Raw genomic sequence first — 108,039 nt, 5'->3', positions numbered from 1 at the left:
GCGGCAGCCACGTATAGATACCCGGCGCCGCACGGCGAATGTAACCGGCCCGGACCAGCAGCTTGTGGCTGGCAACCTCGGCGTCGACGGGATCTTCACGCAGGGTGCGCAGGAACAACTGGGAAAGGCGAAGGACCACGGGGTTTTATCCGTTTCTCTGGCAGATGTGGCAAAAACAACTGTCTACTAATCTACCGGCTGGCAGCACACCCGTTGGAACGCTGACGACCCGTGGACACCCCGGCACAGAAGAGCCACGCCGCCGCGTCCGGAAGCCCCTGGCCGATATCGGCTGGTCATCCTGCGATGGCGTGGCTCAGCGGCCGGCCGGCCGCAGACTCTGTCCTGGGACTAGATCGCCGTTCCCTCCAACGGAACGGGATCGCCTGCAACTGGGAGGCAATGGTCACTGCCGAGTTTCCGGGCGGTGCGGCTGCTCAGCGCATCCGGCAAGGTCAACGTCATGATTCCCCCTGTCACCACCCGGCACCCCAACGGCACGGTTAGGGAAGAATCTATGTGATGGCCAACACGTTTTCAAGAATGTGGGCCCCGCTGCCTGCTTGACCTGGCGGGAACGCAGGAATACCGTGAATTCATCATCTGGTGAATTATCGGCGGAGGGCATCATGACCCAGGCGATAGAGGCTGCGGGGCTCCACATCTCCCGCGGACGGACCAAAATCCTGCGCGGCCTTGACTTCACGGTGGAGACCGGCCGCGTGACAGGCCTGCTGGGACCTTCCGGCAGCGGAAAGACCACGCTCATGCGCGGGATCGTAGGGGTCCAGCGCATCACCAAAGGCGCATTGACGGTCTTTGGCCGTCCGGCAGGCAGCGCACCGCTCAGGCACGCCGTCGGCTACGTCACCCAGGGCGCCAGCGTCTACGGCGACCTTAGCGTCGAGGCCAACGTCCGCTACTTCGGCGCCATGCATGGCAGGTCGGCGACGGACGCGGCCTCGGCGATTGCCGCCGTCGGGCTTAAGGACCATGCCCGTCAAAAGGCAGGTGACCTCTCCGGCGGACAGTTCAGCCGCGTTTCCCTCGCCTGTGCGCTGGTAGCGCAGCCCAGGTTGCTGGTGCTGGATGAGCCGACGGTGGGTCTCGACCCTGTCCTTCGCGCCGAACTGTGGGAGCGCTTCACTGCCATGGCGGCGGCAGGAACCACGTTGCTGGTCTCCAGCCACGTCATGGAAGAAGCCGCCCATTGCTCCTCCTTGCTGCTCCTGCGCGACGGACTGCTCCTTGCCCAGCTGACGCCCAAGGAACTGGCCGAGCGCGGCAAAAGCAGCGACCTCGAACGGGCATTCCTCACCATCATCAGGGACGCGTGGCGCGAGGACTCCCCGGCACACCGGGTGGCATCATGAACCCGCGCATGACCCTGGCAACTGCCCGCCGCGTCCTGGGACAGCTCCGGCATGACCGCCGCAGCATTGGGCTGATCCTCGTAGTCCCGGCACTGCTGCTGGCCGCCGTCTACTTTCTCTTCGAGAACGAGTCCCTCCCGCCGGGCATCCCCAGGACGTTCGACCGTGTGGGCCTGATGATGCTGGCCATTTTCCCGTTCGTGGTGATGTTCCTGGTCACCTCCATCACCATGCTGAGGGAGCGCACCTCCGGCACACTGGAACGCCTCCTGACCACGCCCATCCACAAAGCCGACCTCCTCTTCGGCTACGCCATCGCATTCTCCATCATGGCCGCGCTGCAGTCGCTCGTGGCCACTGCGGTGGCGTACTGGATCTTCAAACTGGATATCCAAGGGAGCCCCGGCTACGTCGTGATGATCGCCGTCATCAATGCCGTGCTGGGCGTGGCCTTGGGCCTGCTCTGTTCGGCCTTCGCCCGTACGGAATTCCAGGCCGTCCAGTTCATGCCCGTCGTGGTGGTTCCGCAGATCCTCCTGTGCGGGCTGTTTGTGGCCAGGGACCGGATGAACGATGTCCTTGAGGCAATCTCCGGGGTCCTACCGCTGACGTTCTCCGTGGATGCCCTGCGGGAAATAGCCGGAAACACCGAGCCAACGGACACCATGTGGCAGGACACGATGGTGATGGGCGGGATCGTGGTGGTTGTCCTGGTCCTTGCCTCCTTGACGCTCCGCAGGCGGACTTCATGAGCCTGCAGCCACTGCGGAGAGGACGCAGGAACCGGAGCGGACACTCCCGTGACGCCATCCTGGCCGCAGCACGGAAACTCTTCGCCGAGCAGGGGTTCGAGGGCACCAGCCTGAGGCAGGTCGCACGGGAAGCCGGAGTGGACCCCGCCATGGTGCACCACTTTTTCCAAGGCAAGGACGACGTCTTCGCCGCCAGTGTGGAGCTTCCTGTAGACCCTGCGGAGGTACTGGCCGGGATCGAAAACCTCGACCCTGAAGAACGGGGCGAAGCCCTGGTCCGTGCCGTCCTGCGACTCTGGGAAGGTCCTTCGCAGCACGCACTGGTGGCCTTCGCCCGGGGAACCATTGGCTCGAAAGCCAAAACGGCCCTGCTCCGGGAAATGGTGGCCCGGGCCATCCTGACCCGGATCACGGCCGGCCTGGAAGGTTCCGCCCAAGAGGTCCGGATGCGCGGCAACCTGGTGGCCTCGCAAATGGTGGGACTGATGCTGGCGCGCTACGTGATCCGGCTCGAACCGCTGGCCTCGGCCTCCCGGGACGACGTGGCGAGGTATCTCGCCCCCACCATCCAGCGGTACCTCACGGGAGATATGGGCATCCCCGACCAGTAGGGCACAGCCGGCGCCCGAACACGTCAGAACAAAACAGTCGCGAAGGTGCCCACCTGCTTGAAGCCCACGCGTTCGTAGGTCGCCCTGGCTTTGGCGTTGTAGTCGTTGACGTACAGGCTGGTGACCGGCGCGTAGGTGCGGGACAGGTTTACGACGGCGGCCATGTAGCCGGCGCTCTGGTGGTGTCCCCGCATGTCAGGATTCATCCAAACACCCTGCACCTGGGTGACCTGGGGGGTGACTGCGCCAAGCTCGGCTTTGAACACCACGGTCCCGTCGGCATCGATATGGACCAGGGAATGTCCCTGCCGGATCAACCCCGCCACGCGGCGGCTGTAGAAGTCCTGCCCGCCCAAAAAGGGCGAGTAGCCCACTTCTTCCTCGAACATGGCCGCGCAGGCAGGCAGGATCCGCTCGAAGTCGGCCATGGTGCCAAAGGTCAGCCTCGGATCAGCAGCGATCTCCGGAGTGCCTTCAAGGGCAAGGAGTGGCTGGCTCGCGCGGACCTCGTGCGCAAAGTGGCCCAACTGTTCAAAGCGCGCGTAGAGTGCCAGGACAGTCTCCGCCGGGCCGAAGATGGAAGCGTAGCGCTTGCCTGACTGGTGGGCCGCCTCGGCGAGGAAGCCGGCCAGGGAAGCGTCCAGTTGGACAGGCACCAGGTTGGCACCGGCCCAGCAGGCACCCAGCAGGGTCTGGTCATCGAACAATCCGTAGATACTTGCGCCACCGCTGGTGGGCGCAGCCGTCCCCACGCTGTCCAGATGCGCCAGGATGAAGACGTTTGCTACCGGATCCTCGTTCGCAAGCGCGCGAAGGGCCAGGGTGTCGGCACTGCCGAGCACCCTGACGCCCAGGCCAGTCCCGTTACGAGACGCTAACCACGGGGCTACCCTTGACAGCATCTTCGCCATCGGCCTCCCCCATCTCTTCGGCGATCCGCATCGCCTCTTCGATCAGTGTCTCAACAATTTGGCTTTCGGGCACGGTCTTGATGACCTCGCCCTTCACGAAGATTTGCCCCTTGCCGTTGCCGGAGGCGACGCCGAGGTCGGCCTCGCGGGCTTCGCCGGGTCCGTTGACCACGCAGCCCATGACGGCCACGCGAAGGGGAATTTCCATGCCTTCGAGCCCGGCGGTGACCTGCTCGGCCAGCGTGTAGACGTCTACCTGGGCACGGCCGCACGAGGGGCAGGAAACAATTTCCAGCTTGCGCGGGCGCAGGTTCAGGGACTGCAGGATCTGGTTGCCCACCTTGATCTCCTCCACCGGCGGCGCCGACAGGGAAACACGGATGGTGTCGCCGATGCCCCGTGAGAGCAGGGCACCGAATGCCGTTGCCGACTTGATGGTCCCCTGGAACGCCGGACCAGCCTCGGTGACGCCGAGGTGCAGCGGCCAGTCGCCCTTCTCGGCAAGCATCTCGTAAGCAGCGACCATCACCACGGGGTCGTTGTGCTTTACGGAGATCTTGAAGTCGTGGAAGCCATGTTCTTCGAACAGCGAGGCTTCCCAGACGGCGGACTCCACCAGGGCCTCGGGCGTGGCTTTGCCGTACTTCTTCAGGATGCCCGGCTCCAGCGAGCCGGCATTGACGCCGATGCGGATGGACGTGCCGTGGTCCTTGGCGGCAGCGGCGATTTCCTTGACCTGGTCATCGAACTTGCGGATGTTCCCGGGGTTGACACGGACGGCAGCGCATCCGGCCTCGATGGCGGCAAAGACGTATTTAGGCTGGAAGTGGATGTCTGCGATCACCGGGATCTGGGACTTCCGGGCGATGATCGGCAGGGCCTCGGCGTCGTCCGCCGACGGACACGCAACACGCACAATGTCACAACCGGACGCCGTCAGCTCAGCGATCTGCTGCAGTGTGGCGTTGATGTCCGTGGTGGGCGTGGTGGTCATCGACTGCACGCTGATGGGGTAATCGGAACCAACTCCCACGGACCCAACCTTGATCTGCCGCGTTTTACGACGCGGGGCAAGAACAGGTGGCGGGGCTGCTGGCATTCCCAGGCTGACCGAGGTCACTGTGGACTCCTTGGGTTGGGGTGGTACGTGGTGGTGGGGGTTGCCCGGTTCAGGACGTGTGCGAAGCCAGGAGCCCAATGATGGGCGACCATTCGGTAGTCCGGATGCCGGCGATCGTTCCGGCGTCGGCGAACGGGTCCTGCTTCAGGAGGTCGTTGAGTTCGGCTTCGTCGGCGGACTTGAAGATCAGCAGCGCACCGGCGCCGTCTCCGTAGGGACCGCTGGCCAGCAGCTTGCCCTCCTCTGCGAGGTCGGCCAACCAGGCACGGTGGGCAGGGCGGGCTTCATCGCGGAGGGCGCCGGAATCGGCGGCGTATACGTACTCAACAGCGAAAACAGTCATGGTGATAGCCTATCCCGCCGGCCGGCGTGGTTTGATACGGCAGTGACGCACCGCATGGCGTCCCCGCTAGCCAAAGATGTTCACGGGCTTGACGATGTCGGCGTAGATCAGCAGCGCGCCCATGGCCATCAGCAGCGCCGCCACAACGTAGGTGGCCGGGAGCAGCTTGGCGATGTCGAACGCTCCGGGGTCCGGTTTGCCGCGCCACAGGGCAACGCGCCGCCGAACGGCTTCATAGAGCGCCCCTGCCACATGGCCGCCATCCAGTGGCAGCAGGGGGATGAGGTTGAAAATGGCAAGCGCAAAGTTGAGGCCTGCCAACAGTCCCACCAGCGCCCCGGCGCGCGCCTGCAGCGGAACCTGTTCCATGGCGGCTACTTCGCCGGCCACGCGGCCCACGCCCACCACGCTGATGGGACCGTTGGGATCGCGCGGCTCCTCGCTGAAAGCCGCTTGTGCAACCCCCGCCACGCGGGCAGGCAGGTTAAGGATGACGCCCGAAATCTGCTTGATGTTCTCCCCCGCCATGGGCAGGACAGACGACGCCGGTTGGGGCACCAAAGCGCTTTGGGCACCGATTCCCAGGAAGCCCACTTCCTGGTACTTCAGCACTCCGTTGGCGTCCTGCTCAGGGCGGCCATCCGGGCCTGCGACAGGCCGGGACGTCAGGACCGGGGTGACGGTGGTGGACACCGGTTGCCCGTCCCGTTCCACCGTGATGGGCACTTCCCTGCCGGCCGAGGAGCGGATCCACCCGGTCAGCTCCTCCCAACTGGTCACCGCCTTGCCGTCAAAGGAGGTGATGGTGTCGTTGGGCTGCAGTCCGGCCGCCGCGGCCGGCGTTGGTTTGCATTCGGCGGAATCGGGGTCAACCGTTTCGCCCTCTGCAACCTGGCACTTGGAGACATCGGCGATGGTGGTGGTTGCCGTGGCCACGCCAAACCCCATGAGAAGCACCGCCGTCAGCACCAGGCCGATCAGGAGGTTCATGGCGGGCCCTCCGAGCATGATGATGATCTTCTTCCAGACCGGCAGTTTGTAGAACACCCGGTTTTCATCACCCGGCCCTACCTCTTCGTGGGCCACCGAGCGGGCCTCCGAAGCCAGTGTCTGGAACATGCCCGTGCTGGACGGGCGTACGCCGCCGTCGTCCTTGTTGGGCGGGTACATGCCGATCATGGAGACGTAACCGCCCAGCGGCAGCGCCTTGAACCCGTACTCCGTTTCGCCCTTTTTCCGGGACCACAGCGTGGGGCCGAAGCCAATCATGTACTTGGTGACCCGGACCTTGAACAGCTTGGCGGGGACCAGATGGCCCACCTCATGCAAGGCGATGGACACGGCAACGCCGATGGCGACGAAGACGACTCCAAGGATGAAAAGTAGGACGGGACTCATGCCGGTGGGACTGCTTCCGTGGGGTTGGGGGATCTACTGGGCGCTGCTGGCTAAACGATCGTGGGTGCGGGCACGTGCCCACCTCTCAGCATCCAGTACGGATTCCACCGTCAGCTCCAAGGAGCCTGAATGTTCGCTGAGGACCGATTCCACCGTGTCCACAATGTCCGTGAAGCGGATGCGGCCGGCGTGGAAAGCCTGGACAGCTTCCTCGTTGGCGGCGTTGAAGACGGCCGGGTAGGTGCTGCCTTGCTTGGCCGCGTCCTTGGCCAAATCCACCGCCGGGAAGGCTGCCGTATCCAAGGGTTCGAACGTCCAGCTGGTGGCCTGTGACCAGTCGCACGGCGTAGCTGCCCGCGGCACGCGGTCCGGCCAGCCCAGGCCCAGCGCTATGGGAAGGCGCATGTCCGGTGGTGATGCCTGGGCGATGATGGACCCATCCACGAACTGGACCATGGAATGGACCACCGACTGGGGATGGACCACGACGTCGATCCTGTCCAGCGGGACGTCGAAAAGCAGGTGCGCTTCGATGACCTCCAGCCCCTTGTTCACCAGGCTGGCGGAGTTGGTGGTAACCATCAAGCCCATGTCCCAGGTGGGGTGGGCCAGCGCTTCCTGCGGCGTGACGGCGTGGAGCTGCTCCCGCGAGCGCCCCCGGAAAGGGCCGCCGGAGGCCGTCAGGATCAGTTTTTCCACTTCCTGGGCCGCCCCTGAGCGAAGGCACTGGGCGATGGCCGAATGTTCGGAGTCCACGGGTACGATTTGGCCCGGACGGGCCGCCGCCTTTACCAGGGCGCCGCCGACGATCAACGACTCCTTGTTGGCCAGCGCCAAGGTGGCGCCGGAGGCGAGCGCGGCCAACGTGGGAGCCAGGCCTATGGACCCCGTGATGCCGTTGAGGACAACATCACACGGAACAGCGGCGATACGGGTCGAGGCGTCCGGGCCGGAGAAGATTTCGGGTGAATACGGTGCAGCCCCTGCTTGCTCCACGGCCGCATCCAGCAGCCGGCGCAGCTTGTCCGTATCACCCTGGGCGATGCCAATCGCCTGGGCCCGGGTATGGACGGCCTGCTGGGCCAGGAGTTCCAGGTTTCCGCCTCCGGCGCTGAGGGCCACTGTTTCGAAGCGGTCCGGGGCTGCATTGACGACGTCGATCGCCTGCGTGCCGATGGAACCAGTGGACCCTAGGATGGTGATCTTGCGCGGCTGCATTGCTTAAGTATCCCAGCCTCCCCTGCCGCGCGTAACGTGGACTGCGTGGAGTGGCTCGCATGGTTCGACGCGCGGGACTACGAATTTGCCCGCCAGGTGCTGCAGCGCGGCACAGCAGCGCTCTTCTTTGTGGCCTTTCTCTCCTCCTTGAACCAATTCCCTGCGCTGCTGGGCGAACGCGGCCTCCTTCCCGTTCCCGGGTTCCTGGACTTCGCCCGCCGGTTGGGTCGGCCCAGTGTGTTCCTGTGGCGCTACTCCGATTCCCTGCTCCGGGCAGTCTGCTGGGCGGGCATCACGGTGTCCTTGCTGCTGGTTTTTGGCCTGCCCCAAACCGGGCCGCCCTGGGTACCCATGCTCGCTTTCCTGGCGCTGTGGATCCTCTACATGTCGATCGTGAATGTCGGCCAGACCTTCTACGGCTTCGGGTGGGAGTCCCTCCTGCTCGAAGCGGGGTTCACCGTGGCATTCCTTGGCTCCGACCAAACCGCTCCCCCTGCCACCATCCTGATCCTTATTGTGTGGCTGGTCTTCAGGCTGGAGTTCGGAGCAGGAATGATCAAGATCCGCGGCGGCCGGGAGTGGAGGGACATGACGGCCATGTTCTACCACCACGAGACACAACCCATGCCCGGCCCCCTGAGCCGCCAGGCCCATCTCCTTCCCCGCCCCCTCCACAAGGTGGAAGTCATCGGCAACCACTTCGCTCAACTGGTGGTTCCCTTCTTCCTGTTCGCTCCCCAGCCGTTGGCCGCCTCCGCCGCGGCGATCATCATTGTGACCCAGCTGTGGCTGGTGACCACCGGGAATTTTGCCTGGCTCAACTGGGCCGCCATAGTTCTCGCCTTCGCTGCAGTCAGCGACCCCGTGGCGCACGCAGTGTTTCCTGTGATCCCGCTGGATTGGCACCCGGGTGCGGAGTCCCCGGTGTGGTGGACCGGCGTCGTACTGGCCGTTACCGTGCTGCTGCTGGTTCTCAGCTACCGTCCCTTGCTGAACCTCTTCTCGCGGCAGCAGCTCATGAACGCCAGCTTCAACAAGTGGCGGCTGGTGAATGCCTATGGGGCGTTCGGGACGGTGACCAAGCAGCGGATCGAGATCGTGGTGGAGGGCACCATGGCCAAGGACCCCGATGCGCCGGATGAGAGCTGGCTGGAGTACGGCTTCAAGGGCAAACCCGGCGATCCCCGGCGTGTGCCCAGCCAGTGGGCACCGTACCACCTCCGCCTCGACTGGCTGATGTGGTTCCTGCCCTTGAGGACCGTCCACGAGGACTGGTTCTACGAGTTCCTCAACAAACTCCTGCAGGCGGACCCGCCAACGCTGCGGCTGCTCCGCCATGACCCGTTCGACGGCGACAAGCCCCGTTGGGTGCGTGCGCGCAGCTATCTTTACCGGTTCGCCAGCCGCGCAGAGTTCCGGGAGACCGGTAACCGCTGGGTTCGCGTTCCCTTGTACGACGCCGTGCCGCCGTTGTCCCTGACGTCGCGTCGGCGGCGCTTGCTGTAGCCGGCAGAGGGCCTACAGGGCCGCGGCAGCCAACTCCGGATTTTCCCCGGCAGCGGCCCGCTTGGTGCTGCTCCGTTTTCCGGGAGCCGTGGCGGATGCCGTCACATGCGCCTTGCGTTCCACGGATTCTGCGGCAATGTACAGGCCCTCGCGGTTCAGGTGCCGCGAATAGCTGGAATCCAAGTAGAGGGTGGGGAACGAGTCCTCGCTGTTCATCTCGGCCGCTTTGGCGAGAAGTGCGCTGTACAAGTAGTCCTTCACGGCGCCGGCACCTGCACCACCGCCGTAGACGTACGCCACCTCTGTGGTGGCACCGACAACGGCAAGAACACGGCCAAATTGCTCGGCGACTTCCTTGGCGAAGAACATCGTTTCCTCGTCCACGAACCCCATGACCCGCTCGTAAAAGTTGCGCTTCAGGGGCGACGGTCCTGCGTGCAGGTATTCGGAGAGCTGCTTCCGGGAAGTGAATCCGGACTGGAAACCACGGTCCCGCATGGCCTTCAGGGCATCGGTCAGGACGGTGCCATAGCCCTTCTTGAAGGTCGTTGAGGCATCGGCGTTGAACTGGCCCGCAGTGAACACCGGGAAATTGACCGTGCCCTCGCCGACGTCGATGCCGATCGTGTGCTGGGCAGCCAGGACGTCGCTGGAGGTGATCCCTTCCAGGGCCAGCCCCCTCCTCCTGACATCGGACAGCATGGCATCCATCAGGGGTGCGCCTTGCGCGGTGATGGCATACTGCGCGGATGCACCCTCGGGGATGACCTGGACATCCATGAACCGAAGCTTCACGGTCACCGGGGTTTCGAAGTTGTGGATGGTGGCCGTGTGGACGCCGTTCATGAATTCACCGGCGTAGCTGGTCCGGTGCGAGAGGTACTCATTGATGGGCAAGGCGAGTGCCACCCGGGCGCGGACGCTCAAGGCTTCATCCGCCGGCGGAAGGGATTCGTTGTCGCGGACGTGGTCCTGCAGGGCTTTGGCGGCAAAAGCACCCATGACCAGGATCTTGCTTAATTCCTGCTCGGCTTTGCTCCTGTGGCCTATGACGTCGAACTCTTCGAAAGCCCCGGGCGCGCTCAGGGCCCTGACTCCGAACAACCTGCGGTACTGGTCCCCGATCAGCGGAGAGGAAAAGCTCACGTCCAACTCATTGCAGAAGTCGCCTGCCATGCGCGCCGGAGCTTCGCGGTCCGGCGTCGGAAGCGCATTGGAGCGGGTGACCAGCGCCACCCCACTGGGAAGGTCGATCACGTCGGCTTCCGCCGGGCCGGTTGCGAGCGTGCCGCGGATCAGTCCCTTGACGTAGCCGTTTCCGACGTCGATGCCTCCGGTGAGGTTTGTTGAAATGGTCATGCATCATCCTTTCGATCTGTGTGCGGAGGTGGCGCAGCGGGTCATCGACGCAGGCGGGTGAAAAGGTCGTTGACATCGACCTCCCCGCCGGGCGCTTCCTGCGGTCCGGGCGACGGCGGTTCCGCGGGTTTGGCGTTGGGCGCAGAAGGGCCCTCCACCTCGGCACGGACCGGAAGCTGCACCACGGGCCTGTTCACGATGTCCACATACCCGTGCCGCTCGATGCTCTCCCGGATCAGCGTCCGCATGGACAGCGATTGGTTGTCCTGCAACTCCATCCACGCCACCACAGCTTCATCTGCCCGGGGCACGTTCAAGCGGTATCTGTGGGGCGGCAGCTTCGCGGACCCCTGGTTCTGCGGATCAGGCATCTGGTTCTCCTTCCCTGGCGTTCCCGCGCAACCGTACGCGGGATGAGAGCATCCACCGGACTGTTCACAGCCCGCTGTTGGTCATTTCTGGCCAGGCGCGGACCGCTCACCACCCATGAGTGGCCGGTGCACACCGATCATGACGGAGACAGCAGCATTTTCAGCCGCGGCGCCAGCCTGCTCCGAGCTGCCCGCTGCGCGGGGCTGCGGTCGATTCCCGGACTACAAGGTGCGTAGCCAACTCCACGCGCCGGGAATCCAGTTCCTCGCCGCGGACCTGGCGCAGGATGAAGCTGAGCGCCGAACGCCCCATCTCCTGGAGGGGCTGGGAAACCGAGGTCAGGGGCGGGACGGATTCCGCAGCCTGGTGCGTGCCGTCAAAGCCGACCAGGCTCATCTCCTCCGGTATTCGGATGTTCTGCCTGCGCGCTTCGGCGAGGACTCCCAGCGCAATACTGTCGCTGGCGGCAAAGATCGCCGTGGGCGGGTCTTCCAGCCCCAGCAACGCCTTCATGGCACTGACGCCGTTTTCCGGACGGAAGGCTCCAGCCGATATGTATTCGTGGTCCACGGTGATGCCTTCCGCCATGAGCGCAGCCATGTATCCGTGGAGCCGGGCCTGGCTGCACTCGGCGGTGGAAGGACCGCCGATGTAGGCAATGCGCCGGTGACCCAGTTCCAGCAGGTGTGTGGCGGCAGCCTTCCCGCCTGCCCAGTTACTGGCCCCGACGCTGAACACGTCCAGGGCAGGAGGGTTGAGGGGGTCGATGACCACTATGGGAATACTGCGCCGCTGGAAGGCTTTGAGTTGGGCCGAATCGAACGCAGACGTCACCACGATCATGCCGCTGCGGCCTTCGTCGATCATGCGCTGCGCCCGCTCTTCGGGGCTTGGTGGCGAGCCGGCCTGCCGGCTGGTCACAGAAAGAATCACTTCGATATCGGCCAGGGACGCCTGCTCCAGCACGCCGTTGAGGACTTCGACGGCGTAAGCGGAGTTGAGCGAGTCGAAGACTGCCTCTACCGTTTTGGCCGCCGGCAGGCTTCTTCTCTGCAGCGGTGACCTGTAGCCGGTCTTCTCCAGTGCGGCAAGGACCCGGGTGCGGGTTGCCTCCGCCACGTCCTCACGCCCGTTGACCACTTTGGAGACGGTCGGCGTGGAGACGCCTGCCTCCTTGGCTACCGCAGCCAGCGTCAACTTTGACGGGCGGGTTTCTGTTGTCATGGCCCCCACTTTCGAAATATTTCTGCTTACTCATCATGCGGCGATGCCATTTGCTTTGGCAAGTGGCGGTGCCACTTGTGTCAGTTGAAGGCTTGACGCATTCCTGAATGGGCTTTAGTTTATACCGTGACCTAAATCACCGGAGCGAAATTTTTCGAAATTCTTTTGCTCTCGCACTCTGTTCATGCGATTACCCATGGAGAAGCAATGAAGCAATTCCAGTCCTCCCGGCGTTCCTTCCTGGCCCTTGCTGCCCTGACTCCCTTCGCAGCCGTGGCCACCACGGCGTGCGGCACGTCCGGGCCGGGAGGTGGCGGCGCGGGCGGTGGTGCCAGCATGTGGTTCCTGACCGGTGAGCCGAACCAGACCACCATGCAGAAAGCGGTCGATGCCTTCGGCTCCGCGAACCCCGACCATAAGATCACGGTCACGTACTTCCAGAACGATGCCTACAAGACCAAGATCAAGACCGCGATCGGCGCCGGACAGGCTCCCACCATCGTGTACGGCTGGGGCGGTGGCGGATTGAAAACCTATGCCGAAGCCAACCAGGTCGAAGACCTCACGGCCTGGTTCAACGAGAACCCCGACCTGAAGAACAAGTTCTTCCCGTCGTCCTTCGGAGCAGCTACGGTCAACGGCAAGATTTATGCGCTGCCCAACCAGTACGTCGCTCCGATCGTGTTGTTCTACAACAAGGAACTCTTCGATAAGGCCGGGGTCCAGCCGCCCAAGACCTGGGACGACATCATGTCGCTGGTGAAAACCTTCAACGACATGGGTGTGGCGCCGTTCTCCCTCGGTGGACAATCACGGTGGACCTCCATGATGTGGCTTGAGTATCTCCTGGACCGCATCGGCGGGGCCGAGGTCTTCAATGCCATCTTCGAGGGCAAGCCGGACGCCTGGATGCATCCCGCCGTCATTGAGACCGGAACAAAGATCCAGGAACTTGTCTCCGCAGATGGGTTCATCAAGGGTTTCTCCTCCATCACCGCCGATTCCAAGGCCGACCAGGCCCTGCTGTTCACCGGCAAGGCCGCCATGATGCTCCATGGTTCCTGGACCTATGGCGCCATGAAGAAGGAGGGACAGAACTTCGTCCAGGACGGCAAGCTCGGGTTCGTGCAGTTCCCGACCGTTGCCGGAGGCAAGGGCGATCCGAAGAGCGGCGTGGGAAACCCCGCCCAGTACATGTCCATCTCCTCCAAGGCCAGTGACAAGGAGAAGGAAACGGCCAAGAAGTTCTTCAAGGACGGCATCCTCACCGATACCGTCATCGATGCCTACATCAATTCCGGATCCGTGCCGATCGTCAACGGCATCGAAGACAAGCTGGACTCCTCCCCGGACAAGGACTTCCTGACCTTTGTCTACGACCTCGCCAAGAACGCACCGACGTTCCAGCAGTCGTGGGACCAGGCCCTGAGCCCCACTGCGGCCGAGGCGCTCCTGAACAACATCGACCAGCTTTTCCTGAAGTCGATCACGCCGCAACAGTTCGCCCAGAACATGAACGCAACCCTGGGCAAATGAGCGCCGCAACGCAAGCGCGGCCCGCCGCTCCTCCGCGCCAGACCACCAAAGCCACACCGGGCCGTTCCTCCTTGGCCTGGCTGACCGTCCCGGCACTGCTGTTCTTCGTGATCTTCGCCGTCGTCCCCCTGGTGGGAGTCCTGCTGTTGAGCTTTGCCAACTGGGACGGCATCGGCGCCATCGGAGCAGCAGGAACGGACAACTGGATCTCGGTTCTTGGCGACCCCGAGTTGTACAACGCCCTGGGGCTGACCTTCCTGATCATGATCATGTCCTGGTTGGTGCAGACTCCGATCAGCCTGTTGCTGGGCGTTTTCACCGCCGGGAGCCAGAAGTACCGGGCAGCACTGGCCGTCCTTTACTTCCTGCCGCTCCTGTTGTCATCGGCTGCCGTTGCGATCGCATACAAGGCCCTCCTTGATCCGAACTTCGGCCTGGCCATGGGCCTCGGCCTGCCCTTCCTGGCACAGGACTGGCTGGGGGTTCCCCAGCTGGCCCTGGGTTTGGTGATCTTCGTGATTGCCTGGCAGTTCGTTCCGTTCCATACGCTCATCTACCAAGGTGGGGTCCGGCAGATTCCCAAGTCCCTGTATGAAGCAGCACAGATCGATGGGGCGGGAACCATCAAGCAGTTCTTCCACATCACGCTCCCGCAGTTGAAATACACCATCATTACTTCCTCCACGCTGATGGTCGTGGGATCGCTGACCTACTTCGACCTCATCTTCGTCCTGACCGGCGGAGGACCGGGCAACTCCACCCGGATCCTCGCCCTGGACATGTACCTGCGTGGCTTCCGGGCCAACCTCATGGGGCCGGCCAGTGTCATCGCGGTCATTCTGGTGGTCATCGGCCTTGTCCTGGCCTTGTTCCTCCAGCGCCTTGGAGGCAAGGACAAGCAGGGCAGCCAATTGGAAGGAATGTAGGGTGAGCACCGTACTGACAAACCAGCAGGAGACCCCAAGGACGGGAGCTGCAAGCCAGCCCCCGGCACAGCGTCAAGGCCTGGGCACGCGCCTGCGCCGCCTTAACATACCGGGTGGCCTGGGTGGATGGATCTGGTTGGCCGTGATCATCATTCCGGTCTACTACATCGTCATCACCAGCCTGAAGACCTCCGAAGGCTACTTTGGCCAGAACCCACTGGCACCGCCGCTGGCGCCCACCCTTGAGAACTACCAGTTGGTGCTCGAGTCGAACTTTGCCGCCTACTTCATGAACAGCGTCATGGTCACGTTGGGGGCGGTGGTCCCTACCGTCCTGATCTCGTTCATGGCAGCCTTCGCGATTGTCCGCGGCGGAGGCAGGTTCCTCAAGCTGGTCAACGGCATGTTCCTGATGGGGCTCGCCATTCCGTTGCAGGCAACGATCATTCCCATCTACCTGATGATCATCCGCCTGAACCTGTACGACAGCCTGCTGGCGATCATGCTTCCATCCATCGCCTTCGCCATCCCGCTGACGGTGCTGATCCTGTCCAACTTCATCCGGGACGTACCCAACGAACTCTTCGAATCCATGCGGCTGGACGGGTGCAGTGAATGGCAAACCATGTGGCGCCTGGCCCTGCCTCTCACCCGGCCGGCAATCGTCACGGTGTCCATCTACAACGGCCTGCACGTGTGGAACGGATTCCTGTTGCCGCTGGTCTTGACCCAGAGTCCCGACCTTCGCGTCCTCCCCTTGGCCCTGTGGTCCTTCCAAGGTGAGTACAGCGTCAACATCCCGGCCGTCCTGGCCTCGGTGGTCCTGAGCACCCTGCCCATCCTGGTGCTGTACGTGGTAGGACGCCGCCAACTGCTCAGCGGCTTGACCGCCGGATTCAGCAAGTAGAAAGGAGTCACAGATGACGGAACAGAAACCACTCCGCGTAGGCATGGTGGGCTATGCGTTCATGGGGGCTGCGCACTCCCACGCCTGGCGGACCGCACCACGGTTCTTCGACTTGCCTCTCGCTCCACAGTTGACCGCGGTTGCCGGCCGCAACGAGGAAGGGGTCCGGGCTGCTGCCGCCAAGTACGGGTGGGACTCCGTGGAAACGGACTGGCGCGCACTGGTCGAACGGGACGACATCGACCTGATCGACATCTGCACCCCTGGCAACACCCACGCCGACATCGCCATCGCCGCCCTCGAAGCCGGCAAGCACGTACTCTGCGAGAAACCCCTCGCCAACTCCGTGGAGGAGGCGGAGAAGATGACTGCCGTGGCGGAGGCCGCAGCGGAGCGTGGCGTACTGTCCATGTGCGGCTTCAGCTACCGGCGCACCCCTGCGCTGGCGTTGGCCAAGCGCATGGTGGAGGATGGGCGGCTGGGCGACATCCGCCACGTGCGGGCCCAATACCTCCAGGACTGGCTTTCCGACGCAGACGCACCATTGACGTGGCGCTTGGACAAGTCGAAGTCCGGGTCAGGTTCCCTGGGCGACATCGGCGCGCACAGCATCGATGCTGCCCAGTGGATAACCGGACGGACCATCACGGGTGTCTCCGCGCTGTTGGAGACCTTCGTCACCGAGCGTCCCCTGGCCGGCGACTTCGTGGGACTGGGCGGCCACGGGGGTTCGGATGGTCCCAAGGGCCCGGTAACTGTGGATGATGCCGCTTTGTTCACCGCGCGCTTCAGCGGAAACCACGACGCCGGCACGGACCAACAGGCGGACGGCACCTCCGGTGGGGACGCCACGGGCCCGATCGGCATCTTCGAAGCAACCAGGTTCGCCCTGGGGCGCAAGAATGCAATGCGCCTGGAACTCAACGGCACCAAGGGCTCCCTGGCGTTCGATTTCGAGGACATGAACTCCCTCCAGTTCTACGACGCTTCCCTGGAGCCGGACGCCGGGTTCCGCAAGATCATGGTCACCGAACCGTCGCACCCCTACACCGCCAACTGGTGGCCTACGGGGCACGGGCTGGGCTATGAGCACGGATTCACCCATCAGGTGGTGGACCTTGTGAATGCCATCCACGCTGGCGAGCAGCCCTCGCCGTCGTTCGCTGATGCGTTGCAGGTCCAGAAGGTGCTGGCCGCCGTCGAAGCAAGCGCCGGCAACGCCAGCCGTTGGCAGACCGTCGAGAAGGAGACACCATGAGCCGACCCATCACCCTCTTTACCGGCCAATGGGCCGACCTCCCCTTCGAGGAGGTGGCCCGCCTGGCCGGCGAATGGGGTTTCGACGGATTGGAAATCGCTTGTTGGGGCGATCACCTGGATCCCCAGCGCGTCGTGGAAGACGACGCCTACCTCCAGGGCAAGCTCGACATCCTCGAGAAGCACCAGCTGTCCGTCCACGCCATTGCCAACCATCTCACCGGCCAAGCGGTGTGCGATGACCCCATCGATGAACGGCACCGTGACATCCTGTCCCCCGGGGTCTGGGGCGACGGCGAGGCTGAAGGAGTCCGGGAGCGGGCGGCCGAGGCCATGAAAACCACCGCCCGGGCCGCTGCCCGCCTGGGGGTCAAAACGGTGACAGGCTTTACGGGCTCCTCCATCTGGAAGTGCGTGGCCATGTTCCCCCCGGCTTCGGAGGACATGATTGAGCGGGGCTACCAGGACTTCGCCGACCGCTGGAACCCGATCATGGATGTCTTTGACGAGGTGGGCGTCCGCTTCGCCTTGGAGGTCCACCCGTCCGAGATCGCCTACGACTACTGGACTGCCAAGCGCACCCTGGAAGCCATCGGCCACCGTGAGGGCTTCGGGTTGAACTTCGACCCCTCACACTTCATCTGGCAGGACCTGGACCCCGTGATGTTCCTTCAGGACTTCGCGGACAGGATTTTCCACGTCCATGTGAAGGAATCGGTCCGTCAACTCAACGGTCGCAACGGCCGCCTTGGCTCCCACTTGCCGTGGGCCGATCCTCGGCGCGGCTGGGACTTTGTCACCGCGGGCCACGGCGACGTGGCGTGGGAACCCATTTTCCGCACGCTCAACGCCATCGGCTACGACGGACCCACGAGCATCGAATGGGAGGATGCGGGCATGGACCGCCTGGTGGGCGCCCCGGAGGCCCTTGCCATGGTCCGCAACCTCGCCTCCATCCAGCCACCGGCCGCTGCGTTCGACGCCGCTTTCGCCACACGATAAAACCCCTTGACGGATACGCCCCGAAACGAAGGAAACCATGACAACCAACAACAAGAGCGCACTGGTGGTGCGCGGCGGCTGGGACGGACACCAGCCGGTGGAAGCCACCGAACTCTTCATCCCGTACCTCAAAGCCCAGGGGTTCGAGGTACGGGTCGAAGAGTCCCCCAAGATCTACGCCGATCCCGACTACATGGCCACGGTTGACCTGATCGTGCAGTGCATGACGATGTCCACCATCGAGAAGGACGAATTCGCAGGGCTGCGGACAGCCGTGGAGAACGGCACCGGGTTGGCCGGCTGGCACGGCGGCATCGCCGATTCGTACCGCAACAACTCCGATTACCTTCACCTGATCGGCGGCCAGTTCGCTTGCCACCCGGGCAAGCACCCGGATGAACTGATCGGTGAGCAGTCGGACAACTACGTCCCCTACACCGTGAACATGCTTCCCGCCGCCGCGGACCACCCCATCACCGCAGGCCTGGACGACTTCGACCTGGTCACCGAACAGTACTGGGTCCTCGCCGACGACTACATCGACGTCCTGGCAACCACCACGCAGAAGGTGCGCGAATGGGACCCCTGGAACCGGGAAGTCACGTCGCCTGCCATCTGGACCCGGCAGTGGGGCAAAGGCAGGATCTTCGTCTGCACGCCCGGCCATCGTGTGGAAGTCCTGGAGGACTCCAATGTCCGCACCATCATTGAAAGGGGCATGCTGTGGGCAACCCGCTGAACACAACCCGGCGCATGAATGTCGGAATCATCGGCTGCGGCAAGATCGTGGAGCAGTACCTCACCAACTTCCGCCGCCTGGAGTCGGTCAACCTGGTGGCTGTTGCCGACCTCGACCACGCGCGTGCGCAGGCGGTCGCGGACTCCTATGAAGGCGTCCGTGCTGTGACCGTGGACGAGTTGCTGGCCGCCGGCGACGTCGATCTGGTCCTCAACCTCACCATCCCGGCGGCACACGCCGAAATCGCGCTCAGAGCCATCGGCGAAGGCAAGGCGGTGTACGGAGAGAAGCCACTGGCAGCCACCACCGAGGAGGCACGGCAGGTGCTTGCAGCCGCGAAGGCTGCGGGTGTGACCGTGGGCTGCGCACCGGACACCGTGCTGGGGACGGGTATCCAGACCGCCCGCAAGGCGATCGACGACGGCTTGATCGGAGCACCGATCTCGGCCACCGCCACCATGGCCACTCCCGGGCATGAACGCTGGCATCCGAACCCGGACTTCTATTACCAGCCCGGAGGCGGACCACTGCTGGATATGGGACCCTACTACGTATCAGCACTCGTGACCCTGCTGGGTCCGGTGGTTTCGGTGGTGGGCGCAGCGAGCCACACCCGGAATGAACGGACCATCGGTTCCGGCCCCCGCGAGGGCCAAAAAGTTCCGGTGGACATCGACTCCCACGTCACCGGCGTGCTGGTGCATGCCTCGGGTGCGCTGTCCACGCTGTTCATGAGCTTCGATGCGGTCCAGACCAAGAGCCCCAACATCGAAATCCATGGTGAGAAGGGTTCACTGGTGGTGCCGGATCCCAACCACTTCGACGGGAACGTGCAGCTGTTTGCCCTGGGAGCAGCCGATTGGGAGACACTGCCCGTCTCAGCCGGCTACGTGGATTCAGGCCGTGGATTCGGAATTGCCGACCTTGCCGCCACACCCCCGGGGCAGGAGCCGAGGGCCGGTGGGGAACTTGCCTTCCACGCCTTGGAGGTCATGGAATCCGTTCTGGAAAGCGCCAAGACCGGACAGGCCGTGGCCATCACGAGCACCGCCCCGCGCCCTGCCGCGGTTCCTCTCACGGAACTTGCGGCGCCCGTGCGCGCCTAGCACCCAAAAAAACCCCGCCGAGATGGCATTTGATGACAATGTTTGCTCAAAGCATTGGCATCAAATGCCATCTCGCGGGTGGTTAACGGGCGCGGCGGAGGACTGACTGGGCGTGCTTGAGAATGGGGCCGTCGATCATCTTTCCCTTGTACTGGAAGACTCCGGTGCCGGCAGTTGATGCGGCCTCCAACAACTCCGTCGCCGCGGTAACGGCCTGTGGGGTGGGTGCGTAGGCTTCCCGGACCACCGCAACCTGGGACGGATGGATGCAGGCCTTGGCACCGAAACCACTGGCCACGGCGTCCCGGGACTCTGCACCGAGCCCCTCAAGATCCGGGATGTTTACGTACACGGCGTCAATGGCTTCCTTGCCTGCGGCCTTCGCGGCAAGCAGCACAGCGGACCTCGAGTGGAGCGCCACGGCACGGTAGCCGCCGTCGTCGTTCCTGCTGGAAAGGCCACCCAAGGACGCGAGCAAGTCCTCCGCTCCCCACATCAACGCCACGACGTTCGGCTCGGCGGCGATGGACACCGCGTTGACGACGCCGACGGCCGTTTCGCAGAGAGCGATCACGCGATAGCCATCCAGGGCCTTCAGCTGCGCAGCACCCTCCGCCTTGGCCAGCATGACGGTCCGGTAGGGAGTTTCCGCCAGGCACTCAAGGTCCAGCCGGAAATCCTCCGTGCCCACCGGGTTCACGCGGACGATGGTGGTGTCCGGATCCAAGTGGGCGCCGGCATCCGCCAGTTGCTCAACGATCGCCCGGCGTGCCAGCTCCTTCCCAGCCGGGGCCACGGCGTCTTCGAGATCCAGGATGACGGCGTCGGCACGGTCAGCGGCCTTGCCGAAGCGCTCGGGACGGTCTGCCGGGCAAAACAGGAGGGCAGGGCCCATGGTGAAGGGAAAGACGTCGGGAGAGGGCATGGACTTCCTTGCTGCTGCGCGTTCTACTGTGCGGTATCGGACGATTGGGCGTTGTGCGCTTCCTTGGTCCACATCAGGCAGGTCCTGGTGGCCAGTGCCACCACCTCGCCGTTCTGGTTGCGTCCCGTGTGCTGCATGGTCACCAGCCCCTGCCCGGGACGCGAGGACGAGAGCCGCTTGCCGGTGATCACCGTTTCCGTGTACAGCGTATCGCCGTGAAAGAGCGGATGCGGGAACGTGACATCCGTGAGCCCCAACTGGGCCACGATGGTGCCCTGGGTCAGCTGGGTCACTGACTGGCCCACCATGGTGGAGAGAGTGAACATCGAGTTCATGAGCCGCTGGCCAAAAGGCTGCCCCGCGCTCCAGGCAGCGTCCAAGTGCAAGGCCTGCGAATTCATGGTGAGGGTGGTGAACAGGACGTTGTCAGTCTCGGTCACCGTCCTGCCCGGCTTGTGGGCGTACACCACGCCTTCTTCCAGTTCGTCGTAATACAGCCCCCGTTGCTCCACAACCCGGCTCATACAGTCAGTTCCTGGTCTTCTTCGAACAACTCAGCACCCGTGGCAGCCAAGACATCCTCCAGGGTCACGTTCGGCGCCAACTCACGGAGCACCAACCGCGGTTCGCCCTGGTCCTTGACGACGTCGATCACCGCGAGGTCCGTAATGATGCGGTCCACGCATCCCTTCCCGGTCAAGGGCAGTGAACACTCCCTGACGATCTTGGGCCGTCCGTTGCGGTCCACGTGCTCCATCATGACGATCACCTTCTTGGCACCGAACACCAGATCCATGGCTCCGCCCATGCCCTTCACCATCTTGCCCGGGACCATCCAGTTGGCCAGGTCTCCATTGGCCGCTACTTCCATGGCGCCCAAGACAGCGACATCCACGTGGCCGCCGCGGATCATTCCGAAAGATGTCGCGGAGTCGAAAAACGCGGCACCGGCGTTGGTGGTGACGGTCTCCTTCCCGGCGTTAATGAGGTCCGGATCCACCTTGTCCTCGGCCGGATATGGGCCGACGCCCAGGATCCCGTTCTCCGAGTGCAGGATCACCTCCACACCGTCCGGAATGTAGTTCGGGATCAGCGTCGGCATGCCAATGCCCAGGTTAACGTACTGTCCGTTGGCCAGTTCCCTGGCTACGCGGGCGGCCAGTTCGTTGCGGGTCCAGCCCTTGGCTTCGTGATGTTCGACGTCGGCACGCCGGTATTCGTGCCGCACGGCTTCCGGACGGGGCGGCACGTCATGATAGGTGTTCGATTCCATGGCTAGGCTCCTCCCGCCTGTTGCTCCCCCGCACCCGGGAGTGACACCGTCCGTTTCTCGATCCGTTTCTCCGCGGACGGCGCCAGCACCACCCGGTGGACGAAGATGCCCGGCGTATGGATGTGCTCCGGGTCAAGCTCACCCGGTTCCACCAGCTCCTCGACTTCGGCGATGGTGGTTCTGGCTGCAGCGGCGCACAACGGGTTGAAATTCATGGCCGCCGCATGGAAAACGAGGTTCCCATGCCGGTCCCCCTTCCAGGCGTGGACCAGGCCAAAGTCGGGAGTGAGCGCCTCCTCAAGCACATAGTCCGCCTCATTGAACGTGCGTACCTCCTTCGGCGCAGAGGCCAGCGCAACGTTCCCGTCGGCGTCATACTTTTGCGGAAGTCCGCCCTCGGAGACCTGGGTCCCCACGCCGGCTTTGGTATAGAAGGCGGGAATTCCGGCGCCACCGGCGCGCAGCTTTTCGGCAAGTGTTCCTTGCGGGGTGAGGACCACTTCAAGTTCCCCGGCGAGGTACTGACGGGCGAATTCCTTGTTCTCGCCCACGTAGGAGCTGATGGTGCGGCGGATGCGGCCATCCTTGAGGAGAATCCCGAGGCCCCAGTCGTCCACGCCGCAGTTGTTGCTCACGGTTTCCAGGTCCGTGGTGCCTTGGCTGTGAAGGGCATTTATCAGGGAGACCGGTATGCCGCATAAGCCGAACCCACCCACGGCGAGCGAGGCACCGTCCGGGATGTCCTTCACCGCTTCCGCGGCGCTGGCAACAACCTTGTCAATCATCGGTGATCCTTCCCCTGCGGTTACAGACCCAGCTCGCGGGCGATGAGCATCAGCTGAACCTCCGTGGTGCCCTCCCCGACCTCAAGGATCTTGGAGTCCCGGTAATGCCGGGCCACGGTGAATTCGTTGATGAAGCCATAGCCGCCAAATACCTGGGTGGCATCCCGCGCGTTGTCCATGGCTGCCTCGCCTGCGACCATCTTAGCGATGGCCGCTTCGGTCTTGAACGGCTTGCCCGCCAGCATCCGGGCGGCAGCGTCGTAGTAGGCAAGGCGTGCGGTGTGGGCCCGGGCCTGCATGCGCGCGATCTTGAACTGGATGGCCTGGTACTTGGCGATGTTCTGCCCGAACGCGCTGCGTTCCTTGGCATACTTCACCGAGAGGTCCACGCAGCCCTGGGCTGCCCCGGTAGCAAGCGCGGCAATGGCGATGCGGCCCTCGTCCAAAATGGAGAGGAAGTTGGCGTAGCCGCGGCCGCGCTCACCCAGCAGGTTGGCTTCCGGGACGCGGACGTTGTCCAGTGTCAGCGGGTGGGTGTCGGAGGCGTTCCAGCCCACCTTGTTGTACGGCTTCTCCGCCTTGAAACCGGCGGTGTCCGTGGGAACCAGGATGGTGGAGATCTCCTTCTTAACGGTCCCGTCCGGGCGTTCTTCCTTTCCGGTGACCGCCGTGACCGTTACCAGCCTGGTGATGTCCGTGCCGGAGTTGGTGATGAACTCCTTGTTGCCGTTGATGACCCATTCGCCATCTTCCACATGGGCGTGGGTCTTGGTACCACCGGCGTCCGAGCCTGCTTCCCTCTCGGTCAGTCCGAAGCCTGCGAGCGCCTGGCCCGACGCCAACTGCGGAAGCCACTGTTGTTTCTGCTCGTCCGTGCCGAAGCGGTAGACAGGCATGGCCCCCAGCGATACACCGGCTTCGAGGGTGATGGCCACGGACTGGTCCACCCGGCCCAGTTGTTCCAGGGCCAGGGCGAGGGCGAAGTAGTCCCCGCCCATGCCTCCGTACTCCTCGGGGAAGGGCAAGCCAAAGAGGCCCATCTCCCCCATCTGCTTCACTACCTCGTACGGAAAGCTGTGCTCTTCGTCGTGCTTGGCTGATACGGGAGCCACCACGTCGTCCGCGAATTCGCGGACGGAGTCGCTAAGGTCCTGGTATTCATCCGAAAGGTCGAACGTGCTCATGGCTGGACTTCCTTGTCTGTGGTGGCGTCTGCAACGTGAATGGTGGCCAGGACCTGGTCGGCTTTGACGAGGTCGCCGGTTTTGATGGTCAGGCGAACGGTTCCCGCAACGGTCGCCGCCAACTGGTGTTCCATCTTCATGGCTTCGACGGCCAGCAGTACCTGGCCCTCTTCCACGGGGTCCCCGTCCGCCACGGAGACGGAGACCACCGTTCCCGGCATCGGCGAGCGCACTTCGGGATCGGCTGCGCCTTCCTGGCGTGCGATCCCGGCCAGTATCCGCTTGAGGCGTTCGGCGCGATCCAGGATTCCGAGGCGGCAGGACCACCCGTCGTTGCCCAGGTGCAGGACGCCGGTTTCCTGGCCCACGGCAAAGGTGGCCGGAACGCCGTCGATCTCCAGGACCAGCCGCCCTCCGTCCACGGAGGTCACCGCAACGGGTGCGGCCTCCTGCCTGACGTCCGGTCCGCGGTCGACGACTACCCTCAAACCGTCCTGCTGGTCAGTCACCGCGACGGTCGCCATGCTGCCGTCGGGAAGGCCAAACGACGTTGTCCATGCAGCCGGCGCCCCTACGCGCCAAGAGTCGGGCGCAGCCCACGCGTCTCCGGCATGCCTGAAACCTTGCCGCTGCAACCACAGGAATACCGCCGCCGCCGTCAGTTCGTTCGCTCTGACGTGCCTGAACGCCATGCCCTGCAGCTTGCGCTCGATCAGCCCCGTGTCCAGATGACCGGCCCGGACGTCGGGGTCGTTGACCAGCAGGCGCAGGTACTCCACGTTGGTATCGAGCCCGAGCAGGGTGTAGTCCGCCAGGGCGGCATCCAGTGTGTCCAGGGCCGTTCGCCGGTCCGGGCCCCAGGCGATGACCTTGGCGAGCATGGGGTCGTAGTCCCCGGTAACCTGCAGGCCTGGCAGAAGCGCTGAATCGATCCGGACGTTGTCGCCGCCGCCGGCTTCGTCGAGGGCGACAACCCGTCCCATGGAGGGCATGAAATTCCGTTCGGGCACCTCCGCGTAAACGCGCGCCTCCACCGCGTGGCCATTAAGCACGACGTCGGACTGCGCCAGCGTGAGCACCTCACCGGCCGCGATGCGCACCTGCCATTCCACGAGGTCGACGCCTGTCACCATTTCGGTGACAGGGTGTTCCACTTGCAGGCGGGTGTTCATCTCCATGAAGAAGAACTCGTCGGGGTGTTCATCGGAGACCAGGAATTCCACAGTTCCGGCGCCACTGTAGTTCACCGATCGTGCGGCGTTGCAGGCCGCCTGCCCAATTTCGGCCCGCCGTGCTTCTCCGTCCGGAAGCGAGGCGAAGAGCGCTGATGGTGCTTCCTCGATGACTTTTTGGTGGCGGCGCTGGAGTGAGCACTCACGCTCGCCGAGATGGATGACGTTTCCATGGTTATCGGCCAGGATCTGGACCTCAATGTGCCGGGGTGAGCGCACCAGCCGTTCCAGGAAGAGCGTGTCATCGCCGAAAGCGGCGGCGGCAACGCGACGGGCCGTTTTCAACGTGGCGGGGAGGTCTTCCGGGTTCTCCACGACGTGCATGCCCTTGCCCCCGCCTCCTGCTGAGGGCTTGATGAGGAGCGGGAATCCGACGCCCGGGGCTGCTTCGATCAGGTCCTCGTCAGTCAGGCCGGGCTTCGCGATTCCGGGGGTACAGGGCACGCCGTAGCCCATCACGTGGTTCTTGGAGCGGATCTTGTCGCCCATGATGTCCAGCGCTTCAATACCCGGACCGATGAACGTGATCCCTGCCTTGTCCAGGGCCCTGGCGAACTCAGCGTTTTCGGACAGGAAACCATATCCGGGATGGACGGCCTCGGCACCTGTCCGGCGGCAGGCGTCGATGATCGCCTCGATTTTGAGGTAGCTGTCGCCGGGCGCTGTTCCGCCGATCGCTACCGCGGTGTCCGCGAGCGCCACGTGCTTGGCGTGCTTGTCCGCGTCTGAATAGACGGCGACGGAACGGATGCCGAGGTCTTTCAGCGTAGCGATGACCCTGCAGGCTATCTCACCGCGGTTGGCCACGAGGACAGCCGCGAAAGGCCGCCTGGTGGATTGCTGCAAAGGGATTGTTGTGGTTGCCGGCACGGTCATGGTCACATCCTGAAGAGGCCGAAGGAGGTCGCGGGCAGTTGCCGGCGGGAAACGACATCGAGGGCCATGCCCAGGACGCGGCGGGTGTCCGCGGGATCGATGATTCCGTCGTCCCACAACCGTGCTGTTGAGTAGTAGGGGCTCCCCTGGTCCTCGTATTGCTGCCGGATCGGTGCTTTGAAGGCTTCCTCGTCTTCGGCGGACCAGTCCTCCCCTGCCGCGGCCAGCTGGTCCCGTTTCACAGTTGCCAGGACACTCGATGCCTGGTTGCCGCCCATGACCGAGATGCGGGCCGCCGGCCACATCCACAGGAACCGCGGCGAGTAGGCGCGGCCGCACATGGAGTAGTTCCCCGCACCAAAACTGCCGCCAATGACCACCGTGAGTTTGGGGACCCGCGCGGTCGCCACGGCAGTGACCATCTTGGCGCCGTTCTTGGCGATGCCGCCCTGTTCATAGTCCTTGCCGACCATGAAGCCGGACAGGTTCTGCAGGAAGACCAGCGGGATGCCGCGCTGGTCGCAGAGCTCGATGAAGTGGGCCCCTTTGAGGGAGGATTCGCTGAAGAGCACGCCGTTGTTGGCCACGATGCCCACCGGGTGTCCATGCAGGTGCGCGAAGCCGGTGACCAGTGTGGTGCCGTATTCCTTCTTGAACTCGTGGAACTGCGATCCGTCAACGATCCGTGCGATGACCTCCCGGACGTCGTACTGGGCATTGACGTCCGTGGGAACCACACCGTACATGCCCGCGGGATCGACGACGGGCGGCAGGACGACGTCGAGCACGTCCCAGGCCGGCGGGGCCGGCTTGGGTAACGTCGCCACAATGTCGCGGACAATCTCCAGCGCATGCTGGTCGTTCTCCGCAAGGTGGTCCGCCACCCCGGAGATCTTCGCGTGGACATCGCCGCCACCCAGCTCCTCTGCCGTGACAATCTCGCCAATGGCGGCTTTCACCAGGGGCGGTCCACCCAGGAAGATGGTGCCCTGGTTGCGGACGATCACGGTCTCATCACTCATGGCAGGGACGTACGCACCGCCCGCCGTGCAGGAGCCCATGACGGAGGCAATCTGGGGGATCATCGCCGCAGACATCCTGGCCTGGTTGTAGAAGATGCGGCCGAAGTGCTCCTTGTCCGGAAACACCTCGTCCTGCTTCGGCAGGAACGCTCCACCGGAGTCCACAAGGTAGATGCACGGAAGATTGTTCTCCAAGGCGATTTCCTGGGCCCGGAGGTGCTTTTTGACGGTCATGGGATAGTAGGTCCCGCCCTTGACCGTGGCATCGTTCGATATGACCAGGACGTGACGGCCGTGGACGAGCCCGATGCCGGCAATTACTCCAGCGCCGGGCGAGTCATCGTTGTACATTCCGTAGGCTGCCAGGGGTGCGATCTCCAGGAAGGGGCTGCCCTCGTCCAGCAGGTAATCGATGCGTTCACGGGGTAGAAGCTTGCCGCGGGCGATGTGCCGCTCCCTCGATTTTTCCGGACCGCCCAGCGCCGCCTTGCCGAGCCGCTCCTTCAATTCCCGGACGAGCGCAAGCTGCTTTTCCATGGTGGCCTCAAAGGAACCGGTGTTGGCTCCTGCCACGCTGGCGATTGTCTCCATCGACCACTGATCCATTCCCGGCCCTGCCGATACCCGCCAAACCATTTCGGTTAGTGCCCCATAACTGAAATTTAGGTTAGTCTGGATTAACTGTGATGTCCAGCACAGTGCGGGTGTGCCAAGGAGGAAGAATGACCGGAGCTTCCCCCACAGGTGTGAACGGAACCCGCGCCGATATCCAGGGCGGTCGCAGTGCCACGACCCAGCGCAGCCAGGCCAAGGAGGAACGGCGTGCCGCGCTGCTGTCCGCGGCGGCCGGTCTTTTTGCCGAATACGGCTACAGCCAGGTCTCCCTGGAGGACCTTGGCGCTGCCGCAGGAGTCAGCGGCCCTGCCGTGTACCGGCATTTTTCCGGCAAGCGGGCAGTGTTGGGCGAGCTCCTGTTGAGCGTCAGCCGCGATTTGCTTAGTGGCGGGCGGACCGTTGCAGCTGAGGCGGGAGATTCGTCAAAGGCACTGCGGGACCTCGTTTCCTTCCACGTGGACTTCGCGCTGAGGAATCCTGAGGTCATCCGCGTCCAGGACCGCGACTTTGGGAGCCTCAGCGACCAGGACCAGGCGGAGGTCAGGTCCCTTCAGCGCGCCTATGTGGAAGTGTGGGTGGAGGTCCTGGGCCACATCCATGCCGGGACGGAGGCTGCCGACCTCCGCGTCCGCGCCCACGCAGCTTTTGGCCTGATCAATTCCACTCCGCATTCCGTCCGGCAGCACGGCCGCAGAATCGCTGCAAGCTCCGCCCGCCCGATCCTGGAACACATGGCCGTGGCAGCGTTGCTGGCCAAGCACCCCGGGGGGACTGACATGCCTGGGACTCACAGGGCCAGGTTCAAGGGCTGAAACCCGGTACCGGCGCCCATAGGCTGGATCACACTGCAGTTTTGCAACGGAAAAGCCATGGGTCAGAGCCACATCAAGGAGCGCATCATGAAGATTGCCGTGACGGGCGGAAGCGGGAAACTGGGCAGGAGCGTGGTCCGGCGGTTGACGCAGGATGGCCATCACGTTTTCAACCTGGACCGGGACGGCCGGCGGGGCGCGGGCTTTGTCACCGTAGACCTTCGCGACTATGGGCAGGCAGCAGATGTGATCCTGGGCCTGGACGACCGGCACAGCGGCCTCGACGCGGTGGTCCACTTGGCCGCAATACCCGCACCGGGCCTTGCACCGGACGCCGCGATCTTCCACAACAACATGCTCTCCACCTACAACGTGTTCCAGGCGGCCCGCCGGGCCGGGATCAAGAAGGTGGTGTACGCCTCCAGCGAGACGGTGCTCGGGCTTCCTTTCGACATCGATCCGCCGTACATTCCGGTCGATGAGGAGTTTGCCGCCCGGCCGGAAAGCACATATTCCCTGGTCAAGCACCTTGAAGAGCAGATGGCTGTCCAGCTCACCCGCTGGGACCCGGACCTCAGTATCACGGCGTTGCGGTTCTCCAACGTCATGGATCCCGAGGACTACGATGCGTTCCCGTCTTTCGACGCCGACCCGGCCCTCCGCAAGTGGAACCTGTGGGGCTACATCGATGCCAGGGACGGCGCCCAGGCCGTTGCCCTGGCCCTCCAGCACGGCCTGCCAGGGTTCGAGGCCTTCATCATCGCGGCCGCGGACACCGTCATGACCCGAAGCAGCGCCGGGCTGGCGGCGGAAGTGTTTCCCGGCGTCGAGGTTTTGAAGGAACTGGGCCGGCACGAAACCATGCTGTCCATCGACAAGGCCCGAAGGCTCCTGGGTTTCGAGCCGGAACATACGTGGCGGACGGTGCACAGCAACAGGACGACCCCCACCGAGGACTAAAGCCGGGCCTGGGCTGCCACCGCGGTGGGCAGCCCAGGCCAACCGCTCAGACCATGGTCATGACCATGCCGGGATCGGAGAGAATGGCGCCCACATCGGCGAGGAAGCGGGACCCTTGCTCGCCATCCACCAGGCGGTGGTCGAAGGACAGGCTCAGGGACATGACCTGCCGGACCGCCAGTTCGTCATCCACCACCCAGGGGGCTTTCCTGACCGAACCGAGGGCCAGGATCGCGGCCTCGCCCGGGTTCAGGATCGGCGTCCCGGCATCGATGCCAAAAACACCGATGTTGGTGATGGAGATGGTGCCACCGGAAAGCTCCGCCGGCGTTGTCTTTCCGGCGCGGGCAGTGTCGGTCAGTTCAGCAATGGCCGAGGCCAGTTCCCGCAGCGGCAACTGGTCGGCGTCCTTGATGTTCGGCACCGTCAGTCCCCGCGGCGTGGCCGCCGCAATGCCGAGGTTGACGTAGTTGAACTGAACGATCTCCTGCCGTTCCCCGTCCCAGCGGGAGTTCAGGGTGGGGTTGTTCCGCAGCGCGATCAGGACAGCCTTCGCGGCAAGGGTCAGCGGCGTGAGCTTTAAGCCCTCGAAGGTCTTGCTTCCCTTGAGCCGGGCCAGCAAGTCCATGCCGGCGGTGACGTCGATCGTGAGGAACTCCGTAACGTGTGGTGCCGTGAAGGCACTTTCCACCATGGCGGCCGCGGTGAATTTCCGAACCCCCTTGATGGGGATGCGGGTTTCCCGTCCTTCTGACAGAGCCGGCCCTGCACCAGCGGTTTCCGGCGCGTCGGCGGTGAAACTCCTGACGTCTTCCCTCGTGATGAGGCCTCCAGGCCCGGTGCCGGGTACCGAGGCAAGGTCGATGCCCAGGTCCCGGGCAAGTTTGCGTACCGGCGGGGTGGAGCGCGGCCGTTCGGCCGGCGTTCCGGCCACCCCGGCCTCCTGCGCTTCGGGGCCGGGAAGCGTTGCCCCGGCCTTTCCCAGGACGCGCGCCCGGCGGGTCGGCCTCCCGCCCTGTTCGATCACTGCGCCATAGCCCACCAGGTTCGGCTCGCGTTGCGCGGGGGCACCCACGGGCCGGGTTACCGGGGCTGCTTCAGCTTCCTGGTCCACGACGGCGGATTGGTCGCCGGTGTCTGCCGCCCCGCTGACCGCTGCTGGTGCTGCTCCGCCGGCAGGGCTGCCGCCGTTGGAGGACCCGGCGTCGTCCACTTCAAAAGAGACGATGGGCTTGCCGACTTCCACCACTGTCCCCGGCTGTTCGTGCAACGCCGCGACCTTGCCCGCAAACGGAGACGGCAGTTCCACCACTGCCTTGGCCGTTTCCACCTCGGCGATCACCTGGTTCAGGGTCACGGTATCCCCCACCGCCACCTTCCAACTCAGGATCTCCGACTCGGTCAGGCCTTCACCAAGGTCCGGAAGCCTGAATTCCTTGATCATGGCGGCGGTCATCCTTCCAGTCCACTCAGCGAGTTGGGGCGGCCAAGGGTGCGGTCCACACCATCCAGGATCCTGTCCAGGTCAGGAAGATGGTGCATTTCCAGCTTGGAGTACGGGTAGGGCACGTCGAAGCCCGTGATCCTGACGGGTGCAGCTTCCAGATAGTTGAAGCAGCGCTCGGTGATGCTGGCGGCGATTTCAGCGCCCAACCCGCCGGACTGGCCGGCTTCATGGGTGATCACCAAACGGCCCGTCTTGCGGACTGACGCCTCCACCGCGGGGTAGTCCACGGGGGCCAGCGAGCGGAGGTCGATGACCTCCACCGACACACCTTCGTCGGCCGCCGCCTGGGCCGCGTCCCGGGCGGTCTTGACCAACGGACCGTATGCAACCAGCGTGACATCGGTCCCCTGGTTCACCACCGCCGCCTTGTCCATTGGCAGGGCAGCGGACAACTCCAGGGACTCGTCCACATCTCCCTTGTCGTGGTAGCGGCGCTTGGGTTCGAAATACAGCACCGGGTCGTCACTGGCGATGGCCTGCTGGATCATGGTGTAGGCATCCTGGGGATTGGAGACCGCCACAACGCGGAGCCCCGAGGTGTGCGTGAAGTACGCCTCCGGGGACTCGGAGTGGTGTTCGGGTGAGCCGATGCCGCCGCCGAACGGGATGCGGATGGTTATGGGCATCTTTACCCGCCCCTGGGTCCTGTAGTGCATCTTGGCAACCTGGCTGACGATTTGGTCGAAAGCGGGATACACGAACCCGTCGAACTGGATCTCGCAGACCGGCCGGTAGCCGCGATAGGCAAGACCCACGGCAGTTCCGACAATTCCCGATTCTGCCAGCGGGGAATCTATGACCCGGTGCTTGCCGAAATCCTTCTGCAGACCGTCGGTGATGCGGAAGACACCGCCCAAAGCGCCGATGTCCTCACCGATCAGGACCACTTTGGGATCGTTCTCCAGTGACTTGCGAAGGCCTGCATTGATGGCCCGGGCAAACGTGAGCTTGGACATCAGCGTGCACCTTCCTCGGCGGTTTCATTGAAGCTGTTCAGGTAACGCGCGTAGTGGTCCTTTTGGCGTTCGATCCAGGAATTGGGCGTGCTGTACACGTGGTTGAAGACGTCCAGGGGTTCCGGGTCCGGCATGTTGATGCAGCCTGACCGCAACTGGGCTGCCACGGCATCGGCGGAAGCCTTGACCTTTGCTTCCAGGTCTTCGGTCAGCAACCCCTTGGCTTCCAGGAGCTTGCGGATCCTGAGAATCGGATCCTTCGCAGCCCAGTCTTCGAGTTCGTTCGCATCCCGGTACCGGGTGGGATCGTCTGCCGTGGTGTGCGGCCCCATCCTGTACGTGACGGCTTCTATGAAGGTCGGGCCGCCGCCGTTGCGTGCCCGGTCAAGCGCCAGGCGGGTCGCGGCCATGACGGCCAGGACGTCATTGCCGTCAACGCGCATGCTGGGGATGCCGAACCCGTTGGGCCGGTCGGCCAGCTGGACCTGGGACTGCACCCGCACGGGTTCCGAGATGGCCCAATGGTTGTTCTGGCAAAAGAAAACCACGGGTGCCTGGAAGCTGGCGGCGAAGACCATGGCCTCGTTCACGTCACCTTCGCTGGTGGCGCCGTCGCCAAAGTACGCCAGGACAGCGGTGTTTGCTCCGTCCAACTGGATGCCCATGCCGTAGCCCGTGGCGTGGAGGCTCTGGGATCCGATGATGATCTGGGGCGTGGCCATGTTGATGCGCTGGGGGTCCCAGCTGTAGGACGCGTTGCCGCGCCATACTTTGACAATTTCCTCGACCCGGGCACCCCGGATGTAGGCAACCCCGCTCTCCCGGTAGCTGGGGAACACGAAGTCGTCGTCCCGCAGGGAGCGGCTGGAGCCGATCTGTGCGGCTTCCTGGCCCAGGAGCGGCGGCCACAAAGCCAGTTCTCCTTGCCGCTGCAGGGCGGTGGCCTCCGTGTCAATGCGACGGATAACCACCATGTCCTCGAACAGGGAGGCAAGGTGCTCATCGCCGATGTCTTTGACCCAGAGATCGAATTCGGGGTGGCTGATCCGTTCCCCTTCCGGTGAAACCAGCTGGAGCAGATCGCCTCCAGTCCTGAGTGGACTGTGTGCACTTTGCCTAGGGCCCCGGGCGGCGCTTTGCGCTCCCTTGCCCGCCTTATCCGTCAACACAGGTGATCGCACCCTTCCGGCTCGTTTGTGTCGGCTTCGCTGCACTTGTGGTGCAGCCGCAGACCGACGCCCCGGCTCCTTCGCCGGGGTTATTTGTGACCCTACTCACAAGATGCAGGCGGTACAACTGTCAGGGCTGGAATTGAGCATTGTGCCATGTCACGGACGGCTAGGCCGTGCTAATCTTGCGCATTATGCAACCCTTGGATGGCACTGATACCCGGCTGCTCTCCGCCATGGCCAAGGACCCCCGGGGTACTGTGGTGGCCCTCGCGCAGAAGCTGGGCCTGTCCCGGAACACCGTTCAGGCCCGCATGGCGCAACTGGAAAAGAAGCACGCCTTCCTGTCCTTTGAACGGCGGATCAACCCTGTTGCCCTCGGCTACCCGTTGACAGCGTTCATTACAGTGCATGTGCAACAGCAGAAGCTTGCCTCGCTGGCCCGGGAACTGGCCGACATCCCCGAGATCCTGGAGGGCTTCGGACTGACGGGATCTGCCGACCTGCTCCTCCGCGTCGTCGCACTGGACGCCGAGGATCTCTTCCGGATCAACGGAAAGATCCTGGCCTGTGACGGCGTGGACCGGACGGATACTGCCCTGGCCATGCGGGAAATGATTCCCTACCGGGTCCAGCCCTTGCTGGGCCGGCACTCAGAGGCCTGAAGGGCGGTGGGTCGTGTTGCCTCCGTGACTCTCCATGCGATTTGATTCAAGGGACGCATCGGGGGCCGGCCAGAGGACCCCGGCTAGGGTGGCGCTGCCGCAGGCCGCCGAAAGGGGCACACAGTGAGCAACCCGCAGGAACCCAACGCGCACCAGGGGCAGCCCGGCCAGAACCCGCCACCCGTTCCACCGGCGCCTGGGTACCCGCCGCACAACGCAGGGGCCCCGCAGTGGCAACAGCCGCCGTCGTCCGCTGCTCCCGGGCAAGGCCCTGCCTACGGCGACCCGAACGCCGCGCCCTACGCCCAGGGCCAATACCAGCCCGGGCAGCCCGGGCAGTACGGCCAGTACCAGCCCGGGCAGTACGGGCAGCCGCATTATGGGCAGCAACCCCCGTCCGGAAAGAGCCGGAAAGTGCTCTGGATCGTGCTGGGGATCGTGGCCGGCGTTATTGTGCTGGCGGTCGTGGGCGTGCTCCTGCTGGTCAACGTGGTAGGCAACTCGACATCCAAGGCCCGCTCCCTGGCCGATGAGTTCACCACGCTCGTGGTCTCCGGCCAGACCGAAGAAGCCTACGATACCTACCTCCACCAGGCCTTGAAGGACGAGTTGGACAAACAGTCCTTCATCGACGGCATTGCCAGCCTTGAACTTGATGACTCCTGCAAACCCAATTACAACTCGGTCAGCGTGAACTCCGAGAACGGCAGCAACAAGGCAGACATTGCCGGAACCCTGCAGTGCACGGGCAAGACGATCGATTTGAGGTACGTCTTCGAAGGCACCGACGACCTCAAGATGAGCAGCATCCGCCTGCGCCCGTAGCGTCGTCGCACCACACGACCGGCTGGTGCCGGAAAAATAATCAGTGAACTGACCCATCCACGGCAACGCATGATCCGAACCACTGGCTGAGAGCCCCGCCCGGGGCTTTGTTCAAAGGCCGGTCAGACCCCGGCCAGCACCGAAAGGTTCGGACCATGCGTACTTCGCCCAATCGCTTGATCGCCACCATCTTCGGAGCCGTGTACCTCCTGGTAGGCGTGCTCGGATTCTTCGTTACGTCGGGAACCGGGTTCTTCGCCACCGAGGGGGCAACCCTGATCATCTTCGCGGTCAACCCGCTGCACAACATCATCCACCTCGCCATCGGCGCAGCGCTCCTGTACGCCGGACTGAACAGCGTCACGCTGGCCAAGGGAGTCAACACCACGGTTGGCGGTGTCTACCTGCTGGTTGGCGTCCTGGGCCTCTTCCTGGTGGGAAGCCCGCTGAACATCATCGCCCTCAACGGAGCGGACAACGTCCTGCACCTCGCCAGCGCCGTGGTTCTCCTGGGTGTTGCCCTGTCCCAGGACAAGGCCGTCGTTGCTTCTGCCCGCGCCTAGGCAGGACGCAGGTCTGGTGACAGTCGACTCGGGGACCACCACGCGGGAGGACAGGCCGATGACGGAACCACACCATCCAACGTTGAAGGCATCGGCGCTGTTGTTCGCCTGTTTCGCTGCCATGGCTGCAGGGATGGTGGAGCTGTCGCTCGCTGCCGGCTACCTGGCCGGCAGCGGCACGTTCCCAGGTGGCGCAGCCACGCCGGCAGCAGGCGTAGCCACCTTGGCTGCCGGACTGGGCCTGATGGCCTGGGCCTTGATGGCGCTCCATCGAAACTCCCTCGTTCTTCCCAGGGTGGTCAAGCCCGCCCTGGCAGCGGCCGCGGCAGGACACCTCCTGGTGCTGGCCGTCGGGCCGGAAGCGGGCAGTTCGACAGGAATCAGCCACCTCACCGCGCTCTGCCTGGTTCTCATGGCACTCGCCGGAGCCGGCTGGCTGGACCGGCAGAAAAAGACCAACGACGGCGGCGCCCACGGCCAGCCGAGGACCGGGCGGCTTTTGGCGGCCGCTTTCGGAGCCGCCGTCGTTGTTGCCTCGGTTGCCACCCCGGGCCTGGCCGCGTCGATGGCGGGCCAGTACGCCGTTCCCCACGGGGAACACGGCCAGGCACCGCAACCAGGCAACCAGATACAAATCCCCAGCCACCACCACTAGGTGGTCCGGCCCGGACCGGCGCGCCGTCGGCATTGCCCACTGTTTGATGGCGCGCCGCGTTCGTGGATCATGGAGCCATGGATCCCGTAGAGGCGCTCGACGAAATTTCCTTTTGGCTCGAACGCAGCCTGGCCCCCGCGTTCAAAGTCCAGGCTTTTCGAAAAGCGGCCGACGCCGTGCGGCAGCTTTCGCCCGGACAGCTGGCTTCGCTGGTGGCTTCGGGACGGATCACGAGCGTCAAGGGAGTCGGCAACCGCAGCGCAGAGGTCATCACCCAGGCTTTGGAAGACCGGGTCCCCGATTACCTTGCCGATCTTCGCCAGCGCGGAGCCGAGCCGTTGGCATCGGGTGGACATGGCCTCCGGGAAAAGCTCCGCGGCGACCTCCACAGCCACAGCAACTGGTCTGACGGCGGATCGCCGATCGAAACCATGGTGGCCGCGGCCAAGACATTGGGCCGCGAGTACCTGGCCCTCACCGACCACTCCCCCAACCTGACGATCGCCAATGGCCTGAGCGTCGAACGGCTCGAATCCCAGCTTGCCGTGGTAGAAGAGATCAACCAGCAGCATGAGGGTTTCCGTCTGCTCAAAGGCATAGAAGTGGACATCCTGGAAGACGGCACGCTGGACCAGACACCGGAAATGCTGGACCAGCTCGACGTCGTGGTGGCCAGCGTCCATTCGAAGCTCCGCTCGGACCGGAAGACCATGACCGGGCGGATGCTGGGCGGCATCCGGGATCCCCACACCAACGTCCTCGGCCACTGCACCGGCCGCCTCGTGCAGGGCTCCCGCGGGACCCGGCCTGAATCCGAGTTCGACGCCGCCAAGGTGTTCAAGGAATGTGCCGAGTGGGGCGTCGCCGTCGAAATCAACTCACGGCCCGAGCGGCAGGATCCGCCCGATCATCTGATCGCCATGGCCCTTGATGCGGGCTGCCTCTTCAGCATCGACAGTGATGCGCACGCCCCGGGACAGCTCGACTTCCTCCAATACGGGGCCGAACGCGCCGAGGCAGCGGGCGTTCCCCGGGAGAGGATTGTCACCACCTGGCCGCTGGCGCAACTGCGGGAATGGCTCAGCTTGAAGAAGTAGCCGGTCCATGCAGAGGGGCTCCTCCTGCCGTGCGGCAGGAGAAGCCCCTCTGGTCTTTGCAGGCTAGTGGTCCACCGCCTTTTCGGCTCCCACGCCTGTCAGCGAGCGCACTTCCATCTCGGCCTGTTTGGCCTGGTCCTCGCGCCGCTTGTCCAGGACGGTGCCCAGCCAGCCAAGGAAGAAGGCCAACGGGATGGACACGATGCCGGGGTTGCTGAGCGGGAAGAAGGCGAAGTTGGCGCCCTGGATCATGGACGTCTTGGCGCCGGACACCACGGGCGAGAACGTGATCAGCAGGATCGCCGAGGCCAGGCCGCCGTACATGCTCCAGACCGCTCCCTGCGTGGTGAACTTCCGCCAGAACAGCGAGTAGACGATCGTGGGCAGGTTGGCCGAGGCTGCTACAGCGAAGGCGAGCGCCACCAGGAACGCCACGTTTTGTCCGTTGGCGAAAATGCCGCCCAGGATGGCCAGGACGCCGATGACTACCACCGTGCGCCGGGCGACCTTCACTTCCGTGGTGGCGTCGGCCTTGTCCTTGGCGATGACGTTCGCGTAGATGTCGTGGGCAAAGGATGCAGCGGCGGTGATGGTCAAGCCGGCTACCACTGCGAGGATGGTGGCGAAGGCTACTGCGGAGATGAAGCCGAGCAGGAGCGGTCCGCCGAGGTGGAAGGCCAGCAGCGGTGCTGCGGAGTTCACACCGCCCGGGGCCGTCCGGATGGTTTCGGCACCAACCAGGGCCGCGGCGCCGTAGCCAAGCACCAGGGTGAACAGGTAGAACAAGCCGATGAGCCAGATGGACCACACCACGGATTTGCGGGCTTCCTTGGCGGTAGGCACGGTGTAGAAGCGCATCAGTACGTGCGGGAGGGCTGCCGTTCCAAGGACCAACGCAAGTCCCAGGGACATGAAGTCCAGCTTGGAAGTCTCGGTCTTTCCGTACTGGAGTCCGGGGTTCAGGACTGCCGGGTTGTTCGCTGCCTCGGCCGCCGACCCCAGGAGACTCGAGAGGTTGAAGCCGTAGATGGCCAGGACCCACGCGGTCATCACCGCAGCGCCCGCGATCAGCAGGATGGCTTTGATGATCTGCACCCAGGTGGTGCCTTTCATGCCGCCGATAAGGACGTACATGATCATGAGGGCGCCGACGACGATGATCACCAGGGCCTGTCCGCCCCAGTCGCTGATGCCCAGCAGGAGTGAAATAAGGCTGCCGGCACCGGCCATCTGGGCGAGAAGGTAGAAGAAGCACACGGCCAGGGTGGACAGTGCGGCCGCGATCCGGACGGGACGCTGGCGAAGGCGGAAGGACAAAACGTCGGCCATGGTGAACTTGCCGGTGTTCCGCAGGAGCTCGGCTACCAGGAGCAGGGCCACCAGCCAGGCCACCAGGAAGCCGATCGAGTAGAGGAAGCCGTCATATCCATTGATGGCGATCGCGCCGGTGATGCCCAGGAATGAGGCTGCTGAAAGGTAGTCGCCGGCGATCGCGGTGCCGTTCTGGGACCCTGTGAAGGAACGGCCTGCCGCGTAGTAGTCCGCCGCCGTCTTGTTGTTCCGGCTGGCCCTGAACACAATAACCATCGTGACCAGGACAAACAGGGCGAAGATGCCCATGTTGAGCAGGGTGGTGTCCTGCAGCGCCGCAACGTTCACGGCAGGGACGAGTGTCTTCATTTCCTGGCTCCCTTGATGGCGTTGCCGTCCTTGTCGAATTCGTGGCCCTCGATCTCGTGCCGGATCTCGGCCGCGATCGGATCAAGCTTCCTGTTGGAGTAGCTCACGTACCAAGCCGTGATGCCGAACGTGCTGACGAACTGCAGCAGGCCCAAAATCAGCCCGATGTTGATGTTGCCCCACACTTTGATGGACATGAACTCCACCGCATAGTCGGCCAACAGGACGTAGGCGAAGTACCACAGCAGGAATGCCGCTGCCATGGGGAAGACGAAACTCCGATGCCTCTTGCGCAGTGTCTTGAACCGCTCCGTTTGCTGGACTTCCTGAAAGTCCACCGACGCCGTGGCGTCCTGGGGTTGGGCCTCATTACCCATGGTTCCTCCTGGTTGTGATCTCTCCACATCGGCTCACGCGCCTTGCCAATGTGACTGCAATCACTATCGAACGTGCCCTGCGGAGTGTTCCAGCATCCGGGGCACCACGGTCGCTCAACGGTCGCGATGCTGCGGCAAACGGCAGGGCCGGCGCCGGTTCGCTTGTTGTCCGCGGCTTTTGGCTACTCTGTGTCTATGCCTGACTCCCCGCTTTTCACCACCGCCGCCATCTCGGTCATCGTGCTGGCCGTGGCCGTCGTCGTCGGGGTCGGCCTCAAGGTGATCCGTTCCTTCCGGGACCTGGGCACCGACGCCGAGCGGGCCACGTACAACACCCTCCATGCCGCCTCGCGCGCAGGCCAGCACCTTCGGAGCGGACTGCAGCCTGCCGGTGCGGCCAAGGCCAGCAAACAGTTGCGGTCGCTCCTGGCATGCGATGCCCTGGCCATAACGGACACCACTTCGGTCCTGGCATGGGATGGAGCGGGGGAAGAACTGCGGCCGGACCTGATGCGCCTGGCCGCAGACGTCCTGGCGACCGGGCGGACAGCAGTCGTCCCCCACGCCGGGGCGCGGGCGGCACCGGGAAGCGGCCATCACGATTTCAGCGCTGTCATTGCACCGATCCGGGCCGGATCCCGGGTGGTGGGCTCGGTCGCCGCCTTGGCCCCTTCCGCGGGCGCCGGGCTCGTCCGGGCCACCAGCGAGGTGGCCGACTGGATCGCTGCCCAGGTGGAACTCGCCGAGCTCGAAGCGTCCCGGACCCTGCTGATGGAGGCGGAAGTCAGGGCACTCCGGGCGCAGATCAGCCCGCACTTCATCTACAACTCATTGAACGCGATCGCCTCCTTCATCAACACCGATCCCGCACGGGCCCGGGAACTTGTGGTGGAGTTCGCTGACTTCACCCGCTATTCGTTCCGCAGGCACGGGGACTTCACCACGCTGGCTGAGGAACTGCGATGCATTGACCGCTACCTGCTCCTGGAACGGGCACGCTTCGGCGAACGCGTCCAGGTCAGCCTCCGGATCGCCCCGGAAGTCCTGAGTACCGTCATTCCGTTCCTCAGCCTGCAGCCACTGGTGGAGAACGCCGTCCGGCACGGCCTTGAAGCCAAGGAAGGCCCCGGCCATATCACCATTTGCGCCAACGATTCCGGGGCGTTCGCTGAAGTCACCATCGAGGACGACGGCGTGGGCATGGACCCGGAGCATCTGCGCTCGGTGCTCGCCGGACATACGGACGGCGACCATGTTGGCCTGCGCAACGTCGACGCACGCCTCCGCCAGGTGTACGGCGACGACCACGGCCTCGTGATAGAAACCGCACCGGACGAAGGAACGCTGATCACCATGCGGGTCCCCACGTCCCAGCCCGGCCATGACGCCTGAAGCGCGGGGCTAATCTATAACCATGATCAACGTGCTCGTCGCCGACGACGAACTTCCAGCCGTGGAGGAACTTGCCTTCCTGCTGGGCAGGGATGAGCGCATCGGCGCCATCCACCGTGCGTCTTCAGGTGCCGAGGCCCTACGGACGCTGGAATCGGAAACAGTGGACGCCGTGTTCCTGGACATCCACATGCCGGCACTGTCCGGGCTGGACATCGCCCGGGCCATTGCGCGCAGCAGCAACCCGCCCGCCGTCGTGTTCGTCACCGCGGACGAAGACTGTGCCCTGGAAGCTTTCGACCTCGCGGCCATTGACTACCTGCTCAAACCGCTGCGGGCGGAGCGGCTTGCCCGCTCGGTGGACCGGATCAGCGACCTCATCAAGGATGGTACGCCCGCCCCTGAGATGATCACCGTGGATCTGGGAGGAACCACCAGGATGATCCGGCGGGACGATGTCCTTTACGTCCAGGCACAGGGAGATTACGCACGGCTCCATACAGCCGAAGCCAGCTACCTCATCCGCGTTCCCCTCAGCGACCTCGAACAGAAATGGGCCGGGGCGGGCTTCCTCCGCATCCACCGCAGCTACCTCGTGGCGCTGGGCCACGTGGGCCATCTCAAGCTGGCAGCATCGGGCCCGAGCGTGACCGTGGCAGGAGCCGAGCTTCCCATCAGCCGGCGCCACCTGCCCTCGGTCCGGGACAAGTTGCAATCCACCCGGATCCGGCCCCAAGGATGACCCGGGTCAGGGTTACTGCCCCGCGGCAGGCGGCCCCGCCGGTTCCCGTCCGTCTCCCGCATGGGAGCGACGTCAGCGAAGATTCGGACGCAGGCCAGGTGTTCATCCGTTCCCTGATCAGGTCGCAGCTGCGGCTCGCCCTGGTGGTCGGGTGCGGCTTCCTGGTCATCCTGGGCGCCTTTGCCCTCATGCTCGTCTACGGTCCGGGCGTTGCGGAGACACGCATCCTGGGCATACCGCTGGACTGGCTTTTGCTGGGTGCCGGGGTCTATCCCGTGATCGGGATCAGTGCGTGGTTCTTCAACCGCGCCGCCGCGCGGAATGAAGCACGCTACCGCGACCTGGTGGAGGACAAGTGAATCCGGCGGTCGGGTTGACAGCGTTCCTCGCCGTGTCCATCACGACGGCGGTCATCGGCTTTTACGGTCTGCGCATCTCCCGGACAACGGGCGATTTCTATGTTGCCTCGCGGACCGTGCCGCCCTGGTGGAACGCCTCGGCCATCGGCGGTGAGTACTTGTCGGCTGCCAGCTTCCTGGGTGTTGCCGGACTGATCCTGCTGTCCGGGACAGACGCCCTGTGGTTCCCTGTCGGGTACACGGCCGGGTACCTGATGCTGCTCCTCTTCGTCGCTGCCCCCTTGAGACGGTCGGGGGCCTACACGATCCCCGACTTCACAGAGGCCCGTCTCGACTCCCGCGCGGTCCGCCGCATCACCAGCCTGGTCGTGGTGGCCGTCGGTTGGTTGTACATCGTCCCGCAACTCCACGGCGCAGCCTTGACCATCCGGATCACCACGGGTCTGCCCTCCTGGGCAGGTTCGACGGCGGTCGTAGCAGTCGTGTGCCTCACGGTGGTGGCAGGTGGCATGCGCTCGATTACCTTTGTCCAGGCCTTCCAGTATTGGCTGAAGCTCACCGCCTTGGCCGTACCGGTGGTGTTCGTGCTCCTGGTCCTCGCAGGAAACGGCGCACTCCCCCAAGCCGGGCTGCCCGTCAATCCCACCGGCCAACCGGCGGCCAGCGCCTACCAGAACATCTCGCTGATGGTGGCCCTGCTCTTCGGAACGCTGGGCCTGCCCCACGTCCTGGTGCGGTTTTACACAAACCCCGATGGCCAGTCCGCACGGCGCACCACGCTGATCGTCCTGGGACTGTTGTCCGTGTTCTACCTCTTTCCCACCGTGTCGGGGGCAGTTGGCAGGATGTTCGCGCCGGACCTGGCGCAGGCGGGCCAGGCGGATGCCCTGGTCCTGCTGCTGCCCGGGAGGATCGTCGGTGGCGTGGCCGGCGACCTGCTCTCCGCCCTCGTCGTAGCCGGGGCATTCGCAGCCTTCCTGTCCACGACGTCCGGACTCGTCGTCTCACTCTCCGGCGTCATCAGCCAGGACCTCTTTGGAGGAAGCGTCAAAGGTTTCCGGCTCGCGGCGGTGCTTGCCGCCGTCGTGCCTCTGGGCTTTGCGTTCATGACCGACTCGCTGGCCCTGGCCGGAAGCGTGGGCCTGGTCTTTGCCTTCACCGCCTCCACCATCTGCCCGGTCCTCCTGCTGGGAATCTGGTGGCGGGGCCTGACCGACGTGGGGGCAATCAGCGGCATGGTCACGGGCGCCTTGCTCTGCGGCGGCGCCATGGTGGTCGGTACCGTGCTGGGTTCGGTGGCCGCGCCTGCCTGGCTGGCCCAGCCCGCCGCCTGGACCGTACCCGCTGCGTTCGCCGTGACCGTAGCTGTTTCCCTCGCGACCAAGGACAGGATCCCGGGTTCCGTCAACAGGGTCATGTCGAGGCTGCACGTACCGGAGCGGCCGGTCGCCACCGAGAGGTAGCGGGTTAACCGCTTGAACGCCGCCGTGCCTGAACATGTTGTCCGGGCCGGTTGTTTGGCCAGTTGTTTAGGCAGTGCGCAGGGTGGACAATGACGCCATGTCCGAGGAACCGGGAACTACCAGTCCCGAACCACCGGCAATCTCCCCCGGCGTGCGGGCGCAATTGCTGGCCACCGAGCACTGGAGCCTGCTCGCCTCGCGAAGTACCACCCAGGGCGAGGTCCTCACCCGGATCAGCATGTTCCTGACGTTCACCTCGGCGAGCCTTCTGAGCGTGGCTTTGGTAGGCAATGCCACCCAGTTTTCCGAGGCATTCCGGGCCTTTGCGCTGACCATCCTCGGCATCGACGTGGCCGTGGGACTCCTGACCCAGATCAGGGTGATCAATGTGGGCATGGAGGACCTCATGTATGTCCTGGCCATGAACAGGCTGCGGGCGGCCTACGTTGAGCTGGACCCTGGAATGGCCCGGTATATGATGGCCGGTTACCACGACGACGAAGCCGGTTCCAACCGAACCTACTACTTCCTGGGAGGACGGACGGCCTTCAGCCAGGTGGCAGGCAGCAGCATGATGTTCATGATGACGGCTAACGCGGCCCTGCTGGCATTGCTGCTCGGTTCGGTACTGACCGTGCTGGGCCTGCCTGCCGCTGCCGCGGTGACCGCCGCGATCCTCGTGGCACTGGGCTTTTTCATGGTGTCGCTGCTGAGAGGCAAGCGCCTGTATGACGGCGTCTGGAAAGCCAACCCGCCAATATCGCCGACTCCGTCCACGCCGACGGAGCGCTCCTAGTCGATCGCGGCCATCAGTTCGACGACCCGGTCCAGGAAGGCGTCCACCTGGGCTTCTTCGTAACCTTCATCGCCCTTGGCCGCACGGAAGACAGCGCGCCTGACGGCGTCGACGCTCAATTGCTGGTCATGCTCAAGGTAGCCGATGAGCTGGCTGCACAGGGCATCGACGTCTTCAATGTTGTAACTGCGGGTGCGCTTCCTGGCCGGGCGGCGGAACCGTTCGCCGTCGGGCCGGTGAAGCCGGCCCCGCAGGATGCCCGAAAGCTTGCCGATCTGGCGCAGCCACGCTTCCTCTCCCTGACTGCTGATGAGGTCGTCCCTCTCACGCCGGGCGAAGGCGTCCTCCAGGCGGTCCAGGGCGGCGTCCACGCTGTGCGCGTCATAGCCGCCTTTGACGGGGTCGAAGGCTACGTCACGGACATCAGTGCTGGCCACAGGGTCCGCCGCACCGGCAGGGTCTTCGAACGATGCCCTGGCACGTCCAAGGAAGGCATCAACCTGCTTGGCGTTGTAGCCGTATTTGCTGCGCTCCACGCGCTCGAACGTTGCCGGAATCTGGCGTCGAATATCCAAAGCCACTACTTATCCTTCATCAGTGTTGTCAGACGCCGCTCAGCAGCGCGAACAGAACATAGGCTACCGGGGCGGCGAACACGATCGAGTCAAGCCGGTCCATGACCCCGCCATGCCCGGGGAGGATGCTGCTCATGTCCTTCACGCCGAGTTCACGTTTGACCATTGACTCGGCGAGGTCGCCCGCAGTAGCTGCGGCCACCATACCGGTGGCGAGGATCAGGCCCACCCACCACGGTTTGTCCAGGAGGAAGATGCACGCCAGCACCCCGATCACCATGGCCCCGCCCACGGAACCGGCAAACCCTTCCCATGATTTTTTCGGGCTGATTTTCGGTGCCATGGGGTGCTTGCCGAACGACGCACCCACGATGTAGCCGAACGTGTCGTTGGAAACCACCAACAAGAGCATGGCAGCGATCTGCCAGGCACCTTGCGGAATGCCGTCCGGCCAGAAGCCCACCGGTGTAGGACCGGCGCTGGCGTGCAGCGGCAGGGCCGCGAAGCTGATGAGGAACGGCACCCACGCCAAGGTGAATACGCCGGCAAAAACGCTCCGTGGTGCACCGGCGGCGCTCTCGATGGACCGCCACAGCAGGACCGCCACACTGCTGGCCACCATGGTGAACAGCAGTCCTTCCAGCCCGCCGAAGTACGCAGAAACCGGCATCGCCAGGCTGCCGACCATTACAGGAATAATCGGCATCCTGGTGCCCTGGGCCTCGAGTGCGCGGTACACCTCCCAGACGCCGAGAACCGTAAAACACGTGGTGAGCAGGACGAACCCCAGCGGAAGGAACAACAGCCCTCCGAGGACCGCCAGCAGCATGGCCAATCCGACGCCGATTGCTGCGGGAAGATTTCGTCCCGCCCTCGGCGTCGGATTCTCACGGAGTCTTTTGGCGCCCTTGCGGGTTTCCTGCGTCGGTGTGGGTCCCGCAGGCACCGGCTCTGCCTGGCTCATCAGACCTCGAGCAGCTCGGCTTCCTTGCGCTTGAGGAGGTCGTCAATGCTGTCCACGTGCTGCTTGGTGATGGCGTCCAGTTCCTTTTCCGCACGGGCGCCTTCGTCCTCGCCGGCTTCGCCGTCCTTGACGAGCTTGTCCAGCGCATCCTTGGCCTTGCGGCGGATGCTCCTGACGGAAACCTTGGCGTCTTCGCCCTTGCCCTTGACGATCTTCACGTACTCCTTGCGGCGCTCCTTGGTGAGCTCAGGAATCGTGACCCGGATGACGTTGCCGTCGTTGGACGGGTTGGCGCCGACCTCGGAATCGCTCAGGGCCTTTTCAATGTCGCGGAGTGCGCTCTTGTCGTAAGGGGTGATCAGGATCGTGCGGGCATCCGGCACTGCGAAGGAGGCCAGCTGCTGCAGGGGCGTGGGGGTGCCGTAGTATTCCACGATCACCTTGTTGTAGAGCCCGGGGTTGGCACGGCCCGTACGGATCGAGGCGAAGTCCTCCTTGGCTACCTCAACCGCCTTGTCCATCTTCTCGCCGGCTTCGAGCAAGGTCTCTTCGATCACGGGTATCTCCTCAGAAAATAGTCGCTGCCCACGTGCGGGGCCGCACTGCACAGTAAAGATCCGCCCCCAGGGGCGGACGTCCTGCAAATATCCTAGCCGCTGCTACGGCGTGACCAGAGTTCCCAGCGTTTCGCCAAGGATGGCCCGGGTGACGTTGCCCTCGCCCTCCATGCCGAAAACCACCATGGACAGCTTGTTGTCCTTGCACATGGTCATGGCCGTCTGGTCCATGACGCGGATGTCCCGGCGCAGGGCGTCGTCATAGCTGAGGACATCGAGCTTCTCGGCTGCAGCGTCCTTCTTGGGGTCCGCGGTGTAGACACCGTCCACGCCGCTCTTGGCCATCAGTACCACGTCTGCGTGGACTTCGAGGGCGCGTTGGGCAGCCACGGTATCGGTGGAGAAGTACGGCAGGCCGGCACCGGCACCGAAAATGACCACGCGGCCCTTTTCCATGTGGCGGATGGCACGGCGCGGAATGTATGCCTCCGCAACCTGGCCCATGGTGATGGCGCTCTGGACGCGGGTTTCCACGCCGGCCTGCTCCAGGAAGTCCTGCAGGGCCAGGCAGTTCATGACCGTTCCGAGCATGCCCATGTAGTCCGCGCGGGAACGGTCCATGCCGCTCTGGGACAGTTCGGCGCCGCGGAAGAAGTTGCCGCCACCGACCACAATGGCGATTTCGACGTCGGGCACGGCGGCCGCGATCTGCTTGGCGATGGCACGGACGGTCTCAGGATCGACGCCGAGCTTGCCTCCGCCGATGACCTCGCCGGAGAGCTTCAGAAGTACACGGCGGCGGGTCTTCTCGGGCTGGATTGCAGTGTTGTCGGTTTCCATGGTGCCTTCCCATTGATGGACTCTGGCTAGAGTATCGTGCTTGGGTCAGGGCAGGTAACGCCCTGACGAGTGCATGAAAAAGGGGCGGCCACCGAAGTGACCACCCCTCTTCATGAATTGCTAGTTTCCGACGCGGAAACGGGTTACTGCGGTTGCCTTGACGCCGGCTTCCTCGAGGACCTGTGCAACGGTCTTCTTGGAATCCTTGGCAAATGCCTGGTCAACCAGGACTTCACCCTTGTAGAAGCCCGTCACGCGGCCTTCAACGATCTTGGCGAGTGCAGCTTCCGGCTTGCCTTCAGCCTTGGCGGTCTCTTCGGCAATGCGGCGCTCCGACTCAACCAGTTCCGCGGGGACGTCTTCGCGGGTCAGGTAGTTCGGTGCCATGGCTGCAACGTGGACCGCGATGTCGTGCGCTGCGGTGGCAGCGGCTTCGCCTTCACCGTCGACAGCGAACAGAACGCCGACCTGGGCCGGAAGGTCCTTGGACGTCTTGTGCAGGTAAGCGTCGACCGTGGTGCCTTCAACGCGGGAGATACGGCGGACAACAACCTTCTCGCCGAGGACAGCGCCCTCTTCGATGACGACGTCGGCAAGCTTCTTGCCGTCGACCTCGGTGGCCAGCAGGGTGTCGAGGTCGGCAGCGCCGGACTCGACTGCAACGTTGAGGACCTTGTCAGCCAGCTGGATGAACTTGTCAGCCTTGGCAACGAAGTCGGTCTCGCAGTTGACCTCGATCATTACGCCCACGCCGCCGTTGACCTTGGCAGCAACCAGGCCTTCTGCGGTGGAGCGGCCTTCGCGCTTGGTAGCACCCTTGAGGCCCTTGATACGGATGATCTCGATGGCCTTCTCGGCGTCACCGTTGGCCTCGTCGAGAGCCTTCTTGACGTCCATCATGCCGGCGCCCGTGCGCTCGCGCAGGGCCTTGATGTCAGCAGCAGTGTAGTTCGCCATGTGAACCCCTCTGTCTAGAAATTTATGTGTTTACGTAACTGAAGGACGGCAGCCCACCTTGTGAGCCGCCATCCCGTCAGTTGCCCCCGACGGTTTTGGCGTCAGGGAAGGTCCAGATTTACTTGGCTGCTTCGGCTTCTGCAGCTGCAGCTTCCGGTGCGGCTTCTGCGGCCGGAGCTTCTTCAGCCTTGCTGCCTTCGAGGAGCTCGCGCTCCCACTCAGCCAGGGGCTCTTCCGGAGCTTCGGTGGTGCCGGTGGAGCGCTGGTTGCGGGCGATCAGGCCCTCAGCAACGGCGTCGGCAACAACGCGGGTGAGCAGGTTGACGGAGCGGATGGCGTCGTCGTTGCCCGGGATCGGGAAGTCGACTTCGTCCGGGTCGCAGTTGGTGTCCAGGATGGCAACAACCGGGATGTTCAGCTTCTTGGCTTCGTCAACAGCAAGGTGTTCCTTCTTGGTGTCAACAACCCACAGAACGGAGGGTGCCTTGGTCAGGTTGCGGATACCACCGAGGTTGGACTCGAGCTTGGTGAGTTCGCGCTTGAGGAGCAGGAGCTCCTTCTTGGTGTAGCCGGAGCCGGCGACGTCCTCGAAGTTGATTTCTTCGAGTTCCTTCATGCGCTGGATACGCTTGGCAACCGTGGAGAAGTTGGTGAGCATACCGCCCAGCCAACGCTGGTTGACGTAGGGCTGGCCAACACGGGTAGCCTGCTCAGCAATTGCTTCCTGGGCCTGCTTCTTGGTGCCGACGAACAGGACGGTGCCGCCGTGGGCGACAGTGGCCTTGACGAACTCGTAGGCGCGGTCGATGTAGGACAGCGACTGCTGGAGGTCAATGATGTAGATGCCGTTGCGCTCGGTGAAGATGAAGCGCTTCATCTTCGGGTTCCAACGACGGGTCTGGTGTCCAAAGTGGACGCCGCTGTCAAGCAGCTGGCGCATGGTTACGACGGGCATGCCGACGCTCCTTCCGGCAGGTCATTCATGAGAGACCCTTGAGGGCCTCTTACCCTGCCAATAGTTGACGGTTATTCAGCCGCGGCCCGGACGGGCTCGGCTCCTGGCATCCATTGCGCTCCCGCCGGAACCGCAGGGGCTCCGGACCGCAGGAGGCACAATCCTCCGCAGCCATAAGCCACGAGGCCTGGCTGGTGGAGGGCTGGATACGCGTAGTCAGTCTGAGCCCCTCACATATCTGAATGAGACATGCTCCTGAACAAGCTTGAGGGCACAGCAAACTGCTCCATCAAGTGTACTACAGCCAGCCCAGGTGTTTGACCGGCCTTCGGGGTGATTTGTCCACATACCGAACCTTGGGCATGGTTCCCGCGCCCGGCCCCACGGAAGGCTGGAGCCATGGTCTTCGCAAAGCTCATTCCCATTCTCGTTGCCGCGCTGCTGGCCGGCCCTGCCGGCAGCACCGCTCCCCCGTCGGGCCAGGGCCGTTGGTCATGGCCGCTCTCCCCCAAGCCGCACGTCCTCCGGACGTTCGACCCTCCGGACAAACCATGGCTCAGCGGGCATCGCGGGGTGGACTTGGGAGCAGCCCACGACGCCGGCCCGGTCACCGCAGCGCCGGCCGTCGCCTCCCCCGCGGACGGCGTGGTGTCATTTGCCGGCACAGTGGTTGACCGCCCCGTCCTGACCATCGACCACGGCGGCGGTTTGCGCAGCAGCTTTGAGCCGGTGGACACCGGACTTAAGCCCGGAGACCACGTCACCAAAGGGCAAGTCATTGGAAACCTTGCGGCGGCCCCGGCGCACTGTCAGGGTACCTGCCTGCACTGGGGCGTCCGCCGCGGGGACGACTACGTCAATCCCCTGGCCTTCGTCCTCGATCTGCGTCCCTCAATCCTGCTGCCCATCCACTGAGAGACCGGGCGCCAAAGGGAACTAGACGATTGCAGACACCCCGGTGATGGCACGGCCGGCCACCAAGGTGTTGATCTCGTACGTTCCTTCGTACGAGTAAATGGCTTCTGCATCGGCGAAGATCTTGGCCATCCCATAGTCCGTCACGATCCCGTTGCCACCCAGGATGTTCCGGCCCAAAGCGACACTTTCGCGCATGCGGGCGGTCGTGAAGGCCTTGGCCAGCGCGGACTGTTCATCTTTGGCCACGCCGGCGTCCTCCAGTTGGGCCAACCGGACCATCATTCCCATGGAGGCCACGGCGTTGCCCAGGATCTGCACCAACTGGTCCTGGACAAGCTGGAAGCGGGCCAAGGGCCGGCCGAACTGCTGACGCTCCACGGCGTAGCTCCGGGCAACATCGAAGGCAGCCAGCTGGAGCCCAACAGCCTGCCACGCAACAGCAAGGCGCGTCACTTTGAGGACTTTGTTGGTATCACGGAAACTGTTCGCGTTGGCAAGCTTGAAGAATTCGGGCACCACCACGTTGTCCAAGGTGATGTCCGCGTTCTGCACCGTACGCAGCGAGATCTTGTTTTCAATCTTCTGCGCCGAGTACCCCGGCAGGGACGTATCCACCAGGAAGGCTTTCACCTGGTTGTCGGCCAGATCCCGGGCATAGATGACCACCCAGTCGGAAAACGTGGCGTTGCCGATCCAGCGCTTGGCGCCGTTAAGGATCCACTTGTCGCCGTCGCGCTGGGCCGTGGTCCGGGTCCCCCCGGCAACATCGGATCCACCCAGCGGCTCAGTCAGCCCAAAGGCGCCGATTTTCTTCAGGGAGTAGATCTCGGGCAGCCAGGCGTCCTTCTGCTCCTGCGAGGCCAGCGCTTCAATGGAGCCTGTGAACAGACCATCGTGCACGCCCATGAAGGTGGCAATGGAGGCATCAGCCCGGGTGACCTCGGCATGCAGGATGCCGGCGAACAAGTTGGAGTAGCCCTGCCTGCGGACAGGGCTCACCAGGTCCAGCTCACCCAGCTTGGGAATGAGCTCCATGGGAAATTCCGCCCGGTTCCACGAGTCCACGGCCACGGGCTTGACTTCGCGGTCCAGGAATTCCCGGACTTCGGCCAGGCGGTCCTGTTCCTTGCCCGTCAGCAGTTGTTCGAAGGCGTAGAAGTCACCGTCTGCATAAGGAAGGCCGGCGGGGTCGAATGCGGCGTTGGACATAGTGTCTCCTTCATGGGTGGTCCTCAACGACCACGGCAGGCAAGTTACCGTCGGGTATGTTACTGGTCAGTAACATACCCGAGGATGGTCCTGCAGCGCAACGGGCAATCGTCGGTATTCCCGCCCCATCAGCGCATTCGGTAACGTCAACCCTGGGTTAAGACACCGGAACTGGGGGCCAGCATGATTGATCCGTTCAAAGAAGTGATACTCGTCCGCAGCCGCAACCGGCCCGAATTCTTGGATAAGACGAAGGACGTCCTCGCGTACCGCTCCTCCGGGGGTTTCCTCCACGTGACATTGGGAACGGAAGGGCGGTCGAAGGAGTACAAGTACTCGCTCAACAACGTACTGATTCTCGGCAATCCAACGAGCGAACTTCCAAGGACCGGGGATACGGTAAGCCATCGTGGGCAGGTCATCGAAGGGGTGCATCAGATTCTGCGCTTCGACAGCGCCCAAGGCAGCTGGCTCCGAATCTTCCACGGGGAGAACGACAAACCGGTCTTCCGGACAGTCCCGGCCCATGAGATCACTATCTCGCGGCCCACTCCCCACGATGTCGCAGCACGCGCGGTTTTCGAGTACTGGCGGAATGCTGCTGCGCAACTGCCTGCCAATGACACCTTGCGGGGCCAGTACGGAAAATTTGACCGCATCCCGCCGGACAGTGTGCTCAACAAGTACCTCACCGGAACGGCTCTCGATGCTGCCGAGGAGGTGCGGGAACCGCTGCTTCCCTTTACTTCCAACCAAAGCCAGCGCGAGGCGATCATCAAGGCCCTTACCCACCCCATTTCAGTGGTCGACGGGCCTCCCGGTACGGGCAAGACCCAAACAATACTCAACCTGGTGGCGAACATCCTGGAACGCAGGGGAACTAGCGTCGGCATTGTCTCGTTCAACAATGCCGCCGTGGAGAACGTGCGGGACAGACTTGTCGAGGAAGGTCTGGGCCACCTCGTTGCGGACCTCCGTCGCAAGGAGATACTTGCTGGCTTCCTGGAGCGGCAGGAGGCAAGAAACAGCGAGGTCGAAGAACTCTGTGCGCGCGAGGTACCGGACGCCCCTCCAGCCCCTGAGCTGGCAGACCTTGGGTTACGCCTTCAGGAACTCCACGGGAAGGACAGGCAACTGGCACTCTGGCGGCATGAACTTGATGCCTATGAGCTGGAGCGCGAGCACTTTGTCCGGCGGTTCGGAGCGGAGGGCGCACCGCTTGACGGCGCGCCGATCCTTCGTTGGTCCGCACGACGGATTTTGCAGTACATGGCCGACACAGCGACCGTGCCTGCCGAAGAAGGACCACTCCGAAGGCTGGGGCGCTGGATCAGGCTGCGCCTTCGGCATGGCCGTGCAGGAAAAATTGATCCGAGGGACACCGGGGTTGTTCTCCGTTTGCAGCGTGCGTATTACGACAACAAAATCCTTGAACTCCAGCGTCACATCCACGATGCCGCCAAGGTATTGGCTGCGGAAAACTTCACTCAGCTCGGCGGGGAACACCGTCGCTTGTCCAGAATGGCCCTGGATGCCAGCCTCCACCGGCGGTACTCCGGAACCCGCCGGCGCGCTTATACCGAACAGTCGATTCGGACGGATTTCAGGAGATTCACCGATGACTATCCAGTGATCCTCAGCACGTGCCACTCGTTGCGGCGCAACGTGCCGGCCGGGCATCTCCTTGACTACCTCATCATCGACGAAGCATCCCAAGTGGATCTTCTTGCCGCAGGCCTTGCCCTGGCTTGTGCCCGGAACGTGATCGTCGTGGGCGACCTGCAACAGCTGCAGCATATCGCTGATCCCGGAGCTGCCAAATCGGGGAAGGCACCCGCCCCCGCGTATGACTACGGCAAGCACAACATCCTGTCCTCCGTCATCGAACGCTTCGGGGCCAGCCTTCCACGCACCATGCTGCGCGAGCACTATCGTTGCCATCCCGCCATCATCGAATTCTGCAACAGGAAGTTCTACGGCGGGCAGCTTGTACCGTACAGGCCCGAAAATGCATCCGGGCAACCATTGGTAGTGGTGCGTACGGTGGCCGGCAATCACATGCGCCGGCATCAAGCCGGAGGACGGACCAACCAGCGCGAGGCTGAGGTCATAGCCGGTGAAGTTCTTCGTGACTTCTGTGCCGACACGAGTCCCAGCGGGATCGGCGTCGTCAGCCCCTACCGGCGGCAGGTGGGAAAGGTAGCGGACGCCCTCAGCGCAGCGATCCACAGCGATACTGTCCATAAATTCCAAGGCCGCGAGAAGGACATCATCGTTATGAGCACAGTCCTTGATGAAAGCGCAGTCGGCCGGGCAGGAATCGAATTCGTTGATGACCCGCACCTGGTGAATGTGGCAGTCTCCCGCGCGGTGAAGCGGTTCGTCCTGGTCACAAACCATGACATGCTGCCTGCCAGCAGGCACCTGCGCGACTTGGTGGACTACATCCGGTACAGGGAGCCGGACCACGGCATACATGACAGCCGGATCGTGTCCGTCTTCGACCTGCTGTACCGCGACTACTCATCAGTGCTGGAACCGCTTGCCCGGCGCGTACGAGGCAGTTCCGCCTTTAACTCCGAGAACATCCTGGGGACGCTGCTCGGTGAGATCCTTGTGGAGGAACCCTACGTGGACCTTCACGCTGTCCCTCAGGTGTTGCTCCGCAACATGCTTCCGGACCTGGACCTGCTGACAGAGGATCAAGCCGGCTACGTCAGGAACCGGGCGTCAATTGACTTTGTGGTGTACAACCGGGTGTCCAACAAACCGCTGCTGTGCATCGAAGTGGACGGATTCGCCTTCCATGAGGACAGCCCCGATCAAAGGGCGCGGGATGCCCTCAAGGACGTTGTATGCCGGGCCTACGGCATTCCCTTGCTCCGGCTGGCCACGACAGGCAGCGCAGAGTCCGACCGCCTCCGGCGCGCGCTGTCGCTGGCCATGGGCGCCACCGCTTGATCCTGGTAACGACAAAGAGCCGTGGTGGATGCATCCAGCGTCCACCACGGCTCCCATGAAGGTAGGGCTACTCGGACTTGAACCGAGGACCTTAGGATTATGAGTTTCTTGGCGCGCCGCCGCTGGGTGACGATGGGGGCCGTGAACCCTTGAAAAGTGGGGCATTAGTGGATTCCTTATCCGCTCCAGAACGCTCTTCACCGGCAACATAAGGTGCAAAATAGGGTGCAGCCAGGCGGTCCAACTTCACCGCCAGCTCCTCGCGGCGCTCATCGATCGCGTGGGTATAGACGCTCATGGTGAAAGCCGGATTGGCGTGCCCCAGGGTGGCTGACACGGTGGCCACGTCGACGTCGTTGGCGATCATCATGGAGGCAGCGGTGTGGCGGGAAACGTACCGGCGCATCTTGGGAAGGCCGGCGGCCGCGAGCAGGGCGTGCCAGTTGTCGTGGTCGAGCTTCGGGCGCAGTGGCTGCCCGTCGAGCTGAGTGAAGATCATTGCGGTGGGCTGGCCCTCCGGTGTCCACGGCTTCCAGCTGTCACCGGCCTCGATCATCTCGCGCAACTGCTCTTCGCGTCGGCGCTTCAGCATGTCCAGGAGGTATGACGGCAGCGGGATCTTCCGATCACCCGAGGCGGTCTTGGGCAGGTCAACGAGGATGGCACCCTTCCCGGCGACGGCCTGAATCTGATGGTGGACGTGAAGGATGCCCGTTTCAAAGTCGAGGTCCTGCCATTGCAGGCCAGTCGCTTCTCCGGGGCGCAGACCCATCTGCAAGGACAGCAACCAACGCGCTTCGTATCGGTCGCCGGCGATTGCGGCATAGAGCGCTTGCAGGTCAGCCTCAGAGAGTGCCTTGGTTTTGCGCGGCCCAACAGATGGCGGCTGGACCAGGGCGGCGACGTTGCGGAACATGTGGCCGCGGCGCACAGCATGCTTCAGAGCAACGCGGATGATCGCGTGGGTCTGGTGCCTCGTGGATCCGGACAGCCCGTCCTTCTCCATCTGGGCGTACAGCTCTTCAAGGTGTTCGATGGTGAGCTTGTCCAGGCGCACGGCATGGATGGGCTTCATGTAGGTCTTGATGTAGTGGCGGTAGCCGGCGGCCGTGGTTGGCCTGTGGTTTGAGATGGTCATCCAGTGTTCCAGCCACTGGAGCACGGTTGGCGACTTTTCCACTGACAGCTGCCCGTGGTCGCGTTGAGTCAGCAGCTGGCGGCGCTTCTGCGATGCCTCTGCTTTGGTCTTTGCGGAGAAGTACTTCCTGGCACCGTTGACGGTGACGTATCCACGCCATCCGTTGTCGGTCTTGAACAGGGTTCCTTCCCCCTTGGCTGCTCTGGCCAATTGGTTCCCCTTCCCTACGGGTGTCCCCACCCGATCTTTTCGCGCATGGCCACCATCTCCTCGTAACTGAGGGACCGCAGATAGTACTCAACGTCACGCTTCATCACGCCCAGGACGTGGGCGATGTGCTGCAGGTCATCGGTTATCTGGGCAGCCTCAATGAAGGCCTTTGGTGTGATCATTTGGCGCGCTGCCCAGACGCTGGCCTGGACTTCCTGCCTCGGATTGCAGCCGGAGTGCCGATAGAAGGCGTGCCCCAGCTCATGATAGGTGGCTACCCTGCGTTGCAATGTGCCAAGGTCGGGCCTTCGCAGGATTGTGTGAGTTTGATGGTTATAGCAGGCCCACCAGCCGTGCGGCGGGTATCCATCGACTAGACGGACCCCGAGCTCATCCACTAGACGTTCGTACCCCATGCCAGCCGACGCTATACAAGTGGGCCGACATTATTTGTGGAGGACTAGTCGTCGTGTGGTTCCGCGTCGTGCGGGATGTTCGGATCGCCCTTGAATGCGGCGAGGTGCCGGGTCTCTTCTTCCGTGGCTCCCCGATAGTCGGGGACAGCCTGAAGGTGACTCTTTGCTGCAGGGCTCTCCCCTGCTCGAGCAATGGGGGCGGAACGCTCTTCATGTCCCACCACCTCCTGCCGTAGTTCGTGAACCAATCGGTTCTGCTTGATGAACACACGGGTCAGGTCGATCACTACGCGGCGCTGCTCTGGGGTCAGCGTGTCGGCCTCGGGCGGGAGCTGTTCGGCAAGCGATGCCTGGGGCGCTTCGATGCCGGCGGCGTTGAATGCTTGTTCCAGCGGCACTCCTGCCAGGGCCGCCAGCGCTTCCACCGTTTTCTGTCCCGGGCGGGACGTGTAGGTGCCGGCGATGATCTTGTTGACTGTCGTGTAGGAGAGCGTCAGGCCCTTGCTCTTGGCGATTCGGTCCAGTTCGCGGCCCTTAGCGCCTCCGTTGTTGTCAGATGCCATCTGGGCGATCTGACGCAGCGAGAGTTCGGTGCTTTCCATGGCTCAATCCTTGCGGCAGTTGTACTACTTGTTGAAGTCGGGAAACGAGATTCAGATACAAGTAAACCGCCTACTCCCCTTATCCCCCAGCGCATCCGAGCTAGGCGTGTTGACAAGTGAATGAGAATTGATGCAAGCTCTACTTGTCAAAGACAAATCAGAGGAGTAGACATGTACTTGCACCAAGGAACAACACGTCCGGCACACGCTTCGTACCGGCGACCAAAGCAACGACTCAGAGGGGAGGTGTACATGCAACCCATCAACCGCGAAAAGCTGAAAGAGCGACGAATCCGCGAAGGATTCAACCAGCGTCAGCTCGCCATTCTCTGCAACTGCAGCCAGGCCGCCATCTCCGCACTGGAGACAGGCACCATGAAGCAGTGCTCCGAGGATCTGGCCATCCAGATCAGCAAATGGCTGAAGCGGGACCTTGACGAACTCTTCATCCGAAAAGAGGACTCTCGCGCGCATCGAGTGACAAACGCGGCAGGCTCCACACGTCACAAGACGTTGATCCAGATATGAGAAAAGGCCCTCTCCTGATGCACCAGGAGAGGACCTCGACAGAAAGACAAATCTCAATGGCAACTATACCTAGCCGACCAACCACGGGGAACGGCGCCCCGACCGAAGCCGTGCGGCTGTACTCCACCAAGGCAGCAGCAGAACTTGTGTGCATGTCCGACGACTGGGTGCGAGCCCGCATCAAGGACGGCTCACTCCGGGCAGTCGAGATGGGCACTGGCAGGCAGAAGTGGCGTGTCCGCGCCGACGACCTGCAGCGCTTCATCGACGCCCGTACCGACCAGACCCCGGCGGTGGCCGCATGAGACTCCGCGACAAGCGACTGAGCGTGAAGCCGCGCATCGTCAAGCAGTTCAACTACTGGTGGGCTGACCGTCTCAACCCCACCACCGGCAACGCGCAGTCCTCGTCCCCGGGCACCTTCCAAGAAGCTCTTGCCCAAGCCCAGAAGTGGATCAAGGACGCCTCATGCTGACCGGCCCATTCCTCGTGGTGTTCGTGGGGACAATCTTCGCCGGCGTCTTCGTCGGCTGGGCCCGGAACCATGACCGCCAGCTGGAGCAGCCCGAACCCGTGGACTACGACGCAATTGCGGACGCTATCGATCAGCGCGCAAACGACGACGCCGACGCCTGGCGCAAGGGGGAACGATGAAAGTACACGAAGCGATCGTCAAGATTCGCGAGGACGTGGGAGCTGTCCGCAAGGACGGCAGGAACACTCAGCAGAACTTCAACTTTCGTGGCGTCGATGCCGTGGTGAATGCCGTCTCAGCGGCTATGTCCAAGCATGGCGTAATGGTGTTCCCCTCCAAGGTGGAGCACCGGGACGCCTCGAAGCAGCTTTCCGGCGGAAAGATGGCCACGGCCCCTGTGGTGATCGTTGATTACACATTCGTCGGCCCTGAAGGTGATCAATTCGTAGCGCAGGTTCCGGCGGAATCCTTCGACCTGGGCGACAAGGCAACGGCCAAGGCAATGTCCGTCGCTTACCGCACGTGCCTCCTTCAGGTGTTCACGCTGCCCACGGATGACGCCGACCCAGATGAGCACACCTACGAGCGTGCGCCCCGGCAGCAGCAACAACAGCAAGGAACTGATTGGGCTGCAGCGCTGGTCAATGCCAAGGGCAACGTGGAACGCCTCACGGCGCTGCGCCACACATCCAAGCAAGCCGGCGCCCCGGACCACTATCTGGCCGCAGTCGAAGCAGCCATCCAAGAAGCAACCCCAATCGAAGGAGCACTAGTCGATGCCTGAGCTGACTTTCAAAGAGAAGACCCTACGTACGGCGGTCATGAATGCGATGACCTCCGTGATTGTCGACGCCAACAAGGCGGGGCGAGAGTCCGCACTGAAGGACCTCGTGAACCAGTACAAGGAGACGGGCAACAAGTCCTTTAGCGTCTTCAACCCCGAGGGTGACAAGGTAGCGCAAATCACCCTGACAGAGGCCAAGGCAGAGACGGTCGTCACGGATCCTGGCGCCCTTCTGGACTGGTGCCGTGAGTACCGGCCGGACCTCATCGAAACCGTGGAGCACCCGCCCACCGAAGGCTGGACCGAAGTCCGCGTGAAGCCGTCCGCCGTCGAGCACATCGCCGCGGACTGCAAGCTGGCCGGCGATGCCTTCGTGACCGATGAGGGCGAGCTGGTGGACGGTATCGAGCATCGCCTGCCCGGCGAGCCCACGAAATTCACCGTCACGTACACGGCCAAGGACAAAGGCCTCTCCCTTGTTCAGGCGTGGCGTGACGGCGGGATCCCGCTGCAGCTCGACCCAAACCTGCCACAGATCGGCGGACGACCATGAGCAATGACGTTCTGAACCCTGTGGCCATTGAGCAGCGCATCCGGGACATCAGTGTCCGGATCGCCAACTCGGCGGCCGTCTGCAACGAGCGGTACGTGACCTTCATGACCGCTGACCGTAACCATGACCTGGCCTACGCCTCGGCCTACATGGAGCACAAGGGAGCAGCTCATGAGAAGCGCTACGCCGCTGACCTCGCAACGGCTGAGACACGCGGAGCCCGCGACGTCGCTGACGCCGCCTACCGTTACGCCGACAGGCTGGCCAAGGCTCTGGAGTCAGAGCTGCGCGCTTACCAGTCCATTGGTGCCAGCGTCCGGGCCATGTACCAGGTCGCGGGGCGAGGCGAATGAGCGGCCCAACACCGAAGACCCGGCAAATGGTCATCAGGCGCGACCAATCCACCTGCCAGTGGTGCGGCTGCCACGTCGACACCAGCAGCGGATGGTACTCACTTCAGCACCGCAGATCACGCGGCATGGGAGGCACCAAGCAAGCATGGGTCAACGGCCCAGCGAACCTGGTTTTGATGTGTGGCACTGGAACAACCCGGTGCCACGGTCATGTTGAGGCCCACCCCATCGAAGCAGCAGGCCGCGGGTTCCGGCTGGGCATCGGGGAGCACCCGGACCTTACACCAATAGAGGACTGGTCAGGGTTCCGATGGCGACTGGAGGTCGACGGTTCCCGTACCGCGCTGGAGGTGGCACGGTGACCGCAACGACCGAACCCCAGTTGTTCCGGGCTATCTGGCCCATAGTCAACAACGACGCCGCAGGCGCCACGAACGAGGAGCTGCTACGCCTCGCCCTTGATGACCTGCCCGCGGTCGCTCAGCGCCATCGAGTGAAGATGACTGGCAAGCCTCGCGGCTACATCTCTGACGCCTCCAAGATTCCCGGGTCCGGAGGTGCCGGAAAGGTGGTGGTGCTTGAAGTGCCGGCTACTGCTCTGCCCTCCAGGCCTTACTGGAGGGAGGCGTCATGATCGCTGGTCAGCTCGATATCTTCGAGCTGCTCGAACCACCGGCAGAGACAGCCCAGCCGCTATTCAAGGTCAAACCGCTGGGCTGGCACGGGCCAATGATCTGCGGCTGGTGCGGCGGTCCCGGATTCCTGGGCGGCGGTGCCTGCCGCTGGCCTGATGATCCGCATTGCTCCATCGGTTACCAGTACTGCCAGAAGTGCGTTGACAAGTACGGGCACCCAAAGGTCTATGCCGGCGGCACACCCTTGGTGATGATGACCCGCGATGAGATGCGGATCTTCTGCAAGTTCTGCGCCTCCAACTGGGGCCACGACCTCAAAAAGCAAGTCCGGGAACGCCTCGCTGAAGAACACAGACAGGTTGAACCCACACGATGCGCCGAGATGGTCTCCAAGGGAATCACGCAGCCCTACTACACGCCGACTGAAACGCCGTGGCTATCCCGATCCGTCATCCAATTCCCCCGCCCTAAAGGCTACGGCGGACTGTACGAACTCGAAGCCACCACAACCAACCAATCCGACCAGGGAACGGAGGCGACCCCCTGATGGAAGTCCCACCACCAACCCTGCCCAAGGGCATTGTGACCTTGGGCCAAGCCTTGCAAGGGACATTGCAAGAGATCGAAGCCGCGTACCTGCAGCGCACCTCTGAGGAGGTGAAGCGCTGATGGCACGCATTCGCACTATCAAGCCGGAGTTCTGGACTGACGGCAACATTGTCCGGCTGTCCCCTTTCGCCAGGTTGCTCTACATCGGTATCTGGAACTTCACGCTCTGCGACCACGGGCATGTGGCCGATGACGCCTTCCGGCTGAAGCTGCAGATTCTGCCCATGGATGACGTGGACATCGAGGCGCTACTGGCGGAGCTGATGGCCGCCGGCCGTATCGAGCGTGTCAGTGATGAGGCGGGCAGGACGTACCTGCATGTGAAGCGTTTCGGGGATCACCAGAAGATCGATCCTCGGTGGAAAACACGGTGCCCCGCATGTGCTCAGAAGGACTCACTTGCACTCGTGGAAACTCCGGTGAGTTTGCCTGAGCACACCGAGACTCCCACAGACTCACCAACTCTCCCCTTAGGAAGGGAAGGGATGGGAAGGGAAAGTAAAAAGACTTCATCAAAGCCTTCGGCTTCGACGGATGCTTTCAATGCTTTCTGGAAGGTCTACCCGCGCAAGGTGGGCAAGGAAGCAGCCCGGAAGGCCTACGAGAAGGCCCTGAAGCTCGCGAGCCCTGAGCAGATCATGGCTGGGCTGGAGACGCTGCGCATGCAGGTGGCTGGCAAGGATCAGCAGTTCACGCCGCACGCGTCTACCTGGTTGGCCGCGGGCCGCTGGGATGACGAGCCTGAGCAGCGCCCGGCGCTGTCTGTGGTCCCCCAGCAGTATGGGTGGGCGAACCAATGAGCGGCGCAATGGGATCACACCAGTCCGCTGCGATGAAATCCGATGTGTGGCTGACGCCTCCGTGGATCATAGAGGCCCTTGGCCCGTTCGACGTCGATCCATGTTCACCGCTGGATCGGCCTTGGGATACCGCGGCCAAGCACTACACCGTGGAAGATGACGGCCTGAGCTTCGAGTGGGAAGGCCGCGTGTGGATGAATCCGCCCTACGGGGCTCAGGCGGCGACTTGGCTGGAAAGGCTGGCGAAGCATGGAGATGGAATCGCCCTCGTGTTCGCACGAACCGAAACGCGGATGTTCTTTGACTGGGTATGGCCGCACGCTACGGCAATGCTCTTCATCGAAGGACGCTTGCACTTCCACCATCCGGACGGAACCCGTGCCAAAGCCAATAGCGGTGCACCCTCAGTGCTCATCGCCTACGGGGAGAGGAACGCCCGCCGGCTACTGAACAGCTCGGTGCCCGGCGCTCGGGTCCGGCTTGGAGGTGCAGCATGACGCCTGAGCACTACGTCATCGGCGCCTGCCTTCTGTCCCGGGATGCTGTCCGTTTTGCCTCCGAGGTCGTGACCCCGCTCGACTTCCAGGCGCACGTCCTCGGTGAAGCGTTCGCGGTCATGCAGGAGATGCACCCGACACCGGAGCCCATCGAACCGCTGTCCGTGTTCCAGAAGCTGAGGGCCCGGGGCCTGCATGGTCTGCAGTTCGCTGAGGTGTTCGCCTGGATGGAGGGCACAGCCTCGGCTCACACGGTGGAGTTCTACGCCAAGCAGGTCCGGGAGGAGTCCGTGAAGCGGGCTCTCCGGTCTGCCGGGCAGCGGCTCATGCAGCAGGCATCGCAGGAGGGCCTACCGCCGGCCAAAGCGCTGGGGGATGCAATGGATGACCTGAAGAGCATCCGCGACAACACACCGGGGCAGGGCATCGACTCGAAGAAGCTGGGCGATGTCCTGGCTGTTGAGGAGGACCACGACTGGCTGGTGCCGGGACTGTTCGAGCGCGGCGACAGGATGGTGATCACCGGGTACGAGGGTTTCGGTAAGTCCACGTGGATCCGGCAGATGGCCGTGCAGTTCGCCGCTGGCATCAATCCCATCAGCCTGGACTACATCGACCCCTTGCGGGTGCAGGTGGTCGACGTGGAGAACACCGAGGGGCAGTGGCGGCGGGAAGTGCGTGGCATGGCTGCCAAGGCCCGCCAGTACGGCAAGAACGACCCGTCGAACATCGATCTTGCTTGCACTGGCCGGATCGACATCACCAAGGACGCCGCGCTGGGAGCTATCCACCGGCTGGTGGACCAGAACCGGCCCGACATCCTGTTCATCGGCCCGATTTACAAGATGGTCCCGAACGGCATCAACAACGACGACGACGCGGCCCCGCTAATCACAGCGCTGGACTCGTTGCGGGACCGCGGCTTGGTGATGGTCATGGAGGGCCACTCCCCCAAGGGCAACGGGCAGATGGCCCGTGACCTGTCCCCGCGAGGCTCCGCGGCGCTCATGGGCTGGCCGGAGTTCGGTTTCGGGCTGGCCCCCGACACGGACGGCACCAACTCAGCCGCCATCCAGCGCTGGCGCGGTGACAGGAACCAACGCAACGACTGGCCCAAGCGCCTGGAGCGCGGCGGCCCGTTCCCGTGGACCGCAGAGAACATCCACCCGGAAACCCGCCGCCGGTACTACGGCTGGGACCAACAACCACAGAAAGAGGCAGTCACTTGGTGATCACCGTCTACTCAAAACCAGCCTGTGTGCAATGCAACCTGACCAAGGACTGGCTGGAGCGCGAAGGCTTCACGTTCAAAACCGTGGATATCAGCCAGAACCTGACTGCATTGGAGGCAGTCAAGGCACTGGGCTACATGGGCGCTCCTGTGGTCATGGTCGATGAACGTCACTGGTACGGCTTCCGGCCGGACCTTCTCGAGGAACTCAAATCAGAACGAAAGGCGGCCTGAACATGGCAGGCGAAACCACAATCACGATCATCGGGAACCTGACAAACGACCCGGAGCTGCGCTGGACCCCGAGCGGATCCGCCGTCACGAACTTCACGGTCGCTTCCACGCCCAGGACGTTCGATCGACAGGCCAACGAGTGGAAGGACGGCGAGACGCTGTTCCTCCGGGCCTCGGTCTGGAAGGACCAGGCAGAGAACGCGGCCGAGACGCTGAAGAAGGGCATGCGCGTCATCGTGGAAGGCCGACTGAAGTCGCGCAGCTACGAAACCAAGGAAGGCGAGAAGCGCACCGTCATCGAGCTGGAAGTGGACGAGGTTGGCGTCTCACTCAGGAGCGCCACGGCGAAGGTCACCCGCACGAACCGGAACAACGGCGGCCAAGGCGCTGGAGGCTTTGGCGGCCGCTCCAACAGCAATAGCTGGGGCAACGGCCAGCAGCAGGAAGACCCGTGGGCAACCCCGGGAACGAGCCACGCTGACACTTGGGGCACCGGCCCAACCGGGCAGGAGCCACCATTTTGAGCACCGCGACGTCGGGACGCGCCCGAGAGTACAAAGTCCGTGACCACCTCATCAAGCAGGGCTTCGAGCTGATCATGAGGGCTGCCGGGTCCAAGGGCCCCGCAGACATCGCCATGGCCCACGAAGAGCACGGGCTGGCCCTCGTGCAAGTCGGAACCGCCGGCAAGGCACTCGGCCCAGCTGACCGGATCCGGCTCCTCCGAGCAGCGCACCTCTGCGGCGCCCTGCCGATCCTCGCCACCGTAGACCGCGGGGCAATCACTTACCGCATCGTCACCAACGAAACACCCCGCCACTGGGCGGCCTGGGAACTGGGGGAATCATGAACAACTGCAAGCGGTCCTGCTGCTGGACCCCGTACAGCTGCGCCAAGAAGCGCGCCTGCTCCTGCCACTGGCGGGAACGCCAGCAAGAGGCAGCCCAGGAACGCGTGGCCCTGATTCAGGCCGAAGCCAACCGCGCGCAGCCCATCAACCGCCGCAACCCAGGACAGCCATGGTGAACGGGCTCGCAGCGAACGTCCACCAGCTCACCATGGAAACCACGCACAGGATCGAAACGGACAACGGCCCCCAGTGGGTCAAAGCTCCTCCTCTGCTGGCCCAGCTCCGCGTTGCGTGCAAGGGCATCAGCGGATCCTCGGCAGGCGGAGGCTCAGGAACGCCGGCGCCGCTGGCCCTGTCCGCCTACGACCTGTACCTACGCATCGAGTCGGTGGTGTTCTTCCAGCACGGCAAGTTCTTCCCGGGTGTCAAGCATGGGTCGCTGGAGGACTCCATGAAGGCATGGGCGCGGGAGGCATCCGTGAACGATGGTCCGCGGAAGGAGGCCGAGCAGTTCACCGCGGATTGGGTGGCCGCAATCGAGCAGGTGTTTCAGCCGTCCAAGCCCCTCGTGATCGACGCCCCTTGCCCGCAGTGTGGGGAGCTGTTCCACACGGCAGTCGAGGAGGACGAAACCCGCTGGAAGCGCTGCCTCACCGGGCACGCCGTCAACGGCCAAGCATGGGTGGAGTGCGGCAACTGCGGCTCAGCATGGGTAGGGGCTGAGATGCACCACCTCAACGCAGCAATCGAGGCAGGACGGGTGACGGCGTGAGCCCGATTCGCGAGAGCCAGAAAGGACGATACCCATCGAACTGGAAGGAAATCAGCCAGAGGATAAGGTTCGAACGTGCAGCTGGCCGCTGCGAATGCGCCGGGGAGTGTGGACGAGAGCATGCAACAGGCCGGTGCCCGAATCGCCACGGCCAGCCCTCGTATTACGGGAAGGGCTCAAAGGTTGTACTGACGACGGCCCACCTGAACCACACCCCGGAGGACTGCACGGATGAGAACCTGAAGGCTATGTGCCAGGGATGCCATCTGCACTACGATCGCGAGCACCACGCGGAGACACGCAGAGCTACCAAGGCAGCCCAAGACACGCGCACTGCCCAGCTTTTAATCCTCCATGATCTGAATTAAACTGGTAGTACCGCCGCGGAAGTGTATCCACTTTCAGGCTGAAGGCCCGGACTGTTCCCCCAATTACAGTCCGGGCCTTCGTCGTCTCTTGGGGAGACAGGGCGCTAGCTCAATCACGGTAGAGCAATGGAGTTTGGCTGGGGCCACTCCAGAGATGCGGGTTCGAATCCCGCCCGCCCACGGGAGTTCCATAACTCCTGAAGTAAGTGTGTTTCCTGCACCAAGCGTGCGCCCGTCAACGTCACTGTCCTAGAGCGAAGGTAGAACCGGGCATCCCTCGGAGTGCCTGTCATGGGGCTACCTGCGGGCGCACGTAAACACACACATACTCAGCCAAACTCACCGGAGGTTCAGTGAGCCAGCATCACAAGACCACTAGGAACATGCAGGCCCAGAAGCTGAAGTTCAAGGGCCAGTGCAAGGACGACGACGAACCTTGCTGGTTGTGCTCACAGCCCATCAACTACGAACCGGTAGATGTGAACGACCCGTCCCGGTTCGAACTGGATCACTACTACCCAGTGTCCACACACCCCGAACATGCGGAGGACCCGGCGAACTTCCGGGCATCACACGCTGAATGCAACAGGCGCCGAGGGAACAAACCCCCGGCGCCTGGTCTTGGCACTCTCAGCAGAGACTGGCTCTAGACCGCGTGCATGGGTTGGCCCGCAAGGTTCCATTCTGTGATGCGGTGACCCTTCGGGCAGTACGGCTTACCAACACGCTGGTACTCCTTGTTGTGGGCGATGCTGCCATCATCGACCATGCCCCACCGCTCAACGAGCGTGGCTTCGCACTTCGGACACGAGTACTCAGACTCTTTCAGATCCACTGTTGCTCTCCTCGGATGTAGTGACGAACAGCCCGAGCATAGATGAAGACTGAGGTGACACAATGCAGGCCGTGCAGCGCATGATCGGCAGAGCCGTGGACCTAGCACCATCAAGAGCTCACATCCTTGGACTGGAACGCATAGCCAAGCGACGAGCGCAGGTAGAGAGCCCAGCGTTCAGGGATGGTCCACTGCACGTGGTCATTGGAGGCAGGCAAGAGGGTAAGACCACACTCGCCATGCGCTGGCTACTCAATGCACCTGAAGGTACAGAGCGTGTCCTCATAGTGCTCAACAACGATGTGGCTGAACACCTGAAGCGCGAGCACGGCATGAAGCGTAAAGACCCACGCATCATCGGATACCGCACACTCAGCAAGCAAGGACCAACCAAGGGCACCGAGTACGGCATCGATGACAGCATGGACATCCTCACCGACCTCCTCGGCCTCAACGAAACACCACACCTCATCACCGCAGCCCATGCAGCACCTTGGCAGGGGTAGGGGCGTTCGAATCTCCAGAGGCCTCCCGGGCGGAACACCTCCCGCCTGCACTCTTCCTCTCTCCCCGAGGCCCTGTAGGGGGTCGCGCATGCGCACACGTGATAGATCGGAGCCTCGAAATTGTCAACGGAGCCTGATGACACGGTTTATGACGCCACGGTGAAGGCTCTGAAGGCTGCTACGCACCTGAAGGACACCGATAAGGGTGCTGTGGCGGCTCTGAAGTTCCTGGCGCGGAAGATCGACACTGAGGACCAGTTGCGGGACCTCGTTTTGGAGCGTGCTGGCGAGGACAACGTGAAGCCTCCGCCTTTGGACAACGTTTCCATCCCCACCTACTTGAAGTATTGCGAGGCTCTTGGCTTGACGCCGGCCGCCCGCGGTGCGGCTGGCTCGAAGGCTGCTGCCCCTGCGCCCGAACCGGAGGATGAGCTTGCAGCGTTCAGCAGAAAGAAGAAGGGCCGCGCCGGGTGAGCTGAAGGGCAAGGAAACACCTCGCCTGTACACCAAGCCGCTGCGGAAGCTGACCCCGAAGACCTCTCTGGGGTTCGATGTCATTCGTTTCGCGAAGGTCATCCTTGGCTTGGACCTGTTTCCCTGGCAAAAGTGGCTGCTGATCCACGCGTTGGAGCTGAACAAGGACGGCACCTACCGGTTCCGGAAGCTCTGCATCCTTGTTGGCCGGCAGAACGGCAAGACCACGCTCCTCACGGTCCTGTGCCTGTACTGGCTGTATGTCGATGCTGAGGCTTTCCCGGAGAAACTGAAGGCCCGGGACTTCCTGATTCTCGGCACCGCCCAGGACTTGGACACCGCTCAGGAGGCATGGGATCGCACGAATGCCTACTGTGATCCGGATCCGGAGAACGAGGCCGGCGTTCCGACGCTTCAAGCCAAGGCCCTGAAACCGGTGCTCGGAAACGGCAAGACGTCGATCCGGCTGAAGTCCGGCGCCAAGTACCGGGTGAAGGCTGCGAACCGTAAGGGCGGCCGTGGCAAGTCCGCGGCCCGGGTCCTGATGGACGAGCTCCGCGAGCAGCAGAACTTCGACGCCTGGTCATCGGTCACGAAGACCATGAACGCGATCTTCAATTCGCAGCTGTGGGGCATCTCCAACGCAGGCGATGCGAAATCCGTGGTGCTGCGCCACCTGCGGGACATCGCGCTGGCCTCGGTCAATGAGTGGGACCAATACGTTGAGACGGGCATCCAGTCCGTCGAGGAGTACGCGAACAACAACGATTTGACCCTCGGACTGTTTGAGTGGTCAGCCCCTGATGGGTGCAAGAAGGACGATCCGGAGGCCATTGCTCAGGCGAATCCGTCCCTCGGCTACACCATCGAGTGGGAAACGATCCTCTCGGACCTCAAAACGGACCCAGAGTTCGTATTCCGGACCGAGGTTCTGTGCCAATGGGTCACGGCGGCCGTTGAAACGTACATTGACCCGCTCGACTGGGCCAACCAGGGCGATCTGGAGTCCGAAATCGCGCCCGATTCCCCCATTGTGCTCGGTATCGACACCTCGGCGGACCGCTCGATGTCTTATATCTCCGTTGCAGGATACCGGGAAGACGGAAACCGGCACATTGAGACGGTTGCCCAGCGCGCCGGCATGCTTTGGGTCCCTGCCGCGGCCAAGAAGATCGCTGAGCGTGCCGGAACGAAGCTGGTGGCCCTCCAGGCCCGGGGCACTCCGGCTATCGAGTTCATCGAGCCGCTCGAAGAGCTCGGGCTGACGGTTTTTCAGATTGGTGGGTCCGAGCTTGGCTCCTCAGCTGGTCAATTCAAGGACCATATCGAGGCCGGCACCGTCTTCCACCGTTCACAGCCAGTTTTGGACATGGCCGTCAGCGGTGGCGTCACTAAGACCCTCGGAAGCATGGAGGTCTGGGACCGTGTGGCCGCTGTCGTGGACATCGCCCCACTTGTCTCGGCCAATTACGCGCTCTACGGCCTCGAAAACGGGCCAGAGCCTGAGGACACCACATCCGCTTACGAAGATCACGACCTGCTGGTCGTCTGACGGGAAGGAGCTTGCATGCGCGAGCTGAAGCTGCTGACCGGGAAGACCGTTCTTGTGTCCACGCCGGAGGCCACTGTGCGCGGCGTGGTGGAGTCCGCGACCCGCGCTTTCATCACGCTGGCGGCTGCTGAGTCGCTGGATGGGCCGGACCCCGTGGCTATTCAGGGCTTCGTGCTGGTTCCAGTGCCGAAGTTGAGCTATGTGCAGGTGACTTCCTGATGGGCGCTGTCTTTCAGACCCTCGAAGGGCTGAGTACGCACTTTGCCGGGACCGGAATCGAGGTCGTTGACCCTGGGCTGCCGCTAACGGAATGGACAGAAGTCCTGAGCTACGGCCCTGTTTGGGCCAACCAGCCGTCAGTACGCAAAGTTGTCGGCTTCGTGGCCCGGCACCTCGCCTCCACTCCCCTGCACGTCTACCAGATCAAGACGGAGCAGGACCGGGTGCGGGACAGGACCGGTGAGCTGGCCAAGCTCATGAAGCGTCCCACCCGTTCCCCAGGTGTCACGCCGTACCGGTTTTGGGAGTCCATCCTGATCGATGGGCTGATTCACGACCGGTGGTGCGCCCAGATTGTGCATCACGAGGACGGTTACGAGCTGGTCCGGATTCCGGCCCGGCTAGTGAAGTTCAAGAGCGACTTTCTGGGCCGCATTGAGGCGATTGTCATCACGAAAGAGGATGGCACGACCTCGGAGAAGGACCCCAAAGACTATCTCATCGACGTCGGCTATGCCGAGCGAGGCGCCAATGGCACGTCTCCGCTGAAGACGCTCCGGAACATCTTGGATGAGTACTCCGAAGCTGTGGCCTACAGGCGCTCCATCTGGGAGAACGGCGCCCGCGTCCCGCTGGTCCTGCTGCGAGACAAGCCATGGTCCTCGGAGACTGCCTTCGAACGTTTCCGGCGATCCTGGGCGAAGTTCGCCCGGGGCGGCGGCAAAGAGGGCGGAACGCCGATCCTCGAAGACGGCATGAAGCCCCAAGAGCTCAACGCCTTCCGGCCCCGGGACACGCTGGACCTCGAAGGGCGGCGCCTGACCGATGTCGAGGTGTGTTCCTCGTACTACATCGCCCCTGAACTGGTGGGTGCCCGCGAAGGCACTTTCGCCAACATCAAGGCCTTCAAGCAGATGCTGTACGGCCCGAACCTTGGACCGTACTTCGACGCCTGGCAGCAGACCTTGAACCTGACTCTCGTGCCACTGATTGAACCGGGAAAGGACCTCTACATCGAGGCCAACATCGAAGCCAAGATGCGCGGTTCCTTCGAGGAACAGGCGGACGTCATGTCCACTGCCATCGGCGCTCCGTGGATGACCCGCAACGAGGGCCGCGCGAAGCAGAACATGAGCGCCATCGATGGCGGGGATGAACTGGTCACGCCGCTGAACGTCATCATCGGCGGCCAAGCGTCGCCCCAGGACGGCAAAGCGCTGGAACAGGTTCTGTCCAAGTTCGCGGAACGGCAAAACCAAGTTGTCGCCTCGCAAAAGTCCGCTGGAGTCCATGACTGGTGGGACCGCACCCGCTGGGACCGGGAACTAACGGAGGACCTCGTGAAAGCAGGCACAGACCCGCATTCCGCGGGCATCATCGCCCGCCGGTTCAACGACCACGCAGAAACGCGACACCTGAAGGAGGCAAAGCGTGAAGACCAAGACAGTTGACGTCGAGATTAAAGCCCTTGACGACAAGCAGGAAGGCTACTTCGAGGCCTACGCCTCCATCTTCGGCAATGTCGACAGTTACGGCGACATGGTTGTGAAGGGCGCGTTCGAGGAGTCGTTGGCAGAGTACGCCTCGGCCAACGCCCCGATTCCCGTGTACTGGCGTCACCGCATGGATGACCCATTCATGAACCTCGGCAGCGCTGAGGCAAAGGAAGACGACCGCGGCCTGTGGTCCGGCTGCCAGCTCGATCTGGAGACGGCCGCCGGCAAGCAGACGTACAAACTCCTCAAAGAGAAGCGCGTGCGTCAGATGAGCTTCGCCTACGACGTTATCGAAGGCGCGTGGGTGGACCGGAAAGCGGAAGACGGCGGCTCCTACTACGAGCTGCGGAAACTCCGCATCCACGAAATCTCCATCGTGCCTGTAGGCGCGAACCAGGAGACCGAAATCCTCGCGGTCAAGGCGGCAGTTGATTCCGTCGTGGCTGGCGTGAAAGCAGGCCGGGGACTCTCGGCTGATGACGAGCAGCAAGCCCGCGCAGCCTATGCAGCGCTCGGTGACGTGCTCAAAACCGATCAGGAGAAGGCAGACGGAACGTCCGAAGCCAAGACCGAGGAGCCTTCACCGGCCAAGGTCGAGGAGCCGACGATGCACCAGCACGCCAAGGCACTGGCGGTCAACCAGTTAGTTCAAAGCCTCTAACGAGGAGAAAGGATTCATCGTGAATCTGAAAGAACAGCTGCTCGCCCTCCAGAAGGCGATGCAGGCAACCATCGACGGCGCCAAGGCCGCCGGTCGCGAGCTCACTGCGGACGAAGCGAAGGACATCGAGGCTAAGGGGGCCGAAGCGCTCGAGCTGAAGGGCCGCATCGAGTCCATCGCGAAGTCCGAGAAGGCTCTCGCGGACCTCGTGGAGTTCGGCAAGTCTGATGGCACCGCCGAAAAGGGCGACGACGACCTCTCTGAGGTCCCGCTGGGCGAACGCTTCATGAAGTCCGCTCCGTACCAGCAGTTCCGTAAGGAGAACCCTTCCGGCGTCGGTCAGGGCACCCCGATCAACATCGGCAGCGTCCGCATCGGTTCCATGAAGGACTTCTTCGCGAACCGCAAGGCCCTCACCTCCCCGCAGGCCCGGATCCAGAACATCCGCGTCCCCATGGTGGACCAGGTGGAGCGTCCGGAACTCACGCTGCTGGATGTCATCAGCCGTGGCGAGACGGCCGGCAACTTCGAATACGTACAGGTCACCTCCGTCACCCGCAACGCGAAGATCGTGCCTGAAGCGACTTCCGGCACTGACAACGCCGCACTGAAGCCCGTTTCGGAGCTGGGTACGGAACTGGCTGACGCGAAGGTGTACACCTATGCTGACGGCTACGACGTCACCAACCAGCTCCTGGCTGACGCTCCGGCATTCGGCACGTACATGAACAGCGAGCTGAAGTACTCGCTGGACTCCGTGATCGAGGACAAGCTCCTCAATGGATCCGGTGTCTCCGGTGAGCCTAAGGGCATCCTGAACACCACCGGCATCCAGGACCTGGAGTTCACTGGCGCGGGAGCCATCGACCTCGTGAAGGCGGTCCGCCGCTCCATCACCAAGGTCACGCGCCTGAACGGCGGACGCGTCGATGCTGTCCTCCTCAACCCCGAGGACGAGGAGGAAATCGATCTGATGCAGGACGCCGACGGCCGATTCTTCGGTCAGGGCCCCTTCAGCATCGGACCGGGCACCCTCTGGGGCCGCCCGCGCATCCTGTCCGAGCGCATTGAACCGGGCACGTTCCTTCTGGGCGACTTCAAGCAGGTCGCACTTCTCGACCGTGAAGGCCTGTCCATCATGGCGTTCAACCAGCACAAGGATTACGCCCAGCGGAACATGACCTATGTCCGCGCCGAGCTGCGCGCCGCTCAGGTCATCTGGAAGCCGTCCCGTCTGGTGTTCGGTCACCGCGGCACCGTGGCAGGAGGCTAAACCATGGCAGACGTCAACATCGTCGTCATCGACGGCGTGCGATACCGCGAGGAAGATGCCAAGCGCCGTGGGCTCCTGAAGGAGAAAGTGGCCAAGCAGGAAACAGACGCAGCTGCCGAGGCCAAAGCAAAGGAAGCAGCGGAAGCCAAAGAAGCAGCGGAAGCCAAGGAAGCAGCCGAAGCTGCTGCCGCTCAGAAGGCAGCGGAAGAGGCGGCCAAAGCCGCGGAAGCCGAGAAGGCCAAGCAGCCCGCCAACAAGGCAGCCACCCCGGACGCCAAGTAACACCTGAAAGGAAGGGAGCCGCATGTCCATCCCCGCGATCGTGGAGCTGAGCAACGGCTCCCTTCCCAAAGGCCCGCAGTTCTGGCTGGACGCAGCAACCGCTGAAGTCCGCAAGTACTGCGAATGGCACGTAACCCCGGTGATCACACAGGAACTGATCCTCGACGGCCCGGGAGGTAAGGATCTCCTAATCCCTTCCGGTCGGGTAAAACAGCTGCTTGCCTGCACCAACGATGGCGTGGACGTCCTGGCCGACGTCGATGACTCCGAAAAGGGAATCCTGACGCTTCGCAGTGGTCGATGGAGCAACCGCAATAAGGGGATCCGAATCACCATCGAACATGGATACGAGGAAGCTCCGGATGTCGCTGGCGTCATTGCCGCCGTGGCTAACCGCAGCGCATCCTCACCAGGCAACGTGGTACGCCAGAACGCCGGCCCCATGGGGGTCTCCTATGGCACCGTCGATGGCGCTCCAATTAGCCTGCCTTTGCTGGCGGCCGAGAAGGAAACACTGGCGCCCTACAAGCTCGAATGGGGGGCCTGATGTTCCCGCTTCCCAACGGTGAAACAGTGGTCCGGCTCCGCCGCAAGATGGTTCCTGACCCATACTCGCAAGGGGAAACGCTGGGGTCCTGGGACGAGCCGGACGAGCTGCCCATTGAGGGCTGCGCCATCGCCCTCTCGTCCTCCACCGAACCGCGGGGCGAGAACCGCCAAATGGTCATCACCGGCATGAGCATCTACGGGCCGCCTGACATGGACGTGCTCCCACATGACCGGATCCGGGCCCGGACGGGCACCTGGTCTGTGCAGGGAGAGGCCGCGGACTGGACGAACGCCTTCACCGGCTGGCGGCCAGGTGCTGAGTTCAGTATCGAGAAGGTGACAGGCTGATGGAGTTCAACGACAAGTTCTTCGAGGAAATCGGCAAGTCAGCCGGCGTCACCCAGATCTGCCGCGACGTTGCAGACAAGGTGCTGGCCGTTGCCGTTGCCGGCGCCCCTGTTGACGAAGGCGACTACCGGGACGGGCTGCAAGTCACGGAGAAGACCGTCGAGCACAGGAACGTGGCGCTCGTTGTAGGCACGGATCCGAAGACGATGCTCATCGAGTCCAAGACCGGCAACCTTGCCCGGGCGTTGAATCAGGTGAAGAAGAGTGGGTAGCCGGGTCCTCTTCACGGACCTGGAGCTGTACCTCACCGGCCGGATCCGCGCGGAGCTGGCCGCTATCGCCGCTCCGATCAGTCAGAACGTGTTCGTCAGTAACCAGTTCCCAAACCCGGCCCGGCCAAAGACCGTCGTTGTCCGGGATGACAGCGGCCCCCGCACCTCGATCATCACGAAAGAACCGAGCATCGGGATCACGGTGCTGGCCGGGGACGACCAAACGCAGGGCCAGCAGGCCACTGAGTTGGCCAATCTGGTCTTCATGATCGTGGCCGACTGCGCCGGGCCCGAGCCTGAGAACCCAGTCGCCAGGGTGATCAACGCAACCGGACCCTACAAGGTCACAGAGGAATCAGGGCAGCCCCGCCGATACATGACCTTTGAACTGGCCGTAGTCGGCACCCCCTACCCCTAAGCACTACCCAAACAAATCATCCAGCCATTCACGCCCGTGGATGGCTTCTTCTTTTTGGAGGCTAAAAATGGGCCCTGACGAGCTCGGTAATGATGTTTCTGCCGTTGGTGTACCGGTAACCGGTCACATCGGCTTCGCCCCTGAAGGCACTGTCGGACCGACACCGGCCGCCGGCGCTTCCCGTTCCTTCACCCTGGCGCCGGAGTACAAAGTGCCGGGCCTCCTCACGGAGGATGGCGGTTTCGAGTGGACGCTGGAGCCGGACGGTGACCCCATCGTTTTCTGGCAGGACGGCTACTCCCTGCCCACCGGCATCGCCACGGCCGAGCTGGTCCTGAAGCTCGCCCAGACCGACGAGATTGTCAGGTCCATCACGCGGGGCAAGACCGCCGATGAGAACGGCTACATGACCGTCGACGCCGGTGGCCACGCAGTGCAGTACTCAGTGTTCACTGAGGAAATCTTCAAGAACGGCGTCATCCGCCGCCGCTGGGCGCCGAAGGTCAGTATCAAGACGGTCAAGGAAGACAAGAACGAGCGCGGCAACGTCCTCGGCTACGAAGTCACCCTGACCATCCACCGCTCCCCACTGGTGAACAACGAACACTTCGGTGAGTGGCTGATCCCGGCTTTGGCCTCGATCACAGCCGCGAACATCACCGCGGTGAAGGGAACCCCGGATCCTGCAGGTGCTGGCGAGCTCGTGACCATCACCGGCACAGGCTTCGCCACCACGACCGCGGTCACCATCGGCGGCACGGCTGTGTCCGACTTCGACGTGGTGTCCAACACCGAACTGACCGCAGTCCTGCCGGCCGGTGCGGCTGGTCCAGCCAACGTCGTCGTCACCAACTCCGTGGGCGCTTCTGCCGCATTCTCGTACACCCGCGACGTTTAGTCGCCCCTCTACCTGTGGTCCTGCGCTCCTTGATGGGTGGGCGCAGGGCCACAGCTCAACCCATCACCACCCATCGGATAGTGAGAGCACATCATGACTACCCGCAAAGCTGCAGCTGAGAAGCCCCGCTTCCTCGTGGTCGAGGACAAACTGATCTGCCAGACCACCGAGGGCGAGATTGCTATCCCGCTGCGCTTCAAGACCAAACTCCTTCGCCAGTTCGGCAGTCTGGACCAGATGGACGCGTTCTTCCTGATCCTGGACGAAATCGCGGGCCCCGAGACCGTGGCGACCATCGATGAGCTGGACATCATGGAGACCACCGAGATCATGGTCGAGTTCTTCAAGGTGTTCGAGGACAAGGTGCAGGCCACCATGGGGGAATTGCAGCGCTCCTTGAAGTAGTCGAGGAGCACCGCCCCGCACTGACCTACGACTTCCGGCACCGGCTGCACTGCTCCATCGAGGACATCGGCGGATCTGTGAGCTATCGGGAAGCCATTGACCTTGTGGACCGGCTCAGAACGGAAATGGGCTCGCACTTGTTCGCTTCCATGAGCGGCTGGTCTTTTGCCATGGATCGGGAGAGCTTCTACGGCGCTTTGCTGCTGACCAAGGTCCACAACGCGTTGTCCTCCAAGGGTGATGCCCCGCTGAGGCTTCCGTGGCCGTGGGACGAGCAGGAAACCCCGGAAGCGGAGAAGGTCAGCCCCGAAGAGCGCGAGCAGCTGACAGCCGAGCTGAAGCAAAGCAGCGCCTTCGGTCAACTACGCACATAGAGGAGGGGCTGATGACTTCCGAGGTTGGGTCCGGCCAGGTCGCCATCTTCCCTACGTTCCGTGGTTTCCGCAGCAAGACCAACGCGGAGATGTCCGGCGCCGGACGCGAGGGCGGCAGGAGCTTCAACTCCGCGTTCAACGTCGGCGCCGGCGACCCGGGACAAGCTCTGATCAAGAAGCTCAATGCCCAGATCGCTTCCGGATCCAAGGCACTGTCCAGCGCCCGGCTCGCTGAGCAGGACGCCGCTGGCAAGGTGCGTGTGGCTGAGGCGGCACTGGCCGAAGCCAGGGCAAAGGGCGGGGAAACCAGCTCGAGGGCCATCGCAGCTGAGGAACGCCTCGCCACCGCGCAGCGGAAGCTCGCGGACGCTCAGACCAAAACCAAGCAGTCCACGGACCAGCTGAAGGACGCCCAGGCGAAACTGGCCGAAGCGACCAACGACGCTGGGTCCTCCGGGGAGCAGTCCGCCAACCGGTTCGCTCGAGGCTGGCAGTCCCTGAAACAGCGGCTCTCCTCAGCTGTCCGCAGCTCGGTGGACGAAGCAGGGGACGCGGCCAAGTCCTCAGCGGAGAACGCCGGCAAGAAGTCCGGAGGCTCTTTCAGTAAGGGCTTCAAGGGCGCCATGGGCGCACTGGCTGGCGTGTTTGCCGTGGACACGGTCGCGGGCTTCTTCAGCGGCGCGGTTCAGGGTGCGGGAGAGCTGGAGCAGTCCGCCGGGGCGATCCAGTCCGTGTTCAAGGGCAGCGCCTCGGAGATGATTAAGTGGTCCTCCGAGGCCCAGACCAGTGTCGGCCTGACTCAGAACGAGTTCAACGAACTCGGCACGCTCATCGGTTCGCAGCTCAAAAACGGCGGAACCGCCATGGACGAGCTGGCCCCCAAGACCAACCAGCTGATCGGGCTGGGCGCTGACCTGTCCTCAATGTTTGGCGGCACCTCACGTGAAGCAATTGAGGCACTGTCCTCGGCGCTGAAGGGCGAACGGGACCCGATCGAACGGTACGGCGTATCGCTGAACCAGGCCAAGATCGACGCCGAAGCCGCGGCGCTGGGCTTTAAGAAGGTCGACGGCGCGTTCGAGAACAACGCCCAGCAGGCCGCCACCCTGTCGCTGATCATGAAGCAGACAGCTGATGCGCAGGGCAACTTCGCCAAGGAAAGTGAAACCCTCGCCGGGCAGCAGCAGCGCGCGGCCGCCGGCTGGAAGAACATCACCACCTCAGTGGGCAGCCTGTTCCTCCCGGTTCTGACACGGGCGTTCGGCTTCATCAACACCAGCGTCCTGCCCACCATCCAGAACCTGGTCAACAGGCTGGGCGACGGCGGCCTGGCCGGGATCTTCCCCCAATTGGGTGGGTCTATCACGGAGTTCACCGGCGGCATCCGGGCGTTCGGTGCTGCGTGGAAAGCCAACGACGGTGACATCACCTCCAACGGCTTTCCCGGCTTCATGGAGATGCTGGCCAATGGGCTCAGGACCGTCACTGGGCTGCTGGGGCCGTTGTTCCAGCACTTCGGTGCAGTGTTCGGGGCGCTCGCCCCGACAGTGCTGCAGTTCCTCTCGGCATTCTCCCCCATCGGGTTGATCTTCGAGGCCCTGCAGCCGGTCCTGCCGCAGATCGTGGCTCTGCTCAGCAGCTTGGCCACCGTGGTCAGTGCCATGCTCACGCAGGCCATGATCCAGCTAGCCCCGCTTGTTCAGCAGCTGGTGACCATCTTGGCGAACAACCTCGTCAGCATGATGCCCTTCGTGACGTCCCTGTTCACCCTGTTCCAGCAGGTCCTGGCGGCGATCATTCCCGTGGTCATGGGGCTGTTGGCGGCCATCATCCCGCTGGTCACCACACTGCTGACGCAACTGGCCCCGATCTTCACGCAGCTGATCAGCGCGGTCCTTCCGCCACTGATTTCGATCATCGGGAACATCGTCTCGGCCATCGCCCCGCTGATCACGACCATCGCAAGCCTGCTGATCCCGATCATCCAGGCGCTGATGCCCATCATCGTCACCGTGTTCGGTGTGATCGTGGACATCATCACCGCGGCAATGCAGATCGTCCAGGGCATCATCGAGGTCGTCACCGGGATCATCTCAGGGAACTGGGCTCAGGTCTGGTCCGGGATCCTGAACATCGTTGGCGGGGTCTTCAACCTCATCATCAGCATCATCTCCGGAGCCATCCAGCTGGTCATCTCCGTGGTCATGAACGGCCTGAACGCCGTGGTGGGCTTCTTCACAGCAGCGTTCACCGGGATCGTCAACTATGTCGTGACCTCGTTCAACTCCATGGTCACCGGAGCGCAAGGGATGCTGAACGACCTGCTGGGGTTCTTCGGCGGCATCGGTGACTCCGTACTGAAAGCCCTGGGCAACATCGGCGGCCTGCTGCTGGATTCCGGACGGGCCCTGATCCAAGGCTTCATCGACGGAATCATGGGCATGGCCGGCGCCATCGGGGACGCAGTGGGAGGAGTACTGGAAGGAGTCCGAGACTTCTTCCCGTTCTCCCCCGCCAAACGCGGCCCGTTCTCCGGATCCGGGTACACCACTCACTCCGGTAAGGCACTGGCCGGCGACTTCGCCAAGGGGATGGTGAGCGAACAGAACAAGGTCCAAGCAGCCGCCAGCACCATCATGAGCGCAGCGTCGCTCACCGGTGAACCCGGCAGCTCAGGTGCAACGCCCACTGCACGAGCAGGCGCTGCAGGAGCTGCCCTGGCAGGCGCGCAGGTAACTGTCCACATGCCCATCCGGGATCAGATGAGCCCGGAAGGCGTGGCGCGGGCATTCGATAACCAACTCAACTACAAGCTGAGGACAGTGAATGCTTGACGAACTGTACGTGGTCGTGGATGGGCTGGAGTTCTTCGGACGCCCGGGGCTTGGCCCATTCACGATCACCAAGGACGGCCTTGATGGCTGGACCGACAGCGTGCCCTTGCGCGGGGAGAAACTGCCGTGGCCCCAGGGCCATGGGTCACTGGTTCTTCCGCGCTATCAGGAGTCCCGCACCGTCACGCTGACGGGCGCGATCCTTGGCAAGAACTACGCGGACCGGGAGATTCAGATGAACACCCTGTCAGGGCTGCTCGCGTATGGGCAGCTCGGCAGGGTGCAGGTCACCAAGGGCGGCCTCACCCAGTGGGCTGATGCGTCCCGGGACAGCCTCAGCATCGATGAGGTGCGCGGCAGCTACAACGCCACGTTCCAACTGCAGCTGTGGTGCCCGGATCCGCGTAAGTTCGGTGAGCTCCGCGGCCCGTTCATCGCCTCGGTGGGATCGAACGCGGCGAACGTCCATCACAAGGGCAACGCCGGCGCCACGGCAGTCTTCCAGGTGGCAGGGAATATGCCGGGCGGTTACATCCTGACCATCAAAGGCCAGGTCTTCACCGTCACCCAGCCGCTGGTCCCTGGCCAGCCCCATGAAGTGGACTACGGCACCGGGCGGGTCCGCATCAACGGCGCAGTCATCCACGGCGGAATCGGCTACGGCTTCACACCACTGGTAACGCCCGGCCTTCCGACGGCGGTTTCCATCGCTCCTCGGCCACCCTTCACCGGTACGGCGACGGCAACCCTGTCGATCTACGACACGTTCATCTAGGAGGCCTTTCGTGTGGAAGTACTACTCGATCAGCACAGCCAACTTCGCTGACAAGATCGAACTTCCCGCGATGAACTTCACGGGTGGGCGGGCCCTGAACACCGGCAGCAGCGGCTCTGCAACATTCAAGGTCAAAGAACCTGCAGTGGCTGAGGTGCTCAGCCTGTCCTCCATCCAGCTGATGGAACGGGCGCTGGTGGCCACCTGGAACGAGAACGCAGTGTACGCCGGCTTCACGGTCGACGCTGATGAGGACCAGGACGCGGGGACCCTCACGATCCAGCACCAAGACATCTGGTGGATACTTGCCCGCCGGTATCTGTTGTCCATCCGGGGCAACGGTGCGCAATCAGCTCCCCCGATCAAGTGGAGCAACGTCACCCTCGCCTCCTTGGCGAACCTCATCGTTCAGAAACTCCTCACTGGTGACCCCTCAGCCCGATATAACATGCCGATCATCACCAGCGCGACGGTGGCCGGCACTGAGACCCGGGAGTACTTCGGGTACGAGTTCCTCAACGGCGCCGCCGCCCTGGACGACATCATCACCGCTGAGGGCGGCCCGAACGTCGAGTTCGACTGCAACTGGAACGGCCCAGCCCTTGAATGGGTCATGCGCTCCGGCCTGCTCGACGCTGGCCTGTGGGAATGGGACTCCACAGCCGCGCGGACCGAGGTGCACAAACTAAACCTGAAGACCAACGCCCAGAACATGGTCAACAAGGTCATAGGAACCGGTGAAGGCTCAGAACGTGACCGGCTGGTCCGGGACGCTGCGGACTTCAGCCGCCCAATTCCAGCCTTGGAGCTGGTCAAGAACTTCGGCAGTAAGGACGCCGCGGAGCTGCAGGCACGAACCACGGCAGGGTTGCACGCCAGCAACGACCCAACCCAGCAGCTCAGCTTCAGCATCCCCACCACCGGCACCGTATCTGTTGCGGACCTTCGCCTCGGAGGCACCGCCCGAGTGAAGACCTCCGGGTTCTACTACCTCGACGCCGGCTGGCATGACTGGCGGCTCATTTCCTTCGACTTCGACAAGGACTGGATCAACCTCCAGTTCCAGCAGATAGGCGGCTGACCAGTGGTAGCGATCGACAACCTCAATGACGCAATGCGGGCCATCCAGGCGCTGATCCGCAGGGTCGAACGTCTGGAGAACAACACCAACCAGAACCGCTCCGCCATCGGCCGCGGTGGACTGTCCGTATATGACGGCGGCATGATCACCATCGAGAACGGCGGGCTCCGCGTCACCGGCTCCGCTGAAATCATCGGCACCCTCAACGCGAACGGCACGATCAACATGTCGGGCCTGTTCATTGCCTCCGGTGAAATGCAGCTCAACGGCACCACCATCGCCACCGGTGAATTCAACATCGACGGGCCCCTGCTGGTCGATGGCAACACCACCTTCAACGGTGAGCTCACCATCAACGGCATCACCAACATCACCGGCGACACCACCGTCACAGGGAAGCTCGTCACTGACGGGCCAGTAGACATCAACGGACTCACCAAGATCACGGGCGACCTCGAAGTGTCCGGTCAGACGGACATCACCGGCGACCTCGCGGTTTCCGGGACCATGGACATCAACGGACCTACCACGTTGAACAATGACCTGACCGTGGCTACGGGCAAGAAGATCACCCTCGGCGGCCTGACCCTCGAAAACACGGGAGCTGGCGGCGGGGCAGTGAACTTCCCCAACGGGTCAGTGTCTTCGAGCACCATCCTTGGAATGCTGCTCGCCAGCGCAGTCCGCATCGAACTTGCGGCTCCCACGATCAAGCTGAGCGGGTTGGGGCAGATCTCCGAGGTCACCGCGAACGTTTACCTAGACAACAACGGAAATCTGAAAAAGATCGTTTAGCTGAACCTGTTGTACTTCGTGCAAAGGTAACGGCCTGCATATGCGGCTACGGCATAGGCATTGTCACCGGCAATACTGTCGGGCCCGGCAAGCTCCGAGATTTCTTCTGTCGACTTGCCCTGGTCGTAGAGACCACAGGAGACTTCGGCGCCTTTCAGGAGCTCATCATCCGATGGCACAATGCCATCCCGCCAGGCGTTCAGAGCCTTTTTGACCCCGGCCAGATACTTGCCTCGGGCGCTGTCGTCGTAGAACTCTGGCGGCAGGCTTGCGGTTGGAGCCGGTATGGCACTCTCGGACGGAATTGACAGCAGCGGGGAGATCTTCGACGCCGAGGCCGTCGTACTCGCCGTGGGCGTGGCTTCTCCTGCTGGTGCGGAGCAGGCAGTGAGTCCGAGTAGGCCGATCAGGACCAGTCCCCCAAGTTTTCGCATGCGCTGATCATATCGGTCAGCTCCATAGATTAATACATCAAGGCCTCGCCGTTCCGGGGCCTTTTTTCATGCTCAGGAGGCGCCTTGGCAACCGAAACCGTAACCCTAAAGCTCTCGGATTTCGGGCTGGCTCCTATTGCGGGCCTGTCTCCCGAGGTTGAGTTTCACCCGAGTGAAGCCGCCGTCGGCACCGGAGGCAGGCTGCTCGCCACCAAGCCATTGAAGGCCACGCTGGACGCAGCCGGCAACGGCTCAGTCGTGCTCCACACGACGGATGACCTGCTGCCCTCAGGCCTCTACTACAGCATTGTCATCAACTGGCTCGATGGCAGCGGCAAGTTTATCCGCGCCGACAACCCCAACTGGAAGCTACAGGTCCCCGCGGGCGGCGGTGCGATAGCTGACCTCATCCGTCTCCCGATTCGTTCCGGGCTCACAATCACCTCTCCGACTCCTCCTCCGATCTGGGTAGGCCTCGGTGCTTCGTGGCTGCAGATGGACCCTACCGACCCCAACAACCCCTCTAACCCGGCGAACACGGGCGACTACTACGAACTGGAGAACGTCTGATGGCGCTGGCATGGGTCAAGAAGGGAAATCTGAAAGGCCCCAAGGGCGACCCAGGACCCCAGGGCCCCGGCAGCGGGTTCAAGGGCACGCTCCCTGCCGGTACCGACCTGAACACGCTGACAAACGCGAGCGACACGGGTTTCTACCACATGTCCTCCAGCGGGAGCTACGTTAACAGCCCGACGCTGGCCGGCGGCCTCCTAGAGGTGAAGATCACCGGGTCCCTTGCCGGTGAGCAGCGCATGAGCCGGTACCAGACCGGTGAGGTGTGGCAGCGTGTCATCCAGAGCTGGACCGCGAACCCCAAGACGTGGACGGCGTGGAAGCGTGAAGGGACGATTGAGCCCACGGAAGTTCCGACCGGGGCGAACCTGGACGATGACGCCTACCGCGTTCCGGGTGACTACCTCATCCGGAACACGGCCACGGCGGCGTCACTGGTTGGTGGCTGGCCCGACAACCTGGGCATTGACCGGTGGACCGCGTTCCTGCGGGTCCGTGCCACGTCGACGGGCATCACCTGGCAAGAACTGAGTATTGCGGGTCCGGACGCCACAGTGTGTGTGCGTCAAACGTCCACTATCGGGACTACCCCGTACCCATACAACGCTTGGCGTGACATCGCTGCCGTTCCGGCGCCGACAACACCGGCTGAGGCTGACCCAGGTGCGGACGCTGGCCTGGCGAACATGCTCCGGATTTCTGACTTCACGTTCCGGCGCGGGGGCATCAAGAAGACCAACGGGAAACCGGTTGTGGCTATCCGTGTGGACCACGGGCTGAACAACTTCAACACCAAGTTGCGCGGCCCGCACGAGGCCCGGGGCATCCCCTACGGTATCGCCATCAACTCCCGCTCCTGGACCATCTCCGAGAACAACATGGTGACCCCGGAAATGGTGAACTCGTGGGTGACCGGCGGCTTGTGCGAGGTGTGGAACCACGGCGCGAACGGCCACAGCGACGCCACCACCACAGACGCGCTCGTAGACACGATCGTGAACGGCCTCACCGAACTCAAGGCCCAGATCCCGGCAGCGCAGATTGACGGGTGGATTGTCCCCGGCGTCGGCGGAACCGGGTACAACGGGTTCAGCGGTGGCGGCACCCCGGAGAAGATCTACGGCACCATGGCCGGGCGCCTCATCATGAAGCACCACGCTGTGACCACGGGCAACTTCCCTGGCACCCACCGGCGCATCCTGGACGGTCAGATCCGGCAGGGACAGAACCACTTCGGGATGGAGTCCAAGACCGCGGCGGAAATCATCGCGGAAATCGCGGCTGTGCAGGCCGCAGTGAAGGGCTGCCAACTCATGATCCACCCGTCGTTGGTGGACCAGCCCGGTTACATCACCACGGCGCAGTACGTGGAGGTTCTGGACTACATCAAAGCGGAGAAGGACGCCGGGCGTTTGGTGGTCATGGGCATGTATGACTTGCTCCTGGCTGATGCTCGCTGACCGCACAACAAGAGGGGCTGGCGTGTGGATGCTGCGATCATCACCGCGGTTGGGGGCATCCTCATCGCCTGTGGCGGTGGAGCGTGGAAGCTCATTGACCGCGCAGACAAGAAGCGCGAGCGGAGGGAGGCGGCCGTGGAAGAGCTCCTGAAAGCCCGGGTTGCCTCCCTCGAAGCTCAGGCAGCCAAGAAGGAAGCCGAGCACAAAGCGGCACTGGAAAAGCAGGCCGCTGACTTCGAACGGGAACGGCGGTGGTCCAAGCGGTACAACTCCCGAGTCAAAGCAGCCGCCGGCAAGTGGCGGGAGCAGCTGCTGATGCATGACATCCAGCCCGACCCCGCCGAATGGCCCACGGAGGATGACCATGACGACACTGAATGACCCGGATCTGCTGGCAGCGTCCCGGCAGGCAGCGAGGTCGAGACGGGCAAGCAAGCGAACCCAGTTGATTCTTGCCTGCCTGTCCCTGCTGCTGCTTGCGGTGGGGGCATGGGCGGGGTGGTTGGCGTTCGATAACCACCGGTTGGCTGTGGCGAACGCCCAGTACGGGGTGGAGCAGGAGCGCGAGAAGCAGGATCTTGCCCAGGCCGCCACGGACACGCTGTGCCAGCCTGCGGGGCAGACCACCGCGGAGGCGTCGGAGACGTGCCGGAACTTGGAGAAAGCTGCCACGGAACCCAGCCAAGGACCACAGGGCATCCAAGGTATTCAAGGCGTTCCCGGGCCACGTGGTGAGCAAGGCCAGCAAGGTGTCCAAGGCATCCAGGGTGAGCCCGGCGAGAAGGGCGACACGGGCGCCGCTGGAGTGGCGGGCGCGGCTGGCGCTGACGGTTCCCCGGGCGCCAACGGCGTGGACGGCGCTGACTCCACCGTGCCCGGCCCGCCGGGACCGCAGGGCGAGCAAGGCCCCATAGGACCGGTCGGACCTGCAGGACCGGCTGGCGCGACAGGGGCCACGGGCGCTGATGGCGCCGCCCCGTCATCCATCACCTTCACCGACCAAGACGGGGTAACGCATACCTGCACCCCGAACCCGCCCGGATCCACCACTTACACGTGCGCGGCCAAGACCGCACCGAAAACAGGAGGCACGCCGTGAAGCAGTTGATTACGCCTAACCCGCACATCAAGTGCTACCCGGGCTGGTGCCTCATGTACGTCCGGCAGGCGTTCGGCCTGAACGGGCTGTACCCCAGCGCCACCGCCGGATGGAACGCGGCCAAGTACAAGCACCGGGACCGGAACTTCCCCGCAGAGCGTTGGGTGCCAGTGTGGTTCCACCTCGCAAAGGAACCACTGGGCCACGTGGCGCTACTGGCCCCAGACGGTTCGGTGTTCTCCACCAGCGACCCCAGCAACACCCCGCACCACCACCCGAACCTTGACCACCTGCTGGCCTACTACCGAGGCCTCGGCCCCACGTACCTCGGCTGGACGGAAGACATTGAAGGCGTCTCCGTTGTAGCGGCCGCCGACACCATCAACCTTTCAAGCTCCACCTTCACCCCACAAGGAGACGACGACATGGCCACGCAAGAGTACATCCAGGACATCGCCTACGAGGGGTGGAAGGACAAGGAAGGCCGGGAACACCCCGGGTTCATGCTGGTCATCGAGGAAACCCAGCGCCGGGTGGATGGCATCACCAAACTCCTGCTGCCCGGCGAGGAAGGCGAACGCCTTGCTGGCCCGATCCCTCAGATGATCGCAGAGGTGCAGGGCACCCAAAAAGCGATCCTCTCCGTCCTTTCGGACGTGGCAGCGGGCAGGCCGATCGACGTGGCCGCGTTCGAGGCAGCCGCGCAGCGTGGCACCCAGAAGGCACTTGACGCCTTCGAAGCCGTCATCACGACTACCGTAACTCTGCCGAAGGAAGGCTAACCCCATGCTGACATCTATCCTCCGGACCATCGTCCCGGCCCTGTGGGCGGCGTTCATCAACTGGGCATTGGTCGTCGTCCCTGTGCTTGAACCTCACCGTGAGGAACTGCTGGGCTATGGCCTGCCCCTCGCGGTGGTCGCTTCCGCTGTCCTCACGGCTGCCTGGTATGCATTCTGGCGCTGGCTGCAGCCCAAGCTTCCGGACTGGCTCGCCCGCGTGGTCCTCGGTTCCGCCAAGACGCCCAAGTATGGCAAGTATGAGGCCGGCCGCCCCGTAGAGGGGAACATCATCATCGAGGACGCCGGAGGCATCGTCTACGACTCCCGCGAACGCTCCACCGAATAAACGCGAACGGCCCCCACTCTCATCACGAGGGTGGGGGCCTTACGGCGTTGGCGCTATTTGCACTGGTGGAGCCGGAGCTCTTCAATTCCGCTGAAATGGAAGACGGCTAGGCATTCCTCGCAGAGGTCCATGGCCATGTCGTCGGCGTGGGCGCGGGCTTCTGCGTAGCGGGCATCCCAGTCCTTGGAGCCTTTGGCCGGTGTCGGCTGGGAATCGTGGGTCATGGGGTAATCCTAGCGGCGGAAAGGACTGCTTACGACCAAGCTGCGCGGACGACCATGCCCGAATCGGTGGAGACGTGTCGACCAGAGTGTCCGGCGTCCAGAACGCATATCAACTCGGAACCAAGTTGGATGGTTGTGGATTGGCACTGATCGGCCACTTGGCCTACCAGGTCCAAAGGAAGTTGGTCTCCGACGTGAAGTTGACTCATGGTGCCCTCTCTTCACTGAGCGCACCGGTGTCAGTGGCTCCGGACTCATGGTAACGGTTTAGAGCCCTGTCGCCTCTGATGCGGCGACGATGGACGTGAGCTCGCGGATTCGTTCGAAGTCAGCCATCAGCCCGGATCCTTTCTTTGTTGGTTCTATAGTGGTTCGCTGTGCTTGTATTCTGATGGTCCCGGGAACCGGGCTACTTGCTTTAGCCCGGTTCCCCTTTGGATATCTGCGGTGCTTGCCCTTCCCCTGCGGGCCGGTTGAGGATCAGGTAAGTGACATGATGGGCTGGTGCACATCCCCACGCAAACCACCTTCGTACTGGAGGGCGTCACGTATGACGTTGCGGACCCTGGCCGCGATGGCGCAGTGGCGGACGTCCGGACGTGGCCACCGAACGAACGACCCAAGGTCCACGCGCAGATCCCGCTGAGGAGCGGCGGAGCGGTTGCTGTCTACGGCGAAGCGATGGCCTGGAATGCAAAGCAGGTCCAGGTGCGCTGGCATGACGACAACGGGGACAGCCTCACGTGCTGGGTACCGAAGGGCGACGTTCGCCCCGTGACCGATTCAGAGTGGGACATCGACGAGTACAACCGTACACCAGAGTGGCGACGCTCCATCCGTTGGGGGCACAGCTTCGAGCACCGGCTCCCGGGTTTCTTGCCCGAGTAGGGAACCCGCCACCATCAACCCTGCGCATTTCTACACAGCTCCAGAGATCGCTGCGGGCGGCAGCTGCCACGGAACTTGCCAAGACTACAAAATATGACAAAGATCACAGAAAGCGGCAAAATCCGCGAGATTACGCGGTTCACGAAACTGTGCAAAACGTAGCAAACCGATGCATATCGCGCTATTGCGTCGCCGTTCGAGAGCCCGGACTGCCAGCAGGTGTCGCACTTACTTTGTAAGCTGGAAACACGAAGACCGGCCAACCCTTCCAAGTCGCCAAACGTAAGAGGGAAAGCCGGTCTACCGAGTAACGGGATGCCCGCTGCTCTTGCTTGATGGTATCCACTGGCGTGCCAAAAACACAACCAGGGTTAGGCCTAAGCAAGACCATGGCATCCCTCATTCCAGAAGGGAATTCAGGATGTCAAAGGACAAGCCGAAGGCACGGTCAAAGCGTCAGGATGTCCGTGGCCGTGTCCACGTTGCGGCAGAGATAATCCGGCTGGTCCGGTTACTGATTACGATCTGCTTTCCGGATCTGTAACTGGTAGAGGTGGTGGTGGCTGACCCGCCGTATACGGGCGGCCACCATCATCCCACCAAGAGGCGTGAACGAACACGTGAACGTTGTTCAGGAAGCCTGCTTCTGACACGTTCGACGACGGCCGGCCGGTACGCGATGGCGGCCTCGGTGCGGATCAGGCGGTTCATTTCCTGCCAGTAACGGGTGGGTGTCAGGCCGAAGCGTTCCATGGCTGCTGTGTCTACGGAGCCTGCGTATTTGAAGTGTTCCCCGGCGAGGTCGATCATGGCTTTTTCCTGGTCAGTGAGCATCCCACCCAACCTAACGCCAGGCACTGACATCCTTACTACGCGTAGTACCTTGAATTCGTACACCACTCAAGATGGGGAGATATGGCAAGTAGAATTTGTGGTCGATGCGGAACCTTCAGTCACATGACCGTGATCGGCGGCGGAAGTTACCGCTCGGTCGTACCTGATGCTGATGCTGGTGGATGGTTTGAAAGCACCTTTATTTGCGACCACTGCGGACGCTTGAATGTTGGCGGCACCTACGTCTCCAGCCGACCATCGAACACTTCTGACTCAACGGGTGCGGCTCGGTATTGGACCGCGAACCCTCCCACGGACTGGGCGCCAGCCTACGTACAGGGGCAGGACTTCCCCGATGTTCCTGACCATGTGGCAACTCCGGCTTCGGAAGCTCATAAGTGCCGTAGCATTGGGGCCTTGATGTCGTCCATCCTGATGGCAAGGGCAGTCATTGAGGCAGTCGCCAAGGACCATGGCATCACAACCGGAACTCTATACAAGAAGATCGACGCCATGCATTCTGCTGGCCTGATTGATGCTTTCGCCAAGGAAACCGCTCACACCGTCCGCGTTTTTGGCAATGACATGGCTCATGGTGACTTCACAGTGAAAGTTGACGCCATGGACGCTGACGGCGTTCTGACCTTCATGGACTACATACTTCACGGCGTCTATCAGTCAAAGGCGCAACTTCAGCGACTCAAAGACTCTGCAGCTGCCAGGGCTGCGGCGCAGAACCCCTAAGGCTGGGCCGCTGCACAGCCACACTTTTGTGCCGCGTCAGTTATGGGGTGGTGGGTGATGGCTGTGCAGCGCTCGTGGTGGTGATGCCCGCAGGACGGACACCACGGACGGGTCAGCACGCCTGCCTTGCTAGGATTCGGGTGTCATCACGAACAACCAGGCAGGGGGATTCATGGGGTTTTGGAGAGAGCCGCTGGCTTGGTGGATCGGCCCGGTGAACGCATGGAACCGCACAAGCGACGTCCGGCCTGACATCCACGGCCCCGCGCCAACCCTTAGCTTTGAGTGGCGACGAACCTGGCCGGTCACCTTCCGAGACTGGGATAGCCTCAAGTCCTTCCTTAACCTGGTGGGTAAATTCGCGAACGGTCACCAACCTGAACTGAGTGACGGCAAAACCACCTATGCAACCCCTGCTGAGTTTTTTGACAGACCCAATCCCCTGAATACCGAGCTGATTGTCGTAGCCTCCGCTGGAAGTCGAACCTTCTTTCTGCGACTGACAACAGGACGGCAATCGCCTTCCACGGGCGCGGAAAAGCCGTGTTACGTGATCATGCAGGTCACCGAGCCCCAGCAAGCAGAAGCCAACCAGGTGTGGGCCGTTGACCTCTTCGAAGAGTTTGATCGACTTACGCGGCCTTTGACCCTGCGCCAGCGGTGGCGAAACCGCCCAGTGGTCACTAAGCGGACTGAGGCGGAGTACTACGCCGATCGTCGTGCAGCCAAGGTTCGTTGGCAGTCTTGGTTTCTTGGCATCGTTGGTGGTTTTGTCGGCGCCGCCTTGGCCACTTGGGCTGGCCTCAAACTTTAGAGCGTGCACGCCTCTCCCTTCAACGCGGCCACCACTGCACGGGCCCTGACTCTGGTTCGTTCTTTCAGGTACTCGCTGATGTGGTCCCATTGGACGTCGGGGTCCGCGCCGTCCCACAGTTCTTCCGCTGCCCGTTCTATGGCTTCGTCGGAGAACATCACCGCATCAGCAGCGGCAAGGGCGACGCGAATTGTCTCCCTATGACGATCCTTGGCGTGGTCAGAAAGGTAGTCGAAGTGGCCATCGCCGTAAACGTGACGGTGTCCTGCCTTCGCTGCGGCTTCGATGCGTTCCTGGCTCATGCCGGTTCCCCTTCGTAGTTGGCTGTGCGTACCTGCGCGTCAGCCATGGCCAGTCGGAGATCTATGGAGGTGGAGCCTCCCTCGCCTGTGCCGGTGCCGTACTTCATGACGAGCTGCATGAGCTGGGCGTAGCCGCGTTCGTCCACGTCGATGGTGTACCGGTAGTGCAGCGGTGCTTTCTGGCTCATGCTTCTCCTTGGGTGGCGGCGGTGATGGCTTGAACCGTGGGGCAGGGGTAGGCCGCCGCTTCTTGGGCCACTCCTTGATCAGCGCAACCTCGGCAGGAGATAACCGGGCCGAATCCGAAGTCCCACTCAAACGGCTTGTGGAGCGCTAGGACAGCGTCAGTTGCGCTGAGTAGCATCTGCACATCAGCGGGCGCCTGAGCGATGGCTGTAGCGTCAGCTTTCGCGAACGTCTCCCTGTGCCCGTCGTTGAGCGGCCAGCCGTCCGCGTGCACCTCATACCCGATGCCGCGATCGTAAGCGGTCCAGTCACCCCGCGTAACGGCTGCCCAGCGTTCCCGTACCTGATCCAAGCTCACGCGGTCACCCCCGGATCATGCAGGACCGTTACCGGCAGCCACTCATGGATGGGGGACCACCAAGCCTGCGAACCGGGAGACTGCCACTGTGGTCCGGCAGGGGTTTCGATCACTTCCACGGTTCGGCCGTGGGCGGTCCGGCCGATGAATCCGACAGGTGCGCCCGCGAGGTTTCCCAGTGTGTCCACCGTGCGCGGCTTTCGGTAACCAGCGGCAAGGATATCTTCGGCAAGGTCTGTGTTGGTCAGCTTTGGAGCGAGAGGACCGGCGCCCATGTTGTTTAGGTACGTCTCTGCGATCACATTTGCCAGTTCGTCGCGTTCGTTGCTCATTTGTTGTCTTTCGGTTTGGTGATGGTTTCGTAGAGTTCGGGGTTCGTGGCCGCGAGGATGGCAAGCTTCCGGGAAAGACGCGGGGGAAGGGCCGGGGCGCTAGTCACAATCCCACCCCGAATGATCGAAGTCCTTGTTGGTGCACTCAGCAATGGTCCTGCCCGGTTCGACTGTCCGCTTCATGAACCTTCCGCACCCGGGGCAATTGCGGGGAAGCTCATCTAGAATCCAGCTCATATCTGTTCCTCTAGGTCTTTTGCGATGGTGTGTGCGGTGAGTTTGAGTTCCCGGACAAGGCCCCACTGTGCGCCTTCGTCTAGGCCGTCGATGAGTTCTAACAGGTGCCCCAGGTTGTGATGCTCAGGATGCGTCGGCATCGCGGGTCAGCCCTTGAGTGCGGACTCAACAGCGGACACGGCGGCGCATGGCCAGTGTTCTTGGCAAAGCGGGCAACATGCCTCTTCACCGTGACCCTCGTGGACTGCAATTACCTCGCGCCGGTGCTGGGAGTTGAAGACGATCACGGCGGCGAGTAGGCGGGCGGTGTCCGTGGGGGCTGCGTAGAAGAACTCCCGGTCTCCTTCATTGAAGGTGTCCGCGACTAGCATGCGCGCCTGTCCTTGCTCCACGTACATGCGCCCACCGCCATGTGGGTAGCGGTTCAACAGGTGAGGCCCCGGTGTCGCCGCGTTGAGGCGTTCCTGGATGGGTTCGAGCAGGGCAGGGATACCAGCGGCGGTCATAAGTGGGCCTCCCAAAGGATGGTGGCGGGGAGCTGGATGGTGGAGGCCTTGTATTCCTCTTCGTCGCCAGTCTCGACCCAGAACGATCCGCCTTCGCCGTTGCCCTGCCGTTCCCAGACCAGCCCGTGCAGATCCTCGCGAAGCACAACACCAAATGGCAGCGTGTCGAGTTCTTCGGTGGTGGTGATCGTGCGGGGCTTCCGGTAACCAGCAGCAAGGATGTCTTCAGCCAGGTCCGTGTTGGTCAGCTTCGGAGCGAGAGGACCGGCGCCCATGTTGTTCAGGTAGGTCTCTGCGATCACGTTGGCCAGTTCGTCGCGTTCGGTGCTCATGCCACTTCCTCCACTGGTTCGGTGCATTCCGGGCATTCGCTTTCCTTGCCTTGGACGCGGGTGACGGTTCGCCATCCCCAGGCGTCTGATGGGCCGGTGTGGTCGTGGTGGTCGGGTTCGGGGCCGCAGGGGTAGGGCTTGATCTTGTCAGCGTCAACGCCATAGTGGGCAGACCGTTCACCGACCAGTTCGCCGGACTCATCGGTCATGCGGGTCTCGACCCATTCCCACGCTTCCTGCCCGGTGAGTCCTTGGTGCATGGCGTCAGCCATGAGTGCGATGTGGCGTGCGTCGAGCAAGCTACCTGTGCGGGCGCCGCTGAGTTCTGGTTCTGCTTTGAACCAGCCCGTTCCCCAGACATCGAATCCGATGGCGCGGGCGTAGAGGTAGGGGACTTCAACTTCGAGGGGGCGGACCGCAAATTCTTCGCCGTGCGGGTAGAGCTCGTGGGCGTAGCGGCGCTTGGTGCGGCGCTTGGTTTCCTCGGTCATGGTTTCTCTTTCGTGGGGAATAGTTCGGCGTACAGGTGCGGGAGGGCTTCGGCCAGCATCTGCAGTTTGCGGGTCAGGTGGGGGACAGGATCCGGTAGAGGGTCCACGGCCGCGGCAGTCATCGGTCTACCTCATCCCAGTGCGGGTGGATGGCGAATCGCTCAATGACAGCGTTGTGCGCAGCCTCAGCAACCGCTTCCGGGCTGGGTGTCAACGAATGGAAGTTGACGATGGAGTGCCACACCTCTGCTGCCAATTCGGCGGGCTGGAGTCGCTTCTGGAGAATTGCGAGGTCCACGTTCACCGGATAGCCAGGATCCCGATCCGACGTGAAGGCGGAGCAGTAAGCGGCCCCGTTGAGGCTGTTCTCCCAGATCTTGTAGACGTGCAGATCCAACGGCTTCCGCTGCACACGCTGCGGGCTCATGCTGGCAGCTCCAGGTTCCAGATGCCGAGCTTCCCCACAGCTGGGAACGGGTGTTCCAGCGGCTTTGGGTTGGCCAGGACCCAGTGGTAGTGGTCCTCCATGGCCCACTCGGAGCAATGCCCTTCTGGCTCCCAGCAGAAATCTGCGTGGTGGCAGTCCACGACGTCCACGGTGCCGATGACAAGGCCAAGCGTGGAGATAGTGGGAATCTTCACCACACCTCGTGCCCTCAGGAAGTCGAAGCCCTCCTGAGAGTGGGTCTTCGCCGCGTGGATGTACATCTGGCCGCGGTACTTGGTTGGGCGGGAGCGGTTCTCTACGTCCTTACCGCCGTTGATGATGGCCCACGCCCACGGCTGCTTGACCGTCAGCGCCTTCATGGCTGCACCTCGGCAAGGTCTACGTGGTAGTCCGCCAGATAGGAGTGCTCGCCGTCGTCGCGCCTGACGATCAGCTCCACGTCCGGACGGCCGTACTTCCGTTCCCAAGATGAGTTCCGTTTGTGGAAGATCCGCTCAATGGTCCCGGTGCCGTCGCGGAAGGCCTCGGGCCACTCTTCCACCGATCGGCGGACACGGGAGCCAACCTTGAGGTCCTTGAACTCGGTCACTTCGGTGCTGCCCTGCTTGAGCAAGGACGCTGCAGCCTCTTCCGGGGTCATGCTCGCACCTCGAGTACCTTCTTGAAGGGCACTCGGGCGGTGGTGGTTCCATGGCCAACGGTGACGGTGGTGCCATTCACCCGGGCCACAACTTCCCAGCCGAGTTCGGAGCGAATGACTCGGGCCGCACGCAGCTCAGCCTCGGTGAACGCGATGGGCTTGCGCTTCTTCAGGTACTCCAGGTGGTTTTCGAGGCGAGCGACTTCGGCTTGGGCCTTGACGATCTTCTCAGCCTTGTCGGCGTCACGACCAAGGCGGCCCCAGCGGGCGCCTGAGGCGATGTTTACGGCTGCCGGGTCCTGCGGTGCTGCCGAGGGCTTAGGGAGCGCACGGAGACGGCTCTGGGCGGCTGCCAGCTGGCGCTCCACCGTAGCGTACTGCTTGCCCCACGCGAGGAACTGCGGCGACTGTTCGCCGGCGTATGGCCAAGCTTCAGCAGCCGCCTCAGCTGGTAGGGCTGTTAATGTGGTTTGCATCAGGAGCCTCTTTCCTGGTCACGCCCCGGGATGTGTCCGCATCGCCGGGGCTCTTTCATATCAGACTGACAATCAGAGCTTGCCTCACTTGTCATTTACTTGTCAAGGAGTAAGGCGCGCCACAGTAGGGATTCGGGCAGATAAGGTGCAGCAGCACCCTTCCAGAGGGCAATTCAGCCATAAGGTGCAAAATAAGGTGCAGGCCCCTCCTCCATCATCCGGAGAAGGGGCCTGCATCTCTGTATTTACTTGGTAGGGCTACTCGGACTTGAACCGAGGACCTTAGGATTATGAGTCCCGCGCTCTAACCAGCTGAGCTATAGCCCCGTGAAACCTGCAGGAGCCCTGGTCACAGGACTCCTGCAGGAAAGCACTCTAGCAATACTAATGGTTGCCGGAGGGTGCTCCGGTCACACCACCTTGTCTTCGTAAGCGGCACCCCGGTAAAGGTCTTCGAACGTCTGCAGGGTCCCATTGATGCTGTGGGGTTCCACCATCTCGCGGCTGACTTTACCCATGGCCCGCAGCTGGTCTTCGGGAAGCTGCACGAGCTTGGTGATCTTGGCGGCAAGCTCATCGCTGTCATTGGGCGTGAAGAGGTATCCGTTGTCGCCGTCGCGGACCAGGTGTGGCAGTGCCATGGCGTCGGCCAGCAGCACCGGCGTTGAAGCGGACATGGCTTCCAGCGTGACCAGGGATTGAAGTTCCGCGGTGCCGGGCATGCAGAAGATATCAGCCTTGATGTAGGCCTCGCGGAGCTCCTCATCGGAGGCGAGGCCGAGGAACTTCACGCGGCCACCCAACCCCAGGCGCTCCACCTGGGCTTCCAAAGCTGCGCGGACTTCACCTCCGCCAACAATCTCCAAGTGGATATTCAGTTCCTGCGGCGTCTTGGCGATGGCGTCAATCAGGACGTCAACGTGTTTCTCCTCGGCCAGGCGGCCGGCGAAGAGAACGGTCGGGTGGGCATGGGGCTCAATCGTCTCGCCCGGCTGGAGTTCGTAGGCAGCAGAATCTATGCCGTTGGACAGCGGCAGCACTTTACGCAGGAAGGCGTGCTGGTGCATGGCCTTGGCAGCCAGAGGAGTCGGCGTCGTGACGACGTCGGCCTGGCCCATCACCTTGCCCATGTCCTTCCAGGAGATCTTGCCGATGATGTTCTTGAACCACTGCGGGAAGGGCAGGAACGGGTTCAGGTTCTCAGGCATGAAGTGGTTGGTGGCCACGATCCTGATTCCGCGCTTCACGGCCTCGTACAGGACGTGCTCGCCGATCATGTAGTGGCTTTGGATGTGGACGACATCCGGCTGCACCTTGTCGAACAAGAGGCTGATTTCCTTCTTGATCTCCCAGGGAAAGCAGATGCGGAAGTAGTCGTGGGTGGGCACGCTGTGCGAACGCAGGCGGTGCACGGTGGCTTCACTGCGGAATTCCGTGAAGCTCTTTCCCTTGTCCTGGCGGCATGCCAAAACGTGGACGTTGTGGCCACGGCCCGTCATCCCCTTGGCCAGGCGGTAGCCGAATTGGGCTGCGCCGTTGACGTGCGGCGGGTAGGTATCCGCAGCAATCAGGATGGTGAGGGGTGTGGTGGTGTCGGGAATGGTCACGTGGAGAACTCCTGATGGTCACGGTGCGGACAGCGTTGGCATGCAATGCTGCGGTGTCGCCGGTTTGCCTGTCCGCTGTGGAGCGGACGGCGCAAGGTGCTGCGTCGACCTAAGCCTTCCGGTGCGGAGCCGCCTTGGCATCCTTCTTGCGTTTGGTGACTTCCGGGTGGTGCCGGCTCAGGGCGATTACTCCCACGATAGCAAGGAGAGCCGCCGCAGCCATGGCGATGGCCGTTACGGCGTGGACATCGGGACGCAGCTCACCAAGAATCACGATGCCGATCGCAATACCAACGATGGGATCGATTACGGTCAGGCCGGCGATGACGAGGTCCGGCGGTCCGCCGGAGTACGCGCTCTGCACGAACCAGGATCCCAGTCCGCCGGCCGCAGCGATGGCGATGATGGTGTACCACTGGACGTTAAGCAGGAACAACCCGTTGGGATCCAGCAGGTGCTTGCCGATGATGCGTGTCAGCACGGCGACGAAGCCGAACAGGACTCCGGCACCCAGAATGTAGATGAACGCGCTCATGCGGTGTTTGAAAAGAACGGCGAGCGTGCCGAACAGTCCCACGGCCAAGGCCAGGAGAAGCACGATCGTGAGCTCGTCCTCCGCGTTCACATGATGGTTTTCCTGGGTGACGTTGACGGCAAGGAGCACGAAGAGTGCCGAGCCGGTGACGCACGCGGTGATTGCCACCACGGTGGCACGGTTGATGCTGAGGCCTTGATCCTTTGCGTTGACCACAGTGGTGATGACGAGCGCAATCGCCCCGATGGGTTGGACCACTGTGAGCGGCGCGGAGACCAGGGCGATGGCGTTCATGGCCATGCCTACTGCCAGCAACAGCAAGCCGAACATCCACCGGGGGTTGCGCAGGAGCCGCAGGAAGCCGTTCGAACTGAGTGCGAGCCCTCCCGTGTCGGCCTTCACGGCGCTGCCCTGCCGTTGCGCACCAATGGCCAGGCAGAAGGCACCCATGACAGCAAGGAAAACCGCCAACCACACCATCAGCCGCGCCCGCCGTCGCCGTCGCGCAGTTCCTGGCCCTTGCGGACGATCGCCCGGAAGTAGTTGACGGCCGCAACCCAGTGGCCCACCAAACCAAGTCCCAGGAAAACCCAGGCGGAAACGAAGTACACATCGGTGAAAGGCACAGGCAGTTTGGACAGCACAAGCAGCGGTGTCCCGGCCAGGAGGAACGCGGTGCGGATTTTTCCAACGACGCTCACGGGCAGGTCCGGGTGGCCGCGGAAATACACCAGGGAAGCAGTTGCCAGGATCGCATCCGGAACTACCAGCGCGGCCAGGTACCACCATTGGACGACGCCGGCGATCGCCAGGGTGAAAGCGACTGCTATCAGGGCGGCCCGGTCGGCCATCGGATCCAGGATGCGGCCGAGTTTGGAAGTTTGGTCGAAGCGCCGGGCTATATATCCGTCCACCCAGTCGGTGCTCCCCATGATGACCAGCACCAGGACCGCAAAGCCGTATTCTTTCTGGGAAAGAACCAGCCAGACGAACAACGGAACGCCCATGAACCTCAGGACGGTGAGGATATTGGGGATGGTGAAGACGAGGTCGTGGTCCACCTGGGGTCGACCGGGGCGCGAACCAGCACCGATCAGCCTCATGGTGTCCCCCTTCCCTGTTTCTTGAGTGCCCGGGCGGTCAACGTTCCGGAACCGCGGCGGTCTGCTATTTTTTCAGCAGTTTCCGCAGCGCCACCACGAAGACGACCGTGGCAGCGGCAAACGCAGCGAGGTCCTTCCACCGTGCAGCGATGCGCCCGGCAAGATCCTCCGGAACCGAGTCCGACAGTCCGGCAACTCGGCTTGCCGCAAAGTCCTTGCCATCCTGGAACCGGGCGGTGGCCTCCCCGAGCAGAATCCTGCCCTGCTTTTTGACGTCCAGCTGTTCCCCGAGTTCGTCACGGACCCCGGTGAGGTGTTCACGGCGCTTGTCCAGCCGGCGGCGGAGTTCGGCTTCCGTAGGTGCCTTGACGGCGTCGGCTTCCTTTGCAGCTTCCTTGGCGGCCTTTTCTGCCTTGGCTTTTTCGGCTTCGGCTTCCTTGCGGGCCTTGGCGGCCTTGGCGGCAGGTGAGTTCGGATCGAGGATCGATTCGTCGAAGGCCGAACCTTCCTTGGCGATGCCGATATCGTGCTTGATGCCCCTGATGGTGTCTTCGGGAACCAGCGGCATGGCCTTCTTGAATTTGGCGGTTCCGATCAGCGCGCCGATCGCGACGATCAGGAGGAAGACCGCGGCAACAACCAGCGCCGCGAGCCAGCCGGGCATGACTGTGGCAAGCCCAAGGATCGCTGCCACAACAAGCGCGATGACCAGCAACGACATGAAAACCAGGGCGATGCCAAAGAACGCGCCGGCAACACCCACCTGCTTGGCCTTGCGTTGGACTTCGACCTTGGCAAGGGCGATTTCATCGTTGAGTTGCCTGGGGGCCAAACGGGCAACGAGCTTGAGGGTCTTCGGCAAGGCACGGATGGCCGGTCCCTTGCTTGTCCTGCCGGTGTGACGTCCGCTCATGGGTTCCGCCTAACTGCTTCCTCTGGGCTGCGTAGTGGGCTTCCACGGCCGAAAAATGACGTCCGCAGGCGCTTGTCCTCAAAACTATCATTCAGGTTCCCGCCCAACTTCCGCCTGCGCCCACCACGGCGCGCCCGAACACGCTGCATAAATATGATGTGACGGCCATAGGATAGATGATCGTGACCACCCACACTGCTCCGGGCGATTCCCTGAGCCGACGCGAAAAACTTGTCTACATCATCCTTCTGGGTGCCCTGACCGCACTTGGCCCCTTCACAGTGGACCTTTACCTCCCCGCGTTCCCGGCGCTGGAGGAGAGCTTCAACGTGTCCGCTGCAGCCATCCAGCTGACACTGACGGGAACCACGGTGGGCTTCGGCCTGGGGCAACTGGTGGTGGGCCCCTTCAGCGACAAGTTCGGCCGCCGGCTGCCGCTGATCCTGGCCACTGCCCTCCATATTGGTTCGTCCCTCGGCGCTGCCCTGTCCACGGACATCGGGTTGTTGTCCCTGTTCCGTGTCCTGATGGGCATCGGCGCAGCAGGCGGTGGTGTGGTGGCGATGGCCATGGTCCGCGACCTTTTCCACGGCTACTCCATGGTCCGGATGTTTTCGCGCATGTCCTTGGTCAACGGTCTGGCCCCCATCCTGGCGCCCATTATCGGCTCCCAGTTGCTGTTGGTCTTTCCATGGCCCGGCATTTTCTACTTCCTGGCCGCATACGGACTCCTGGTGATCCTCGCGTCCATCTTCTTCATTAAGGAGACGCTTCCGGCGGAGCAGCGCGGCACCTCCGATGTCACTGTCCGGCAGCGATACAAGACCGTGCTGACGGACCGGATCTTCGTGGGCATGCTGATGGTGGGAAGCCTGAACTTCGGTGGACTGTTCGCTTACCTGTCCGCCTCGACCTTCCTCTTCCAGAACGTCTACAATTTCTCCCCGCAGGAGTACGGCATCCTTTTCGGAGTGAACTCCCTGGGCATCGTGGCCGGCGTCCAGATCAGTTCGCGCTTGATCAGGCGGGTGGCGCCACAGTGGATCGTCGCCTGGGCCACGCTCTTCCTGCTGCTGATGGCGGCACTGATCATCGTCATGGATCTCCTCCACGTGGGCCTGTGGGGCATCCTGGTTCCGCTGTGGTTCTACATTTGCGCCACCGGGTTCATGTTCCCCTGCGTCCAGGTCCTGGCCTTGGCCAACCACGGCGCCCAGGCCGGCACGGCGGCGTCCTTGCTGGGCGCTTCCCAGTTCACCATGGCAGGCATCGTTCCCCCGGTGGTTGGCTGGTTGGGCGTCAGCTCCGCTGTCCCCATGGGCATTGTCCAGGTGGTGTGCATCGCCGGTGCCGTGGCGGCCCTGTGGCTGGTGGTACGGCCCCGCACGGTCCCGTCGATCCACTAGCGCACCACCCACCGCGTAGGCTGTGACCATGACCAGGAAACCGCACCGCAACGGCCGGGGACTTTTCCTCGGCGCCGTGCTTGGCGCCGTCGTCGGGGCTTTGCTGGGCAGGGCCGCAGGCAGTGCGCTGTTCGGCGCGATCCTTGGTGCGGTGATCGGCGCCGCTGTCCTGTACCGGGTGAATCCCGGGCCTTGGAACCGCGAATAACGGGTGTCCGGAGAACCCTGCCCCGACCCTACCGCCGCTACGGCCCATAGGCCCTCCCTTTCCAGCGGCCGGCAGGGCAGAATGGTGGCCAGCCGGGACTAACCCGTGCTCCACCGGTGAAGGGGACAGCACATGAGTGCGGCTGTGGGCTTGAGGGGCAAGATCGGCGGGCTGGCGGGCGTGCGACGCCTCCCGGTCACGCTTGGACTACTGGCGGTGGTGTGGATTTCCGGCCTGGCCACCGGAAGCATCCTCAACGGCCCACGCCAGGACCTGCTGGAGCAGGTAGGGCTGGGACTCGCCGTCGAACCTGGACCCTGGTGGTCGGTCCTCAGCTCATCATTCTTCGCCTCGTCCCTGCTCGACTACCTCGCTTGTTCCGCCGCCATCCTGGTGGGCGTGGGCATCGCCGAACGCACCATGGGCGCATTGCCGGCGCTTGCGGCCTTCATTGGCGGCGCCGCCCTCAGCGCCCTGGTCCTGGTGGCCCTGGTGACGTTCGGTACCGACGCCAGCGACCAGTGGCTCAGCTTCCTTGGCGGCGAATACGCGGTGGGCGCCTACGGTGGCGCCGCAGCCGCCCTGGGATGCTCGACGGCGGCACTTGAGGCACTTTGGCGCCGGCGCCTCAGGACGTGGCTGCTGGCCGCCACGTTGATGTTTGCCCTGTTCGTTGGGGTGGCCCAGACGCTCCAGGCCCTTGCCGGAGCTGTGATCGGCATCCTGGCGGGCTGGGCATTCAGGGTCTGGGTGCTTCGCCGCCGTGCCGCCTCCCTGCGTTCCTCCAGCCTGCGGGAAACCCGGTTCCTGGTGGGAACCGTGGTGGGCGTCTTTGCCCTTGGTCCACTGCTTACGCAACTTACGGGGACCCTGGACATCGGTCCGCTGTCCGTGGTCTCGGAGGTCATGCTCCAAGCCAGTCCCGGGGCTGACGAAGTCAGGGAAGCCTGCGACAACGATTCCAGCTGCGTCACGCTGCAAAGCGTGGTGGGCGTCCAGAGCTTTGGCGCTGCCATCCTGACACTGATTCCCGTGCTGTTGCTGCTGGTCTGCGCCGAAGGACTCCGCCGCGGACGCCGTCTCGCCTACCGGCTGACACTGGTCATTCAGCTTTACCTGGCCGTGGTCACTGTGTTGTCGATCCTGCAATACACCACCGATCCGGGGGTCGAGTTGGGCAGTGACGATCTGGGGTACCTGCTGCTGTATGCAGTGCCGGCCCTCCTGGCACCGGTGATTATTGCGGCGCTGCTGGCCGGCAACCGCCACAAGTTCCAGGTCGAGTCCAGCGATGCCGGCTACCGGCTGCTGGGCAGGACGTCCCTGGTCCTGGCCGTCGCAGCGATATTGCTGTATGTCCTCTTCTGGTTCCTGGAGGGGAACCCCGGCCGCTCGTCGCTGTTGGCCCTTGCCGGGCAGCTCACGCACATCCTGGTTCCCTTTCCCGTACCGTTCGTTGTGGAACTGCCGCAGGGCCTGGTGAGTACGGTCATCTACGGCCTGGGCGGGGACGTCATCTGGTTGTGCATCCTGATCCTGGTCCTCAACAACTTCCGCCGGTACCGCTCCAGTGCCACGGATCCCGCCGCCGACCTTGGCCACGCCCGGGAACTGCTCCACGAAGGCGGCGGAACGTTGTCCTGGATGGCCCTCTGGGACAACAACCAGTACTGGTTCACACCGGACCGCTCTGCGGGGGTGGCCTATCAGGTGCACAACGGCGTGGCACTGACGGTGGCCGGTCCATTCGGCGCCCGGGAGCACCACGCAGCCGCGGCCACGGGCTTTCTGGCGCACTGCGCCGCCCTCGGCCTCATTCCCTGCTTCTACTCGGCAACCGCTGACCTGGACGGACCGCTGCTGCCCCGCGGATTCCGCAAACTGGAGGTTGCCGAAGAAACACTGCTGAACGTCCAGTCCATGACCTTCCAGGGCAAGGAATGGCAAAACGTTCGCACGGCCCTGAACCGGGCCGGGAAGTTGTCCATCAGGGACCACTGGTACCGCTACCCGGAGATGCCGCCCGGTACCAGGGCCCAACTGGCGGAAATTTCCGAGGAGTGGGTGGCTGACAAGGCGCTCCCTGAGATGGGATTTACACTCGGCGGACTCAACGAACTCAAGGACCCGGAAGTACTGTGCTGCGTCGCGGTTGACGACGACGGACTGGTCCACGGGGTCACCAGCTGGCTCCCTGTCTTCACGAACGGCACGGTCACCGGGTGGACTTTGGACTTCATGCGACGGCGCACAACGGGCTTCAAGGGCGTCATGGAGTTTCTGATTGCCTCCGCCGTGAACCGCTTCAAGGAAGAGGTTACCCAAATTTCGCTGTCAGGCTCGCCCCTGGCCGGCTCCGGCCCGGACAGCGGCGACGGTGACCACTCCACCCTGGACAAGGTCCTGGCGCTGCTCGGCAATGCACTGGAGCCCATGTACGGTTTCAAGTCGCTGGCGGCCTTCAAGTCGCGGTTCCAACCCCAGCACCGGACCCTGTTCATGTACTACCAGGACCCGTTGGCGCTTCCCTCCATCGGCCTGGCGGTTGGTTCGGCGTACCTGCCCGGTTTGTCTCCCGCCCAAAGCGCAGGGCTGCTGAGGCAGATGGTGGCCCGGGAGCAGGCCGTGTGAGAACCGGACACTGTGGATTCACCGGCGGGAAACGACCGTGAACGACCTCCTGAAGATCGAGATCAGCGGTCCCGTCGTCATGGGCATCGCCATCGCCGTCGGCGCCGGCCTCTTCCTGGTGTTGTTCCTTAGGCCGTCGGCGCGCTGGGTGGTGACAGGCGTCGTCGGAATTACCGTGGCCGCGCTCGTGGGCTGGCTGACCGTCTGGCTCGTGGAAGACGTCTGGGATGTCTTCCACGTAGGGCTGACGCCGAGGGTCTGGTTCTGGGCGATCACGGGGTTTGCGGCCGTCGGCCTCTGCGTGGTCAGCTTCCGCCACAGCCCGCGTTGGCGAAAGCTTGTTGCCGCCATCTCCATCCCGGTGTTCCTGCTGGTGGCCGCCCTGGGGATCAATACGGAATTCGGGCTCAACAAGACCCTGGGTTCGGCGCTTGGAATTTCCACTGAGGATGCGATCCAGTTGAGCAAGCCGAACCCGGATGCCACGATACCTTCCGGCCCCCTCTGGCAGAACTGGCAGCCGCCGGCCAACATGCCCGCCAAAGGTGAAGCAGGCACGCAAGTCATCCCCGCCACGGAGTCTGGTTTCACGGCACGACCGGCCGGCATCTACCTGCCGCCGGCAGCGCTGACCGCCAATCCCCCGCGGCTGCCGCTGTACGTGCTCCTGATGGGCCAACCCGGCCTGCCTGATCCCCAGTATGTTTCGGCGGCGCTGGACGACTTCGCCGCCAGGAACAACGGCCTGGCGCCCATTGCGATCGTGGCAGACCAGATCGGGCCGGACGAAAACGATACGCTCTGCCTGGACACTGCCAAGTACGGAAACGTGGAGAAGTACATCAACGTGGATGTGGTCAACTGGGCCAAGGCCAACCTGAACATCCTCCCCGACCGGGATCACTGGACCATTGCCGGCTACTCAAACGGCGGCCAGTGCGCCATCTCCTTCGCCGTGAAGTATCCGCAGATGTGGGGCAACGTGGTGGACATTTCGGGCGAAGAGTACCCGGGAGCCGAGGACCCGGCCGGGAACCTCCGTGACATCTTCAATGGAAACCAGGCGGCGTACGACGCCCAAAAGCCAATCAACATCATGAAGGGCCGGCAGTTTCCGGACACCACGGCAGTCTTCACCGTGGGATCGGACGACGTCACCTACGTGGCCGCGGCAAAGGCAGTCTCCGCTGCGGCAAGGGAATCCGGGATGAGCGTGACCTACTACGAGGTACCCAACGGGGGTCATGTGGGCATCGCTTTGAACGCCGGGCTGACCAAGGGATTCGAGGTGCTTTACCCGCGGCTTGGCTTGTCCCGATAGCGTACTTCCCCTGTCCGGCAACGCCGCCGGGCGATAAAGTTGAGGTGTGCCACATTGGCAAGACCTGCAGCCGCTTCCGGCACCGTGGCAGCGTCGGGATGACCGCATCCTTCCGCTGTGGTGGGACAGGCTGTGCTCGGTGACCAGCCCCCAGTCGGCGGCCCTCTATGCTGCAGGACTCTTCACGGACGACCGGCGCCGGCCAATCGCCCAGTGGTACAACCAGGAGACCGACGCCGCCCTGCTGGTGGCCCCCGAGACGTCACCTGAATGGCCGGTCCAGCGCTTCGGCATTTTCTACGCTCCGCCCGGCGGTGGCTTCACCCGCGTCTATTCGGCGCCCCACGAATGGCATCCCCGGGAACCCCGAACCCCGCCAACCGAACAGGAAGCCTTTGTGGCCGCGGTAGGCGAGGCCGCCAGGTTCCTCCAGGTTGAGATGGATTTCGTCTGAGCCGGCAGCCGTATGCGGGACGGAGGCGTCCACCAAAAAGTGAACCCCGCACCGGGCAGTGCCGGTACGGGGTTCGATGCGCTCCTCCGACTGGACTTGAACCAGTAACCCTTCGATTAACAGTCGAATGCTCTGCCAATTGAGCTACGGAGGATTGAAGCGGTAATTAGCTTAACAGGCTCCCGCCGGAAAACGAAATCGGCGCGAATACCCCCAGGGGGTATAAAAGATTCCCCCGTTTCGGCTATCCGAAACGGGGGAATTGTGCGCTCCTCCGACTGGACTTGAACCAGTAACCCTTCGATTAACAGTCGAATGCTCTGCCAATTGAGCTACGGAGGATTGAAGCGGTAATTAGCTTAACAGGCTCCCGCCGGAAAACGAAATCGAGGCTCAGGAGTCCTGCCGCAGTGCCCGGCGCTGGATTTCGAGCTCCATCAGTTCGCGGTGCAGCCGCTGTACCTCCTCCGGGAATGCAGCAGCATCCAGTCTCTGCAGCTGGCCCATCTTGTCCGCCTTGATGCGGGTGATCTGCAGCTCAAACAGTCGGGCCAGGATGTCCCGGCAGTACTTCTGCATGGCCTCGGGCGTACTGGCGGGCAGCGGCGTCACAGCGAGCTCGGACACCAACGGACGCAGCGGCTCCGGAACCTCCTGCCGGACCTGCTCAACCCAGGACACCGGATCAGCCGCCTGGGCAATTCCGGTCGCGCGGATCGCCGCGTGCACGGCGGCATAGGCAGGCGTGGAGAAATGCGACGCCTCGAACCGTTCCCATGCTCCCCCACCCAGCACAGCCGGCTCCTGCAGGACAACCTCCAACGCCTGGCGTTCCATCCCTGCCACGGGGTCCCGCGGGTCCGGTCGATGGAAAGAGGGTGCTGCGCCCATCGCTGCCGGCGGCGTCGTTTGTTCCACGGCGCCGGCAGGAGAGCCGGTAGGTGCGCCGCCGGCAGCAGCCCGTTTGGCGGCAGCGCCAACGTACCGGCTGACGTCCTCGATCGGCATGCCCAACCAGCCGGCCAGTTCCCGCGTGTAGGCCGGCCGGATTGCGGAGTCGCGGATCTGGGCCACCACCGGTGCTGCCTCCCGCAAGGCGGCTACCCTGCCCTCGACGGTGTCAAGATTGTGTTTCCGGAGCGAGGCGCGGATGGCGAATTCGAAGAGTGGTTTCCGGCTCTGGATCAGTTCGCGGACCGCAGCGTCGCCCTTGAGTTGGCGCAGATCACAGGGGTCCGCCCCCGTGGGTTCCACCGCCACGTAGGTCTGCGCCACAAAGCGCTGGTCTTCCTCAAAAGCGCGCAGGGCAGCCTTCTGGCCGGCAGCGTCGCCATCGAAGGTGAAGACCACTTCTCCCCCGGTGCCGTCGTCCGAAAGCAGCCGCCGGGCGATCTTGATGTGCTCGGTGCCGAACGCCGTGCCACAGGTGGCTACCGCCGTCGTGACTCCTGCCAAATGGCAGGCCATGACGTCGGTGTACCCTTCAACCACCACCAGTTGGCGGTCCTTGGCGATGTTCCGCTTGGCGAGGTCGATCCCGTAGAGGACCTGGGACTTCTTGTAGAGCGTGGTCTCCGGCGTGTTCAGGTATTTGGGGCCTTGGTCGTCTTCGAAGAGCTTGCGGGCGCCGAAGCCGATGGTGTCTCCGGCAATATCGCGGATGGGCCAGATGAGCCTGCCGCGGAAGCGGTCGTAGATGCCGCGGTTGCCTTCAGAAAACATCCCCGTCAGCCTGAGTTCGGCATCCGTAAAGCCCCGCCCGCGCAGATGCTTCAGCAGCGAATCCCAGCCCTGCGGAGCGTAGCCTACGGCGAAGTGCTCGGCGGCGGCCCGGTCGAAGCCGCGGCCATCCAGGAAGTTGCGCGCCTCGGCTGCGCCGGGAGTCAGCAACTGGGCCCTGAAGAATTCGTCAGCGATCTTGTGGGCGTCCAAAAGGCGTTGGCGCTTGCCGACTTCCTCCCGGCTGGGCCCGGTACCGCCGTCCTCGTACCGCAGTTCGTAGCCGATCCGGGCGGCAAGCTTTTCAACGGCCTCATGGAAGGAACTGTGGTCCATCTTCTGAATGAAGGAGATGGCATCCCCGTCCTCGCCACAGCCGAAGCAGTGGTAGCGGCCCACCTGGGGGCGGACGGTAAACGAAGGCGACCTCTCGTCATGGAAGGGGCACAGGCCCTTGAAGCTGCCCAGTCCCGCACTCTTGAGCGTGACGTAGCCGTCCACGACTTCTTTGATGTCCGTGCGCTGGCGTACTTCGTCGATATCTTCACGTTTGATCAGGCCAGCCACCAGACCATCCTAATCCGGCGCGGTACGCGGCTGGTCACCACAGCGACGGCAGGCTGCCCACCAGGCGCTCGTACATGGCCAGGGCGGAGCCGTCCGTGAGTGACGCCACTTGGTCGATCACCACCCGCAGGCGGGCCGAATCGTCGACGGCGGCACGCCAGTCAGCAGCGAACATCGGCTCCAGGTGGCGGTCGCCGGTGGCGTTCAGGACACCCACCAGGGCGTGCAGGACTTCGCGCTGCCTTTCGTAGACGGGCTGGCGGTGGTCGGTGGAGATCACGAATGTTGTTGCCAAGCCCTTGAGCACGGCGATTTCGGTCACCGTTTCCTCCGGCACCATGAGTTCAGCTTCATAGCGGGTCAGGTTGGCCGGTCCAAAATGCGCCCGGGTGGTTTCCATGGCGCTCTGGCAAAAACGGCCGATCAACTGGCTGGTCATATCCTTCAACGCAGCCATGGACTTCCGGCTTCCGTCCGCTTCCCGCACCCAGACCCGGGTGGCCTCCAGGCGGGCCAGTGCGGCATCGATCTCGGCGGGGTCGTTGTGCGGGAGATACCACTGACGGGTGTACCCCACCACGCGGGCCCTGTGGTCCGGGTTCTCCATCCACTTCAACTGGAAGTGTCCGGCCACGATCGCATCCTCGACGTCATGCACGGAGTAGGAGATGTCATCGGCCAGGTCCATCACCTGTGCCTCGATGCAGGAACGGCTGCCCGGCGCACCTTCGCGCAACCATTCAAACACCGGGAGGTCGTCCTCGTAGGCGCCGAACTTGCTGGTGCGGTGCCCGTGGATGACGGGGGCGTCGACGGCGGACCACGGGTATTTGGAGGCAGCGTCGAGGCTGGCGCGGGTCAGGTTGAGTCCTGCCGGCCTGCCGTCGTCGGCCAGCACTTTGGGTTCCAGCCGGGTCAGCAGGCGGAGGGTTTGGGCATTGCCTTCAAACCCTCCGATCGCATGTGCGACCTCGTTCAGGGCCGACTCGCCGTTATGGCCGAAGGGCGGGTGGCCGAGATCGTGGCTCAGGCAGGCGGTATCAACCACGTCAGGATCGCAGCCGAGGGACCGCCCCAGCTCGCGGCCCACCTGCGCCACTTCCAGGCTGTGCGTGAGCCGGGTCCGGACGAAATCGTCAGTATCGGGGGCGACCACCTGGGTCTTGGCACCGAGCCGGCGCAGGGCCGAGGAATGCAGGACGCGTGCCCTGTCCCGTTCGAAATCGGACCGGTACGTGTTCTTGCGCGGCTCCTCAACCCACCGTGCGGAATCTGCTTCCGTGTAGCCGGGAATCGCGTGCACAAAATCGTTGCCGGTATCCTTCCGGCCCAACGTCACTTCTGTTCCCATGGGTTCTGCCTCCTTCAAGCGCCGTGCGTGGTGCTTCCTGAGCCAGTCTTGCACGCGTGCAGCTAGCCGCCCGAAACGTCCAGCTCCGCTGCCGCAATGTCGGCGCTCTGTTCGGCGTTCAGCTGTCGGCTGTCCAGCCAGTCCTTCGGCAGTGCCGGCCGCTTGGGTGACCCGGCCCGGCCCCGGGGACCTTCGGAGTCGACGCCCGGATAGGGCAGGTCAAGGTCGAGCTGATCCAGGAGTTCCCGCAGCACCTCCAGCGTGGGCACGGTAGCGAGTTTGGCCCGCAGTTCGCCACCCACGACGTATCCCTTGAAGTACCAGGCCATGTGCTTGCGGATTTCGCGGAGCGCCTTGTATTCATCGTTGCCGAACGTTTCCACCATGAGCTCTGCATGGCGGTACACGCCTTCTGCCACCTCGCGGAGGCCCGGCCGGTGGCGCTGGTCGCTGCCTTCGAACGCCGCCTGCAGGTCACCGAAGAGCCACGGGCGGCCTTGGCAGCCGCGGCCCACCACAACGCCGTCGACGCCGGTCTCCCGCACCATGCGGACTGCGTCCTCGGCAGACCAGATGTCGCCGTTGCCGAGGACCGGAATGTCCGGCAGGGCCTCCCGCAGGCGGGCAATGGAGGACCAGTCCGCCTGGCCGGAGTAGAACTGGGCGGCCGTCCGGCCGTGGAGTGCGACAGCGGCTACGCCTGCGTCGCGGGCAATCCGGCCGGCCTCCAGGTAGGTCAGGTGGTCGTCGTCGATGCCCTTTCGCATCTTGATCGTCAGCGGAATGCCGCCCTTGGAGGCTTCCTTGACCGCCGTCCGGACAATTGAGGTGAAGAGGTCGATCTTCCACGGCAGGGCCGACCCACCGCCGCGCCGGGTGACCTTGGGTACGGGGCAGCCGAAATTGAGGTCGATGTGGTCGGCCCGGTCCTCTTCCACTAGCATGCGGACGGCAGCCCCCACCGTCTTGGGGTCGACGCCGTACAGCTGCACTGACCGGACTTTCTCGTCGTCGTCATGCGAAATGATCCGCAGTGATTCGGGTGTCCGTTCCACCAGGGCGCGCGAGGTGACCATCTCCGCCACGTACA

128 protein-coding genes and 4 tRNA genes (2 of these 132 only partly in view) are annotated in these 108,039 nt (G+C 63.3%); 77 read left to right on the top strand and 55 right to left on the bottom strand.

All coding sequences use genetic code 11. The annotated features are described in order from the left end of the window. A protein-coding gene (locus tag ACUYMZ_RS08815) for a proline--tRNA ligase (RefSeq protein WP_481602790.1) crosses the window boundary here: on the bottom strand, positions 1–139 show its 5' end (the start). Its footprint begins 1,673 nt before the window's first position; the window shows 139 of its 1,812 coding nt (coding positions 1–139); the start codon lies at positions 137–139; its stop codon lies off the left edge, out of view. A 490-nt stretch (positions 140–629) separates the two neighbouring features. On the opposite strand from ACUYMZ_RS08815, the gene ACUYMZ_RS08810 reads away from it, so the two are divergent. From ACUYMZ_RS08810 to ACUYMZ_RS08800, 3 genes are read left to right on the top strand one after another with little or no spacing between them, the layout of a single operon-like run. Next, positions 630–1,373 (top strand): ABC transporter ATP-binding protein, encoded by a 744-nt coding sequence (locus tag ACUYMZ_RS08810; protein WP_481602789.1) that lies wholly within the window; start codon positions 630–632, stop codon positions 1,371–1,373. Between the two features lie 8 nt (positions 1,374–1,381). After that, positions 1,382–2,125, top strand: a complete 744-nt coding sequence (locus ACUYMZ_RS08805; RefSeq protein ID WP_481602788.1) for an ABC transporter permease — start codon at positions 1,382–1,384, stop codon at positions 2,123–2,125. Continuing rightward, positions 2,122–2,736 carry a TetR/AcrR family transcriptional regulator gene (locus ACUYMZ_RS08800; protein ID WP_481602787.1) on the top strand — a complete coding sequence of 205 codons (615 nt, stop codon included), beginning with the start codon at positions 2,122–2,124 and terminating at the stop codon, positions 2,734–2,736. The genes ACUYMZ_RS08805 and ACUYMZ_RS08800 overlap by 4 nt, the downstream gene beginning before the upstream one ends. A gap of 23 nt (positions 2,737–2,759) precedes the next feature. Here the strand turns inward: ACUYMZ_RS08800 and ACUYMZ_RS08795 are convergent, their stop codons facing one another. The 5 genes from ACUYMZ_RS08795 to dxr all read right to left on the bottom strand — a co-directional run bounded on the left by ACUYMZ_RS08795 (position 2,760) and on the right by dxr (position 7,726). Further along, positions 2,760–3,638 (bottom strand): GNAT family N-acetyltransferase, encoded by an 879-nt coding sequence (locus ACUYMZ_RS08795; RefSeq protein ID WP_426007511.1) that lies wholly within the window; start codon positions 3,636–3,638, stop codon positions 2,760–2,762. Beyond that, the gene (gene ispG / locus ACUYMZ_RS08790; protein ID WP_387433889.1) at positions 3,601–4,767 is read right to left on the bottom strand and encodes a flavodoxin-dependent (E)-4-hydroxy-3-methylbut-2-enyl-diphosphate synthase; all 1,167 of its coding nucleotides are present in this window, start codon (positions 4,765–4,767) and stop codon (positions 3,601–3,603) included. The genes ACUYMZ_RS08795 and ispG overlap by 38 nt, the downstream gene beginning before the upstream one ends. 49 nt (positions 4,768–4,816) lie before the next feature. Next, positions 4,817–5,110, bottom strand: a complete 294-nt coding sequence (locus ACUYMZ_RS08785; RefSeq protein WP_426006795.1) for a YciI family protein — start codon at positions 5,108–5,110, stop codon at positions 4,817–4,819. Between the two features lie 66 nt (positions 5,111–5,176). Then, positions 5,177–6,508 carry a M50 family metallopeptidase gene (locus ACUYMZ_RS08780; RefSeq protein ID WP_481602786.1) on the bottom strand — a complete coding sequence of 444 codons (1,332 nt, stop codon included), beginning with the start codon at positions 6,506–6,508 and terminating at the stop codon, positions 5,177–5,179. A 33-nt stretch (positions 6,509–6,541) separates the two neighbouring features. Continuing rightward, positions 6,542–7,726, bottom strand: coding sequence for a 1-deoxy-D-xylulose-5-phosphate reductoisomerase (dxr, locus tag ACUYMZ_RS08775; protein WP_481602785.1), 1,185 nt, complete (start codon positions 7,724–7,726; stop codon positions 6,542–6,544). 45 nt (positions 7,727–7,771) lie between these two features. Here dxr and ACUYMZ_RS08770 point away from each other — a divergent pair, with 45 nt between their 5' ends. After that, a complete protein-coding gene (locus ACUYMZ_RS08770; protein ID WP_481602784.1) occupies positions 7,772–9,232 on the top strand; it encodes a lipase maturation factor family protein in 1,461 nt (486 codons plus the stop codon). Between the two features lie 12 nt (positions 9,233–9,244). Here the strand turns inward: ACUYMZ_RS08770 and ACUYMZ_RS08765 are convergent, their stop codons facing one another. The 3 genes from ACUYMZ_RS08765 to ACUYMZ_RS08755 form a co-directional block, all read right to left on the bottom strand. Next, positions 9,245–10,591 carry a ParM/StbA family protein gene (locus ACUYMZ_RS08765; RefSeq protein WP_481602783.1) on the bottom strand — a complete coding sequence of 449 codons (1,347 nt, stop codon included), beginning with the start codon at positions 10,589–10,591 and terminating at the stop codon, positions 9,245–9,247. 41 nt (positions 10,592–10,632) lie between these two features. Then, positions 10,633–10,962: a hypothetical protein gene (locus ACUYMZ_RS08760; RefSeq protein ID WP_426006788.1), complete on the bottom strand. Its 330-nt coding sequence runs from the start codon at positions 10,960–10,962 to the stop codon at positions 10,633–10,635. A gap of 160 nt (positions 10,963–11,122) precedes the next feature. After that, positions 11,123–12,187 (bottom strand): LacI family DNA-binding transcriptional regulator, encoded by a 1,065-nt coding sequence (locus tag ACUYMZ_RS08755; protein WP_426006787.1) that lies wholly within the window; start codon positions 12,185–12,187, stop codon positions 11,123–11,125. A 207-nt stretch (positions 12,188–12,394) separates the two neighbouring features. Between ACUYMZ_RS08755 and ACUYMZ_RS08750 the strand changes: the two genes are divergently transcribed. From ACUYMZ_RS08750 to ACUYMZ_RS08720, 7 genes are read left to right on the top strand one after another with little or no spacing between them, the layout of a single operon-like run. Beyond that, positions 12,395–13,723, top strand: a complete 1,329-nt coding sequence (locus ACUYMZ_RS08750; protein ID WP_442424180.1) for an extracellular solute-binding protein — start codon at positions 12,395–12,397, stop codon at positions 13,721–13,723. Next, positions 13,720–14,649 carry a carbohydrate ABC transporter permease gene (locus ACUYMZ_RS08745; protein ID WP_426006783.1) on the top strand — a complete coding sequence of 310 codons (930 nt, stop codon included), beginning with the start codon at positions 13,720–13,722 and terminating at the stop codon, positions 14,647–14,649. The genes ACUYMZ_RS08750 and ACUYMZ_RS08745 overlap by 4 nt, the downstream gene beginning before the upstream one ends. 1 nt (position 14,650) lies before the next feature. Then, entirely contained in the window at positions 14,651–15,556 is a 906-nt protein-coding gene (locus ACUYMZ_RS08740) for a carbohydrate ABC transporter permease (RefSeq protein WP_481602782.1), read from the top strand. 13 nt (positions 15,557–15,569) lie between these two features. Further along, positions 15,570–16,814, top strand: coding sequence for a Gfo/Idh/MocA family protein (locus tag ACUYMZ_RS08735; RefSeq protein ID WP_442424182.1), 1,245 nt, complete (start codon positions 15,570–15,572; stop codon positions 16,812–16,814). After that, positions 16,811–17,815: a sugar phosphate isomerase/epimerase family protein gene (locus tag ACUYMZ_RS08730; RefSeq protein ID WP_481602781.1), complete on the top strand. Its 1,005-nt coding sequence runs from the start codon at positions 16,811–16,813 to the stop codon at positions 17,813–17,815. The genes ACUYMZ_RS08735 and ACUYMZ_RS08730 overlap by 4 nt, the downstream gene beginning before the upstream one ends. Before the next feature lie 37 nt (positions 17,816–17,852). After that, the gene (locus tag ACUYMZ_RS08725; protein ID WP_426006776.1) at positions 17,853–18,554 is read left to right on the top strand and encodes a ThuA domain-containing protein; all 702 of its coding nucleotides are present in this window, start codon (positions 17,853–17,855) and stop codon (positions 18,552–18,554) included. A gap of 14 nt (positions 18,555–18,568) precedes the next feature. Further along, entirely contained in the window at positions 18,569–19,660 is a 1,092-nt protein-coding gene (locus tag ACUYMZ_RS08720) for a Gfo/Idh/MocA family protein (RefSeq protein WP_442424185.1), read from the top strand. 82 nt (positions 19,661–19,742) lie between these two features. On the opposite strand, the gene ACUYMZ_RS08715 is transcribed toward ACUYMZ_RS08720, so the two are convergent. From ACUYMZ_RS08715 to ACUYMZ_RS08685, 7 genes are read right to left on the bottom strand one after another with little or no spacing between them, the layout of a single operon-like run. Further along, on the bottom strand, positions 19,743–20,585 hold the full coding sequence (locus ACUYMZ_RS08715) for an HpcH/HpaI aldolase/citrate lyase family protein (protein WP_481602780.1): 843 nt from the start codon (positions 20,583–20,585) through the stop codon (positions 19,743–19,745). Between the two features lie 23 nt (positions 20,586–20,608). Next, positions 20,609–21,109, bottom strand: coding sequence for a MaoC family dehydratase (locus tag ACUYMZ_RS08710; RefSeq protein WP_426006771.1), 501 nt, complete (start codon positions 21,107–21,109; stop codon positions 20,609–20,611). Further along, the gene (locus tag ACUYMZ_RS08705; RefSeq protein ID WP_481602779.1) at positions 21,106–21,858 is read right to left on the bottom strand and encodes a CoA transferase subunit B; all 753 of its coding nucleotides are present in this window, start codon (positions 21,856–21,858) and stop codon (positions 21,106–21,108) included. The genes ACUYMZ_RS08710 and ACUYMZ_RS08705 overlap by 4 nt, the downstream gene beginning before the upstream one ends. A gap of 2 nt (positions 21,859–21,860) precedes the next feature. After that, positions 21,861–22,643 (bottom strand): CoA transferase subunit A, encoded by a 783-nt coding sequence (locus ACUYMZ_RS08700; protein ID WP_442424187.1) that lies wholly within the window; start codon positions 22,641–22,643, stop codon positions 21,861–21,863. A gap of 20 nt (positions 22,644–22,663) precedes the next feature. Then, positions 22,664–23,827 (bottom strand): acyl-CoA dehydrogenase family protein, encoded by a 1,164-nt coding sequence (locus ACUYMZ_RS08695; protein WP_442424188.1) that lies wholly within the window; start codon positions 23,825–23,827, stop codon positions 22,664–22,666. Beyond that, positions 23,824–25,935 (bottom strand): acetyl/propionyl/methylcrotonyl-CoA carboxylase subunit alpha, encoded by a 2,112-nt coding sequence (locus ACUYMZ_RS08690; protein ID WP_481602778.1) that lies wholly within the window; start codon positions 25,933–25,935, stop codon positions 23,824–23,826. Before ACUYMZ_RS08690 ends, ACUYMZ_RS08695 begins: the two co-directional genes overlap by 4 nt. Positions 25,936–25,937: 2 nt before the next feature. After that, entirely contained in the window at positions 25,938–27,548 is a 1,611-nt protein-coding gene (locus tag ACUYMZ_RS08685; protein ID WP_481602777.1) for a carboxyl transferase domain-containing protein, read from the bottom strand. Positions 27,549–27,679: 131 nt separating this feature from the next. Between ACUYMZ_RS08685 and ACUYMZ_RS08680 the strand changes: the two genes are divergently transcribed. Then, positions 27,680–28,384, top strand: coding sequence for an SACE_7040 family transcriptional regulator (locus tag ACUYMZ_RS08680; RefSeq protein WP_481602776.1), 705 nt, complete (start codon positions 27,680–27,682; stop codon positions 28,382–28,384). 87 nt (positions 28,385–28,471) lie between these two features. After that, positions 28,472–29,344, top strand: a complete 873-nt coding sequence (locus tag ACUYMZ_RS08675) for an NAD-dependent epimerase/dehydratase family protein (protein WP_481602775.1) — start codon at positions 28,472–28,474, stop codon at positions 29,342–29,344. A 46-nt stretch (positions 29,345–29,390) separates the two neighbouring features. Here ACUYMZ_RS08675 and ACUYMZ_RS08670 read toward each other — a convergent pair whose 3' ends face one another. The 3 genes from ACUYMZ_RS08670 to pdhA are packed head-to-tail and all read right to left on the bottom strand — an operon-like array spanning position 29,391 to position 32,976. Continuing rightward, positions 29,391–30,800, bottom strand: coding sequence for a dihydrolipoamide acetyltransferase family protein (locus ACUYMZ_RS08670; RefSeq protein WP_481602774.1), 1,410 nt, complete (start codon positions 30,798–30,800; stop codon positions 29,391–29,393). After that, complete coding sequence (locus ACUYMZ_RS08665) at positions 30,797–31,807, bottom strand: alpha-ketoacid dehydrogenase subunit beta (RefSeq protein ID WP_426006756.1); 1,011 nt, start codon at positions 31,805–31,807, stop codon at positions 30,797–30,799. Before ACUYMZ_RS08665 ends, ACUYMZ_RS08670 begins: the two co-directional genes overlap by 4 nt. After that, the gene (gene pdhA / locus ACUYMZ_RS08660) at positions 31,807–32,976 is read right to left on the bottom strand and encodes a pyruvate dehydrogenase (acetyl-transferring) E1 component subunit alpha (RefSeq protein ID WP_481602773.1); all 1,170 of its coding nucleotides are present in this window, start codon (positions 32,974–32,976) and stop codon (positions 31,807–31,809) included. Before pdhA ends, ACUYMZ_RS08665 begins: the two co-directional genes overlap by 1 nt. A gap of 194 nt (positions 32,977–33,170) precedes the next feature. Here pdhA and ACUYMZ_RS08655 point away from each other — a divergent pair, with 194 nt between their 5' ends. The 5 genes from ACUYMZ_RS08655 (at position 33,171) to ACUYMZ_RS08635 (ending at position 36,781) form a co-directional block, all read left to right on the top strand. Continuing rightward, positions 33,171–33,641: an Lrp/AsnC family transcriptional regulator gene (locus tag ACUYMZ_RS08655; protein ID WP_426006754.1), complete on the top strand. Its 471-nt coding sequence runs from the start codon at positions 33,171–33,173 to the stop codon at positions 33,639–33,641. Positions 33,642–33,764: 123 nt separating this feature from the next. Then, positions 33,765–34,466: a hypothetical protein gene (locus tag ACUYMZ_RS08650; RefSeq protein ID WP_481602772.1), complete on the top strand. Its 702-nt coding sequence runs from the start codon at positions 33,765–33,767 to the stop codon at positions 34,464–34,466. A 155-nt stretch (positions 34,467–34,621) separates the two neighbouring features. Beyond that, entirely contained in the window at positions 34,622–35,029 is a 408-nt protein-coding gene (locus ACUYMZ_RS08645) for a DUF4383 domain-containing protein (RefSeq protein WP_426006752.1), read from the top strand. Between the two features lie 58 nt (positions 35,030–35,087). Further along, positions 35,088–35,684 carry a hypothetical protein gene (locus tag ACUYMZ_RS08640; protein ID WP_481602771.1) on the top strand — a complete coding sequence of 199 codons (597 nt, stop codon included), beginning with the start codon at positions 35,088–35,090 and terminating at the stop codon, positions 35,682–35,684. Positions 35,685–35,761: 77 nt separating this feature from the next. Further along, positions 35,762–36,781, top strand: a complete 1,020-nt coding sequence (locus ACUYMZ_RS08635; RefSeq protein WP_481602770.1) for a PHP domain-containing protein — start codon at positions 35,762–35,764, stop codon at positions 36,779–36,781. A 63-nt stretch (positions 36,782–36,844) separates the two neighbouring features. Here ACUYMZ_RS08635 and ACUYMZ_RS08630 read toward each other — a convergent pair whose 3' ends face one another. Continuing rightward, positions 36,845–38,461, bottom strand: coding sequence for a solute symporter family protein (locus ACUYMZ_RS08630; protein WP_426006749.1), 1,617 nt, complete (start codon positions 38,459–38,461; stop codon positions 36,845–36,847). Next, entirely contained in the window at positions 38,458–38,838 is a 381-nt protein-coding gene (locus ACUYMZ_RS08625) for a DUF485 domain-containing protein (protein ID WP_426006747.1), read from the bottom strand. The genes ACUYMZ_RS08630 and ACUYMZ_RS08625 overlap by 4 nt, the downstream gene beginning before the upstream one ends. A 195-nt stretch (positions 38,839–39,033) precedes the next feature. Between ACUYMZ_RS08625 and ACUYMZ_RS08620 the strand changes: the two genes are divergently transcribed. From ACUYMZ_RS08620 to ACUYMZ_RS08600, 5 genes are all read left to right on the top strand, one after another. Continuing rightward, positions 39,034–40,230, top strand: a complete 1,197-nt coding sequence (locus ACUYMZ_RS08620; RefSeq protein WP_481602769.1) for a sensor histidine kinase — start codon at positions 39,034–39,036, stop codon at positions 40,228–40,230. Between the two features lie 22 nt (positions 40,231–40,252). Further along, a complete protein-coding gene (locus tag ACUYMZ_RS08615; protein ID WP_426006744.1) occupies positions 40,253–40,972 on the top strand; it encodes a LytR/AlgR family response regulator transcription factor in 720 nt (239 codons plus the stop codon). Continuing rightward, positions 40,969–41,331, top strand: coding sequence for a hypothetical protein (locus tag ACUYMZ_RS08610; protein ID WP_481602768.1), 363 nt, complete (start codon positions 40,969–40,971; stop codon positions 41,329–41,331). Before ACUYMZ_RS08615 ends, ACUYMZ_RS08610 begins: the two co-directional genes overlap by 4 nt. Continuing rightward, complete coding sequence (locus ACUYMZ_RS08605) at positions 41,328–42,794, top strand: sodium/solute symporter (protein WP_426006742.1); 1,467 nt, start codon at positions 41,328–41,330, stop codon at positions 42,792–42,794. The genes ACUYMZ_RS08610 and ACUYMZ_RS08605 overlap by 4 nt, the downstream gene beginning before the upstream one ends. Before the next feature lie 97 nt (positions 42,795–42,891). After that, positions 42,892–43,590: a hypothetical protein gene (locus tag ACUYMZ_RS08600; protein ID WP_426006740.1), complete on the top strand. Its 699-nt coding sequence runs from the start codon at positions 42,892–42,894 to the stop codon at positions 43,588–43,590. On the opposite strand, the gene ACUYMZ_RS08595 is transcribed toward ACUYMZ_RS08600, so the two are convergent. From ACUYMZ_RS08595 to rpsB, 6 genes are all read right to left on the bottom strand, one after another. Next, the gene (locus ACUYMZ_RS08595; protein ID WP_481602767.1) at positions 43,587–44,171 is read right to left on the bottom strand and encodes a DivIVA domain-containing protein; all 585 of its coding nucleotides are present in this window, start codon (positions 44,169–44,171) and stop codon (positions 43,587–43,589) included. The two genes, ACUYMZ_RS08600 and ACUYMZ_RS08595, sit on opposite strands and share 4 nt — an antisense overlap. 22 nt (positions 44,172–44,193) lie before the next feature. Next, positions 44,194–45,129 (bottom strand): phosphatidate cytidylyltransferase, encoded by a 936-nt coding sequence (locus tag ACUYMZ_RS08590; RefSeq protein ID WP_481602766.1) that lies wholly within the window; start codon positions 45,127–45,129, stop codon positions 44,194–44,196. After that, positions 45,129–45,686: a ribosome recycling factor gene (gene frr, locus ACUYMZ_RS08585; RefSeq protein WP_021472577.1), complete on the bottom strand. Its 558-nt coding sequence runs from the start codon at positions 45,684–45,686 to the stop codon at positions 45,129–45,131. The genes ACUYMZ_RS08590 and frr overlap by 1 nt, the downstream gene beginning before the upstream one ends. Before the next feature lie 102 nt (positions 45,687–45,788). After that, positions 45,789–46,526, bottom strand: a complete 738-nt coding sequence (gene pyrH / locus ACUYMZ_RS08580) for a UMP kinase (RefSeq protein ID WP_426006737.1) — start codon at positions 46,524–46,526, stop codon at positions 45,789–45,791. Positions 46,527–46,646: 120 nt separating this feature from the next. Continuing rightward, on the bottom strand, positions 46,647–47,483 hold the full coding sequence (tsf, locus tag ACUYMZ_RS08575) for a translation elongation factor Ts (RefSeq protein WP_364160114.1): 837 nt from the start codon (positions 47,481–47,483) through the stop codon (positions 46,647–46,649). Between the two features lie 118 nt (positions 47,484–47,601). Further along, positions 47,602–48,438 (bottom strand): 30S ribosomal protein S2, encoded by an 837-nt coding sequence (gene rpsB, locus ACUYMZ_RS08570; RefSeq protein WP_426006735.1) that lies wholly within the window; start codon positions 48,436–48,438, stop codon positions 47,602–47,604. A gap of 399 nt (positions 48,439–48,837) precedes the next feature. Here rpsB and ACUYMZ_RS08565 point away from each other — a divergent pair, with 399 nt between their 5' ends. After that, on the top strand, positions 48,838–49,353 hold the full coding sequence (locus ACUYMZ_RS08565; RefSeq protein WP_481602765.1) for a murein hydrolase activator EnvC family protein: 516 nt from the start codon (positions 48,838–48,840) through the stop codon (positions 49,351–49,353). 21 nt (positions 49,354–49,374) lie between these two features. Here ACUYMZ_RS08565 and ACUYMZ_RS08560 read toward each other — a convergent pair whose 3' ends face one another. Continuing rightward, entirely contained in the window at positions 49,375–50,565 is a 1,191-nt protein-coding gene (locus ACUYMZ_RS08560; RefSeq protein ID WP_426006733.1) for an acyl-CoA dehydrogenase family protein, read from the bottom strand. A 183-nt stretch (positions 50,566–50,748) separates the two neighbouring features. Between ACUYMZ_RS08560 and ACUYMZ_RS08555 the strand changes: the two genes are divergently transcribed. Further along, positions 50,749–53,526: an AAA domain-containing protein gene (locus ACUYMZ_RS08555; RefSeq protein ID WP_481602764.1), complete on the top strand. Its 2,778-nt coding sequence runs from the start codon at positions 50,749–50,751 to the stop codon at positions 53,524–53,526. A gap of 97 nt (positions 53,527–53,623) precedes the next feature. Here the strand turns inward: ACUYMZ_RS08555 and ACUYMZ_RS08550 are convergent, their stop codons facing one another. Genes ACUYMZ_RS08550 through ACUYMZ_RS08540 form a run of 3 tightly spaced genes read right to left on the bottom strand, consistent with a single transcriptional unit; the run spans position 53,624 to position 55,892 of the window. After that, the gene (locus ACUYMZ_RS08550) at positions 53,624–54,874 is read right to left on the bottom strand and encodes a tyrosine-type recombinase/integrase (RefSeq protein ID WP_481602763.1); all 1,251 of its coding nucleotides are present in this window, start codon (positions 54,872–54,874) and stop codon (positions 53,624–53,626) included. Positions 54,875–54,888: 14 nt separating this feature from the next. Continuing rightward, positions 54,889–55,290, bottom strand: coding sequence for an ImmA/IrrE family metallo-endopeptidase (locus ACUYMZ_RS08545; RefSeq protein ID WP_481602762.1), 402 nt, complete (start codon positions 55,288–55,290; stop codon positions 54,889–54,891). 44 nt (positions 55,291–55,334) lie between these two features. Beyond that, on the bottom strand, positions 55,335–55,892 hold the full coding sequence (locus ACUYMZ_RS08540) for a hypothetical protein (protein WP_481602761.1): 558 nt from the start codon (positions 55,890–55,892) through the stop codon (positions 55,335–55,337). Positions 55,893–56,144: 252 nt separating this feature from the next. Between ACUYMZ_RS08540 and ACUYMZ_RS08535 the strand changes: the two genes are divergently transcribed. From ACUYMZ_RS08535 to ACUYMZ_RS08350, 38 genes are all read left to right on the top strand, one after another. Beyond that, positions 56,145–56,420 (top strand): helix-turn-helix transcriptional regulator, encoded by a 276-nt coding sequence (locus tag ACUYMZ_RS08535; RefSeq protein WP_071416585.1) that lies wholly within the window; start codon positions 56,145–56,147, stop codon positions 56,418–56,420. A gap of 56 nt (positions 56,421–56,476) precedes the next feature. Further along, on the top strand, positions 56,477–56,725 hold the full coding sequence (locus ACUYMZ_RS08530; RefSeq protein ID WP_481602760.1) for a helix-turn-helix domain-containing protein: 249 nt from the start codon (positions 56,477–56,479) through the stop codon (positions 56,723–56,725). After that, positions 56,722–56,895, top strand: a complete 174-nt coding sequence (locus ACUYMZ_RS08525) for a hypothetical protein (protein ID WP_481602759.1) — start codon at positions 56,722–56,724, stop codon at positions 56,893–56,895. Before ACUYMZ_RS08530 ends, ACUYMZ_RS08525 begins: the two co-directional genes overlap by 4 nt. Continuing rightward, positions 56,889–57,074, top strand: coding sequence for a hypothetical protein (locus ACUYMZ_RS08520; RefSeq protein ID WP_481602758.1), 186 nt, complete (start codon positions 56,889–56,891; stop codon positions 57,072–57,074). The genes ACUYMZ_RS08525 and ACUYMZ_RS08520 overlap by 7 nt, the downstream gene beginning before the upstream one ends. Then, complete coding sequence (locus ACUYMZ_RS08515) at positions 57,071–57,679, top strand: ERF family protein (RefSeq protein ID WP_481602757.1); 609 nt, start codon at positions 57,071–57,073, stop codon at positions 57,677–57,679. The genes ACUYMZ_RS08520 and ACUYMZ_RS08515 overlap by 4 nt, the downstream gene beginning before the upstream one ends. Next, positions 57,672–58,232 (top strand): hypothetical protein, encoded by a 561-nt coding sequence (locus tag ACUYMZ_RS08510; RefSeq protein WP_481602756.1) that lies wholly within the window; start codon positions 57,672–57,674, stop codon positions 58,230–58,232. Before ACUYMZ_RS08515 ends, ACUYMZ_RS08510 begins: the two co-directional genes overlap by 8 nt. After that, complete coding sequence (locus ACUYMZ_RS08505) at positions 58,229–58,585, top strand: hypothetical protein (protein WP_481602755.1); 357 nt, start codon at positions 58,229–58,231, stop codon at positions 58,583–58,585. Before ACUYMZ_RS08510 ends, ACUYMZ_RS08505 begins: the two co-directional genes overlap by 4 nt. Positions 58,586–58,943: 358 nt before the next feature. Next, positions 58,944–59,219: a hypothetical protein gene (locus tag ACUYMZ_RS08500; protein WP_481602754.1), complete on the top strand. Its 276-nt coding sequence runs from the start codon at positions 58,944–58,946 to the stop codon at positions 59,217–59,219. Beyond that, positions 59,216–59,767: a hypothetical protein gene (locus ACUYMZ_RS08495; RefSeq protein ID WP_481602753.1), complete on the top strand. Its 552-nt coding sequence runs from the start codon at positions 59,216–59,218 to the stop codon at positions 59,765–59,767. Before ACUYMZ_RS08500 ends, ACUYMZ_RS08495 begins: the two co-directional genes overlap by 4 nt. Before the next feature lie 121 nt (positions 59,768–59,888). Continuing rightward, positions 59,889–60,629: a hypothetical protein gene (locus ACUYMZ_RS08490; RefSeq protein WP_481602752.1), complete on the top strand. Its 741-nt coding sequence runs from the start codon at positions 59,889–59,891 to the stop codon at positions 60,627–60,629. 8 nt (positions 60,630–60,637) lie between these two features. Continuing rightward, positions 60,638–61,126, top strand: coding sequence for a DNA N-6-adenine-methyltransferase (locus tag ACUYMZ_RS08485; protein ID WP_481602751.1), 489 nt, complete (start codon positions 60,638–60,640; stop codon positions 61,124–61,126). Next, positions 61,123–62,358, top strand: coding sequence for an AAA family ATPase (locus ACUYMZ_RS08480; RefSeq protein WP_481602750.1), 1,236 nt, complete (start codon positions 61,123–61,125; stop codon positions 62,356–62,358). Before ACUYMZ_RS08485 ends, ACUYMZ_RS08480 begins: the two co-directional genes overlap by 4 nt. Then, a complete protein-coding gene (gene nrdH / locus ACUYMZ_RS08475) occupies positions 62,352–62,591 on the top strand; it encodes a glutaredoxin-like protein NrdH (RefSeq protein WP_481602749.1) in 240 nt (79 codons plus the stop codon). Before ACUYMZ_RS08480 ends, nrdH begins: the two co-directional genes overlap by 7 nt. Before the next feature lie 2 nt (positions 62,592–62,593). Next, positions 62,594–63,115, top strand: coding sequence for a single-stranded DNA-binding protein (locus ACUYMZ_RS08470; RefSeq protein ID WP_481602748.1), 522 nt, complete (start codon positions 62,594–62,596; stop codon positions 63,113–63,115). Beyond that, positions 63,112–63,441: a hypothetical protein gene (locus tag ACUYMZ_RS08465; protein WP_481602747.1), complete on the top strand. Its 330-nt coding sequence runs from the start codon at positions 63,112–63,114 to the stop codon at positions 63,439–63,441. The genes ACUYMZ_RS08470 and ACUYMZ_RS08465 overlap by 4 nt, the downstream gene beginning before the upstream one ends. Continuing rightward, complete coding sequence (locus tag ACUYMZ_RS08460; RefSeq protein ID WP_481602746.1) at positions 63,438–63,617, top strand: hypothetical protein; 180 nt, start codon at positions 63,438–63,440, stop codon at positions 63,615–63,617. The genes ACUYMZ_RS08465 and ACUYMZ_RS08460 overlap by 4 nt, the downstream gene beginning before the upstream one ends. After that, positions 63,611–64,213, top strand: a complete 603-nt coding sequence (locus ACUYMZ_RS08455) for a DUF7341 domain-containing protein (protein ID WP_481602745.1) — start codon at positions 63,611–63,613, stop codon at positions 64,211–64,213. Before ACUYMZ_RS08460 ends, ACUYMZ_RS08455 begins: the two co-directional genes overlap by 7 nt. Before the next feature lie 467 nt (positions 64,214–64,680). Continuing rightward, a tRNA-OTHER gene (locus ACUYMZ_RS08450) sits at positions 64,681–64,761 on the top strand. 203 nt (positions 64,762–64,964) lie between these two features. Continuing rightward, on the top strand, positions 64,965–65,231 hold the full coding sequence (locus tag ACUYMZ_RS08445) for an HNH endonuclease (protein WP_481602744.1): 267 nt from the start codon (positions 64,965–64,967) through the stop codon (positions 65,229–65,231). Positions 65,232–65,487: 256 nt separating this feature from the next. Then, positions 65,488–65,922: a hypothetical protein gene (locus ACUYMZ_RS08440; RefSeq protein WP_481602743.1), complete on the top strand. Its 435-nt coding sequence runs from the start codon at positions 65,488–65,490 to the stop codon at positions 65,920–65,922. A 120-nt stretch (positions 65,923–66,042) separates the two neighbouring features. Next, positions 66,043–66,396 (top strand): terminase small subunit, encoded by a 354-nt coding sequence (locus tag ACUYMZ_RS08435; protein ID WP_481602742.1) that lies wholly within the window; start codon positions 66,043–66,045, stop codon positions 66,394–66,396. Next, positions 66,356–67,948: a hypothetical protein gene (locus tag ACUYMZ_RS08430; RefSeq protein ID WP_481602741.1), complete on the top strand. Its 1,593-nt coding sequence runs from the start codon at positions 66,356–66,358 to the stop codon at positions 67,946–67,948. The genes ACUYMZ_RS08435 and ACUYMZ_RS08430 overlap by 41 nt, the downstream gene beginning before the upstream one ends. A 15-nt stretch (positions 67,949–67,963) precedes the next feature. After that, positions 67,964–68,167 carry a hypothetical protein gene (locus ACUYMZ_RS08425; protein ID WP_481602740.1) on the top strand — a complete coding sequence of 68 codons (204 nt, stop codon included), beginning with the start codon at positions 67,964–67,966 and terminating at the stop codon, positions 68,165–68,167. After that, entirely contained in the window at positions 68,167–69,618 is a 1,452-nt protein-coding gene (locus ACUYMZ_RS08420) for a phage portal protein (RefSeq protein WP_481602739.1), read from the top strand. Before ACUYMZ_RS08425 ends, ACUYMZ_RS08420 begins: the two co-directional genes overlap by 1 nt. Continuing rightward, the gene (locus ACUYMZ_RS08415; RefSeq protein WP_481602738.1) at positions 69,599–70,324 is read left to right on the top strand and encodes an HK97 family phage prohead protease; all 726 of its coding nucleotides are present in this window, start codon (positions 69,599–69,601) and stop codon (positions 70,322–70,324) included. The genes ACUYMZ_RS08420 and ACUYMZ_RS08415 overlap by 20 nt, the downstream gene beginning before the upstream one ends. Positions 70,325–70,343: 19 nt before the next feature. Beyond that, the gene (locus ACUYMZ_RS08410; RefSeq protein ID WP_481602737.1) at positions 70,344–71,597 is read left to right on the top strand and encodes a phage major capsid protein; all 1,254 of its coding nucleotides are present in this window, start codon (positions 70,344–70,346) and stop codon (positions 71,595–71,597) included. Positions 71,598–71,600: 3 nt separating this feature from the next. Continuing rightward, positions 71,601–71,879 carry a hypothetical protein gene (locus ACUYMZ_RS08405; RefSeq protein ID WP_481602736.1) on the top strand — a complete coding sequence of 93 codons (279 nt, stop codon included), beginning with the start codon at positions 71,601–71,603 and terminating at the stop codon, positions 71,877–71,879. Between the two features lie 22 nt (positions 71,880–71,901). Next, positions 71,902–72,426: a hypothetical protein gene (locus ACUYMZ_RS08400; RefSeq protein ID WP_481602735.1), complete on the top strand. Its 525-nt coding sequence runs from the start codon at positions 71,902–71,904 to the stop codon at positions 72,424–72,426. Next, on the top strand, positions 72,426–72,776 hold the full coding sequence (locus ACUYMZ_RS08395; protein ID WP_481602734.1) for a hypothetical protein: 351 nt from the start codon (positions 72,426–72,428) through the stop codon (positions 72,774–72,776). Before ACUYMZ_RS08400 ends, ACUYMZ_RS08395 begins: the two co-directional genes overlap by 1 nt. Then, a complete protein-coding gene (locus ACUYMZ_RS08390; RefSeq protein WP_481602733.1) occupies positions 72,776–73,048 on the top strand; it encodes an HK97 gp10 family phage protein in 273 nt (90 codons plus the stop codon). Before ACUYMZ_RS08395 ends, ACUYMZ_RS08390 begins: the two co-directional genes overlap by 1 nt. Continuing rightward, positions 73,041–73,466, top strand: a complete 426-nt coding sequence (locus ACUYMZ_RS08385) for a hypothetical protein (protein ID WP_481602732.1) — start codon at positions 73,041–73,043, stop codon at positions 73,464–73,466. The genes ACUYMZ_RS08390 and ACUYMZ_RS08385 overlap by 8 nt, the downstream gene beginning before the upstream one ends. A gap of 67 nt (positions 73,467–73,533) precedes the next feature. Continuing rightward, positions 73,534–74,364, top strand: coding sequence for a phage tail tube protein (locus ACUYMZ_RS08380; protein WP_481602731.1), 831 nt, complete (start codon positions 73,534–73,536; stop codon positions 74,362–74,364). 93 nt (positions 74,365–74,457) lie between these two features. Further along, positions 74,458–74,769 (top strand): hypothetical protein, encoded by a 312-nt coding sequence (locus ACUYMZ_RS08375; protein ID WP_481602730.1) that lies wholly within the window; start codon positions 74,458–74,460, stop codon positions 74,767–74,769. A 77-nt stretch (positions 74,770–74,846) separates the two neighbouring features. Then, positions 74,847–75,143 carry a hypothetical protein gene (locus ACUYMZ_RS08370; RefSeq protein ID WP_481602729.1) on the top strand — a complete coding sequence of 99 codons (297 nt, stop codon included), beginning with the start codon at positions 74,847–74,849 and terminating at the stop codon, positions 75,141–75,143. An 11-nt stretch (positions 75,144–75,154) separates the two neighbouring features. Then, positions 75,155–77,977: a phage tail protein gene (locus tag ACUYMZ_RS08365; protein ID WP_481602728.1), complete on the top strand. Its 2,823-nt coding sequence runs from the start codon at positions 75,155–75,157 to the stop codon at positions 77,975–77,977. Continuing rightward, a complete protein-coding gene (locus tag ACUYMZ_RS08360; protein ID WP_481602727.1) occupies positions 77,970–78,752 on the top strand; it encodes a hypothetical protein in 783 nt (260 codons plus the stop codon). The genes ACUYMZ_RS08365 and ACUYMZ_RS08360 overlap by 8 nt, the downstream gene beginning before the upstream one ends. A 10-nt stretch (positions 78,753–78,762) precedes the next feature. After that, positions 78,763–79,833, top strand: coding sequence for a hypothetical protein (locus tag ACUYMZ_RS08355; protein ID WP_481602726.1), 1,071 nt, complete (start codon positions 78,763–78,765; stop codon positions 79,831–79,833). A gap of 3 nt (positions 79,834–79,836) precedes the next feature. Next, on the top strand, positions 79,837–80,628 hold the full coding sequence (locus ACUYMZ_RS08350; RefSeq protein ID WP_481602725.1) for a hypothetical protein: 792 nt from the start codon (positions 79,837–79,839) through the stop codon (positions 80,626–80,628). Here ACUYMZ_RS08350 and ACUYMZ_RS08345 read toward each other — a convergent pair. Next, on the bottom strand, positions 80,625–81,062 hold the full coding sequence (locus tag ACUYMZ_RS08345; RefSeq protein ID WP_481602724.1) for a hypothetical protein: 438 nt from the start codon (positions 81,060–81,062) through the stop codon (positions 80,625–80,627). The genes ACUYMZ_RS08350 and ACUYMZ_RS08345 overlap by 4 nt on opposite strands. An 84-nt stretch (positions 81,063–81,146) precedes the next feature. Here ACUYMZ_RS08345 and ACUYMZ_RS08340 point away from each other — a divergent pair, with 84 nt between their 5' ends. Genes ACUYMZ_RS08340 through ACUYMZ_RS08315 form a run of 6 tightly spaced genes read left to right on the top strand, consistent with a single transcriptional unit; the run spans position 81,147 to position 85,322 of the window. Then, on the top strand, positions 81,147–81,632 hold the full coding sequence (locus tag ACUYMZ_RS08340; protein WP_481602723.1) for a hypothetical protein: 486 nt from the start codon (positions 81,147–81,149) through the stop codon (positions 81,630–81,632). Further along, positions 81,632–83,095, top strand: a complete 1,464-nt coding sequence (locus ACUYMZ_RS08335) for a pyocin knob domain-containing protein (protein WP_481602722.1) — start codon at positions 81,632–81,634, stop codon at positions 83,093–83,095. The genes ACUYMZ_RS08340 and ACUYMZ_RS08335 overlap by 1 nt, the downstream gene beginning before the upstream one ends. Positions 83,096–83,119: 24 nt before the next feature. Continuing rightward, complete coding sequence (locus ACUYMZ_RS08330) at positions 83,120–83,476, top strand: hypothetical protein (RefSeq protein ID WP_481602721.1); 357 nt, start codon at positions 83,120–83,122, stop codon at positions 83,474–83,476. Beyond that, positions 83,460–84,194 carry a hypothetical protein gene (locus ACUYMZ_RS08325; protein ID WP_481602720.1) on the top strand — a complete coding sequence of 245 codons (735 nt, stop codon included), beginning with the start codon at positions 83,460–83,462 and terminating at the stop codon, positions 84,192–84,194. Before ACUYMZ_RS08330 ends, ACUYMZ_RS08325 begins: the two co-directional genes overlap by 17 nt. Then, complete coding sequence (locus tag ACUYMZ_RS08320) at positions 84,191–84,976, top strand: hypothetical protein (RefSeq protein ID WP_481602719.1); 786 nt, start codon at positions 84,191–84,193, stop codon at positions 84,974–84,976. The genes ACUYMZ_RS08325 and ACUYMZ_RS08320 overlap by 4 nt, the downstream gene beginning before the upstream one ends. A 4-nt stretch (positions 84,977–84,980) precedes the next feature. Continuing rightward, the gene (locus ACUYMZ_RS08315) at positions 84,981–85,322 is read left to right on the top strand and encodes a hypothetical protein (RefSeq protein WP_481602718.1); all 342 of its coding nucleotides are present in this window, start codon (positions 84,981–84,983) and stop codon (positions 85,320–85,322) included. A gap of 53 nt (positions 85,323–85,375) precedes the next feature. On the opposite strand, the gene ACUYMZ_RS08310 is transcribed toward ACUYMZ_RS08315, so the two are convergent. Further along, positions 85,376–85,546, bottom strand: coding sequence for a hypothetical protein (locus tag ACUYMZ_RS08310; protein WP_481602717.1), 171 nt, complete (start codon positions 85,544–85,546; stop codon positions 85,376–85,378). Positions 85,547–86,050: 504 nt separating this feature from the next. Here ACUYMZ_RS08310 and ACUYMZ_RS08305 point away from each other — a divergent pair. Next, positions 86,051–86,434 carry a hypothetical protein gene (locus tag ACUYMZ_RS08305; RefSeq protein WP_481602716.1) on the top strand — a complete coding sequence of 128 codons (384 nt, stop codon included), beginning with the start codon at positions 86,051–86,053 and terminating at the stop codon, positions 86,432–86,434. A 591-nt stretch (positions 86,435–87,025) separates the two neighbouring features. On the opposite strand, the gene ACUYMZ_RS08300 is transcribed toward ACUYMZ_RS08305, so the two are convergent. Further along, positions 87,026–87,268: a DUF3263 domain-containing protein gene (locus tag ACUYMZ_RS08300; RefSeq protein WP_481602715.1), complete on the bottom strand. Its 243-nt coding sequence runs from the start codon at positions 87,266–87,268 to the stop codon at positions 87,026–87,028. 123 nt (positions 87,269–87,391) lie between these two features. Between ACUYMZ_RS08300 and ACUYMZ_RS08295 the strand changes: the two genes are divergently transcribed. Beyond that, positions 87,392–88,012 (top strand): DUF4145 domain-containing protein, encoded by a 621-nt coding sequence (locus ACUYMZ_RS08295; RefSeq protein ID WP_481602714.1) that lies wholly within the window; start codon positions 87,392–87,394, stop codon positions 88,010–88,012. 214 nt (positions 88,013–88,226) lie between these two features. Next, a complete protein-coding gene (locus tag ACUYMZ_RS08290) occupies positions 88,227–88,826 on the top strand; it encodes a hypothetical protein (RefSeq protein ID WP_481602713.1) in 600 nt (199 codons plus the stop codon). On the opposite strand, the gene ACUYMZ_RS08285 is transcribed toward ACUYMZ_RS08290, so the two are convergent. The 16 genes from ACUYMZ_RS08285 to ACUYMZ_RS08210 form a co-directional block, all read right to left on the bottom strand. Continuing rightward, positions 88,823–89,128: a hypothetical protein gene (locus ACUYMZ_RS08285; protein ID WP_481602712.1), complete on the bottom strand. Its 306-nt coding sequence runs from the start codon at positions 89,126–89,128 to the stop codon at positions 88,823–88,825. The two genes, ACUYMZ_RS08290 and ACUYMZ_RS08285, sit on opposite strands and share 4 nt — an antisense overlap. Further along, on the bottom strand, positions 89,125–89,316 hold the full coding sequence (locus ACUYMZ_RS08280) for a hypothetical protein (RefSeq protein ID WP_481602711.1): 192 nt from the start codon (positions 89,314–89,316) through the stop codon (positions 89,125–89,127). Before ACUYMZ_RS08280 ends, ACUYMZ_RS08285 begins: the two co-directional genes overlap by 4 nt. A gap of 352 nt (positions 89,317–89,668) precedes the next feature. Continuing rightward, entirely contained in the window at positions 89,669–90,004 is a 336-nt protein-coding gene (locus tag ACUYMZ_RS08275) for a hypothetical protein (protein WP_481602710.1), read from the bottom strand. A gap of 383 nt (positions 90,005–90,387) precedes the next feature. Continuing rightward, on the bottom strand, positions 90,388–90,747 hold the full coding sequence (locus ACUYMZ_RS08270; protein WP_481602709.1) for a hypothetical protein: 360 nt from the start codon (positions 90,745–90,747) through the stop codon (positions 90,388–90,390). Further along, positions 90,744–91,079: a hypothetical protein gene (locus ACUYMZ_RS08265; protein WP_481602708.1), complete on the bottom strand. Its 336-nt coding sequence runs from the start codon at positions 91,077–91,079 to the stop codon at positions 90,744–90,746. The genes ACUYMZ_RS08270 and ACUYMZ_RS08265 overlap by 4 nt, the downstream gene beginning before the upstream one ends. After that, positions 91,076–91,570 (bottom strand): hypothetical protein, encoded by a 495-nt coding sequence (locus tag ACUYMZ_RS08260; protein WP_481602707.1) that lies wholly within the window; start codon positions 91,568–91,570, stop codon positions 91,076–91,078. Before ACUYMZ_RS08260 ends, ACUYMZ_RS08265 begins: the two co-directional genes overlap by 4 nt. Continuing rightward, positions 91,567–91,692 (bottom strand): hypothetical protein, encoded by a 126-nt coding sequence (locus ACUYMZ_RS08255; RefSeq protein ID WP_481602706.1) that lies wholly within the window; start codon positions 91,690–91,692, stop codon positions 91,567–91,569. The genes ACUYMZ_RS08260 and ACUYMZ_RS08255 overlap by 4 nt, the downstream gene beginning before the upstream one ends. Continuing rightward, positions 91,689–91,997 carry a hypothetical protein gene (locus tag ACUYMZ_RS08250; RefSeq protein WP_481602705.1) on the bottom strand — a complete coding sequence of 103 codons (309 nt, stop codon included), beginning with the start codon at positions 91,995–91,997 and terminating at the stop codon, positions 91,689–91,691. Before ACUYMZ_RS08250 ends, ACUYMZ_RS08255 begins: the two co-directional genes overlap by 4 nt. Further along, positions 91,994–92,377 carry an ASCH domain-containing protein gene (locus ACUYMZ_RS08245; protein WP_481602704.1) on the bottom strand — a complete coding sequence of 128 codons (384 nt, stop codon included), beginning with the start codon at positions 92,375–92,377 and terminating at the stop codon, positions 91,994–91,996. Before ACUYMZ_RS08245 ends, ACUYMZ_RS08250 begins: the two co-directional genes overlap by 4 nt. Continuing rightward, on the bottom strand, positions 92,374–92,658 hold the full coding sequence (locus ACUYMZ_RS08240) for a hypothetical protein (RefSeq protein WP_481602703.1): 285 nt from the start codon (positions 92,656–92,658) through the stop codon (positions 92,374–92,376). The genes ACUYMZ_RS08245 and ACUYMZ_RS08240 overlap by 4 nt, the downstream gene beginning before the upstream one ends. Next, the gene (locus ACUYMZ_RS08235) at positions 92,655–93,134 is read right to left on the bottom strand and encodes a hypothetical protein (RefSeq protein WP_481602702.1); all 480 of its coding nucleotides are present in this window, start codon (positions 93,132–93,134) and stop codon (positions 92,655–92,657) included. The genes ACUYMZ_RS08240 and ACUYMZ_RS08235 overlap by 4 nt, the downstream gene beginning before the upstream one ends. Before the next feature lie 250 nt (positions 93,135–93,384). Then, a tRNA-Ile gene (locus tag ACUYMZ_RS08230) sits at positions 93,385–93,461 on the bottom strand. Positions 93,462–93,544: 83 nt separating this feature from the next. Beyond that, the gene (locus tag ACUYMZ_RS08225; RefSeq protein ID WP_481602701.1) at positions 93,545–94,741 is read right to left on the bottom strand and encodes a glycosyltransferase; all 1,197 of its coding nucleotides are present in this window, start codon (positions 94,739–94,741) and stop codon (positions 93,545–93,547) included. A 109-nt stretch (positions 94,742–94,850) separates the two neighbouring features. Further along, the gene (locus ACUYMZ_RS08220) at positions 94,851–95,756 is read right to left on the bottom strand and encodes a DMT family transporter (protein WP_426006730.1); all 906 of its coding nucleotides are present in this window, start codon (positions 95,754–95,756) and stop codon (positions 94,851–94,853) included. Further along, positions 95,756–96,379, bottom strand: a complete 624-nt coding sequence (locus ACUYMZ_RS08215) for a CDP-alcohol phosphatidyltransferase family protein (RefSeq protein ID WP_426006729.1) — start codon at positions 96,377–96,379, stop codon at positions 95,756–95,758. The genes ACUYMZ_RS08220 and ACUYMZ_RS08215 overlap by 1 nt, the downstream gene beginning before the upstream one ends. A gap of 64 nt (positions 96,380–96,443) precedes the next feature. After that, a complete protein-coding gene (locus ACUYMZ_RS08210; protein ID WP_426006728.1) occupies positions 96,444–97,292 on the bottom strand; it encodes a phage holin family protein in 849 nt (282 codons plus the stop codon). A gap of 176 nt (positions 97,293–97,468) precedes the next feature. Between ACUYMZ_RS08210 and ACUYMZ_RS08205 the strand changes: the two genes are divergently transcribed. From ACUYMZ_RS08205 to ACUYMZ_RS08185, 5 genes are all read left to right on the top strand, one after another. Beyond that, a complete protein-coding gene (locus ACUYMZ_RS08205; RefSeq protein WP_442424198.1) occupies positions 97,469–98,698 on the top strand; it encodes a multidrug effflux MFS transporter in 1,230 nt (409 codons plus the stop codon). A 28-nt stretch (positions 98,699–98,726) separates the two neighbouring features. After that, complete coding sequence (locus ACUYMZ_RS08200; RefSeq protein ID WP_426006726.1) at positions 98,727–98,906, top strand: hypothetical protein; 180 nt, start codon at positions 98,727–98,729, stop codon at positions 98,904–98,906. A 132-nt stretch (positions 98,907–99,038) separates the two neighbouring features. Further along, positions 99,039–101,537 carry a bifunctional lysylphosphatidylglycerol flippase/synthetase MprF gene (locus ACUYMZ_RS08195; protein ID WP_481602700.1) on the top strand — a complete coding sequence of 833 codons (2,499 nt, stop codon included), beginning with the start codon at positions 99,039–99,041 and terminating at the stop codon, positions 101,535–101,537. A 37-nt stretch (positions 101,538–101,574) separates the two neighbouring features. Continuing rightward, positions 101,575–102,858, top strand: a complete 1,284-nt coding sequence (locus tag ACUYMZ_RS08190) for an alpha/beta hydrolase (RefSeq protein WP_442424200.1) — start codon at positions 101,575–101,577, stop codon at positions 102,856–102,858. 46 nt (positions 102,859–102,904) lie between these two features. Continuing rightward, complete coding sequence (locus ACUYMZ_RS08185; RefSeq protein ID WP_426006722.1) at positions 102,905–103,312, top strand: hypothetical protein; 408 nt, start codon at positions 102,905–102,907, stop codon at positions 103,310–103,312. Between the two features lie 81 nt (positions 103,313–103,393). Here ACUYMZ_RS08185 and ACUYMZ_RS08180 read toward each other — a convergent pair. From ACUYMZ_RS08180 to dusB, 5 genes are all read right to left on the bottom strand, one after another. Continuing rightward, positions 103,394–103,466, bottom strand: a tRNA-Asn gene (locus ACUYMZ_RS08180). Between the two features lie 115 nt (positions 103,467–103,581). Then, a tRNA-Asn gene (locus ACUYMZ_RS08175) sits at positions 103,582–103,654 on the bottom strand. Positions 103,655–103,705: 51 nt separating this feature from the next. Next, complete coding sequence (dnaG, locus tag ACUYMZ_RS08170; protein ID WP_481602699.1) at positions 103,706–105,598, bottom strand: DNA primase; 1,893 nt, start codon at positions 105,596–105,598, stop codon at positions 103,706–103,708. A 34-nt stretch (positions 105,599–105,632) separates the two neighbouring features. Next, on the bottom strand, positions 105,633–106,949 hold the full coding sequence (locus ACUYMZ_RS08165; protein WP_426006720.1) for a deoxyguanosinetriphosphate triphosphohydrolase: 1,317 nt from the start codon (positions 106,947–106,949) through the stop codon (positions 105,633–105,635). Between the two features lie 62 nt (positions 106,950–107,011). Continuing rightward, positions 107,012–108,039: the 3' portion of a tRNA dihydrouridine synthase DusB gene (gene dusB, locus ACUYMZ_RS08160; RefSeq protein ID WP_426006718.1), read on the bottom strand. Its footprint extends 154 nt past the window's final position; only the last 1,028 of its 1,182 coding nucleotides appear in the window; the start codon falls outside the window, past its right edge; its stop codon occupies positions 107,012–107,014.

The organism is Arthrobacter sp. T572 (genome assembly GCF_056780115.1).
Note: the sequence above shows the minus strand (reverse complement) of the source record. Positions and strands in the feature narration are given on the sequence as shown.

Coding starts and splice junctions, on each gene's coding strand:
- ACUYMZ_RS08810 (WP_481602789.1), top strand. CDS start 630: ATGACCCAGGCGATAGAGGCTGCGGGGCTCCACATCTCCCGCGGACGG.
- ACUYMZ_RS08805 (WP_481602788.1), top strand. CDS start 1,382: ATGACCCTGGCAACTGCCCGCCGCGTCCTGGGACAGCTCCGGCATGAC.
- ACUYMZ_RS08800 (WP_481602787.1), top strand. CDS start 2,122: ATGAGCCTGCAGCCACTGCGGAGAGGACGCAGGAACCGGAGCGGACAC.
- ACUYMZ_RS08795 (WP_426007511.1), bottom strand. CDS start 3,638: ATGCTGTCAAGGGTAGCCCCGTGGTTAGCGTCTCGTAACGGGACTGGC.
- ACUYMZ_RS08785 (WP_426006795.1), bottom strand. CDS start 5,110: ATGACTGTTTTCGCTGTTGAGTACGTATACGCCGCCGATTCCGGCGCC.
- ACUYMZ_RS08780 (WP_481602786.1), bottom strand. CDS start 6,508: ATGAGTCCCGTCCTACTTTTCATCCTTGGAGTCGTCTTCGTCGCCATC.
- dxr (WP_481602785.1), bottom strand. CDS start 7,726: ATGCAGCCGCGCAAGATCACCATCCTAGGGTCCACTGGTTCCATCGGC.
- ACUYMZ_RS08765 (WP_481602783.1), bottom strand. CDS start 10,591: ATGACCATTTCAACAAACCTCACCGGAGGCATCGACGTCGGAAACGGC.
- ACUYMZ_RS08760 (WP_426006788.1), bottom strand. CDS start 10,962: ATGCCTGATCCGCAGAACCAGGGGTCCGCGAAGCTGCCGCCCCACAGA.
- ACUYMZ_RS08755 (WP_426006787.1), bottom strand. CDS start 12,187: ATGACAACAGAAACCCGCCCGTCAAAGTTGACGCTGGCTGCGGTAGCC.
- ACUYMZ_RS08750 (WP_442424180.1), top strand. CDS start 12,395: ATGAAGCAATTCCAGTCCTCCCGGCGTTCCTTCCTGGCCCTTGCTGCC.
- ACUYMZ_RS08745 (WP_426006783.1), top strand. CDS start 13,720: ATGAGCGCCGCAACGCAAGCGCGGCCCGCCGCTCCTCCGCGCCAGACC.
- ACUYMZ_RS08735 (WP_442424182.1), top strand. CDS start 15,570: ATGACGGAACAGAAACCACTCCGCGTAGGCATGGTGGGCTATGCGTTC.
- ACUYMZ_RS08730 (WP_481602781.1), top strand. CDS start 16,811: ATGAGCCGACCCATCACCCTCTTTACCGGCCAATGGGCCGACCTCCCC.
- ACUYMZ_RS08725 (WP_426006776.1), top strand. CDS start 17,853: ATGACAACCAACAACAAGAGCGCACTGGTGGTGCGCGGCGGCTGGGAC.
- ACUYMZ_RS08720 (WP_442424185.1), top strand. CDS start 18,569: ATGAATGTCGGAATCATCGGCTGCGGCAAGATCGTGGAGCAGTACCTC.
- ACUYMZ_RS08715 (WP_481602780.1), bottom strand. CDS start 20,585: ATGCCCTCTCCCGACGTCTTTCCCTTCACCATGGGCCCTGCCCTCCTG.
- ACUYMZ_RS08710 (WP_426006771.1), bottom strand. CDS start 21,109: ATGAGCCGGGTTGTGGAGCAACGGGGGCTGTATTACGACGAACTGGAA.
- ACUYMZ_RS08705 (WP_481602779.1), bottom strand. CDS start 21,858: ATGGAATCGAACACCTATCATGACGTGCCGCCCCGTCCGGAAGCCGTG.
- ACUYMZ_RS08700 (WP_442424187.1), bottom strand. CDS start 22,643: ATGATTGACAAGGTTGTTGCCAGCGCCGCGGAAGCGGTGAAGGACATC.
- ACUYMZ_RS08695 (WP_442424188.1), bottom strand. CDS start 23,827: ATGAGCACGTTCGACCTTTCGGATGAATACCAGGACCTTAGCGACTCC.
- ACUYMZ_RS08690 (WP_481602778.1), bottom strand. CDS start 25,935: ATGACCGTGCCGGCAACCACAACAATCCCTTTGCAGCAATCCACCAGG.
- ACUYMZ_RS08685 (WP_481602777.1), bottom strand. CDS start 27,548: ATGGAGACAATCGCCAGCGTGGCAGGAGCCAACACCGGTTCCTTTGAG.
- ACUYMZ_RS08680 (WP_481602776.1), top strand. CDS start 27,680: ATGACCGGAGCTTCCCCCACAGGTGTGAACGGAACCCGCGCCGATATC.
- ACUYMZ_RS08675 (WP_481602775.1), top strand. CDS start 28,472: ATGAAGATTGCCGTGACGGGCGGAAGCGGGAAACTGGGCAGGAGCGTG.
- ACUYMZ_RS08670 (WP_481602774.1), bottom strand. CDS start 30,800: ATGACCGCCGCCATGATCAAGGAATTCAGGCTTCCGGACCTTGGTGAA.
- ACUYMZ_RS08665 (WP_426006756.1), bottom strand. CDS start 31,807: ATGTCCAAGCTCACGTTTGCCCGGGCCATCAATGCAGGCCTTCGCAAG.
- ACUYMZ_RS08655 (WP_426006754.1), top strand. CDS start 33,171: ATGCAACCCTTGGATGGCACTGATACCCGGCTGCTCTCCGCCATGGCC.
- ACUYMZ_RS08645 (WP_426006752.1), top strand. CDS start 34,622: ATGCGTACTTCGCCCAATCGCTTGATCGCCACCATCTTCGGAGCCGTG.
- ACUYMZ_RS08640 (WP_481602771.1), top strand. CDS start 35,088: ATGACGGAACCACACCATCCAACGTTGAAGGCATCGGCGCTGTTGTTC.
- ACUYMZ_RS08635 (WP_481602770.1), top strand. CDS start 35,762: ATGGATCCCGTAGAGGCGCTCGACGAAATTTCCTTTTGGCTCGAACGC.
- ACUYMZ_RS08630 (WP_426006749.1), bottom strand. CDS start 38,461: ATGAAGACACTCGTCCCTGCCGTGAACGTTGCGGCGCTGCAGGACACC.
- ACUYMZ_RS08625 (WP_426006747.1), bottom strand. CDS start 38,838: ATGGGTAATGAGGCCCAACCCCAGGACGCCACGGCGTCGGTGGACTTT.
- ACUYMZ_RS08620 (WP_481602769.1), top strand. CDS start 39,034: ATGCCTGACTCCCCGCTTTTCACCACCGCCGCCATCTCGGTCATCGTG.
- ACUYMZ_RS08615 (WP_426006744.1), top strand. CDS start 40,253: ATGATCAACGTGCTCGTCGCCGACGACGAACTTCCAGCCGTGGAGGAA.
- ACUYMZ_RS08610 (WP_481602768.1), top strand. CDS start 40,969: ATGACCCGGGTCAGGGTTACTGCCCCGCGGCAGGCGGCCCCGCCGGTT.
- ACUYMZ_RS08600 (WP_426006740.1), top strand. CDS start 42,892: ATGTCCGAGGAACCGGGAACTACCAGTCCCGAACCACCGGCAATCTCC.
- ACUYMZ_RS08590 (WP_481602766.1), bottom strand. CDS start 45,129: ATGAGCCAGGCAGAGCCGGTGCCTGCGGGACCCACACCGACGCAGGAA.
- pyrH (WP_426006737.1), bottom strand. CDS start 46,526: ATGGAAACCGACAACACTGCAATCCAGCCCGAGAAGACCCGCCGCCGT.
- tsf (WP_364160114.1), bottom strand. CDS start 47,483: ATGGCGAACTACACTGCTGCTGACATCAAGGCCCTGCGCGAGCGCACG.
- rpsB (WP_426006735.1), bottom strand. CDS start 48,438: ATGCCCGTCGTAACCATGCGCCAGCTGCTTGACAGCGGCGTCCACTTT.
- ACUYMZ_RS08565 (WP_481602765.1), top strand. CDS start 48,838: ATGGTCTTCGCAAAGCTCATTCCCATTCTCGTTGCCGCGCTGCTGGCC.
- ACUYMZ_RS08560 (WP_426006733.1), bottom strand. CDS start 50,565: ATGTCCAACGCCGCATTCGACCCCGCCGGCCTTCCTTATGCAGACGGT.
- ACUYMZ_RS08555 (WP_481602764.1), top strand. CDS start 50,749: ATGATTGATCCGTTCAAAGAAGTGATACTCGTCCGCAGCCGCAACCGG.
- ACUYMZ_RS08545 (WP_481602762.1), bottom strand. CDS start 55,290: ATGGGGTACGAACGTCTAGTGGATGAGCTCGGGGTCCGTCTAGTCGAT.
- ACUYMZ_RS08540 (WP_481602761.1), bottom strand. CDS start 55,892: ATGGAAAGCACCGAACTCTCGCTGCGTCAGATCGCCCAGATGGCATCT.
- ACUYMZ_RS08535 (WP_071416585.1), top strand. CDS start 56,145: ATGCAACCCATCAACCGCGAAAAGCTGAAAGAGCGACGAATCCGCGAA.
- ACUYMZ_RS08530 (WP_481602760.1), top strand. CDS start 56,477: ATGGCAACTATACCTAGCCGACCAACCACGGGGAACGGCGCCCCGACC.
- ACUYMZ_RS08525 (WP_481602759.1), top strand. CDS start 56,722: ATGAGACTCCGCGACAAGCGACTGAGCGTGAAGCCGCGCATCGTCAAG.
- ACUYMZ_RS08520 (WP_481602758.1), top strand. CDS start 56,889: ATGCTGACCGGCCCATTCCTCGTGGTGTTCGTGGGGACAATCTTCGCC.
- ACUYMZ_RS08515 (WP_481602757.1), top strand. CDS start 57,071: ATGAAAGTACACGAAGCGATCGTCAAGATTCGCGAGGACGTGGGAGCT.
- ACUYMZ_RS08510 (WP_481602756.1), top strand. CDS start 57,672: ATGCCTGAGCTGACTTTCAAAGAGAAGACCCTACGTACGGCGGTCATG.
- ACUYMZ_RS08505 (WP_481602755.1), top strand. CDS start 58,229: ATGAGCAATGACGTTCTGAACCCTGTGGCCATTGAGCAGCGCATCCGG.
- ACUYMZ_RS08495 (WP_481602753.1), top strand. CDS start 59,216: ATGATCGCTGGTCAGCTCGATATCTTCGAGCTGCTCGAACCACCGGCA.
- ACUYMZ_RS08490 (WP_481602752.1), top strand. CDS start 59,889: ATGGCACGCATTCGCACTATCAAGCCGGAGTTCTGGACTGACGGCAAC.
- ACUYMZ_RS08485 (WP_481602751.1), top strand. CDS start 60,638: ATGGGATCACACCAGTCCGCTGCGATGAAATCCGATGTGTGGCTGACG.
- ACUYMZ_RS08480 (WP_481602750.1), top strand. CDS start 61,123: ATGACGCCTGAGCACTACGTCATCGGCGCCTGCCTTCTGTCCCGGGAT.
- ACUYMZ_RS08470 (WP_481602748.1), top strand. CDS start 62,594: ATGGCAGGCGAAACCACAATCACGATCATCGGGAACCTGACAAACGAC.
- ACUYMZ_RS08460 (WP_481602746.1), top strand. CDS start 63,438: ATGAACAACTGCAAGCGGTCCTGCTGCTGGACCCCGTACAGCTGCGCC.
- ACUYMZ_RS08455 (WP_481602745.1), top strand. CDS start 63,611: ATGGTGAACGGGCTCGCAGCGAACGTCCACCAGCTCACCATGGAAACC.
- ACUYMZ_RS08445 (WP_481602744.1), top strand. CDS start 64,965: ATGCAGGCCCAGAAGCTGAAGTTCAAGGGCCAGTGCAAGGACGACGAC.
- ACUYMZ_RS08425 (WP_481602740.1), top strand. CDS start 67,964: ATGCGCGAGCTGAAGCTGCTGACCGGGAAGACCGTTCTTGTGTCCACG.
- ACUYMZ_RS08420 (WP_481602739.1), top strand. CDS start 68,167: ATGGGCGCTGTCTTTCAGACCCTCGAAGGGCTGAGTACGCACTTTGCC.
- ACUYMZ_RS08405 (WP_481602736.1), top strand. CDS start 71,601: ATGGCAGACGTCAACATCGTCGTCATCGACGGCGTGCGATACCGCGAG.
- ACUYMZ_RS08400 (WP_481602735.1), top strand. CDS start 71,902: ATGTCCATCCCCGCGATCGTGGAGCTGAGCAACGGCTCCCTTCCCAAA.
- ACUYMZ_RS08395 (WP_481602734.1), top strand. CDS start 72,426: ATGTTCCCGCTTCCCAACGGTGAAACAGTGGTCCGGCTCCGCCGCAAG.
- ACUYMZ_RS08390 (WP_481602733.1), top strand. CDS start 72,776: ATGGAGTTCAACGACAAGTTCTTCGAGGAAATCGGCAAGTCAGCCGGC.
- ACUYMZ_RS08380 (WP_481602731.1), top strand. CDS start 73,534: ATGGGCCCTGACGAGCTCGGTAATGATGTTTCTGCCGTTGGTGTACCG.
- ACUYMZ_RS08375 (WP_481602730.1), top strand. CDS start 74,458: ATGACTACCCGCAAAGCTGCAGCTGAGAAGCCCCGCTTCCTCGTGGTC.
- ACUYMZ_RS08365 (WP_481602728.1), top strand. CDS start 75,155: ATGACTTCCGAGGTTGGGTCCGGCCAGGTCGCCATCTTCCCTACGTTC.
- ACUYMZ_RS08360 (WP_481602727.1), top strand. CDS start 77,970: ATGCTTGACGAACTGTACGTGGTCGTGGATGGGCTGGAGTTCTTCGGA.
- ACUYMZ_RS08345 (WP_481602724.1), bottom strand. CDS start 81,062: ATGCGAAAACTTGGGGGACTGGTCCTGATCGGCCTACTCGGACTCACT.
- ACUYMZ_RS08335 (WP_481602722.1), top strand. CDS start 81,632: ATGGCGCTGGCATGGGTCAAGAAGGGAAATCTGAAAGGCCCCAAGGGC.
- ACUYMZ_RS08325 (WP_481602720.1), top strand. CDS start 83,460: ATGACGACACTGAATGACCCGGATCTGCTGGCAGCGTCCCGGCAGGCA.
- ACUYMZ_RS08315 (WP_481602718.1), top strand. CDS start 84,981: ATGCTGACATCTATCCTCCGGACCATCGTCCCGGCCCTGTGGGCGGCG.
- ACUYMZ_RS08310 (WP_481602717.1), bottom strand. CDS start 85,546: ATGACCCACGATTCCCAGCCGACACCGGCCAAAGGCTCCAAGGACTGG.
- ACUYMZ_RS08300 (WP_481602715.1), bottom strand. CDS start 87,268: ATGCTCACTGACCAGGAAAAAGCCATGATCGACCTCGCCGGGGAACAC.
- ACUYMZ_RS08295 (WP_481602714.1), top strand. CDS start 87,392: ATGACCGTGATCGGCGGCGGAAGTTACCGCTCGGTCGTACCTGATGCT.
- ACUYMZ_RS08285 (WP_481602712.1), bottom strand. CDS start 89,128: ATGAGCCAGGAACGCATCGAAGCCGCAGCGAAGGCAGGACACCGTCAC.
- ACUYMZ_RS08280 (WP_481602711.1), bottom strand. CDS start 89,316: ATGAGCCAGAAAGCACCGCTGCACTACCGGTACACCATCGACGTGGAC.
- ACUYMZ_RS08275 (WP_481602710.1), bottom strand. CDS start 90,004: ATGAGCAACGAACGCGACGAACTGGCAAATGTGATCGCAGAGACGTAC.
- ACUYMZ_RS08270 (WP_481602709.1), bottom strand. CDS start 90,747: ATGACCGCCGCTGGTATCCCTGCCCTGCTCGAACCCATCCAGGAACGC.
- ACUYMZ_RS08265 (WP_481602708.1), bottom strand. CDS start 91,079: ATGAGCACCGAACGCGACGAACTGGCCAACGTGATCGCAGAGACCTAC.
- ACUYMZ_RS08260 (WP_481602707.1), bottom strand. CDS start 91,570: ATGACCGAGGAAACCAAGCGCCGCACCAAGCGCCGCTACGCCCACGAG.
- ACUYMZ_RS08255 (WP_481602706.1), bottom strand. CDS start 91,692: ATGACTGCCGCGGCCGTGGACCCTCTACCGGATCCTGTCCCCCACCTG.
- ACUYMZ_RS08250 (WP_481602705.1), bottom strand. CDS start 91,997: ATGAGCCCGCAGCGTGTGCAGCGGAAGCCGTTGGATCTGCACGTCTAC.
- ACUYMZ_RS08245 (WP_481602704.1), bottom strand. CDS start 92,377: ATGAAGGCGCTGACGGTCAAGCAGCCGTGGGCGTGGGCCATCATCAAC.
- ACUYMZ_RS08240 (WP_481602703.1), bottom strand. CDS start 92,658: ATGACCCCGGAAGAGGCTGCAGCGTCCTTGCTCAAGCAGGGCAGCACC.
- ACUYMZ_RS08235 (WP_481602702.1), bottom strand. CDS start 93,134: ATGCAAACCACATTAACAGCCCTACCAGCTGAGGCGGCTGCTGAAGCT.
- ACUYMZ_RS08220 (WP_426006730.1), bottom strand. CDS start 95,756: ATGGTGTGGTTGGCGGTTTTCCTTGCTGTCATGGGTGCCTTCTGCCTG.
- ACUYMZ_RS08215 (WP_426006729.1), bottom strand. CDS start 96,379: ATGAGGCTGATCGGTGCTGGTTCGCGCCCCGGTCGACCCCAGGTGGAC.
- ACUYMZ_RS08210 (WP_426006728.1), bottom strand. CDS start 97,292: ATGAGCGGACGTCACACCGGCAGGACAAGCAAGGGACCGGCCATCCGT.
- ACUYMZ_RS08205 (WP_442424198.1), top strand. CDS start 97,469: ATGATCGTGACCACCCACACTGCTCCGGGCGATTCCCTGAGCCGACGC.
- ACUYMZ_RS08200 (WP_426006726.1), top strand. CDS start 98,727: ATGACCAGGAAACCGCACCGCAACGGCCGGGGACTTTTCCTCGGCGCC.
- ACUYMZ_RS08195 (WP_481602700.1), top strand. CDS start 99,039: ATGAGTGCGGCTGTGGGCTTGAGGGGCAAGATCGGCGGGCTGGCGGGC.
- ACUYMZ_RS08165 (WP_426006720.1), bottom strand. CDS start 106,949: ATGGGAACAGAAGTGACGTTGGGCCGGAAGGATACCGGCAACGATTTT.